This window comes from Brevundimonas sp., from assembly GCF_030704825.1.
Taxonomy (GTDB): Bacteria; Pseudomonadota; Alphaproteobacteria; order Caulobacterales; family Caulobacteraceae; genus Brevundimonas.
In genome coordinates this window covers 1-105,389 of record NZ_JAUYNX010000014.1, presented here as the reverse complement: position 1 = coordinate 105,389, position 105,389 = coordinate 1, and the positions used below count along the sequence as shown (strand labels likewise).

Genomic DNA, 105,389 nt, shown 5'->3' with positions numbered 1-105,389 from the left:
ATGGCCTGGCCGACGACGGCGCCGCCGAGGGCGCCGGTCGCGGCCCGCTGCTCCATGGTCGTGCCGCAGGCCGACAGCAGGGTCAGAAGGGCGGCCGCGGGGGCGAGTTTCAGAAACGGTTTCATATCGATGCTCCTTGGGGAGAGGGCGCCGTCAAAACGTCCGGCGGGGCGCGACGTTCCCGCGGCCGCGCTTGCGCCGACCGCGCCCGGACCCGCGCCGACCTGGGACACTGGCTATTTTATCTCTCTGATGTGATATATGATCTATCAACGGAGAGGTTCTGATGATCACTGGCTCCCAGATCCGCGCCGCCCGGGCCCTGCTCGGGATCGACCAGCGCGAACTGGCCCGCCTGTCGGGCCTGTCGACCCAGACCATCCAGCGGATGGAGGCCTGCGAGGGCTCGGTCCGGGTGGTGGTCGACAGCCTCGAGAAGGTGATGACGGCGATCTCGGACGCGGGCGTCGAACTGATCGTCGAGGGCGCGCCCAGCCAGGGCGTCGGCCGCGGCGTCCGGCTGACCGGCGGGAAATAGGCCGCCATGGGAAACGACTGGAAGCTGTTCCTGCCCAAGGCGGTCACCGTCCTGCGCCAGGGCTACGGCCCGACGGATTTCCGGGCCGACACCTTCGCCGGCCTGACCGTGGCGGTGGTCGCCCTGCCCCTGGCCATGGCCCTGGCCATCGCCTCGGGCGCCACGCCCGAGGTCGGACTGATCACGGCCATCGTCGCCGGCTTCCTGATCTCGGCCCTCGGCGGCAGCCGGTTCCAGATCGGCGGCCCCACCGGCGCCTTCGTGGTCATCGTCTACGGGGTGATCTCGAAATACGGCTACGACGGCCTGCTGATGGCCACGCTGATGGCCGGAGGCATCCTGGTCGTCGCGGGCCTGGCCCGCGTCGGGACCCTGATCAAATACATCCCGGACCCCGTCACCACCGGCTTCACCAGCGGCATCGCCGTCATCATCATGGCCAGCCAGGTCAAGGACATTCTCGGCCTCGAGGCCGCCGCCGTCCCCGCCGAACTGATCCCCAAACTCCAGGCCCTGTGGGCGGTCCGCGATACCGTCAGCCTTCCGGCCCTCGGCCTGTCCGCCGCCTGCGTCGCCGGCATCCTGCTGCTGCGCCGCCACGCCCCGCGCCTTCCCGGCTTCCTTATCATCACGGTTCTGGCCGCCGCCGTCGTCGCCCTGACCCAGTGGCCGGTCGAGACCATCGGCTCGCGTTTCGGCGAGATGAACGCCCGCCTGCCGACGCCCAGCCTCGCCTTCTGGCGCTGGGACAACGCCATGGAGCTGCTGCCCAGCGCCCTGACCATCGCCCTGCTGGCCGGGGTGGAATCCCTGCTCTCGGCCGTCGTCGGCGACCAGATGACCGGCCGCCGGCACCGCTCCAACGTCGAACTGGTGGCCCAGGGCGTGGCCAATGTCGCCTCGGCCGCGGTCGGCGGCCTGCCGGCCACCGGGGCCATCGCCCGCACCGCGACCAACATCCGCTCCGGCGCCCGCTCGCCGGTGGCCGGCATGCTGCACGCGGTCTTCCTGCTGCTGTTCATGCTGCTGCTGTCGCCGGTGATGAAACTGGTCCCCATGGCGGCGCTGGCGGCCATCCTCGTGGTGGTGGCGCTGAACATGGCCGAGGCGCACCGCTTCCGCCTGATCCTGCGCACCTCCAACGGCGACCGCGCCGTCCTGCTGGCCACCTTCGGCCTGACGGTGCTGGTCGACCTGACCGTCGCCATCGAGGTCGGCATGGTGCTGGCGGCCTTCGTCTTCATGCACCGCATGGCGGGCCTCGCCTCGATCGAGGGCGGACCGCCGATCATCGAGGGCGACGAGGACGACCTCGGGTCCCGGCGGGGCGGCCGCTACACCCCCAACCAGGGCCTTCCGGCGGACATCGGCGTCCTGACCTTCCGGGGTCCGCTGTTCTTCGGCAGCGCGGCCGTGGTCAAGGACGCCCTGGACCGGATCGGCGCGCGCAAGCGGGCCTATGTCCTGCGCCTCGAGGCGGTGCCGATGCTCGACCCCACCGGCGCCTTCGCCCTGGGCGATCTGCTCAAGCGGCTGCTGGACGAGGGCGACGAGGTGCTGATCGTCGGGGCCGGACACGGCGTCCTGCGCGCCCTGCTGCAGACCGTGCCGAAGCCGGTGCTCAAGCGCGTCCGCTTCGTGCGGACCTTCGAGGCGGCGCGCAAACGGGTGCTCGGCCGGTCGGACGCTCCGGAAAACGAAGCGGCCGGCCCCCCGTCAGGAGAGCCGGCCGCCGGTCAGATTACGACGGGATGAACCCGGCTCAGCCGACGATCTGGTCGTCGGTGAAGAACTGGGCGATCTCGATGCCGGCGTTCTCCAGCGAGTCCGAGCCGTGGACCGAGTTTTCGCCGATCGACAGGGCGAACAGCTTGCGGATCGTGCCTTCGGCGGCGTCCTTCGGATTGGTGGCGCCCATGACTTCGCGATAGGCGGCGACGGCGTTGGGGCCTTCCAGCACCTGGACGACGACCGGCTCGGCGGTCATCTGGCCGACCAGCTCGCCGTAGAAGGGGCGTTCGGCGTGGACTTCGTAGAATTTCTTCGCCTGGGCCTCGGTCAGCTTGACGCGGCGCTGGGCGACGATGCGCAGGCCGGCGCCCTCGATCACGGCGTTGATGGCGCCGGTCAGGTTGCGGCGCGTCGCGTCCGGCTTGATGATCGAGAAGGTGCGTTCGGTCATGGGAGTGACTTCTTGTTGGGAGATTGAAGGTCGCGGGCTTATAGCGGCGCCCTCCCCGGTTTCCAACCGCCACACAATTTTGCCTCTTTCGCGCGCCGCAAGGCGGTTCGATGCGTCAGCGGCCGCCCGAGATTTCGACCGACCATGCTCCAGATCACCGACCTGACCTTCAACGCCTGGGGCCGCAAATTCCTCGAGGACGCGTCCGTCTCCCTGCCGCCCGGCGCCAAGGTCGGGCTGGTCGGCCGCAACGGCATCGGCAAGTCGACCCTGTTCAAGCTGATCCTCGGCGAACTGGCCGCCGGCGGCGACGAGATCAGCCTGCCCCGAACAGCCCGCATTGGCTCGGTCGACCAGGAACACCCCGCCACTCCCGTCAGCGTGCTCGAGACCATCCTCGAGGCCGACGAGGAGCGTCACACCCTGCTGGGCCGTCTGGAGACCGCCGAGCCCGAGGAGATGGGCGAGATCTGGACCCGGCTGATCGAGATCGACGCCGACGCCGCCCCCGCCCGCGCCGCCGAAATCCTCGTCGGCCTCGGCTTCGATCAGGAGAACCAGCAGCGGCCGATGTCGGAATTCTCCGGCGGCTGGCGCATGCGCGTCGCCCTGGCCGCGGCCCTGTTCGCCGAGCCGGACATGCTGCTGCTCGACGAACCGACCAACTACCTCGACCTCGAAGGCGCCCTGTGGCTCGAGGCGCGGCTGAAGAAATACCCGCACACGGCCCTGATCATCTCCCACGACCGCGAGATGCTGAACGAGGTCTGCACCCACATCCTGCACCTCGCGAACCGCAATCTGACGCTCTACACGGGCAACTACGACCAGTTCGAAAAGGCCCGCGCCGAGAAGGCCCGCCTGCAGTTGTCGGCCAAGGCCAAGCAGGACGCCGAACGCGCCCACCTCCAGGCCTTCGTCGACCGCTTCAAGGCCAAGGCCTCCAAGGCCGCCCAGGCCCAGTCGCGCATGAAGCGTCTGGCGAAGATGCAGCCCGTCGCCACCACCATCGAGGAGCGCGTCGCTCCCTTCATCCTGCCGTCGCCGCCCCGCCCGCTGGCGCCGCCGCTGATCCGGCTGGAGCGCGCCAACGTCGGCTATGAGCCGGGCAAGCCGATCCTGCGCAATCTCAACCTGCGCATGGACCTGGACGACCGCATCGGCCTGCTGGGCGTCAACGGCGCCGGCAAGTCGACCTTCGCCAAGATGATCGCCGGGGCGCTGAACGTGTCCGAGGGCGAACTGCACCGCGACCGCAAGATGCGCGTGGGCTGGTTTCACCAGCACCAGATCGAGGCCATGGACCCGACCGACACCCCGCTGGAGATCATCCGCCGCGCCATGCCCGACGCCCCCGAAAGCGCCCGCCGCTCGAAACTGGCGCAATGGGGTCTGGGCTACGAGAAGCAGGAGACCACCGTCGCCAGCCTGTCGGGCGGCGAGCGCGCCCGCCTGCTGCTCAACCAGGTGGCGATGGACGCACCGCACATCCTGATCCTCGACGAACCGACCAACCACCTCGACATCGACAGCCGCCGCGCCCTGCTCGACGCCCTCAACGACTATTCCGGCGCCGTCATCCTGATCACCCACGACCGCTCGCTGATGGAGATGGTCGCCGACCGGCTGTGGCTGGCCGCCGAGGGCACGGTCAAGCCCTGGGAAGGCGACATGGACGACTACGCCAGGTACGTCCTCGACCGCGCCAAACAGGCGGCGGTGAAGCCGAGCCAGATCAAGGACGACACGGTCGCCGCCGCGCCCGCTTCGAACAACAAAAACAAGAAAAACGACAAGAAGTCCGGCCCTTCCCCCTCGACCCTGCGTCACGCGGTGAAGAAAGCCGAGGAGCGGATGACCCAGCTGACGGCCGACATCGCCCGCATCGACGACGACATGGCCAACGCCTCGGTCAGCAATCCCAAGGCCCTTGAAGGCCTGACCCGGGCAAGGGCGAAAACCCGGTCCGACCTCGACGCCGCCGAAGCCGCCTGGGTCGCGGCGGAGGAAGCCCTGGCCGAGGTCAGCTGACATGAAGCCCATCCAGTTCAGCCGCGAGGAAACCGCCGACATCACGGCGAAGCTTCGGACGTATTTCCGCGACGAGCTGGAGATGGATCTCGCCGCCCTGCCCGCGGAAATGCTGCTCGACTTCCTCGGCCGCCAGATCGGCCCCTTCTTCTATAACCGCGGCCTCTACGACGCCCAGGCCGTAGTGGCGAAGAAGACCGGGGACATCGTCGAGTCCATCGCCGGACTGGAACGGTCGAACGGTTAGGGTTCCGGTAACGCGACTCTTCGGACGGTGCCTTGAACCAAGGAGCCGTCCATGATCCGTCCCGCCCTCATCGCCGCCGCCCTGCTCGCCGCAACGCCCGCCATCGCCCAGGAGCGGTCGGCGCAGCGCTACCAACTGGACCTCTCGGTCGTTCAGAACGGCGTCGAGGTCGTCTCGACCCGCACCTGGATTCTCGAGGACGCGCCCGCGAGCGCCTCGGCCAGCGTCGGCGGGACCACATACGCGTTCGAGGCCGATCTGTTCGCCGTCCAGGGCGACGGCGATGATGCGCAGATGCAGTTGGAAGCCCGCCTGTCGCGCAACGACGCCCGGATCGCCGCCCCCCGCCTGACCTTCCTGCGCGGCGACAAGGCCGCCGTCCGGGTTGGCGACGGGTCGGGCGACCTGCTGTCGATGACCATCACGCCGATCGAATAGGCGGGCCGGGATCGCGAACGCCTACTTTCCCCCGGCGGAAAGCGGCATACTTGCGAATCCCATGCTCATCCGCCGCCTCCCCCCTGAAACGGTCAACCGCATCGCCGCAGGCGAGGTGGTCGAACGCCCGGCCAGCGCGATCAAGGAGCTGGTCGAGAACGCGCTCGACGCCGGCGCGACCCGGATCGAGGTGCAGGCCGACGGCGGCGGCCTGACCCGCATCCTGATCGCCGACGACGGGCACGGCATGGCGGCGGACCAGCTCGCTCTCGCGGTCGAACGCCACGCCACCTCCAAGCTGGAGCCCGACGACGCCGGCGATGTCGACCTGCTGCGTATCCACACCCTCGGCTTCCGCGGCGAGGCCCTGCCCTCGATCGGCTCGGTGGCGCGGCTGACCATCACCAGCCGCGCCCGCGACGGCGGCGATGCCCACGCCATCACGGTGGAAGGCGGCGACCAGCGCCCCGTCGCCCCCGCCGGCTTCCCCGGCCCGCACGGTGCCCGCGTCGAGGTGCGCGACCTGTTCTACGCCACCCCCGCCCGGCTCAAATTCATGAAGTCCGAGCGGTCCGAGGCCATGGCCATCTCGGAGGAAATCAAGCGTCAGGCCATGGCGCATGAGACCGTCGCCTTCACCCTCGACCTCGACGGCAAGACCACCCTGCGTCTGCCCGCCGAACACCCGGGCGATGTCGGTCGGCTGAAACGGCTGGCCGCCCTGCTGGGCCGCGACTTCGAGGCCAACGCCCTGCTGATCGATCAGGCCCGCGACAATGTCCGGCTGACCGGCTACGCGGGCCTGCCGACCTATTCGCGCGGCAACGCCGGCCACCAGTATCTGTTCGTCAACGGCCGCCCGGTGAAGGACCGCCTGCTGCAGGGCGCCCTGCGCGGCGCCTACGCCGACTTCCTCGCCCGCGACCGGCACCCGGCGGCCGTGCTGTTCCTCGAGATCGACCCGCTCTACGTCGACGTCAACGTCCACCCGGCCAAGGCCGAGGTCCGCTTCCGCGACCCGGCGCTGGTGCGCGGCCTGATCGTCGGCGCCCTGCGCCACGCCCTCGCCGCCGCCGGCCACCGCGCCTCGACCACCGTTGCGGCGGATGCATTGGCCGGGTTCAGGCCGCACACAGGCGTCGGCGCCGGCGCGGCCTACAGCCCATCCTCGCCGGCGGCCCAGGGCTGGAGCGGCTGGCAGGGCTGGGCGGCCCCCGCCAGCGCGACGGCGCAGATCATTCCCGGCCTGAACGAGCGCTCGGCCCGCGTGGAAGCGCAGCCGGCCTTTGATGGTCAATCATTGATTCATCATGAATCCGGCGGCGCCGTCGACCCGCTGGACTACCCCCTCGGCGCGGCCCGGGCCCAACTGCACGGCACCTATATCGTCGCCCAGACCCGCGACGGCCTGGTCGTCGTCGACCAGCACGCCGCCCACGAACGCCTCGTCTATGAGCGGATGAAGGTGCAGATGGCGCGCGGCGCGGTGACGCGTCAGGCCCTGCTGACCCCCGAGGTCGTCGAACTGGATCCCGCCGAGGCCGAGCGCGTCTCGGCCCGCGCCGATGAACTGGCCGAACTGGGCCTGATCGTCGAACCGTTCGGCGCCGGCGCGGTGCTGGTCCGCGAGACCCCCGCCCTGCTCGGCGACACGGATGTGCAGGGCCTGATCCGCGACATCGCCGACGACCTCGCCGAACACGGCGCGGCCCTGGCCCTGTCCGAACGCCTCGGCGAAGTCTGCGGAACCATGGCCTGCCACGGCAGCGTCCGCGCCGGCCGCGTCCTCTCCGCCCCCGAGATGAACGCCCTCCTCCGCGAGATGGAGGCCACCCCCCACTCCGGCCAGTGCAACCACGGCCGCCCGACCTATGTCGAACTGAAGCTGGCTGACCTCGAGAAGCTGTTCGGGCGGCGGTGATGACGCCGGGCCGGGGCGACCACATCCTTCGCCGGGCGCGGCGGTCACCGGGCGGAGGCTTATTTGACGATAGCCGGCGTTGCGCCGTTATCGCTTGCCGGACCGCTCCAGTAGCTCAAGCCATGGGATGACTTCGGCCATGCGGTTGGCGAAAACGAATGGCCGGTCGACCCTCGGGGTATCCTCGTCCCGCCCTAGTTCATTTGCGCCCCATCCCGCTCGCGCGGCGATCTTATGCAGCATCTTGATCGCATGGTCGGTGCCGGTTGTGTGAAAGAGCGACTCGAGGTCGCCGACGTGTGTGAAACCAACCGGGCACTCATCCTCGGGCTGAATTTCGGGATCAGTCGCTGCGCACCATTCCCGCGCCATTCTAAGTATGATTTCGTCTTGGCCATGCGTCATCCGCATCCAAGGGTCCATAGTCAGGACCAATCCATTCAGTTGGGCGGCCGGCTTATCTGGAACCAAGCCTCTCCTCATGTGTGAGACATGCCGCCAGATTTGACCAACGCCCTTTGCTAGCTCCCGGTAGCCCCTCTCTGTTGCCTCATGCCAAGCGTCTGAGAACCGCACTTCAAACTTCATTCGTGTGGCTTTGCATTCGACAATCAGTTGGAGCTGGTCGCGATCTTGAATGAGTATATCAGGACTGTCGATCGGTCGATTCTTGGTACCGTACCGATACTGTGGGCGGGCCGCATCACCGAACATGTCTTGGAAGAGATCGAAGCAGTACAGCTCAAATCTTCTCGCGATCTCGTTCCTTACAGTATCTGGCGCCTGCACAAAATCGAGATAGAGCCCTGTTGTGGCTCTCTCTAGGAGCAAATCTGGAAGCGGTGCCCTTAAGCTGTCCGCGCCGAACGAGACGATAGGCGTCCTTCGCAATACGCTCGGCTTTGCTGCGACGTTAAAGGGGCCTCGACGAAGGCGGGCGGCCTCCGCCATGACCTCGTTCAATTTCGAGCTCATCAAACGCAGCCCTGCCGTGACAAGAGGTTCTTCAAGACCCAGTTGCGGAACCGACAATGTTGCTACCCGATTCTCCGGGGCGCCGTTGAAGACGCTGTGGGCTGCCATCGCGAAAAGCATCAGATCAGCAGGCGTTGCTCCATAGGTTTGGCTGAACCACTTTCGGCTTTCGCCTTGTCCGTAAATAAACGCTGACCTGTAGAGTGAGGGTCCGTTTAGCCAACCTTGTTGCCATTCGAACTGCCGATGACCAAACCGAGGCAGCATCTGGAGCACATCTTGGCCCCGATCGATTTCAAACCCGCTCTCAGTATCGTCGACCCGAAGTATGGCATTATAGACGCTTGCGAACCCGTTGTAAGATTCACAAAGCAACCTTCGAGGTAGGACCAACTTCGGCCGCGGCGTGGCGAGCCACTCGTTCACGAGATCTTCCAACATCCAAGGCTGGAAATACAACTTACTTTTCGCGGCCCCTTCTAAAACGTCCTTAGGTATGTCCGCGAGACCACGCACTCCCCGATCAAAATCCCCAACACGGATCCGATCGACGCACCAGATCATCTGAAAAAAGGGAGCCCCTTCGGCAATCCTGAGCATATAGGCAAGGTCGGATCGGGCCCTGTCTCGTTTCAATCGTTTCGACACATCCCACTCTCCAGCTAGGTAGAGGGGTAATCGTTTCTCGACGCATTTCAACCTCAGAGCGAGACAGGCTTTACTCCTGACTAGCAAACTTTCAGCGCGCTATATTTCCATGCCCTCCGTCCTCTTCGTCTGTCTCGGCAACATCTGTCGCTCCCCGCTGGCCGAGGGCGCCCTGCGCGCCGAGGCCGCCCGCCTCGGCCTCGATCTGATCGTCGACTCCGCCGGCACCGGCGACTGGCACGCCGGAGAACCGCCTGACGAACGGGCGATTGCGGTCGCCCACCGCAACGACGTCGACATCTCCGGCCTGCGCGCCCGTCAGGTGCGGGCCGCAGACTTCCGCCGCTTCACCCATGTGATCGCCCTCGACCACGACAATCTCGCCAGGCTGCGCAAGCTGGCGCCCGCCGACGCCACCGCCGAACTCAGCCTGCTGCTGGACCATGTCGAGGGCCGCGAGGGTCAGGCCGTCGCCGACCCCTGGTTCGGCGACGACGCAGGCTTCGAGGTCACCTGGGCCGAGGTCACGGCGGCGGCGAGGACGCTCGCGGCGCGACTGCGCCTCTAGCGCCGGAACCGCGACCTGCGCTATACGGCGCCCGTTCAACCCTCGGGATCATCCCGACAGGAAGCCTATGTCCGAGATTGCGCGAAAGGCCTGAGGCCTCTCACAGCGCTGAGAAGAGCCTCTGATCCACCCGTCGGCGTGCCAGCCGAAATCGGTCTGATCGCGTCTTGCGGTCAGACTCAGATTTCGGCCCGGAAGTTTGCGCCGGCGAGCGTCATCACGCCTTTCGGATATCTCAAAATGAACATCTCCCGTGCGGAGCAGCGCACGCTGCACGCCCTGGCGCAGGGCGGCGCGATCGTCCTCGAACGCGACGCCGACGGCCGCATCCTGCGCGCCGACTGTTTCACCCGCGACGGCTTCCTGCTGACCGACTGCAATCTGTCGGTCTGGAAGAAGCTGAAAAACAAGGGGCTGATCGCCTCGCTCGGCGGCGGACCCTACCGGGTCAACCGCGACGGTCTGGCGCGCATGCGCAGCCAGCTCGACAACCGGGTCTCGGCCCGCGGGTGGTGACACGCCTCTGACGGGCGGAGTCGGTCGAGGCGTCAGGCCGCCTCGACCGATCCGGACCCTGCGACCGATTCTGACGCACCCCGCCCCTACACTCGCGCCTCATGACCGAGACCTATCGCATCCGCTCCCCCGAGACCTGGGCCCAGGCGCGCGAGGACTACCTCGCCGGCATGGACGCCGAGGCCGTGTGCAGCCGTCACGACCTGGGCCTTTCGGCCTTCCGGCGCCGCGCTCGCCGCGAGGGCTGGCGGCGCAGGGATCAGGACGATCCGGCCCCCATCGACCCCGACCTGTCCATCTATGACGACGTGGACTCCGACGAGCAGGCCGAGCTGGCCCGCCTGCGCTTCATCCAGGCGCTGAACCGGGGCAGGTCCGTCGAGGCCGCGCGCTGGCGCCGCCTGTGGCTTGAGCTGCGCCGCGAGAACGACGCCCTCGACGCCGAGATCTTCGACGGCATGACCCGCGGGCAGATCAACGCCCTTCTGACCGCCGAGAAGGACCAGCTCGACGCCAGGGCGGACCGCCTCGCCGCGCCGGATCGGCAGCCGGCCTTGGCGGGCCCCGAAGAAGTGCACGATGTGCACTCCATTTTTTCGAGTGGCGATTCTAGGCCGACGGCGTCGCCCCCGGGGCCTGAGCCCCCATCATCGGCCCCGCCCTGAGGAACAGCACCCGCGCGGCGCCGTAGTCGCGCGCGTCCAGCCGCTCATAGCCGGGCGTGTCGATCTCGGGCTCGTCGGAGCCGCGTTCGAAGATGACGACAGCACCGGGCTTCAGCCAGTTGCCTTCGAGCAGCCGCAGCAGGGTCTGTTCCCCCAGACCCTTGCGATAGGGCGGGTCAAGGAAGGCCAGATCGAACGCCTCGCCGTCAGACCCCGGCCGCCCACCGAGCTCGGTGGCGCTGCGCCGATGCACCCGGGTGCGGCCCATGACGCCAAAGGCGTCGGCGTTCTCGCGAATGGACCCACGCGCCTCGTCATCCGTCTCGACGAACAGGGCGAAGGCTGCGCCGCGGCTGATGGCCTCGAACCCGAGGGCGCCCGAGCCGGCGTACAGGTCCATGACCCGCATCCCTTCGAGCGGTTCGGCCCAGGCGGCGTGTTCCAGCACATTGAACACGGCCTGACGCGCGCGGTCAGAGGTGGGGCGGGTGCCCTGCCCCTCCGGCGCGACAATGGTCCGGCCCTTCAGACTGCCTGCGACGATCCGCACGGATCAGCCCTTGGAGCGGGGACCGCGCGGGCTGCCGCGCCCGCCGGCCGGACCGGCCCCGGGACGGGGGCTGCCGGGTTTGGAAAAGCCGCCGGGACGCGATCCGCCGGGCCGATCCCCGGTCTTGCCGGCGAACGGCGGCTTGGCGCCCGGCTTGCGGTCGAACGGACGCTTGTCGCCGGGCCGGTCGTCGGACCGCGCCGCCGGACGGGCGCCGGTGCGGGCGTCCCCGCGGGGACGGTCGATGAACTGGTCCTCGCGCGGCTTGAACACCCGCTTGGGCCGTTCGCCGGTCGCCGCCTCGGCGCCCTCGGGCCGGGCGCGGGGGGTGAAATTCTTCTTCGGATGCTCGAATTTCGGCGCGGCCTTGGCCCAGCCCGGCTTCTTCTGCGGCCGCGCGGCGCGCTCGGCGGCGGCGTCGGCGGCGGCCCCGGCGGCGCGGACGCGGCTCGGCTTGCGCGACGGATCGGAGATGGCCGAGCCCGAGGCGCCCTTGTGGATCGGCGCCGAGGTGCGGCGGCCCGGGATCGGCGCGGGGGTGGAGACGGTGTTGCCGGTCGGCAGGTTCTCGGGCCGGATGTGCTGGGCCAGCATCTCGCGGATCACGCGCGGGCCGACCTCCTCGACCGATCCAACCGGCAGGGCGCCGAGCTGGAACGGACCATAGGCCAGACGGATCAGCCGGTTCACCGTCAGGCCGAGATGCTCCAGCACCTTGCGGACCTCGCGGTTCTTGCCCTCGGTGATAGAGACGCTGATCCAAAGATTGGCGGGCGCATTACCCTCGCTCTCCTTGGCCTTGTCGAGCGTGGCCTCGATGGGACCGTAGCGGACGCCGTCGACGGTCACGCCGTCCTTCAGCGAGTCCAGCTGCAGCTGGCTGACGCGGCCGCGAGCCCGGGCGCGATACTGGCGCACCAGTTCGGTAGAGGGCAGTTCCAGGGCGCGGCTCAACTCGCCGTCATTGGTCAGCAGCAGCAGGCCCTCGGTGTTGAGATCGAGACGGCCGACGGAGATCACCCGCGGCAGGCCGCTGGGCAGGGCGTCGAACACGGTCGGCCGGCCGCCCGGATCATTGTGCGAGGTCACCAGGCCGGCGGGCTTGTGATAGCGCCAGACGCGGGTCGCCTCGGCCGAGCCGATCGCCTTGCCGTCGACCGTGATGACGTCGTCGCGGGTGACCAGGGTGGCCGGCGTGTCGAGAATCTTGCCGTTCACGGCCACCTTGCCGAGACCGATCAGCCGCTCGACCTCGCGGCGCGAGGCGATGCCGGCGCGGGCCATGGCCTTGGCGATCCGCTCGCTGCGTTTGGGGCCTTCGTCACCCTTGGGACCGGCCTTGCCGTCCTTCGAGAACGACTTGCCGCCCGGCTTGGCTCCTGGCTTGCCAAAGGATTTGCCGCCCTTGGGCGGACCCCGATCGTCGCCGCCTTCAGTGCGCTTGACGAAGGGTTTGCGGGGGCCGTCGCGGCTGTCGTCTTGACGCGGGCGCGGCTTCTTGTCGTTGTCTCGGGGATGGCTGGCCATGATGAGCGGTTCATGCACATGGCCTTGGCGTGTGCGCAAGCGGCGGCGGACGCGGGAGAGACTCCCGTGGGCTGCGTGATCGTCGACGAATCCACCGGCGAAGTCGTCTCTGAGGGTCAGAACGGCCCCATCGGCGCCCACGATCCCACCGCCCACGCCGAGATCGTGGCGATGCGCGCGGCGGCCGCAAAGCGCGGAAACTACCGGCTCACCGGCCTGACCCTCTATGTGACCCTCGAGCCCTGCGCCATGTGCGCCGGGGCGATCAGCCACGCCCGCATCGGCCGCGTCGTCTGGGGCGCCGACGACCCCAAGGGCGGGGCGGTGGCAAACGGGCCTCGCTTCTTCGACCAACCGACCTGCCACTGGAAGCCCGCGGCCGAGGGCGGCGTGCTGGCCGCCGAGGGCGGCGACCTGCTCCGCGCCTTCTTCCGCGCCCGGCGTACGCGAAGAACCGGTCGTCAGGCGGACTCCTCGTAACCCAGATCCATCCGGGCGCCACTGGCGTACCTCAAACACCAGTCGGGAAAGCGGTAGTGCAGCTTCACTCGTAACTGGAATATGGCGAGTCTGATCGCATGAAACGGGTTCGTGCCAATGACCTCCCCGGTCAAATTGATCGGTTCGACAAGGTACTCACAACGAAAGCTCTCGGAAATCTCCGAATTTTCCGTGGGTGAAAAGATTGTAATTCGCAGTTCACTATCAGCGCCGAGAGGATCGATCGCTGACACGCGAAAAGTCAGGTCACCGCTAGCGGAGGCAGTTTCGATAGCAGTTCGACCATTCATTGTGCGCGATTGTCTGACATACGGTCTTAATGAGAATATCCGGAGAGACAACTTGGCAGAATATTAGATCGCCGTTCAGCTTCCAGTCGCAGCCGTCATAGCATTGGGCCAACGAGCCATGTTCTCCCGGAGGACATTGAGGTCCTGCGCATTCCTGCGCCCGAGCGGCGCTGCTGCATGACGTGGGATCGAGAGAGAATGGCGCAACGGCAAGTATGACACCCGCCATCATGGACTTGATATACATACGACTTCCTCCTTTCGATTGACAAAGAATACAACCATGGCTTCAAAGAAATTGCAACCTTGGATTCTGTTGATGTCAATTCCGGCTCTCGCGAGCTGTGAACAACGACCAGCAAGGGCGCCGACCGACGGGGATTCGGTCCGCGAACGGGCCCAGAAAGCCCAGACCGCGCGACGGCGCACAGGCGCCGAGGCCCAGGATCGGGCGCTGAACCGGGTCATCCGCACCGTCTATCTGTGCAACAACAGCGAGCGGCTATCGGTCGATTTCGACAATCCCCGCCAGATGGCGACGGTGCGAAATTCCAGCGGCGAGGCCGTGGATCTGTACCAGGAGCGGGCCGCCGACGGCATCTGGTACAAGGCTTCGGGCTATGAGCTGCGCGGTCGGGGAGTCATGGCCACATGGACTTCCGACGGGCGGCCACCGACGGAGTGCCGTGCCGTGGACTGACTCGGTCAGGGACGTGGACCAGACAACAAAGAGTTGACATAACGCTGGTTCGGGACTTCTGGTTATGCGTAACCGGGGGAACGGACCATGGCCGAAAAAACAGTGAGCGCCGGCGAAGGCGATCCGCTAGGCGCCTTTTTCGCAGCGACGTTGTCCTTCGTCTCGAACGTGACGAAGGACATGGTGAAAGCTTGTGGAAGCGATCCTGACGCCGACCTGATCCAGACCAATGGGTCCCTGGTCCAGAACCACCTTCAAAAGCTGTTTTCCAGGACCTCCGAGGCCTACGCCGGAACCAATCAGGCGACCCGCGCCGCCGTGGGCGAATATCTGGCGCTCGCAGACGGGGTCTTCGTCGCTTCCACGGGGGAGAAAACGGCTCGATCAAGCCTCGCCAAAGGAATCTTTGGCGGCGGATTTTTCTCCTGGATCAGCAAATACCTCACCGAGATCAAAAAGATCATCCGGTTCATCGTCAGGCTGATCTTCGGTCGGGTTCCTGACTGGCTGGAAGAATTGCTGGTCCTGATCGATCAGATATGGGGCATGCTCGCGGAACTCCTGGGGGGCGTCTTCGGCTTTAACCGTCGGGAAATCGCCAGGGACATTTCGTCCGGCGAAATCAACTCCCTCAACGAAATCGCCGCCATGCAGCGCCTGAAGGCCGTGTCGCGCGAGTTGGACCGATCGGACGACGACTGAAGGTCATTCGCAAGCCAGGCGACGCGAGCGGCGCCGTGAGACTCAGGCCGCGCCTTCGGATTTCAGGAAGGCGGCGATCGCGGCGCGATCCACCGCCCTTTCGACGAAGGCGTCGCCGATGGCGCGGACCAGGATCAGGGTCAGTCGTCCGGCCTCGGCCTTCTTGTCCCCGGCCATGCGCGCTGCCAACCGGTCGGCGCTGAACACGCCCGCATGATCCAGCCGGGTCGGCAGACCCGCCGCGGCGAGAACGGCTTCGACCCGGGCGGCGTCCGCGGCGGGACACAGCCCGCTGGCGGCCGAGAACCGGAAGGCCATGGCGCAGCCCAAGGCCACCGCCTCGCCATGGGTCAGCACATCCTCGTCGAATCCCAGTTCGGCCTCGAGGGCATGGCCGAAGGTGTGGCCGAGGTTCAGCAGGGCCCGCTGGCCGGCCTCCTTCTGGTCCTGACCGACGATGGCGCTCTTGATCTCGACCGACCGGACCACGGCGCGATGAAGGGCGACGGCGTCCCCGTTCGCGCCTGCCGCCCCTTCACCGGCGAGCCAGTCGAAAAAGGCTGCGTCGCAGATCAGGCCATGCTTGAGCACCTCGGCCCAGCCCGATCGGAGCTGGCGCGGCGGCAGGGTGGACAGCAGATCGATGTCGGCCACCACCAGCCGAGGCTGGTGGAAGGCGCCGACCAGGTTCTTGCCGCGCGGCATGTCGATTGCGGTCTTGCCGCCGACCGAGGAGTCGACCTGGGCCAGCAGGGTCGTCGGAACCTGGACGAAGTCGATGCCGCGCATGTAGAGGGCCGCCGCCAGGCCCGCGAGATCCCCGACCACGCCGCCGCCCAGGGCCACGATCAGGTCGCGTCGGTCCAGCCCGAAGGCCAGCAGCCGGTCTATCACCCGCTCCAGTTCGGCGAAGGATTTGGAGTTCTCCCCGGGCGGCACCGCCAGCAGCCGGGCGCGAACCCCGGCGGCCTCTAGCGAGGCGAGCGCCGACGGACCGTGCAGGGCGGCGACGGTCTCGTCGGTGACGATGACGGTCCGCCCCTCGGCCAACGACGCGAGCCGGGAGCCAAGTTCCGGCATCAGGCCCCGCCCGACCACTACTTCATAGGACCGGAACCCGTCGCCGGCCACCTGGATGACCGTGGTCATGCCCCGACCTCCGCCCAATGGGCTTCCAGGGCATGGACGATGGCCTCGACGGAGTCGGCATGCGCCCCGCTGGCGACGTCGACGGTCAGGTCGGCGGCGGCGTAGAACGGGTAGCGGGCCTCGGCCATGGCCTTCAGAGCCTCCAGCGGGTCGCGGCCGCGCAGCAGGGGCCGGGTGTCGCGACGCTGGACCCGGGCCGCCACGGTCTCGAGGTCGGCGCGCATCCAGACGGTGACGGCGCGCGCCTTTAGTTCGGCGCGGGTTTCGGGATTCAGGACCGCCCCGCCCCCGGTCGCGAGCACCATGCGCGGAGCCTGCAGCAGGCGTTTCAGCACGCGCGCCTCTCCGGCCCGAAACTCGGCCTCGCCCAGCCGGGCGAAGATGTCCGAGACGGTCATGGCCGCCGCCGCCTCGATCTCGACGTCCGCGTCGGCGAAGGGCAGACCGAGTCGTTTGGCCAGCCGTCGTCCGACCGTCGATTTGCCCACCCCCATCAGCCCGACGAGGGCTATGGTGCGACGATGGACGGGAATCGTTTCGGCAAGGCTCATCGCCGGCCTCTCGGGAAGCGGAACGGCGACGATGCGGAGAGCGACAGGCACGGCATGACCCGACAACCCTCTACACCAAGCGGCGGCGGCGAAAAGCGTCGGCGCGCATGAGCACGCCGCAGGTCGAAGCCTTTCTCGAGATGATGGCCGTCGAACGCGACGCCTCACCCCATACGCTGTCGGCCTACGGCCGCGATCTGGCGGACGCCGAGGCGGGTATACCGGGCGGCCTGATGCGGGGCGACGAGACCGGGCTGGAGGCCTGGTACGCCAGTCTTGCGCGGCGCGGCCTCTCGCCGGCGACCCAGGCGCGACGGCGGTCGGCGGTGCGTCAATTCTATCGCTTCGCGCTGGGCGAGGGGTGGCGGGTCGACGACCCGTCGCGACGGCTGGACGCGCCGAAACAGGGCCGCAGCCTGCCCCGGACCCTGGCTGGCGACGAGATCGACCGGTTGCTGACGGCGGCGGCCGCGCGGGACGGGACGGCGGGCCAGCGGCTGGTCGCCCTGGTCGAGTTGGCCTACGCCTCCGGCCTGCGGGTTTCGGAACTGCTGGGTCTGAAAGTCGAGGCCGTGCGCCGCGACCCCGCCTTCCTGATCGTGCGCGGCAAGGGCGGCAAGGAGCGACTCGCCCCGCTGAACGCCTCCGCCCGGGAGGCGGTGAAGACCTGGCTGGTCGCCCGCGACGCGGTCCGGCCGGAGAAGGCGCCTGACAGTCCGTGGCTGTTCCCGTCGGTCTCGGCCAAGGGCCATCTGACGTCGCGCCGTTTCGCCCAGTTGCTCGACCAGGCCGCCGTCGACGCCGGGATCGACCCGGCCCGGGTCAGCCCCCACGTCCTGCGCCATGCCTTCGCCACCCACTTGCTGGAGGGCGGGGCCGACCTGCGGGTCGTGCAGACCCTGCTGGGCCATGCCGACATTGCGACGACGCAGATCTACACCCACGTCGCCACCGACCGTCTGACCCAGGTGGTGCGCGACAAGCACCCGCTGGGGCGGGACGACTGAACCCCGCTTGCTCCCCGGCGTTGACCTGACTAGGTTCCGCCGCCTTCCGATGCGCCACGCGGCGCGCCTGTTCCGGACGCCTGATGGCCGTGCACTACCTCGAGTTTGAAAAGCCGATCGCCGATCTGGAGGCGAAGATCGAGGAGCTGAACCTGCTCTCCTCGACCTCCGGTTCGTTCGACGCCGAGGTCGAGGGCCTGCGCAAGAAGGCCGAGCAGCTGCGGCGCAAGACCTACGCCAGCCTCGATCCGTGGATGAAGACCCAGGTCGCGCGGCATCCGCAGCGGCCGCATTTCGTCGACTATGTCGAGGGGCTGTTCACCGACTTCGTCGAGCTGAAGGGCGACCGGCAGTTCGGCGATGACCAGGCCATTCTCGGCGGTCTGGCCCGGTTCCGGGGCGCGCCCGTGGTGCTGATGGGCCATGAGAAGGGCCACGACACCCAGACCCGCGTCGTGCACAATTTCGGCATGGCCCGGCCCGAAGGCTACCGCAAGGCGGTGCGCCTGATGGACCTGGCCGAGCGCTACGGGCTGCCGGTGCTGACCTTTGTCGACACCGCCGGCGCCTATCCGGGTCTCGGCGCCGAGGAGCGCGGCCAGGCCGAGGCCATCGCCCGCTCGACCGAACGCTGCCTGACCCTGGGCGTGCCCTCGATCGCGACCATCACCGGCGAGGGCGGCTCGGGCGGGGCCATCGCCATCGCCGCGGCGGGCCGGGTGTTGATGCTCGAGCATTCGATCTATTCGGTCATCTCGCCCGAGGGCGCGGCCGGCATCCTGTGGCGCGACGGGGCCCGGGCCCGCGACGCCGCCATGGCCATGAAGATCACCGCGCCGGACCTGGTCGAGCTGAAGATCGTCGACCGCATCATCCCCGAACCGGTCGGCGGGGCCCACGCCGACCGGGCGGCGGCCATCGCCGCCGTGGGCGACGTGCTGGCCGAGGAGCTGACCGCCCTCTCGGGCCTGACCGCGGACCAGCTGCGCAAGGCCAGGGCCGACCGCTTCTACGCCATCGGCCGCGGCCTCTAGGCGCTCGTCGCGCGGAGCCGCGGGACCCTGGCCGTTAACCTGTCCGCTACCGGCGCATGCCAGCGTTCCGCATGGACGCGTTCCGGTCCCCCCTTCCGCGGAGAGCCAGCCGATGAGCGGTCTCGGCGAAGCGTTGCGCGAGAGCGCGGTGATCAATCTGACCGGCGCGGCGACCATGGTGGTCGACGACTCAGCCTTCGCCCTGGATCTGACGGCCCAGGCCCTGCTCGGCTTCGGGATCCGGACCCGCCACGCCTGCCATGGCGCGGCCGAGGCCATGGAAATCCTCAGGGAGCAGGACATCGACCTGCTGGTGGTCGATTGCGAGATGCCCGGCATGGACGGCTTCGAACTGGTCCGCTGGCTGCGGCGTTCGGGCCTTGAGCCCAACGCCTTCGTGCCCGTGATCATGACCGCGGCCCATATCCGCCGATCCCGCGTGGCCGAGGCCCGGGACTGCGGCGCCAGTTTCATCGTCACCAAGCCGTTCAGCGCCACCACCCTGCTGGAACGGATCGTCTGGGTGGCGCGCGACAGCCGGCCCTTCCTCGAGGTCGGCGAATATTTCGGTCCGGACCGCCGGTTCCGCAGCGGCCGCCCGCCCGGGGACGAGCGCCGCGCCGAAATGATCCGCAAGTCGGCGTTCGAGGCCCGGAAGGCCGAGGCCGCGATCACGGGAGAAGGCGGTTGACCCTGATCACCCACCCGCGTCGGAAATCCAATCTGGCCCGGATGATCGACTCGGCCGGCGGAGTCAGCGTCGGGGTCGCCCTGGCCCGGGCCCGGGCCAATATCGAGGCGAAACGCGCCGAGGCCCTGACCGTGGTGGAGTCCGAAATCGCGGCGCTGGAGGCCGTGCCCGCCCCCGTCGGTCCCGACGATGCGCCGGCGCGGCTGGACGAGGCCTATCGCGCGGCGACGGGAGTGATCGACGCGGCCGGGCCGTTCGACCTGGTCGATCTGTGCCGGACGGCCTCGAGCCTGTGCGATCTCATCGGCGCGGCCCGGCCGGGCGAGGCGTTCGACTGGCGCATCGTGATCGTCCATGCGCGGACCATGCGGCTGCTGCAGACGCTGCCGCTGGAGGCGGCAGAGCAGCGGGCCCGGGTGCTGCACGATCTGGGCCGGATGGTCGAACGCAAACTGGCTCAGGCCGGCTGACGATCGGTCCGGGCGCCGCGCGTCTGCTTGCGCCACAGGGCCGCGTATTCGCCGCCGAGATGGGCGACCAGTTCGTGGTGGGCGCCGCGCTCGACGATGCGGCCGGCCTTCAGCACCAGGATCTGGTCGGCGTCGGCGATGGTCGACAGGCGATGGGCCACCACCAGGGTGGTGCGGCCCGCGCGGGCCTTCCTCAGGGTCTTCTGGATAGCGGCCTCGGTGCGGCTGTCCAGGGCGCTGGTCGCCTCGTCAAGGATCAGGACGCAGGGATCGGCCAGCAGGGCGCGGGCGATGCCAACCCGCTGGCGCTCGCCGCCGGACAGCTTCAGTCCCCGTTCGCCGACCCGGGTCTCCATCCCTTCGGGCAGATCCCGGATGAAAGCGGCCAGTTCCGCCGCCTCGGCGGCGGCCCAGATCGCCGCCTCGTCGGCGTCCGGACGGGCGAAGCCGATGTTGGCGCGGATGCTGTCGTTGAACAGGGCCACGTCCTGGGGCACCAGGGCGACGGCCGTTCGCAGCGAGGCCTGGGCCACCTGCCGGGCGTCGAGACCGTCGATCAGCACCCGGCCCTCCTGCGGGTCGAGCAGGCGCAGGGCCAGTTTGACGATGGTCGACTTGCCCGACCCAGAGGGGCCCACCAGGGCCGTGGTCGTGCCGGGCGGTGCGACGAAGCTGACGTCCTCAAGGCCGTTGGCGCGGGCGTCGTGGCGGAAGCCGACGTGCTCGAAGGCCAGGGCCGCGCCGCGGGAATCCGCCGGGCGCGGCAGCGGGACGGCGTCGGGCGCGTCCGCGACCTGGGGCGTCTGTCGCGTCACCTTGAGCATCTCCTCCATGTCGATGAAGGACTGGCGGATTTCGCGATAGGCGAAGCCGAGGATGTTCAGCGGCGCATAGAGGGAGATCATGATCAGCACCGCGGCCATGACGTCGCCCGGCCCCATCCGGCCGGCCGCGGCCTCATAGCCGGCCATGACCGCCATGACCGCGAGGCCGACGTTCATGATCACGGCCTGCATGATGTTGAGCAGGGCCAGCGAGCTGTTGGCCTTCAGGGCGGCGCGGGTGTAGTCGCCCAGCGCCCGGTCATAGGCGCCGGCGGCCCGGGCCTCGGCCCCGAACGACTTGACCGTCTCGTAGTTGAGCAGGGCGTCCACCGAGACGCCGGCCGCCTCCGTGTCGGCCGCGTTCATCTCGCGCCGATGCTCCAGCCGCCAGTTGGACAGGGCGAAGGTCGAGGCGGCGTAGATCGCCACCACGGCCACGGCCACGGCCCCGAAGCGCCAGTCGTACCGACCGCCCAGCACGCCCGCCGCCAGCACCAGCTCGACGCCGGTCGGCACCAGGTTGAAGGCCAGGATGCGCAGCAGGAAGTCCACCGCCCGCGATCCCCGGTCCATGGTCCGCGACAGCGATCCCGACCGTTTGGTCTGGTGGAAGTCCAGCGACAGGCTCAGGGCGTGGGCGAAGGTCTCGGTCGCCGCGCGGCGCTGGGCGGCCGAACGGACGGGGGCGAACACCACGTCGGAGGCGTTGGGGGCGACGGCCGACAGCAGGCGCACGAAGGCCCAGCCGACCGCGAAGCCGGCGAAGCCCATGCCGACCGCGACCGCCGCCCCCTGCCCCGCCGCCAGATGGTTGACCGCCAGACCCAGCACCAGCGGCGCCAGCACGCCCAGGGCCTTGCCCCCGAGGGTCATGGCGATGGCGGCGGTCAGGCGCAGGCGCAGTTGCGGGGCGTTCGAGCGGAGGACCAGCCGGACCAGATCGGCCAGGGCCCGCCAGGTCGGGGGGCTTGCGGCGGCCGGAACGGGGGCCCCGACCTGCGCCGCCCTGGCCGCCGAATCACCCCGTCGTCCCGTCCGTTCGCCTTGCATCGCCATGGGCCGAGATATGGACCGCGCCGGGGTCTGCGCAAAGGGCGCAGTGACCGCAGGCATGAACCGCTTGGTCGGTGCAGCAGAAGGCGCCGTGGCGGCTATCCCCGCCGTTCGCCGTGCTTCGCATACTCCAGCCGGGCCACGGTGCGGTTGTGGACCTCGTCGGGGCCGTCGGCGATGCGCAGGGTGCGGACCATGGCGTACATCTCGGCCAGCGGCGTGTCGGCCGAGACGCCGGCGCCGCCGAAGGCCTGGATGGCGTCGTCGATGACCTGAAGCGCCATGCGGGGGGCCGCGACCTTGATCTGGGCGATCTCGGACTTGGCGTTCTTCGCCCCCGCCTCGTCCATCATCCAGGCGGCCTTGAGCACCAGCAGGCGGCACATCTCGATATTGGTGCGGGCCTCGCCGACGCGCTGCTCCCAGACCGAATGCTCGGCTAGCGACTTGCGGAAGGCGGTGCGCGACAGCAGGCGCTGGACCATCAGCTCCAGCGAGCGCTCGGCCACGCCGATGACGCGCATGCAATGGTGGATGCGGCCCGGCCCGAGGCGCCCTTGCGCGATCTCGAAGCCGCGGCCCTCGCCGGCGATCAGGTTCCCGACCGGAACGCGGACATTCTCCAGAACCACTTCGGCGTGGCCGATCGGACGCTCGTCATAGCCGAACACGGACAGCATCCGCTCGACGCGGAAGCCGGGCGCATCCACGGGGACGATGATCTGGGACTGCTGGGTGTGGACCGAGGCGTCGGGGTCGGTCTTGCCCATGACGATGGTCACCGCGACGTTCGGGTGGGCCATGTTGGTCGACCACCATTTGCGGCCGTTGATCACATAGTGGTCGCCGTCGCGGACGATACGGGTCTGGATGTTGGTGGCGTCGGACGAGGCGACCTCGGGCTCGGTCATCAGGAAGGCGGAGCGGATCTCGCCAGCCATCAGGGGCTTGAGCCATTTCGCCTGCTGGGCCTCGTTCCCGTACATATGGAGCACTTCCATATTGCCGGTGTCCGGGGCGTTGCAGTTGAACACCTCGGCCGACCACAGGTGGCGGCCCATCAGCTCGGCCAGCGGGGCGTATTCGAGGTTGGTCAGGCCCGCGCCGTGGTCGCCCGGCAGGAACATGTTCCACAGGCCGGCCTCGCGCGCCTGCGCCTTCATCTCCTCCATGGCCCGCGGCTGGCGGGTGTGGTCCTCGCGGACCTGGGCCCGGTATTCCTCCTCGCGCGGCAGGACGTGGTCGTCGAGGAAGCGCCGCACCCGGTCCTGCCAGTGCAGGGCCCTGTCGCTGTGCCGGAATTCCATGGGCGCGCTCCTTATCGGAAAGACAAACGGCGCGGGTCCCATCGGACGCCGCGCCGTCGATGTCGTTGTCTCAGGGCAAGCTCAGCGCTTCAGCAGCGGAGCCAGCTTCTGGGCGATCATCATGTCGCCGGCGATCTTCAGCTTGCCCTGCATGAAGGCCATCATCGGGTCCAGCTGGCCGTTCGACAGGGCCATGAAGTCGTCCCAGCCGATCGACACCGTGGCGTCGGCGGGCTTGTCCTCGTTGGTCACGGTGTTCGGAACCGAGGCCCCGTCGATGAAGATCTTGCCGACGTCGCCCAGATCGATCTTCACGGTCTTGCCCAGACCGGAGTTGTCGCCCACGGCGCCGCGGATGTGTTCGGTGACTTGAGCCAGCTCGGCCATGGGTCTCTCCCTGAAAGACGTTGAGGCTTCGACCTAGACCGGGTCCGGGCGGCTGCCAAGGTCACGCCGGGTCAAGTTGGCGCGACAATCGCGACGTCCCGGGCCGGAAAAGGGAGCGGAACGCGCGGTCGACGGCCCCGAATTTTCTCCTGAAAAGCGAACAATTCGCCCAACCGGGGCAAGAGGCGGGAGCGCCGCCGCCGCGCGGTCGCCACCCCCGGAACCGTCGCCTTGCCAAGCGGTTAAGGTTACCATAACGATGATACACCGGTCCTTTCCTGTGGGGTTATGCGGGGACTCCGGGACGACTGAATTGGGGAGCTCAAGTGAAACACATAGTCATCGCCGCCGTCGGCGTATTGCTGGCTTCGGCCGGAAGCGCCGGAACGACAGTCGCCCAGGACCGGGGCTACGGACCGCCGCCGCCGCCGCCTTCGTATTGCTGCGACAATCCCCCGCCTCCGTGCCGGGACGGAGGCCCTCGCGACCAATACGGAGTCTGCCTGTGCGACTACGAGGTGAATTGGTACAACCCCCCCGCGCCGTGGCACGTCGTCCGCGCCGGCGGGCCGGGCGTCCGCATCCGCGGTCGGCCGGTCACCATCGAGTCGGGTCGCATCGATATCCAGGGTCCGCCGATCTATGTCGAGGCCCCGCCCATCCGTATCCGGGCCCCGCAGATTTATCTGCGCGCGCCTGAAGTTCACGTCCGCCCGGCCGACGTCATCGTCGAGCCGCCGGAAATCCACTTCTCCGGCTGTGAAGACCTTATCGAGTGCGAGCCCGTGCGGCACGACTCCGCGCCGGGCAGCTACGAGGGCGAGCGCGGTTAGGACTGTCAGGACCGACCCGGCCGGACGCGCTCCGGCCGGGCTCTCGCTTCAAGGAACGACAGGCCCGACGCCTTGCGGCGCGGGCCTGTCTGTCATCCGGACCTGTGGCGCCGTCAGTTCGGGACGATCGCGGCCTCCGCCTCGGCCTCGACCGCGGTCGTCCGCGACGCACAGAAATTCTGATTCCGGACTTCCACCGCCAGGGCCATGTCGCCCCCGGCCAGGGCCGCCCGTATGGCCTCGTCGCAGCGATCCTCGCTCAGCAACCGGCTGACGTCCGCCCTGAGCGCCGCGCGGGCATTGGCCGCATCCCGCAGGGCCCGGGCTTCGCGCCGATCGTCCGGTAGGCAGAGCGAAAACCATGAGGCGTCGGCGCAGCGTGCGATCAGCCGCGCTTGCCGGTCCGCCTCGGCCGAGCTGATCTCAATCGGCGGAGCCAGGGTCGGCACCGTCGGCGGCACCGGCACGGTGATGGCCGGAGGATCGGTCATGACCACGGATCCGGGCGGAGCCCCGCGCAGGATCACCGCCGGCATCTGATAGTTGCAGACCCAGCCCGCGGGCGTCATCTCGCAGGATTGCAGCGTCGCCCGCGCCTCCTGCGACGCCGGAGCGGCGTCCGGGGCCTGGCCGAGGCCGAGCGCGAGCAGCAGTAAAATCATGACCCCATCCGACGACCGTCGTCATTACGACGCATCATACGCCGGAACGGCCGTCATGTATCCCTGTTCCGCAAGGTAGCCGCCGGAGGTCAGGCGGCGGCGGCCACCGGGGCCGACGCCGGCGCGGGGAAAACCTCCCCGCCCTCCAGAACGGTCGTCAGGGCGGTCATCAGCCGCGCCGGATTGACCGGTTTGGGCACATGGCCGTTCATGCCGGCGGACCGGCAGCGTTCCACGTCGTCGCGCATGACGTCGGCGGTGACCGCCAGGATCGGCGTCACGGCCGAAGGCCCGCCCGACGCCCGGATGGCGCGGGTGGCGTCCAGGCCGTCCATGCCCGGCATGCGCACGTCCATCAGGATGGCGTCAAAGGCGTCCCCGTCGGCGGCGGCGACCGCGGTCGCGCCGTCGTCGGCCTCGAACACGTCGCAGCCGTAGGCGGTCAGGATCAGCCGGGCGACCTCCCGGTTGGTCGGGTGGTCGTCGACCACCAGGATGCGCGGGGCGCGCCCGGTCTCCGCCACGACCCCGGCGGCCCCGGCCAGCGGCGCCGCCCGCGGCAGGTCGAGCGCGAACCGGAAGGTCGAGCCCCCCTCGGCCCCGGCCTGGTGGGTCAGGCGGCCGCCCATCAGGGCGACGATCGAATGGCACATGGCCAGGCCCAGCCCGGCCCCGGACTGGCGCCGCGCCAGGCCGGCGTCCAGCTGCGCGAAGGGCTGGAAGAGTTCGCCGCGGCGCGCCTCGGGCACGCCCGGCCCGGTGTCCCCGACGCTGATCTCGAGGCGATCCGTCTCGCCCTCGCCGGGCGTCAGAACGGCGCGCACGACGACCGAGCCGGCGTCGGTGAACTTGACCGCATTGTCGATCAGGCCCGCCGCCACCTGCCGCAGCCGCCGCGCGTCGACCCGATGGGGCGACGCGGAGAAGCCTTCGCACAGGACCGACAGCGCCAGCCCCTTGCCGGCGGCGGCGGCGCGGAACCGGTCGACGGCCTCGAGGATGACGGGCGCGACATCGGCCGGGGCGGGCTCCAGCTCCAGCCGACCCTGTTCCAGGCGGGAGAAGTCCAGAATGTCCTCGATCAGGGCGGTCAGCACGGCCGAGGAGGCGGCGATGGCCTCGGCCTGACGGCGCGCCTCGGGGTCCAGATCGGCGCGGGCGGCCAGGGCGCCGGCGAAGCCGGCCACGCCGTTCAGGGGGGTGCGAATCTCGTGGCTGACCACGGCCAGGAAACGCTCGCGGGTGGCGAGGGTCTGTTCGCTGCGGGCGCGGACCGCGGCGGCGGAGGCCTCCTTGCGGCGGGCGCGCTGTTCAGTGCGCATCCGCTCGGCCAGGGCGCTGGTGGCCAGGGTGGCGGTCAGCAGGATGCTGGCCAGGAACAGGTGCAGCAGCCCCACCTGGGTGAATTGCGGCGTGGTGTCGAACAGGGCGATGGGGCCGCGGTCGGCCAAGGTCTGGACCGTGGCGATCTGGGCCACGACCCCGACCGACAGGAAGGCCCAGGCCGCGCCGAGCCGGAAGGCCGCGAACAGCACGGCCGGATAGATCAGGAGGATCAGCGGATCGCCGGCCCAGGAAAAGGTCGTCGCCGTCAGCGCGCCCAGCCCGATCAGCAGGACGGCCCGCTCGCCGCGGCCGGCCGCGCCCGAATACAGCGGATTGACCCGCCGCATCATCAGCAGGACGGCAGGCAGGGCCAGCACCATGCCCACCCCGTCGCAGGCCGCCCAGCGGGGCCAGATGACCTGCCAGAGGCCCTGGTCGGGCGTCGTGAACAGGGCTCCGATCATGCCCTCGGCGGTCGCGACCAGGCCCACGATGGCGACGAAGGGGACAAACCGTCTCAGCCGTCCCAGATCCAGCGCCGCGCCGCAGAAGGTGCGGACCAGGACGGCGATGACGACCGAGAAGGCCAGGTTCAGGGCGGTGAAGGCGAGATTGAGGTTGGGCGGCAGGCCGCTGACGACGTTGACCGCCAGATTCAGCGAGATGCAGGCGGCGACAAAGGCCCAGCCGAGGCGCGGCCGGAGCAGCAGCAGGCCGGCGGTCAGCACCCCGTTCGCGGCCCAGAAGACGGTGGAATTATCGACCGAGCGCGACCAGAGCACGCCGGCGGCGAGGGTCAGGACATAGGCGGCGAACAGAACGGCGGCGTCGCGCCAGCCCCTCGGGGGCTCGCCCTTGCGATACAGCCGCCACCGAACCCCGAACGCCGTCATCACCCCGCCCCTCCGCGTGGACCGTCAGCGGTGACAGAAATTGATTGGGGACCGGTGAACGCCGCCTCAGTCCCAGGGGTCCGGCGGCGGACGGTCGTCCCGGGGCCGGGGCTCGCGCCAGCGATCGTCCTCGCCCCGGCGGTCGGGATCGGACCAGTAGCGCCGGCTGTCGGCCTCCCGTTCCCGCTCGATCCGGGCCTCGATCCGGGCGCGGCGCGCCTCGCGCTCGGCGCGATAGTCGCGGCGGGGGGCGTCGAAGCCGAACCAGCGGTCGCGGGCGGGGTCGTTTCCGGGCTGGGGTGCGACGTGAATGACGGCTTCCTCGACGCGGGGGCGCGGCGGTGGTTCCGGCTCCTTTCGCCCGTCGCCCCAAGGGTCGTCGGGAACCCAGGCGACCGTTTCGACGACGGACGGGAGCGGCGGCGGCAGGCCCTGGAAGCCGTCGACCAGGTCGCCGACCTCCATCACCGATCCGGGGACGATCGCCGGTTCGACGGGAGCGACCACCTCGATCTGCAGGCGTTCGCCGGGCGTCAGGGCGCGCGGCCCCGGCAGCGGCGCGGCCGCCAGGCCGTTCAGGCCGAAGACGCCGGCCACGGCGACGGCGGCCACGAAATGCGCCGGGCGCGCCTGCGCCGGCAGGCGGCGCAGGCGGGCGGCCCACGGCTCGGGCCCGGAGGGAGACTCTGACATGACGGCGCCGGAACTGGACGGAACTGCCGAACCAACCCCCCGGAGCCGATCCGGTTCACCCGCCCGCGCCGGCGAAGTCTGCGATAAGCTGGCCGGATGGATCGAGTCGGAGCCCCTTCATGAGCGCAGCGCGGACCGGGACGGCGACGGGCTGGCGCTTCTGGATCGACCGGGGCGGCACCTTCACCGACGTCGTGGCCCGGGCGCCGGACGGGGAGCTGCAGACCCGAAAACTGCTGTCCGACAATCCGGAACAGTACGCCGACGCCGCCGTCGAAGGGGTCCGGCGAATTCTCGACGCCGGGCCGGGTCCCCTGCCCGCCGGGCGGGTCGGGGAGGTCCGCATGGGGACCACCGTGGCGACCAACGCCCTGCTGGAGCGCAAGGGCGAGCCCGTCGTCCTGGCCATCACGCGCGGCTTCGGCGACGCCCTGCGGATCGGCTGGCAGAGCCGGCCCGAGCTGTTCGCCCGCCACATCGTGCTGAACGACCAGCTGTACGACCGGGTCATCGAGATCGACGAACGGGTGCGGGCCGACGGGGCGGTCGACCGGGCGCTGGACGAGGCGCGGGCCCGGGCGGACCTGACGGCGGCGCGGGCGGCGGGGTTCCGGGCCGTGGCCATCGTGCTGGTGCACGGCTGGCGCTTCACCGACCACGAACGGCGGCTGGCGGCGATCGCCCGGGAGACCGGCTTCGAACAGGTCTCGGTCAGCCACGAGGTCGGAGCGCTGATCAAGCTGATCGGGCGCGGCGACACCACCGTGGCCGACGCCTATCTGTCGCCGATCCTGAGGGCCTATGTCGACCGGGTCGGGGCCGATCTGGGCGAAGCCACGCCCCTGCTGTTCATGCAGTCGAGCGGCGGACTGACGGCGGCGGAGGCCTTCCGCGGCAAGGACGCCATCCTGTCCGGGCCGGCGGGCGGCGTGGTCGGCATGGCGGAGACCGCCCGGGCCGCCGGCTTCGACCGGGTCATCGGCTTCGACATGGGCGGCACCTCGACCGACGTGTCGCATTTCGCCGGCGACTATGAGCGGACCTCGGACGCGGTGGTGGCCGGGGTGCGGCTGCGGGCGCCCATGCTGAGCATCCATACGGTGGCGGCGGGCGGGGGCTCGATCTGCCGCTTCGACGGCGCCCGGCTGAGGGTCGGGCCGGAATCGGCCGGGGCCGTGCCGGGACCGGCCGCCTATCGCCGGGGCGGACCGCTGACGGTCACCGACTGCAACATCATGCTGGGCAAGCTGCGGCCCGACCAGTTTCCGGCGGTGTTCGGGCCGGACGGCGACCAGCCGCTGGACGCCGAGGCGGTGCGGGAGGGTTTCGAGGCCCTCGCCGCCGAGGTCGCGCGGGCCACGGGCCGCGCCGCGACGCCCGGGGCGCTGGCCGAAGGCTTCGTCACCATCGCGGTGCAGAACATGGCCGAGGCGATCAAGTCGGTCTCGATCCAGCGCGGCTACGACGTGACCCGCTATGTGCTGAACTGTTTCGGCGGCGCGGGCGGCCAGCACGCCTGCCTCGTGGCCGACGCCCTGGGGATGACGCGGGTGATGCTGCATCCGTTCGCCGGGGTGCTGTCGGCATACGGCATGGGGCTGGCCGAGGTGCGGGCCATCCGCCAGGCGACCGTGGCGGCCCCGCTGGATGCGGCGGGCGACGCGGCTCTGGCCGGCCGGGTCGCGGCGCTGGAGGGCCAGGCGCGCAGCGACCTGATCGCCCAGGGCTTCGCCGGGGCCGCCCTCACGACCCTGATCCGGGCCGAGATCAAATTCGCCGGCTCCGACACCCCGCTGGTGGTTCCCTTCGGTCCGGCGGACGCGATGCGCGCCGCGTTCGAGACCCTGCATCGCCAGCGGTTCGGCTTCTTCGCCGGGGACAAGGCCCTGGTCGTCGAGACGCTGGAAGCCGAGGCCGTCGCCGCCTCTGGCCAGGCGCCCTCGACACCCGCCCGCCTCGACCCGGGCGGAGTCCCCGGCGCCCTCGCCCGCGTTCCGGTCCGGATGGCGGGAGCGGATCACGACACGCCGGTCTGGCGCCGCGCCGACTTCGGCCCCGGCGCGGCCGTGGACGGCCCGGCGATCATTCTGGAAGACACCGGCACCACCGTGGTCGAGCCGGGCTGGCGCGCCTCGGCGGACGCGGCGTTGAACCTGATCCTGGAGCGGACCACCCCCCTGCCCGCCCGGACGGCCATCGGCACCGACGCCGATCCGATCATGCTGGAGGTGTTCAACAGCCGCTTTATGGCCTGCGCCGAACAGATGGGCGAGGCGCTGCGGGCCACGGCCTATTCGGTCAACATCAAGGAGCGGCTCGACTTCTCCTGCGCCATCTTCGACGCGGGCGGCGCCCTGATCGCCAACGCCCCGCACATCCCGGTCCACCTCGGTTCGATGGGCGAGAGCATCCGCACCGTGATCGCCTCGCGCGGATCGGGCGCCGACGGGCGCGGCATGAAGCGGGGCGACGTCTATATGCTGAACGCCCCCTACAACGGCGGCACCCACCTGCCCGACATCACCGTGATCATGCCGGTGTTCCTGGAGGCGGACGACGCGCCCGCCTTCTTCGTCGCGGCGCGGGGGCATCACGCCGACGTCGGCGGCATCACGCCGGGCTCGATGCCGCCGTCCTCGACCACCGTCGAGGAAGAAGGGGTGTTGATCGACGACTTCCTGCTGATCGACGCCGGCCGGTTGAGGGACGCGGAAACCCGGGCCCTGTTCGCATCGGGCCGCTGGCCCTCGCGCAACGTCGACCAGAACATGGCCGACCTGAAGGCCCAGGTCGCATCCTGCGCCCGCGGGGGCGACGAGCTGACGCGGATGGTCGCCGAGTTCGGGCGGCCGGTGGTGGCCGCCTATATGGGCCACGTCCAGAACAACGCGGAGGAGGCGGTGCGGCGGGCCATCGCGGCGCTGAAGCCGGGGGCGTTCGCGCTGGAGATGGACGACGGGGCGGTGATCCGGGTGCGGATCGAGGTCGACGCCGGAACTCGCAGCGCCGTGGTCGACTTCACCGGGACCAGCGCCCAGAGGCCGAACAATTTCAACGCCCCCCTGTCGATCACCCGGGCGGCGACCCTCTATGTCTTCCGCACCCTGGTGGACGACGCCATTCCGCTGAACGAGGGCTGCCTGAAGCCGATCCGGCTGATCGTGCCCGAGGGGTCGATGCTCAATCCGCACTATCCGGCGGCGGTGGTGGCGGGAAACGTCGAGACCAGCCAGGCCGTGGTCGACTGCCTGTACGGGGCGCTGGGCGTGCTGGCGGCCAGCCAGGGGACGATGAACAATTTCACCTTCGGCGACGACGCCCGCCAGTACTACGAGACCATCGCCGGCGGCTCGGGCGCCGGACCGGGCTTCGACGGAACCGCGGCGGTGCAGACCCATATGACCAACAGCCGGCTGACCGATCCCGAGGTGCTGGAGACCCGCTTCCCCGTGCTGCTGGAGGAATTCTCGATCCGGAGGGGCTCGGGCGGCGACGGGGCCAGCCGGGGCGGCGACGGGGCGGTGCGCCGGGTGCGCTTCCTCGAGCCCCTGACCGCGGCCATCCTGTCCAACCACCGCCGGACGGCGCCGTTCGGCGCGGCGGGCGGCGAGGACGGGGCGGTCGGGGTGAACCGGATCGAGCGGGCCGACGGGTCGGTCGAACCGTTGGGCGCGACGGCCGAGGTCCGGATGGGCGCCGGCGACGTCTTCGTCATCGAGACCCCCGGCGGCGGCGGCTTCGGCGCGAAAAGGGCTTCCTGAGCCGGACGTTCGGCGCAACCATCCGCGGGAGGGGAGAATCCGATGCTGGTGCTTCTGGGAATAGCGGTCGTGGTCGCGGGCTTCGTCGCCCGCATCAATCCGCTGCTGGTCATACTGATCGCGGCCATCGTCACAGGGGTGACGGCGGCCGTGGCGCCCGGCGTGGATGTCCCGGCGCTGGCGAGGGCGGGCGTGGATACGCTGGCGGCCTTCGGCGAGGCCTTCAACGACAATCGCTATTTCCACATCGTCTGGCTGGTGCTGCCGTTGATCGGCCTGCTGGAGCGGGCGGGGCTGCAGGAGCGGGCGCGGATGCTGATCGGCCGGGTCCGGGCGGCGACGGCCGGGCGGCTGCTGCTCAGCTATCTGCTGGTGCGCCAGATCACCTCGGCGCTGGGCCTGACCTCGCTGGGCGGCCATCCGCAGATGGTCCGGCCCCTCGTGGCCCCCATGGCCGAGGGGGCCGCCGAGGTCCAGGCCGGCGGCGACCTGCCCGACAAGGTCCGCTTCCGCATCCGGAGCATGTCGGCGGCCACCGACAATGTCGGCCTGTTCTTCGGCGAGGACATCTTCATCGCCATCGGCTCGATCGTGCTGATGGTCGGCTTCCTCGAACAGGCCGGGATCGTCGTCGAGCCGTTGCAGATGTCGGTCTGGGCCATCCCCACGGCCGTGGCGGCCTTCGCCGTCCACGGGGCGCGCCTGCTGCTGTTCGACCGGGAGACGGGACGCGACCTCGCCGCCCGCGACGCGGAGGCGGGCCGATGATCACCCTCGATCACGCCTATGTCCTCCTCGGGCTGATGTTCCTGGCCTTCGCCATCCTGACCCTGCGCGACCGGGAGCACCCGACACGGATCCGCAGCGCCGTCTTCTGGGGCCTGGTCGCCGCATCGATGCTGTTCGGCTCGTGGCTGGGCGGGCTGGGCAACGGCCTGCTGGTCGTGGCCCTCGTCGCCGTCGGCGGACTGAAGAAGCTGGGGGTCGGACGGCCGGCCACGACGTCGCCCGAGGCGCGGCGCGAGAGCGCGACGCGGCGGCGCAACGCCCTGTTCATTCCGGCCCTGCTCGTGCCCCTGCTCACCGTGGGGGGCACGCTCGCGGCCAAGCACACCGGTGCGGGGGCCTGGCTGATCTCGCCGGTCCAGACCACGCTGATCGCCCTGGGCCTGGCCTGCCTCGTCGCCCTGCTTGCCGCCATGGTCTGGCTGCGGCCGCCTGTCATGGCGCCGGCCCAGGAGGGACGGCGTCTGATGGATTCCATCGGCTGGGCGGCGCTGTTGCCGCAGATGCTGGCCTCGCTGGGGGCGGTCTTCCTTGCTTCCGACGTCGGGGGCGTGGTCGGCGGCCTGGTCACCGACGTGGTGCCGATGAGTTCGCCCCTGCTGGCGGTGGCGGCCTATTGCCTGGGCATGGCCCTGTTCACGATCATCATGGGCAACGCCTTCGCGGCCTTCCCGGTGATGACCGCCGCCATCGGCCTGCCCTTCGTGGTGGGGCAGTTCGGCGGCGATCCGGCCATCGTCTGCGCCATCGGCATGCTGGCCGGCTTCTGCGGCACGCTGATGACGCCGATGGCGGCCAATTTCAACGTAGTGCCGGCCAATCTGCTGGAGCTGCCCGACCGAGACGCGGCCCTGAACGGCGTCATCCGCGCCCAGATTCCGACCGCCCTGATCATGCTGGGGATCAATATGGCGCTGATGTATTTCCTGGCCTTCCGGTTCTGACGATGACCCACGTTCTCGACTCCGCCACGGCCTCCCGCTTCGCGGCCGCCGCCCTCGGCCATGTGACGCGCGAATATCCGAACAAGATGGATCACGTCCTGTCCGGGCCGGGGGACGTTCAGGGGCCGCGCGCCCTGCACCCTGTCTTCTTCGGCAGTTTCGACTGGCATTCCTGCGTCCACGGCTGGTGGACCCTGTTCACCCTGCTGCGCCTGTATCCCGACATGCCCGAGGCGAACCGCATCAGGGCCCTCGCGGACGAGCTCTTCACTCCGGACAAGGTCGCGGCGGAAACCGCCTATGCGGAACGGCCGGAGAGCCGGGGCTTCGAGCGGCCCTATGGCTGGGCCTGGCTGCTGATGCTGGCGGCGGAACTGGATCGGCACGAGGACGGGGCGCGGGCCCGGACGCTGGCGCCGCTGGCGGAGGCGTTCGCACGCCGGTTCCGGGACTTCCTGCCCTTGGCCGCCTATCCGGTGCGGGTCGGGACCCACTACAACACCGCCTTCGCCCTGCGGCTGACGCTGGACTGGGCCGAGGGCGCGGGCGACGCGGCCCTGGCGGATCAGTGCCGGGGCCGGGCGACGCTGTGGCACGCGGCGGACCGCGACTGTCAGGCGTGGGAGCCGTCGCAGGACGAGTTCCTCTCCCCCGCCCTGATGGAGGCCGCCCTGATGCGCCGCGCGCTGGCGCCGGACGCCTTCGCGAACTGGTTCGAGGCCTTCCTGCCCCGGCTGGCCGAACGCGAGCCCGCCACCCTGTTCCTTCCGGCCAGCGTCAGCGACCGGTCGGACGGCAAGATCGCCCATCTGGACGGCCTGAACCTCAGCCGGGCCTGGTGCTGGCGGGAGATCGCGTCAAGCCTGCCGCCCGGGGACGCGCGCCGCCCGATCGCCCTCGAGGCGGCGGACGTTCACCTCGACGCCGCCCTCCCCCATGTCACCGGCGACTATATGGGCGAGCACTGGCTGGCCAGTTTCGCCCTCCTGGCCCTGCTGGCTGGTCGGCGCGGCTAGAGGGGGCCGCGGAACACGAACCAGGCCCCGGCGACGATCAGGGCGAAGCCGACGGCATGGTTCAGGGTCAGCTTCTCGCCGAGGAAGGTCACCGAAAAGACCGCGAAGACGATCAGGGTGATGACCTCCTGCATCGTCTTCAGCTCCGCCGCCGAATAGACCTGATGCCCGATCCGGTTGGCCGGGACCGCCAGGCAGTATTCGAAGAAGGCGATCCCCCAGGCCACGATGACGACCAGCCACAGCGGCTTCGAGCCGAATTTCAGGTGGCCGTACCAGGCCAGGGTCATGAAGATGTTCGACGCCGTGAGCAGCAGGATCGGCGCGAGTTGGGCGAAGGAAAGGGGCATGGCGGACCTGTCTTGACGTCCTCCGCCATGCGCCAGCATAAGGACCGCCCGTCAAGGCGGCGGCCGGCTTAGCTCAGTTGGTAGAGCGCCAGTTTTGTAAACTGGATGTCGCGGGTTCGATTCCTGCAGCCGGCACCAGCGCGCTGATCAGAAGATCAGCCCGCTGCGCGCTTCGTGGAGTCGAGCGAAATGGGCCACGGCCTCGGGCCCGAACAGCACCGGGTCGGCCGAATGGGCGTCCTCGATGACCGCCAGGACGACGTCCAGCGAGTCCTGGCGGGACGGCTGGCCGCCCTCCGCGAGCCGGTCCAGCAGGGCCAGCAGCTTTTCGCGGCGCTCCAGCGCCTGGGCCTTGAGAACCTTGGCGCTGGGCGAGCTCCGCATCGCGCGGACAGTCGCCGACGGCGCGCCGTCGATCGCGGGAATGTCGAAGAAGGCGCTGTCCATCGGCCCAGGCCGGGGCGCGGACGCGAAGGTCGCCCGGTCGCCTTCGACGCGCGACGACGCATCCGCCACGACCTCGAACGCGGTGAACGCATCGGGCAGCTCCGCGGCCCGGGTCTTGCCGCAGCGATGGCACCGGTCGGCGCGATGACGCTCGGACCAATAGAATTCGTGCCGACATAGCAATGGCTTCAGCGGCGACGGCATGGCTTTCTCCCCGGACGTTCCGGGATTCGCCCCAAGGCTCGGCGCTTGTCAACCATGGTTCGCTTGCGGCGCGAGCCGGCGAACTAGCCGCCCCCCAGGGCCAGGGCGATCCGGTAGACGATGAAGGCCGCCAGATAGGCCAGTCCGAACATGTAGACGACCATGACCCACATCCACTTCCACGAGTTCAGCTCGCGCTTGACCACGCCCAGCGTCGCCACGCACTGGGGCGCGAAGACATACCAGGCGAGGAAGGCCAGACCCGTGGCCAGCGACCACTGCGCGGCCAGGGTGACGCCGAGTAGGCTGGTCGCGCTCTCGGGGTCGGCGACCGCATAGACGGTGCCCAGGGCCGCGACCGCGACCTCCCGGGCCGCCATGCCGGGCACGAGGGCGATGACCATCTGCCAGTTGAAGCCGATCGGCGCGAAGATCGGCTCCAGCGCGTGGCCGATCATGCCCGCGAAGCTGTAGTCGATGGCCGGACCGGTCGCGCCTTCCGGCGGATAGGGGAAGGTCGCCAGCGCCCAGACGACGATCATCAGCGGCAGGATGATCCGCCCGGCCCGCTCCAGGAATATCCGGGCGCGGAGCCACAGGTTGAACAGCACGCTCTTCCAGTCGGGCGTCTTGTAGGCCGGCAGCTCCATCATGAACGGCTCGACCGCGCCCCTCCAGAACAGCTTGCGGATGACGAACGAGACCGTCAGGGCGCTGACGATGCCAGCCCCGTAGAGGCCGAGCATGACCAGGCCCTGGAGGCTGGCGAAGCCCCAGACCCGCTCGTTCGGAATGAAGGCGCCGATGATCAGCGTGTAGACGGGAATCCGCGCCGAACAGGTCATCAGCGGAGCCACCATGATGGTGGTCAGGCGGTCGCGCCTGGAGTCGATCACCCGCGCGGCCATGATCCCCGGAATGGCGCAGGCCACGCTGGACAGCAGCGGAATGAAGGCCCGGCCGTGCAGGCCGGCGACGCCCATGATCCGGTCCAGCAGGAAGGCGGCGCGGGCCATGTAGCCGAAGTCCTCGAGGAGGATGATGAACAGGAACAGGATCAGTATCTGGGGCAGGAAGACGAGCACGCTGCCGATGCCGGAAATCAGCCCGTCGACGATGAGGCTCTGCCAGATGCCGTCCGGCAGGATCATGGCGACCAGCGCGCCCAGGCCGGCGAGCGCGCCCTCGATGCCGTCCGCGAGCGGCGTCGCCCAGCTGAACACCGCCTGGAACATGACGAACATGATGGCCGTCAGGATGACCAGGCCGCCCACCGGATGCAGCAGCACGGAGTCGATCCGGCCGGTCAGGGTGTCGGGCCGTTCCGGCGGACGAACGCAGACCTTCATGATCCGCTCGGCCTCGCGCGCCGCTCCGCGCAGGGCGGCGGCGTCGGGAGCCGTCCAGACGCTTTCGGCCGTCGGCGACTGTGTCCCGACCACGGCGGCGACGGCGGCGACCAGCTCGTCGATGCCGCGCTTTCGCGTCGCCGTCGTCGGAACGATCGGCACGCCCAGTTCGGCCGAAAGCCGCTCCAGGTCGATGCGCAGGCCCTGGCGCTGGGCGATGTCGTACATGTTGAGCGCCAGCACCATCGGGCGTCCGACGGCCTTCAGCTCCAGCACGAGGCGCAGCACCAGCCGCAGATTGGTGGAGTCGGCCACCGCGACGATCACATCCGGCGTGTTCTCCCCGGCCAGCCGGCCCAGCACCGCGTCGCGGGTGACTTCCTCGTCCGGGCTGCGGGCGCGCAGGGAATAGGTGCCGGGCAGGTCCAGCACCGACATCGTGTGGCCGTCCGCCGAGCGGATCAGGCCCTCCTTCCGCTCCACCGTGACGCCCGCGTAGTTGGCGACCTTCTGATGGGCGCCGGTCAGGGCGTTGAACAGCGCGGTCTTGCCGCTGTTCGGATTTCCGACGAGCGCGACCCGCGCGCTCCGCACCGCCATGTCCATCAGGCGGTGACTTCTTCGGGAGCCGGATCGGCCGCCGCGACCGCCACCGGGTCGAATCGCACGGTCAGGCTGGCGGCCTCGTGCCGGCGCAGGGCGACGCGCATGTCGTCGATCTTCATCGCGATGGGATCGCGGCCGAACAGACCCTCGTGCAGCAGTTCGATCCGGGCGCCCTCGACGAAGCCCAGCTCCAGAAGCCGGCGCTCCAGCTCCATCGCGTGCTCGTCATGGTGACAGTGATCGCCGACCTGGACGATGACGCCGCGGTCGCCCTTTCGAGCCAGGCTGAGTTTCAGGGTGTCGGACATTACGCTCGCGAACCGGCGACGCGGACTCCCGCGTCTGTTGACACTGATTATCAGGTGCGAATGGTCCGCGTCCAGTCAGACATGGCGTCGCATCCCGTTGCCCATGGCTACGGTTGGAGTATCACCGGATGGAAATGCCGGAGAGAGCCATGACCCGCCCATCGATGATCGCCGCCCTCGCCCTGCTTGCGTTGACCGGTTGCAGCCAGGGCGACGGGGGATCCACGACGGAGACGCCCGCCACGCCGGAGCAGGCCGTGTCAGCGCCGCCGCCGCCGCCGTCGGCTCCCGTCGCCGCGGCGGCGCCGGAGAAGGCGGCGCTGCTCGCGGCCCTGCCCGCGCCCTGGAACGAGGCCGATCTGGACAACGGCCGGCGGGTCTTCGCCCGCTGCCGGTCCTGCCACACCATCACCGAGGGCGGACCGAACATGACCGGGCCGAACCTCCATGGCGTGTTCGGACGTCAGGCGGGGGCCGCGCCCGGCTTCAACTACTCCGCCGCGGTGAAGGAAGCCGGCTTCGCATGGGACGGCGAGCGTCTGGACGACTGGCTGGAGAATCCGCGCACCTTCCTGGCGGGCACGAAGATGGCCTTCGCCGGCATTCCCGACCCGACGGACCGCCGCGACGTCATCGCCTTCCTGAAGGTCGAGACCGGCTACACGCCGCCCGCCCGGCCCTGAGGTCTATTCCGCCGCGGCGGGGACGGCGTCGTTGGCCGTGGTCTCCTGCGCCTCCCATTCCTCGATCTTGCGGGCGGTGTATTCAGGCGACTTCGTAAAGCGCGCCAGCACGCCGTAGATCACCGGCACCACGAACAGGGTCAGCAGGGTGGCGAACATGGCCCCCGAGAAGATCACCACGCCGATGGTCTGGCGGCTGCCGGCGCCCGCCCCCTGCCACAGAACCAGCGGCAGGGCGCCGAAGGCGGTGGCGATCGAGGTCATGATGATGGGGCGCAGGCGCAGGGTGGACGACTCGATGATGGCATCGTGGATCGACCGGCCCTGATCGCGAAGCTGGTTGGCGAACTCCACGATCAGGATGCCGTTCTTGGCCGCCACGCCGATCAGGATGATCAGACCGATCTGGCTGTAGATGTTGAGGCTGGAGCCGGCCATCATCAGGCCGAACAGGCCGCCCGCCGCCGCCAGGGGCACGGTCAGCATGATCACCGCCGGCGTGATCCAGCTCTCGAACTGGGCCGCCAGCACCAGGAAGACCAGCAGCAGGGCCAGGCCGAAGGCCGCGGCGACGGCCCCGCCCGCTTCCTGCTGATCCCGGGCGGCGCCGCCCCACTGGGTCGTGACCACGCCCTGCGGCTGATCTCTCGCCACCTCGGTCAGGAAGGCCGTCGCATCGGCGATGGTGGTGCCCGGGTTGAGATCCGCGGACAGGCTGATCGCCCGCTGCCGGTCGAGACGACGCCGGTCGGGCGTGTCCCCCGACGTCTGGGTGGTGACCACGGCCGACAGGGGCACCAGCTGGCCGCCGCCGGTGGCCACGTACAGGGCCTCGAGGTCGCCGACAGTGCGGCGGTCGGCGCGTCCGGTCTGCAGGATGACGTCGTACTCCTGGCCGCCGCGCAGATAGGTGGTGGCGCGCCTCGACCCGAACATCGTCTCCAGCGTCCGGCCGATCGACTGGGAGGAGACGCCCAGGGCCGCGGCCTTCTCGGGATCGACGTCGACCAGCAGGCGCGGGGAATTGGGCTCGTAGTTGAGGCGCGGCCGGGAAAAGCCCGGATTCTCCAGGGACCGCGCGAGCACCGGCTGGAGCCAGCGATAGATGTCCTCATATTCCGAGCCGGTCACGACCATCTCGACCGAGTTGGAATTGCCGCCGCCGCGCTGGAAGGCGCCGGGAACCGAGGCGTTGACCTGGGCGTCGGTCTGGCCGCGCAGCTTGCCGTTCAGCTCCTGGGCGATCTCGTCGGCCGAGCGGTCGCGTTCGGACCAGTCCTTCAGGGTCAGCACGGCGTTGCCGGAGTTGAAGCCGCCGCCGCCGAAGCCCGGAGCCGAGACCAGATAGGCCTCGACCTCGCCGTTGTCCCTGTACTCCGCCAGTATGGGCTCGAGCCCCAGCATGATGCGGCGGGTGTAGTCGAACCCCGCCCCTTCGGGTCCCTGGACCCGGACCATGACGCGCCCCCGGTCCTCGGGCGGCACCAGTTCGTCCGGCAGATTGACGAACATCAGCGCCGCGCCGCCGCCGACCAGCAGGATCAGGGCGGCGACGCCGACCACGGCGATGCGCCGGCCCAGCAGCGCCTGCAGGGAATGGGCGTAGGACGTCTTCAGCGCATCCATGGCGCGGTCGACCTTGCGGGCCACCCAGCCGCCGCCGGCCGCCGGCCGCAGGATACGCGACGCCAGCATCGGCGACAGGCTCAGGGCCAGGAAGGCGGAGAAGGCCACGGCCGCGGCGATGGCCGCCGCCAGCTCGACGAACAGCCGTCCGACATAGCCCGGCAGGAACAGCAGGGGCGCGAACACCGACAGCAGGGTGATGGTGGTGGCGACCACCGCGAAGAACACCTGTCGCGCGCCGCGTTCGGCGGCGACCAGCGGCGGCTCGCCGTGGTCGATGCGGCGCTGGATGTTCTCGGTCACGACGATGGCGTCGTCGACCACCAGGCCGATGGCCAGAACCAGGGCCAGCAGGGTCAGCAGGTTCAGCGAAAAGCCCAGGGGGGCCAGCACGATGAAGGTCGAAAGCAGGCAGATCGGAGCTACGATCGTGGGAATGAAGGCCGCCCGCAAACTGCCGAGGAAGATGAAATTCACCAGCGCCACCAGCACCAGCGAGATGCCGATGGTGATCCAGACCTCGTCGATGGCGTGCGCGGTGAAGACCGAATTGTCCGAGCCGACGACCAGCTCCGTCCCCTCGGGCAGGCTGGGCCGGATCTCGTCCAGCAGGTCCTTGACCCCGGCCGAAATGGCCAGGTCGTTCGACTGGGCCTGGCGCGTGACGGCGAGGCCGATCTGGTCCAGGCCGTTGCCGCGGAAGAGGCGGCGATCCTCCTCGGGCGCCTCCTCGACGCGGGCGATGTCGCCCAGCCGGGTGACATAGGCGCCCTGGCCCTGGATCGCGCCGGAAGCCCCGCTGGGCAGAGTGGCGGGGGCGACCTGTCCGGTCGTCTGGGCGGCGGCGGGCGCCGACCCCCGGACGCCGATCGGCAACCGGCGGAAGTCGTCGGCATAGGCGTAGGTCCGCGCCACGCGGACGGTGTAGTTCTTCTCGCCCGACTCGAGCTGACCGGCGGGCAATTCGACGTTCTGGCTGGTCAGGGCGGTTTCGACGTCGCCGACCGTCAGCCCGCGCGCGGCGAGGGCCGCGGGGTCCAGCCAGATGCGCATGGAATAGCGCTGCTCGCCGTAGATCTGGACCTGGGCCACGCCCGGAACGGTCGCCAGGCGGTCGATCAGATAGCGGTCGGCGTAGTCGGTCAGCTCCAGGCGATCCAGCGTCGGCGAGCGCAGGAACAGGATCATGATCGGCTGGCTGTTCGTGTCGGCCTTGGCCACTTCGGGCGGATCGGCCTGGTCCGGCAGGCGGCCGACCACGCGCGAAACCCGGTCGCGCACGTCATTGGCGGCGTCGTCGATGTCCCGATCGAGCGAGAATTCGATCGAGACGCTGGAGCGGCCGTCGCGGCTGGTGGAGTTGATCCGCTCCACCCCCTGGATGCCGGCGATCTGCTGTTCGATGGGCTCGGTGATCCGGCTCTCGATCACCTCGGCCGAGGCCCCGGCGTAGCTGGTGTTGACCGAGACGATGGGCGGATCGACGTCGGGCAGCTCCCGCACGGGCAGGAAGAAGAAGGCGGCCGCGCCGATGACGCACAATACGATGGCCGCCACGGCCGCGAAGACCGGGCGGCGGACCGAGAGGTCGGACAGCATCATCGGGCGGTTGTCCGGGGAGCGGCGGCCCGCCCGCCGCGCCCGGCGACGGTGACCGGCGCGCCCGGCTGGATGCGATTCAGGCCGGAGCCGACCACCCGGTCGCCGGCGGCGAGGCCGGACAGGATCTCGACGAAGCCGCCCTCGACGGCCCCGGCCTCGACCTCGACCCGCTGGGCCGTCTGGCCCCGCTCGCCGCGGGCGATACGGTAGACGAAGGCGCCCTCGCCTTCGTACTGGACCGCGCTTTCCGGCACCGCCGGCGCGGTGCGCACGCCCTGCTCGATGGCCACGCGGACAGCCATGCCGGGCCGGATGCGGGCTCCGGGGTTGGGGATCTCGGCCCGCGCCGTCACCGACCGGGTCTGTTCGTTGACCCGCGTGTCGATCAGGGCGATGCGGCCGGAGAAGGCTTCGTCGCCCCAGGCGTCGATCCTGGCCGAGATCGGCGCGCCGGCGCGCAGAACGCCGAGGTAGCGTTCGGGCACGGGGAAATCGACGCGGATCACGTCGATGTCGTCCAGGGTGGTGATGACCCCGCCCGGATTGACCAGGGTCCCGGCCGTGACCGAACTGAGCCCCAGCACTCCGGCGAAGGGCGCCCGGATCAGCCGGTCGCCGCGCCGGGCCTGGGCCGCCGACAGCGACGCCCGGGCGCTTTCGAGGGCCGTCTCTGCGTCCTCGGCGGTGACGCGGGGCGCGATGCCGCGGTCGGCGAGGGTCCTGTAGCGGTCGTACTGGCGCTGGGCCTGGGCCACCTGGGCGCGGGCCTCGATAATGCCGGCGTCCTCCTCGCGGGCCTGCAATTCGACAAGGGGAGCGCCGGCCGCGACCCGCTGGCCGTCGGTGAACAGGACCCGGGTGATGAGTTCGCTGGTGGAAGAGGTGATGTTGACCGAGCGGCGGCCGCGCGCGACGCCCAGCACGCGGATCTCGTCGGTGAATTGTCGCGGCGCCGTCACCGCTTCGGACACGGCCTGGCCGCGACCGCCGCCCGGGCCGCCCGGGCCGCCGCCGGCCTTGTCGTCGTCGGCGAAGGCCATCCGCAGCACAACCGCCAGGACCATGAGCCCCAGCAGAACGGCGGCGGCTACGAGGAAGAAGTGGCGCTTGATCACGCGGGGCGCTCTCCGGCGAATGGGACCCGCCGACTTAGCGGCTCACGCCATCGACGCAACTAAAGTTCATGTAACGGTCGCGGTTCCGGTTTCCGTCGCGGCCGGCCGCGTCAAAAGCGCCGCCAGACAGCGATCACCGGGCCGGCCGATTCCGGCGTCTCCCGGCCGGCGACGGCCTGGCGCCAGCCCGCCTGCAGGCTCCAGTCGCCGAGATCGCGGACGACCGAGGCCTCGAGCGACAGCCAGCGGGGACCGCCATCGTCGGCCTGTCCGCCATAGGCCTGGGCCAGCACCATCCAGTCCTCGCCGAAACGGGCCCCGGCCGTGGCGTCGATCCGCGTCTCGTCCGGCAGGCCCTGCCGCATCCGCCGCGCCGCCTGCAGGTCGACGAAGGAGCCGCTGGCGCCCCAGCGGCCCGAGCCTCCGAACGACCGGCCGACCGAGGCCCGGACCTCCCAGTCGCTGTCGCCGACCCCGGGGGCCGCATAGCCGGCGTTGCGGCCCTCGCCCCCGTCGGCGTAGCCGGCGTAGAGGCTGACGGCGGCGCGGTCGTCGCGCCAGGCCTGCCACGTCACGCCGATCTCGAGGGGGCCGCGTCCCTGGTAGTCGACGAAGGCGTCCTCGCCGGACTGCCAATCACCCTTGAATTGCACGGTGAAGCGGTCGGCGACGCCGTATTCCGCGAACAGGCCGAATGTCACATCGCGCCGTTCCGCCGGCAGGTCGGCCATGGCGCCGCCAGGGTCGAACCCGCGGTCGGCCCGCATGTCCTCGAATTTGAAGATCACCTGGCCTTCGCCCCGGGGCTGGGTCCAGGGGCCGGCGGCGGCGGAGCCGGCGCCCGTCATCAGGACCGTCGCGGCCAGCAGGCCGGCGGCCGTTCTCAAGCGTCGTAGCCCGGGGATTTCCGATCCAGCATCCGCAGGGCGCCGGGCCAGGCCAGGGCCGAGATGAAGCCGATGCCCCGACCCTGGTCCTTCGTCTCGGCCTGGGCGGCGTCCGGCGCCATCAGCACATGCTCGCGGCCGCCCGACAGGGCCGCCACCTGCTGGGCGCAGGCCCGCTCGAGGAAGAACATGCCGACCCAGGCCTGGGCGGCCGTCTCGCCCACCGCCAGGGTGCCGTGGTTGCGCAGCAACATCAGCGGTTTGTCGCCGAGATCGGCCACCAGCCGCCCCCGCTCCTCGTGGTTCAGCGCCAGACCCTCGTAGCCGTGATAGGCCACCTGGTGCTGCAGCAGGCAGGCGTTCTGGCCGATGGGCAGCAGGCCCTCCTGCTGCGCGGCCACGCCGACGCCCGCGACCGTATGCAGATGGATGACGAACCGGGCGTCCTCGCGCGCGGCGTGGATGGCCGAGTGGATGGTGAAGCCGGCCGGATTGATGAAGCTGGTCGTGTCCTGGACGATGTTTCCCTCGAGATCGACCTTGACCAGGCAGGAGGCCGTGATCTCCTCGAAATACCAGCCGTAGGGATTGATCAGGAAGTGATGCTCCGGCCCCGGCACGCGCGCCGAGACGTGGGTGAAGATCATGTCGTCCCAGCCGTGCAGGGCCACCAGCCGGTACAGGGCGGCCAGTTCGACGCGGACGTTCCATTCCGCCTCGGAAACCCGCGATTTGAGGGAAACAGTCGCGCCGTCGGCCATGATCGCAGTCCTTCGTCCAGATCGGCGGCCACGCTCGCGCCGGGCGCGGCCTTCGTCAAGATTCAGTTTCCGTTAACCGCGTCTTAGCGCCCCAGGCTCTAGCGTCGGCCTCGCCGACCCGTCGTCGGTGCGCCGGAGACGCCCGTGGTCCTCGTCCAGCTTGTGCCCCAGCACCGCGTCGAGGACGCGCCCCGCCCCAGCGACCTGCTGGCGCTCGCGCGCAACAACAGCGTCGACGCCCGCCAGCGCCTGCTGCTCGGCGTCGTGGCGCTGTGCGACGCCCGCCCGCCGGCGGGCGAACTGTCGCCGGTGCTCGGCGAAATCTTCCTGACCCTCGCCCGCCAGGCCGAGCGCGACGTGCGCAAGGTTCTGTCCGAGAGACTGGCCCACGCCGACTGGGCGCCCGCGGCCCTCGTCAATGTGCTGGCCCTGGACGAGATCGAGATCGCCCGCCCCATCCTCGCCTCCAGCCCCCTGCTGGGGGACGACGATCTGCTGCGCGTGCTGATCGAGGCCTCGCTGGAACATCAGATCGCGGTGGCCCGACGTCCCGGGATCAGCGGACGGGTGGCCGACGCCGTCATAGACCGGGCCGAGCCCGCCGTCCTGATGGCGCTGGCCGCCAACCGGACCGCCGAAATCAGCGTCGGAGGCCTCCGCCGGCTGGTCGAGCATTCCCGTCGCATCGCCGCCCTGCGCGGACCCCTGACCCGCCATCCGCTTCTGACCGAGGCTCTGGCCGAACAGCTGTACCAGTGGGTCGGCACGGCCCTGCGTCAGTCGATCGCGGCCCGGTTCACGGTGGACGAGAAGGCCCTGGGAGCGGCGGTCTATGACGCCGTCGAGGGCGTTCTGCGGCCCCCGAAGCCGGAAGAGGTTCCGCTCGACCATCCCGATCGCGACGAGATGGAACGGCGGCTGATCGACAAGCTGAAATCGGCCGGCCAGTTGCGCGCCGGCTTCCTGATCCGCGCCGTCCGCGAAAAGCATCTCAACCTGTTCGCGCACGGCCTTGCCGCCCTGGGCGGCTTCGGGGTCGCCCAGGTCCGGCAGGCCCTGGGCGCGCCGACGCCCGAGGCGATCTACTACGCCTGCGCCGCGGTCGGGATCGACCGGGCCGTCTTCCCCACCCTGCTGACGGAGCTGCGCAAGCTGAACGGCTCCCTCCCGGGCGACCGGGGCGACCCGGTCTGGCAGCGCGGAGCCTTGTCGTCCAACTCGGCGGCGCGCGCTTTCCGGGTGCTGACCGGCGGCGAACACGGCGAACTGCAAGCCGCCGTTTGACTTCGCCCTCCGCCTCGGCTTGCGTGCGAGGGTGAACCAACCCCTGCCGCCCTCCGTCCGCATCGCCTTCGCCGCCTCGGACCGGCCCGAGGCGCAGGCCGCCCGCGACCGTCTGGCGGCCCGCTACGGGTCGGTGGACGCGGCGGAGGCCGACGTCATCGTCGCCCTGGGCGGGGACGGCTTCATGCTCGAGACCCTGCACACCGTCATGGAGCGGCGCACGCCCGTATTCGGCATGAACCGGGGCTCGATCGGCTTCCTGATGAACGACTTCGAGGAGGACGGATTGCCGGAACGGCTGGCCGCCGCCGGGCGCGCCGTCATCCATCCGCTCCAGATGGACGCCCGCACCGAGGCCGGCCAGACGCACAGCGGCCTGGCCATCAACGAGGTCTCGCTGCTGCGCCAGACCCGCCAGAGCGCCAAGCTGAGGATCAGCGTCGACGATCGCGTGCGGCTGGAGGAGCTGTCGTGCGACGGCTGCATGCTGGCCACCGCGGCCGGATCGACGGCCTACAATCTGTCGGCGCACGGGCCGATCATTCCCCTGGGCGCCCCGGTGCTGGCGCTGACGCCGATCAGCGCCTTCCGGCCCCGGCGCTGGCGCGGGGCCCTGCTGCCGCATACCGCCAGGGTGTGTTTCGAGGTGCTGGAGGCCGACAAGCGCCCGGTCAGCGCCACGGCGGACAGCCTGGAGATCCGGCGGGTCAACCGGGTGGAGGTCCGCGAACGCCGCGACATCGCCCTGACCATGCTGTTCGACGCCGGCCGATCGTTCGAGGAACGGGTCCTGGCGGAACAATTCGCATCCTGACGGCCGTGCACCGCTTTTTAAGGACGTGGGTGCAAGGCTGGGGTTCGTCCGTATGCAGGAGTCCGCCGTGAGCAACCCGGCCCAGGTCATTCGCCCGCCCAACACCCTTCGCATGAAGGTCGGCGGCGCTTTCGGCGGCATCGACGCCGGCGCCATCGCCAAGGCCGAGGAGGCCCTGAAGGCGATGTCGGCCCAGTTCGGCCAGTGGCTCCAGGACGAGATCGTCAAGCTGGACAAGGCCCAGTCCGATATCCGCACCGAGGGCTACAATGCGAAGACGGCCGAGGCGCTCTATTTCCGGGCCCACGACCTGAAGGGGCTGGGCTCGACCTATCAGTATCCACTGGTGACCCGCCTGGCCGGGTCGCTCTGCAAGATGATGGACGATCCGGTCAAGCGCATGGGGGCCCCGGTCCTGCTGCTGGACGCCCATATCGACGCCATCAAGGCCGTGGTCCGCGACCAGATCCAGACCGACGACCATCCGACCGGCAAGGTGCTGGCCGAGGCCCTGGAAGCCCGGGTCGCAGAACACCTGGGCTGAGCCGCGTCCTATTCTGAAGGCCGACGCCCGCCCCCCAGGCGGGCGTTTCGCTGTCAGGCGGCGGCGCTGATCCTGACCCGGCCCGACAGCGGGTCGTGGTCCAGCCGCTCCATCAGATAGGCGAGATCTTCGCGCGGCGCGTTGGGGCGCTGGGTCAGGAAGCGCTCCAGCATCCGTTGACGGAAGTCGTCGCCCGAGGTGTCGGCGCCCTCGGCCTGCAGGGTCCGCCAGGTGTCGACGCCCGCGCGATAGGCCTGGAACAGGCGGGGCGGCAGACCGGCGCGGTCATAGATCGCCTTCAACCCGAGCGGGCCGGCGTCGTGGATCATCAGCCACGCCCGGGCGTGCGGCGTGCCGGCCAGTTCGGCCAGCCCGTGTTCGAACAGCGCCATCTGGCCACGCGCGAGCGCGCGCAGCAGCAGGGAGGCGGTCAGCGCCCGGCGCGCGTTCAGATTGGCGACGAACTGCGGCAGTTCGGCCTGGCTGGAGGCCTGGTCGACCAGGTCCACCGTGGCCCGTTCGCGGGCGAAGGCGGCCAGGCGGATGGCCGTCTCCGGCGCCAGGGCGTGGCGGGTGACCAGGTGTTCGCGCACCGTCTCCGAAGCCAGTTCGATCAGGCGCTCGGTCACCGACAGGGGCAGGACCTGCCGATAGGCTATGGCGGCCACGATCTCGGGCGAGGCGCCGAAACGGTCGATGCAGCGCCCCAGGGCGGCCTCGGCGACGTCGGCGTTGTCGTTGGCGGCGAGGGTCCGGACGGCCTGTTCGCAGCCGACCTCGGCCACGGCCGTGGCCACGTCGCGGCTGACGCCGGGCCGACTGGCCACCGCCACCTGCCGCACGGCCGATCCGGCCCGGACGATCTCGATCAGGTCCTCGTCGGTGAAAGCCGGGGAGAAGTTGATCAGCGGCAGGGCGACGCTGTCGACATCGGCCGCCAGCTTGCGCGCGATGTCCCGCGGGATCAGGTCCGACGCCTTCAGCGTCACGGCCATGGCCCGTCGCACCAATTCGGCGGCGTCCTGGGCCAGCATGCGAAGGATCTTCTGCGCCGCCGCGCGGTCGTCCTCGTCCAGATCGGCCCTGTCCATGCTGCGGCACAGCTTGTGCGCCGCCGCGGCCCGTTCGTCCTCGTCGGTCGCCTTGATCAGGCGGCGGATATCGATCTCGGTCAGGCGGGCTCGGTAGGCGGTCATGGGCGGATCCAGGCTTTGCCGGTCAACATCGGCCCGTCATCCTTAACGGGCGGTTCACCATCGCCGGATTCGGGATCAGACGCTCCCGCCGGTTTCCGGGGCGAAGGCGCCGCCGAAGCCGCCGCCCTTGCCGTCGCCGTCCTGTCCGAGCAGCAGCGCCAGCAGGCTCTGGTCCTGTTTGAGTCGATCCAGCCGCGCGGCCAGCTGGCGGTCGCGATCGCCAAGCTCCGGCGGCGCCTGGACCGACCCGGCGCCGGAGGCCGGCGCGCCCCCGCCGGCGCTGCGCTGCAGGTTGGCGTGAACCTCGGCCACCGTGGCAGGGCGGCCGTCGCGATAGAAGATCGACCGGTTGGCCGAGGCCGCCTCGGGGAAGATCGCCGCCGCACTGGACCCCGGCCGCCGGTCCATGGCGTCCATCAGCTGGGCCGCGCCGGCCGGACCGAGGAAGTGGGCGGCGTACAGGTCGCCGGCCCCCGGCTCGCGCCCGGTGCGTCCGCGCAGATAGGCCGCGTTCGACGCCGTCAGCTCCGCCGCCATGGTCGAGGCCGCCTGGGGATCGAACCGCAGGTCCAGCACCACATTGCGCGCCGAGCCCTCGACCCGCCAGCGCCCGTCGCCACCGCGATAGATCAGGTCGGCGTACTGGCCATAACCATGCTTGGCGCCGTGGGTCTTCACCGTGCCCAGCCAGGTCTGCTCGATGAACTGGAACAGACCCGCGGCCGATGAAGTCGGGGCCCGGGCCGAGGGGTTCATCGCACTTTCCCGGCGGGCCGTCCGGACCAGGAAATCAGCGTCCACGCCAGTGGCGTTCGAGGCGCGCCGGATGGCCGCCTCGACCCCGCCAGAGGATGGAATCGCTCCGATGCTCATGACTCATGACGCTGGGGGTTCGTGGTTAATCAAACCCTAACGCCACCCACGGCGTCCACAGCCTCTTAACCTTCGCGGCGGCGCGCCGCCACGGTGGCGCTTTCATGGCGACGCTCGCCCCAAACTTGCCGTCAGGGCGGCGCTCAACTTGGCCGTGGGACGCTGTGGGGGCGGTCAGACAGGGATGAGACGGCCATGATGATCAAGACAGCGGGCGGCCCCGGACTGGTGAGCCCGATCGATTTCCACGAACGCCGGACGCCGCGCATGACGAAGGCGGCCTGGATCGCCACCGGCATCGTGGTCGCGGCCCATATCGGCCTCGGCGCGGCGCTCTACTATCAGCGCTTCGAGCTGAGGACCGCGCTGATTCTGCCGGAACCGACGCCGCCCTTCAAGATCACGCTGGAACAGCCGAGGCCGCTGCCCGAGCCAGAGCCGGTTCGTTCGACCGCCCCGAACACGCCGCTGAACGACACCCCGCGCCCGCTGACCCCCACCGACACCATCTCCGCGGTTCCAACCGACGCGACGCCGACGACCAGCACGACCCTGACCTTCACGGAGGTCGTCGAGACGCCGGTCGACAACACCCCGGTGGTTGAAGCGACGCCCGCCCCCGCGTCCGTGATCCGCAATCCCAGCTGGTCGCGGCAGCCGTCGGCCGAGCAGATGATGCGGGCCTATCCGGACCGCGCGATCACGGCCGGAATCGCCGGTTCGGCCTCGCTGAACTGTCTGGTTCTGCCCACCGGCGCGGTCACCGACTGCAACGTCACGCGGGAGACGCCGGGCGGTTATGGCTTCGGCCGGGCGGCGCAGGGGCTGTCGCGCCATTTCCGGGTCAATCCGCGCACCGTGGACGGCGCGGCCGTGGGCTCGCGGGTGGCGATCAACCTGCGCTTCGACCTGCCGCCAGAAGGCTGATCAGCCGAACCTGAGGGGATCGAGGGCGGCGGCGTCCGGCGACGGCGCGCCGCCCTCGACGCCGTCGGCGACCACGCGGGCGACCAACGGCCCCAGCAGCCAGCCGTTGCGGAATGGAGCCAGGGCCAGATGCAGGCCGGGCTCTCCCGACGGGCCGGCCAGGGGCAGGCCGTCGGCGCTGGCGCCGCGCACGCCGACGCGCGGCGTTCCGGCCGTCCCCGCCGCGCCCAGCAGGGCCAGGCCGGCGGCGACGCGGCGGGCGGATTCGTCGAGATCGGGCTCCAGGTCGCGGCGGCCGCGCTCCATGGTGGCGCCGATGACGACGCCGCCCGGGGCCGGAACCACATAGAGGCCCGGCGTCCGCAGGGTTCGCGGCGGCGGCGGCGCGGCGACCGGCGTCAGCTGGCCGCGCACCGGTTCAATGGCGGATACGACGGCCGCGGGCCGGTCCGGCAGACCCGGAAGCGGCGGAGTGGCGCCGGTGGCCAGCACCACGGTCGGCGCGAACCAGACCCTGCCGTCGCCGGCCTCGACCCGCCAGCGGCGCGCGTCGGCAAACAGGCTGGCGACGGTCCCCCGGACGATGGCGACGCCGGGGGCCCGGGCCAGGGCCTTGAGACCGGCCGCGACCTCGACCCGCCAGTCGTCCGGCGAGGTCAGGCCGCCGGGCGCCGGCGCGGCGGCGAACCCCAGGGCCTTCACACGGGCGATGGCCTCGCCGGGATCGGGCCCGAGCCAGTCGACGCCGTCGCGGGTCAGCGCCAGGCCGAAGGCTTCGGCAAAGCCGGGCCACAGATCGCGGGCGCGCCTCAGGAGGGCCGCCCGTTCCGGCGTGGCCTCGTCGGACAGGCATTCCAGCGCCGGAGCGATCATGCCTGCCGCGGCCGAACTGGCGTTGAATCCGCCCGGGTCGACGACGGTCACGGCGTGGCCGCGCGCGCCCAGTTCCGCGGCGGTGCAGAGGCCGAGCACGCCGGCGCCGATGACGATCACATCAGGGGAGGAAGTCACGGGCGATCAGATCGACCGCCCGGGCTCCGATTGCAAGACGCTATCGCTACTCCGCCGCGATGGCGGCGGCGCGGGTCGCGCCGATGCGGGCGGTGAGGGCGGCGTGCTGGTCCCAGAGGGCCGCGGGGAGACGATCGCCGAACTGGGCGTAGAAGTCCGGGATCAGCGAGGCCTCCTCGGCCCAGACCGCGACGTCCACATCCAGCAGGATGGACAGGTCGGCGTCCGACAGGTCCAGGCCCGACAGGTCCAGCGCCTCGCGGGTCGGCACGCGACCGACCGCGGTGTCGACCGCCTCGGCCTCGCCGTCGATCCGTTCGGCGATCCACTTCAGCACCCGGGCGTTGTCGCCGAAACCCGGCCAGACGAACTTGCCGTCGTCGTTCTTGCGGAACCAGTTGACGAAGTAGAGGCGCGGCAGTTTCGACGCCTCGGTCTTGCCGGCCATCGAAAGCCAGTGGGCGAAATAGTCGCCCATGTTGTAGCCGCAGAAGGGCAGCATGGCGAAGGGATCGCGGCGCAGGGCGCCGATGGCGTTCTCGGCGGCGGCGGTGCCTTCCGAGGCGACCGACGAGCCCATGAACACCCCGTGCTCCCAGTCGAAGGCCTCGGTCACCAGCGGCACGGCCGAAGCGCGGCGGCCACCGAACAGGATGGCGTCGATCGGCACGCCCCTGGGGTCCTCCCACTCGGGCGCGATGGCCGGGCACTGGCCGGCCGGCGCGGCGAAACGGGCGTTCGGATGGGCGGCGGGCTCGCCCGAGGCCGGGTCGTGGGGCTGGCCCTTCCAGTTGGTCAGGCCGTCCGGCGCCTCTTTCGTCAGACCTTCCCACCAGATGTCGTTGTCGGCGGTCAGGGCGGTGTTGGTGAAGACGGTGTTGGTGGCCAGGGTCGCCAGGGCGTTCTGATTGGTGTTGCGGCTGGTGCCGGGCGCGACGCCGAAGAAGCCGGCTTCCGGGTTCACGGCGTAGAGCCGGCCGTCATCGCCGAAACGCATCCAGGCGATGTCGTCGCCGATGGTCTCGGCCTTCCAGCCCGGGATGCTCGGCTGGAGCATGGCCAGGTTGGTCTTGCCGCAGGCCGAGGGGAAGGCGGCGGCGACGTATTTGGCGCGGCCCTTCGGATCGGTCAGCTTGAGGATCAGCATGTGCTCGGCCAGCCAGCCCTCGTCGCGGGCCATGACCGAGGCGATGCGCAGGGCGTAGCATTTCTTGCCCAGCAGGGCGTTGCCGCCGTAGCCCGAGCCGTAGGACCAGATCTCGCGGGTCTCGGGATAGTGGACGATCCATTTGTCATCGTTGCACGGCCACGGCACGTCGGCCTGGCCCTCGGCCAGCGGGGCGCCGAGGGTGTGGACCGCGGGGACGAAGAAGCCGTCCTCGCCCATCAGGTCCAGCACCGGCTGGCCCATGCGGGTCATGACCCCCATCGAGACGGCGACATAGCCGCTGTCGGTGATCTCGACGCCCAGGGCGCTGATCTTCGAGCCCAGCGGCCCCATCGAGAACGGCACGACATACATGGTCCGGCCGGCCATGCAGCCGTCGAACAGACCGTTCAGCCGCGCCCGCATCTCGACCGGATCGGCCCAGTTGTTGGTCGGGCCGGCGTCGATCTCATTGGCCGAGCAGATGAAAGTCCGACTCTCGACCCGGGCCACGTCCCGGGGGTCCGAGGCGGCGTAGTAGCAGCCGGGACGCTTCGTCTGGTCCAGTTCCCTCAGGGTGCCCTTGCCGATCAGATCGGCCACGATGGCGGCCTTCTCGGCCTCCGAACCGTCGCACCAGCGGACGCGGGCGGGGCGCGTCAGGGCGGCGATCTGCTCGACCCAGGCGATCAGGCCGGCGTGGCGGGTGGGGGCCGGATGCAGGCCCGGAATCACGGATGCGGTCACGATCACTCTCCTGAACGTCGCCCGGCGATCTGACGCCGCCGTGGCTCTCCCTTGCGTGAGATCACGCAATGTTTCAGCCGGAATGACACCGATGCGGACGCGGCGTCAACCGAAGCACGTTTCAACCTCTCGCGAGCCCGGCGCCTGGCGGAGCCTGCATAATTCCGGTCGCGGCGCGGGCCCTGGCGGGGTATCCGGACGGCCATGCAGACGATGGACGCCGCCGTTGCGACCCCCCATGGCGCCCTCGCCTCGCCCGCCGTGGCGCGGAACAGGGGCCCGATCCTCGATGTTCTGAAGGCGCATATGCCGGGACGCGGACGGGTGCTGGAGATCGCCGCCGGATCGGGCGAACACGCTGTGGCCTTCGCTCGCGCCCTCCCCGGCCTCGACTGGACGCCCGCCGACCCCAGCCCGGAGGCGCGGGCCAGCATCGAGGCCTGGGCGGCGGCGGCCGACCTGCCGAACCTCCGCGCCCCGCTGGCGCTGGACGTGCTGGACCCGGCGACCTGGCCGGAGGGGCCGGTGCAGGCCGTGGTCTGCATCAACATGATCCACATCAGCCCCTGGGCGGCGACCGAGGGGCTGATGACGCTGGCGGGCCGGCGGCTGACGCCGGGCGGCCTGCTGGTCCTGTACGGGCCGTATCGCGAGGCGGAGGTCCCGCTGGCGGCGTCGAACGCGGCCTTCGACGACAGCCTGAAGGCGCGCGATCCGGCCTGGGGCCTGCGCGACCGGGATACGGTCGTGGCGGCGGCCAAGGCGGAGGGGCTGGCGTTGACGCGGCGGGTCGGGATGCCCGCCAACAATCTGATGCTGCTGTTCCGGCGCCTGTAGGCCGGACTTGCGCCGGCATCTCCGAGATGGGACGGCAGGACGGATTGATGGAGCCCGATCATGAAACCGCTCATCCTCGCCCTTGTGTTGATCGCCACGCCCGGAGCGGTCCAGGCGCAGACGCCCCCGCCGGCCCCGGCCGCGCCCTCCACGCCCGCCCCGCCCTATGGCGCGCCGATCGGGCTGGAGGCGGCGCAGGCGTTGATCGACCGCGCGACGGCGGCAGCCTCGGCGCGCGGCTTCCGCATGGCCTTTGCGGTGGTCGAGCCGTCGGGGGCGCTGGTCGCCTTCGCGCGGATGGACGACGTCCAGTACGGATCCATCGCCGTCGCCCAGGCCAAGGCGCGCTCGGCGGCGCTGTTCCGGGGGCCGACGGCGGCCGCGGAGGCCCGGGTGCTGGCGGGGCGGACGGTCAGCCTGGCCATCGAGGGGCTGGTCCCGGTCGCGGGCGGCGTGCCGATCGTGGTCGACGGCCGCATCGTCGGGGCTATCGGCGTTTCGGGCGCCAGCTCGGCCGAGGACGACGAGATCGCCCGCGCGGCCCTGGGCCAATAGACCCTTGGCCTTCTCCCGCACCTACGACGGCCCGGAGCCGGTCCGGATCAACAAATGGCTGGGCCAGAGCGGCGTCTGCTCGCGGCGCGAGGCCGACGCCCTGATCGCTGACGGCCTGGTCTCGGTCGACGGAGAGGTGGTGACCGACGCCGGGCGCAGGCTGGCGCCGGGACAGACCCTGACCCTCAGCGACCGGGCGACGGCGGCCCTGGCCGAGGGGGTGACCATCGTCCTGCACAAGCCGATGGGCTTCGTCTCGGGCCAGCCGGAGCCGGACAAGATCCCGGCGGCAAGGCTGATCACCGAGGCCAACCGGGTCGGGCCGGGCGCGGTCCCGGCCGGGGACGCCTCCCTGCCCCCGATCGGGCGGCTGGACGAGGACTCGCGCGGCCTTCTGCTGCTGTCGTCGGACGGGGTGGTGGCCAAGGCGGTGATCGGGCCGCAGTCCGATCTGGACAAGGAATATCTGGTCCGCGTCGCCGGCGACGTCACCGAGAAGAAGCTGAAGATCCTGCGCCACGGCCTGATGCTGGACGGCCGCCAGCTGAAGCCGGCCTGGGTCAGCCGGATGGAATCCTTTCGGCTCAAATTCATCCTGCGCGAGGGCCGCAACCGCCAGATCCGGCGGATGTGCGAGATGGTCGATCTGGAGGTCGTGGATTTGATCCGTGTACGGATCGGGCCGCTGAAGCTGGACAATCTGCCCGAGGGCCGGTGGCGGATGCTGACCCCGGAGGAACGGGCGGCGCTGGTCGGCTGAGCGGACCAAGACACCGTCCGAAGCGTCCGAAGAGTCCGAAGCGTCCGGTTTCGTCGTCCCGAAACACCGTCCGAAGCGTCCGAACCGTCCGAACCGTCCGGTTGGGACTCTGATCCAGTTTTCAAAGACCGGGGCGCATCGTATCAACCCGATACGCCAGAATCGGACGCATTACGGCGCGGCGCCGTCACGCGGGCACATAGGTCAGCCGGATCGCCTCCCGGCCGATCCGGTCATGGGCGACGAGGCGGAGCGGCGGCACGGCGGCGGCGAAGAACGGCGCGCCCCGCCCCAGCACGACGGGGTGGAGGTAGAGGCGGTATTCGTCGATCAGACCGAGGTCGGTCAGGCCTTGCGCCAGGACCGGGCCGCCGACGTGGATTTCGCCCTCGAAGTCGGTCTTCAGCCGGCGGACCACGCCCTCCATGTCGCTCGGGACAAGGGTGGCGTCAGGGCCGACCGAGGTCAGGGTGCGGGACACGACCCATTTGCGTTCGGCGCGCCACGCCGCCGCGAACGCCCGATGGTCCGGGGTCCAGTCGGGATCGTCTTCTTCCCAGTAGCGCATGATCTCGTAGAGCTTGCGGCCGTAGATGCTGCCGGTCGCGGTGCGCACCACGTCGATCCAGTGCCGGAAGAGCTCCGGATCGGGCGCGAATTTGTCATGGTCGACGTAGCCGTCCAGCGAAACGTTCATGTCGAAGACGAGACGGGCCATACTGGTCAAGGGCCGGGAATCGGCAGGATCGGCATCACCTCCACCGCATCGCCCGGAAAGTGGGTGAAGTGCGGATGGTCTTCGAACATCCGGGCCGCGGCGTCATGCGAGGCGGCGCGCACCACCACGTAGACAGCCAGGTTGTTGGAGACATCCGCCACCCCGTCTCCCGAAACGCGTTTCGTCCGGCCGAGCGGCCCGCCGTTGTCCACGATGGAGTCGCGATGGGTCTCGACCCAGGCGCCCCAGGCGGCCATGCCTTCCTGCTCGCGGGCGCGCCGCTGGTCATCGGACAGGGCGTTCCAGGTCGCCCGGCGCGGGCCGTCGCCAGACCCGAGGAAGACCGCGAGATAGGTGTCCTTGGAGTTCATGTTCAGGCCTTCTGTTGCGCTGTCGGTGTTGGGAGAAGGAGTTCAGGCCGGCGCCAGTTCGGGATTGGCCGCCTCGGCCGCCCTGAACGGCTTCATCTGGTCCTCAAGCGCCCGCCTGAACGCCGGCCGGGCCTCGGCCCGGGCGACGTAGTCGGCCAGCGCCGGATAGTCGGCGACGATGTCCGTATGGCGCAGGTCACGCAGCACGTGGGTCATCAGGATGTCGGCGCCGCTGAAGCGGTCGTTGGCGAACCATTTGCGGTCGCCGAGGGCGGCCTGCAGGTCGGCCAGCCGCTTGCGCAGCATGGCCTCGACCTCGGGGCGGCGTTCCTTCGCCCAGCCCTTGTCGGCGTTGAACAGGTCGATCGTGGCCAGCTCGGCCACACAGGGCTCGACGCTGTTCATGGCGGCGAACAGCCAGGTCATCACCATGGCGCGGCCCGCCTCGTCGGCCGGCATCAGCTGATCCGAGTTCTGCGCGATGTAGAGGACGATGGCGCCGCTCTCGAACATCTCGACCTTGCCGTCGCTGAAGGCCGGCACCTGGCCGAAGGGCTGGCGGGCGCGATAGGCGGGCGTCGACTGGTCCTCGAAGCCGATCAGATGGTCGTCATAGCCCAGCCCCGCCTCCTCCAGCGCCCAGCGGACGCGGATGTCGCGCACCGAACCCTGGGCGAAGGGCGGGACCCATTTGAAGGCGGTGACCTGGATCATGCGGGGCTCCTTCTGAAGCGTCGGATTGACAGATGAGTTGATATCAACCTATCTGAACCCATGTCAACCGCCGCCACCTATGCGACCACCCTGCACATCAAGGACCACTGCCTGTGCCTGCATGCGCAGCGGGCGGCGCGGACCCTGTCGCGGCGCTTCGACGAGGCCTTCCGGCCGCTGGGGATCACCAGCGGCCAGTTCTCGCTGCTCAACAGCCTGAACCGGCCCGATCCGCCGACCATCGGCGCGGTGGCCAGCCTGCTGGCCATGGACCGGTCGACCGTGACGGCCAATCTCAAGCCGCTGGAACGGGCCGGGCTGGCGACGGTGTCGGTCGATGCGAAGGACCGGCGCGGGCGACGGGCCGCCCTGACGGACAAGGGCCGCGCCCTGCTGGCGGCGGCCACGCCGGTGTGGATCGGGGAGCATGCCCGTCTCGAGGCGGGACTGGACGGCGAGGCGGAGGCGCTGCGGGCGGGGCTGAGGGGCCTGGGATAGCCGCCCTCACCGATGCGGCGGCTCCAGATCGCGTGCATCGGCGTCGGCGCGGCCGCCGAAGCGGGGATCGAGGCGTTCGGCCCAGACCAGCGGCCAGGCCTCGGTGACCGGACCGGCCCCGCGCGCATCCCACTCCAGGTACACCACCCAGGCCTCGCCCTCGACCGGCAGGGGCAGGACCCGCGGGCACTCCGTCTGCTCCTCGTGCCACAGGCGGAGCCGTCCGGTCTGGGGATAGCCCTCGACCGTCCGGTCGATCTCGAACTCGGCGGTGAAGGCGCGGTTCGGCCGCTCCGGGGCCCGGGAGTCGACCGTGACGACGGTGGCGACCGCGACGGTGACATAGTCCCCGGCCATGCGTTCGGCGGGCGTATCGATCGGCCGCATGCAGGCCCGGGCGGCCACCGGGGCGGCCAGCCACAGGGCCAGGACAATCAGGGCGGGGCGGATCATGGCGGCGTCTCCTGCCGGGACAGGAGCACACTCCGTCGGATCGCGCAGCCCCCGCCGCGCCGGACGTCAGGCTCCGTCAGCGCCCCGCCAGCATCCAGACCGCCATCGCGACCATCATCAGGTTCTCGGTCAGGGAGACGAAGCCCAGCGGCACGTTGGACGAGCCGCCGACGCAGGCGCATTTGAGCTCGCGTTTGTCGATCCAGACCGCCTTGAACACCGAGACGGCGCCGACGCCGCCGATGAACAGGGCCACCGGGGCCGACAGCCAGGTCAGGGCGCCGGCCAGCATCAGCACGCCCGCGCTGAGCTCAGCGAACGGATAGATGTAGCCGTACGGGATCCAGCGCCGGGCCAGCAGGTCGTAGTTGAGGAACATGGTCGAGAAGCGCTCGACGTCCTGCAGCTTGAGCATGGCCAGCAGACACATGGCTGTGGCGATGAAATCGGGCAGGACCATCGCCGTGATCGCCCGCATCGACAGCCAGTCGATCGCCAGGGCGATCAGGGCCGCGACGGCGAAGACCACCAGGACCGGGGTGTAGCTGGTCGCGCCCTCCCCGGGGACCTTCTGGCCGAAGAAGCGGCGCAGGTCGTCCCAGCCGCCGATGCGGACGCCGCCGATGAAGGTCTGGGGCGTGGTGTCGACGCCGTGCAGGGCCTTGAAGGCGTCGGTTTCCTCGCGGGTCTTCAGATGGTGGTCCTGGACGGCGTAGCCCTTGCGGCGCAGCAGCCACAGGGACTTCTGGCCGTACGGGCAGATGTGGTCGGGCATGACCATGCGGTGGAGGACGGCGGTGCGGGGCGACGGCGCGGCCATGCAAGGAAAGCGAAGCAGGGGTCGGGGAGTTCCGGACCGCGGCAGCTGTTCCGCTATTCAATCTTCGCCCGGTGGGCGCCCAGCCGTTCGGCGTAGAGGTCGAGGGTGCGTTTCCACGCCGGCCGGGCCATGGCGCGGGCGTAGAAGGCCTTCACGTTGGGATAGCCGTCCATCAGCTCGGTGTGGCGGAGCTGGCGCAGGACCGAGGCCAGCAACAGGTCGGCGATGGTGAAGTCGTCGGCGGCGATCCAGTCGCGGCCCTCGAGCCGGCGGTTGACGCCGTCGAGCACGCGGTGGGTCCAGCCGGTCAGGAAGGCGCGCGCCTCCCCCGGCTCGCCCATGGCCCCCATGTCCATCAGCTTGAGCGGCTGGATCGGGCCCTCGACGGTGGACAGGGCGGCGAGGGTCCACTGGATGACGTGGGCGCGGCCGTCGGCGTCGGCCGGGATCAGCTTGCCGGACTTTTCCGCCAGATGGATCAGGATGGCGGCGGATTCGGACAGGGTGACATCGCCATCGGTCAGGATCGGGATCTGGTTGAAGGGGCTGATGGCCGAGAACGCGGGGCCGGTGGTCTCGCCGCCGGTGTGGTCCCAGCCGCGCACGGCATAGGGCAGCCCCATCTCCTCCAGCGCCCACTGGATGCGCAGGTCGCGGGTCTCGCCATGGACGAAGGGATGGACGCGGCCGAAGGCGTGGAGGGTGATCATGGGGGCACCATAATCCCTTCTCCCCTCGGGGGAGAAGGTGGCCCGGAGGGCCGGATGAGGGGGATGGTCAGTTTCGACTGGCCGCCAGCAGGTCCGGAGCCGGCCTACCCCTCATCCGGACGGCTCCGCCGCCCACCTTCTCCCCCAAGGGGAGAAGGGAGATGTCGTGCGACCTTCTTCTCCAGCAACGCCACCAGCTCCGGCTGCATGAAGGCGTAGTCGTCGGGGATGTCGAGACAGATGACGCGGGCGCGCTTCAGCTGCGCCCGGAAGCGGCGCTGGAGTTTGGCGCGGTGGGCGCGCTCCATGACGAAGATGATGTCGGCCCATTCCTCGTCATCCCGGACTTGATCCGGGATCGGTGGAGCATGGCTCCTCCGCATCGGGCGCCAGGCCGGCGGAGGCGGTCTCGACGCCGGGCCGGGACGCAAACACCTGCTTGGCCGTGGGGGAGCGGAGGCTCTGCGCCTCTCAATTATCACGGGACAGGCCGGAGCGAGCTCTCAGACTACGCGCGGATTTTCTGTCTAGCCTTGGCTAGGTCGCCCTTCCTGCAGGTTTCGCATTGTCGGCTTCTGGATCATTTTCCGACGTTGCCGATTTAATCTTCACATCTGATTGTTCGGGCACAATCACCGATTGGACATAGCTCAACGCCCGTTGCGAAAGCGCTGGATCGAGCAAATTCACAAACCACGACAGCGCCATCACGATGAGCGTGAGTCCAACGGCTCCAAAAAACGCGTCCCGCGATTTGACGAGAAAGTAGGTAGCGAGACGGATTCCAGAGTGAGTCTTTTTATATTTCAGCCAAACTCTAGGAAATTGCGTCAGTACGTATTGGTGTAGTTCTGCTTCGGCCTTCGCTTGCAACGCAATGATTTCCTCCTCTCGGACTTTATCCCATTCATCGAGATACTTCCGATCATCAAAGGACGTGTCTCCGCTCTTCTCGTAAGCCTCGGCTTCGATTTCCCAACAGTGCTGAACGTATTTTCCTACGCGGACCAACCATTCTGGTCCGTCGTTCTTCTCGGAGCTGACGAGAAAGCGATCCCGAGCGACGTTGTACTCGACAGCCGCTTTAGGATTGATCGTCTGCCCCCGCTTGCCGCGGGGCCCGCTCACGCCGCATTCTTCTGCGCGTCGTCGGCAGGCTTGAACCTACGTCGCATCTTTTCCAGCAGCTTGGCCACCAACAGGGCACGCCACTCTGTCTGAAGCTGCTGTGCTACGATCTCAGCTAGGTAAACGGTGATAAGCCGCTCTACCTCATGCGCTTGGGCAAGACCGTCTGATTGTTCGAGACGTCGCCTTGCTTGGGCTACGGCCTTCGCGCGGCTGGTCGACGGGACTTCCAAGGTTTCCGTTTCGACCACCGATGCCACGGCCACCCTGCTCAATAGATCGAATCCATCAGTTAGACTCCCCCCGGAGATTGCTTGAAAGCCGAAGAACTAAGCCTTCGCTCAGAGCTGTCAACCGATAGCTGTGACCAAACAAGGATATCTCCCCTTGGGCCCTTGCTCCAGTCGGGGCGGAAGACCCTACAGCGGAATATTATCGTGCTTCTTCCACGGATTGCTCTGCTGCTTGTTCTTCAGCGTCCGTAGCGCCCGGATCAGCCGTCTCCGCGTCCCGTGCGGCATGATCACGTCGTCGATATAGCCCAGGCCCGCCGCCACGAAGGGGTTGGCGAACTTTTCCCTGTACTCGGCCTCGCGCGCCGCCAGCGCCTCCGGGTCGCCGGCCTCCTTGCGGAAGATGATCTCGACCGCGCCCTTGGCGCCCATGACGGCGATCTCGGCCGAGGGCCAGGCGTAGTTGACGTCGCCGCGCAGGTGTTTGGAGCTCATCACGTCATAGGCGCCGCCATAGGCCTTGCGGGTGATGACGGTCAGTTTGGGCACCGTCGCCTCGGCATAGGCGAACAGCAGTTTGGCGCCGTGTTTGATCAGGCCGCCGTACTCCTGACGCGTGCCGGGCATGAAGCCGGGCACGTCGACGAAGGTCACCAGCGGGATGTCGAAGGCGTCGCAGAAGCGCACGAAGCGGGCGGCCTTGCGGCTGGAGTCGATGTCGAGGACGCCGGCGAGGACCTGGGGCTGGTTGGCGACGACGCCGACCGTCTGGCCGTCGAGGCGGCCGAAGCCGGTGACGATGTTCTTCGCGAAATCGGGGGCGATCTCGAAGAATTCGGCCTCGTCGACCGTCTTCAGGATCAGCTCCTTGATGTCATAGGGCTGGTTCGGATTGGCCGGGACGAGGGTGTCGAGGCTGTCTTCCTGGCGCTCGGGGTCGTCGTAGGAGTCGCGGACCGGGGGCTTTTCGCGGTTGGACAGGGGCAGGAAGCCGATCAGGCGGCGGACCTCGCTGAGGGCCTCCAGATCGTTCTCGAAGGCGCCGTCGGCGACGCCGGACTTCTGGGCGTGGACGCGGGCGCCGCCCAGGTCCTCGTGGGTGACCACCTCATTGGTGACCGTCTTCACCACATCGGGGCCGGTCACGTACATGTAGCTGGTGTCCTTCACCATGAAGATGAAGTCGGTGATGGCGGGGGAATAGACGTCGCCGCCGGCGCAGGGGCCCATGATGACGCTGATCTGGGGGATCACCCCCGAGGCCAGGGTGTTCTGCAGGAAGATGTCGGCGTAGCCGGCCAGGGCCTCGACCCCCTCCTGGATGCGGGCGCCGCCGGCGTCGAACAGGCCGATGATCGGGGCGCCGTTGGTCAGGGCCATGGTCTGGATCTTGACGATCTTGGCCGCGTGGGCGCCCGAGAGCGAGCCGCCGAAGACGGTGAAATCCTTGGAGAAGACATAGACCAGACGGCCGCCGATGGTCCCCCGGCCTGTGACCACGCCGTCGCCGGGAATGCGCTGGTTTTCCATGCCGAACTGGGTCGAGCGGTGCTCGACGAACATGTCGGTCTCCTCGAACGAGCCCTCGTCGAGCAGGACGTCGATGCGTTCGCGGGCGGTCAGCTTGCCCTTGCCGTGCTGGCTGGCGATGCGTTTCTCGCCGCCGCCGAGGCGGGCGCCGGCGCGGCGCGCTTCGAGCTGTTCGAGGATGTCTTGCATGGGGCCTCTCCTTGGGGCTCGAGGCTTAAGGAGAGGCGGGGCGGGAGGCAAGCCGGGGAGAGGCGCGGTTAGCTTTCCAGCGCCCGGAACCACCGGTCCAGCAGGACGGCCTCGGCCCGGCGGCCGGCGGTGCGTTCGGCGGCCTCGGCGTCGACGCCCCACTGGCGTTCCTGGAAGGCCTCGTCGAGGCGGCTGAGTTCGAAGGCGGCCTCGCCCGACAGCGCCCCGCGCTGGACCGCGAGGGCGAGGACGGCCGAGCCCAGCAGGGGCGTGGCCATGGCCAGGCCGGTCAGGGCGAAATCGTCCAGCCGGAGGGCCAGGTCGCGGACGCGGGCGATGGCGGCGGGGTCCTGGGGCCGGTGGACGATCCCCTCGGCAGGCTCCAGCGCCACGCCCAGCTCCCGCGCGGCCCAGTCGCGCCACGGCGTCCACTCGCGGGCCTGCTCCACGGCCAGCGAGGTCGGATGGTCGGCGAGGTAGCAGAGCAGGTCCGAGCCGGCGAAGGCGGCGATCTCTTCGGCCACCGGCTCGCGGACCTGGCTGACCCGGTCGATGGCGGTGGAGGCCAGGCGGGTGGCGGGCATGGTCGCCGGGTCGATGAACTCGCCCTGGGCGGCCCATTCCCCGGCGACCAGCCGGGCGGCGGCCCTGGTCGGCAGCACCAGCTGCGCATGGGCGGGCGTCTTCGGCGTGCGGCCGTCGAGGGTGACGGCCCAGCCCCCCTGCCCTTCGGCCACGTCGACGGCCTTCCAGAAGCGCTTGAGGCGCTCCTCGGACTCGCGAAAGCCCTTGCGGGCGGCGACATTGGGATCGAGGGGCGGGATGTGGCTCATGGCGGTCCTTGACGGATGCGGCCTCTACCCCCGCGCCCCGGCGCGGTCCACCCCTTCGGCTCAGGCGGTCTGGGCGAGGTCCTCGCGCAGGCCGCCGGCGAAGGCGTCGAGGGCGGCGTCGGCCCCTCCGGCGAGCACATCCCGCTGCGCGAGACTGAGGGTCGCGGCCAATTCCCGCCCGACGAGGCCCTCGATCTCGTCGAACACGCCATCACAGGGGGCGCCGCTGCCCGAGACGCAGAACGCCGCCAGCGTGCGGATCCGGGGACCGTGCCGGCTCAGCCAGGATCTCACCGGGGCGGACGGCTGGCCCGCCCACACCGGCGTGCCGACGACGACGAGCCGGTATGCGACCGGATTCACGCCGGCCTGGACGGCCACGGGACGGCGCAGCATTGACTGCCACACGCCGCGGAAGAACCCCGCGGCCCCGGCGTAGGAGGCGGGGACAAGGATCGGTTCGGCGTCCGCGCCGAGTCGGGCCGCGAGGGCCCGCGCCGCCTGTTCGGTGGAGCCTGAGCGCGAGAACCACGTCACCAGAATTTCGGCCATCCGCCCCCCCCCCCCCGCAAGATGTGAAAGGCTGGAACCCTGGCCGGCCGCAAGGCAGCCGCCTTGATCCTGATCAAGGCGCCCGCGCCGGCCTGGGGTCTGGAGTTCCGGGGCCGGCGTTCCAGCCGGTCCCCACCGGAGGACGGACCATGACCACCGCCACCGCCTATTCCCGAGAGTCCGCGAGGACGCTGAGCCTTTCCCGATGCGCCGTGACGGTCGGGCTGACCGTCGCCATCGTCTTCGCCCTGTGCTGGGTGGGGGCAGCGGCAGGCATCCTGCCCCGGTCGCACATGTTCATCTCGCTGTTCACGGACCAGCCCGTCGGCTCAACCGCGGCGCTCGGCTTCGGCCTGCTGTCGGCGCTGGGCTTCGGGCTCGGCTCGGGCGCGCTGGGCTCGCTGATCTACAACGCCTTCGCCTTCCTGCAGCGGCCGTAGGACGCCGCGACCGCCGACGCCCGGGTCAACGGCGCGTATCGACCGCGATCCAGTTCACCTCCCAGGTCGCCCCGCCGTCGGCCGAGAAGGCCTGTTCGAAGCGGGCGGAGTCCGCCGTGACGTCCGAAATCACGAACCGCACCAGAATGGCCCGGCCGGCCCATGTGTCCTGGCCGAAGAAGACCCCGCGGCCATCCCTGAACTCGCCGAACACGGGCGGGCTCAGCACCCCGCCGCCGGCGAAATTCAGGCTCCACTGCCGCGTTTCGGGGTTGTAGAGACGCAGCGAGAGGCCCTCGATCCGGCCCGCCGGACCCTCGACGGACAGCTCGACCAGATTGGCCCCGCCCTGAACGGGCCGGACCACGGTGGCCCCCTCATACTCGACCCAGGTCGTGGACCCGCTCAGCGGCCGCTGCAGCCGGGACAGCCGCGTGGTCCATTCGCCGATCTCCCAGTCGAAATCCCGGCGGCCGTCGCGCTCGGCCGCCGCCGGGACCGGCTGTTGCGCCAGCGTCGGAGCCGTCATCGCCGAAAATCCCAGAACCAGCGTCAGACCGCAGGACGCCAGTCCTGCCCGCACAAACCCCGCCATCATCCCTCTCCGCCTCATCGCGATCCGAACCGCCGGGCAACCTGGCCGATCACTCCGGGCGAGTCACGCACGTGGACCTGCGCAAGCCCCGCGGACCGGAAGCCGGCGAGCGAATGGCGCGGCCTTGAGGCAAATCAAGGCCCGCGCTCCGGGACGGATCAGGGTGGCGTTCGCCCGCGCCGTCCGCCGACACCGACCCGGTCCCCAAGGAGCAGAGCCATGCACATCGAAACCGTCGAATGGGAGCCGCAACCCATGCTCCATGTCACCCGGTCGTCCGGAATGATTCCGGGGGAGATTTCCGAGGTCATGGGCGAGGCCTTCGAAACGCTGGGCGCCTTCTTCGCCCGCGCCGGCGTCGCGCCGGCCGGCCCCCCGCTCGCAGTCTATCGCAACCGGGACGGCGCCAACATGAAGATCGATATCGGCTTCCCTGTGACTGCGTCTGACGCCGCCCGGGCCGAGGGCGACGTGAAGTCGGCCCTGACGCCGTCCGGCCGGGCGCTCACGACCGTCTACAGCGGACCGTATGAGGGCCTGAAGACGGCCTACGGCGAACTTGAGGACCATCTGAGGACGGCAGGCCTTCCCATGCCGTCGCTCTCCTGGGAGGTCTATCTGGACGATCCGTTCACAACCCCTCCCGAGGACCTGAAGACCCGGATCTGCATGCCGGTTTCCTGATCCGCGCGGCGGATCAGCCCGCTCCGGCTTTCGGGGCCGGAACTTGGGCGGCGAACCTGTCCAGGGCGGCCTCCAGGTCAGCGAAATCGGCGGCGACATGATGCGCCCCGGCGGCGATCTGCTCCTCCAGGGTATGGAAGCCCCAGGCGACGCCCAGAGGCAGGACGCCGGCGTTGATCGCCATCTCGATGTCATGGGCGGTGTCGCCGATCATGACGGTGCGCGCGGGGTCGGAGTCGCAGGCATTCATGGCGGCGTGGAGCATGGCGGGATCGGGCTTGCCCGGGCCGTCCTCGGCGCAGTGGGAGGACAGGAACATATCGGCCCAGCCCTCGCGGGCCAGGTTGCGGGCCACGCCGCGACGGTTCTGGCCGGTGGCCAGCGCCAGGCGCCAGCCGTCGCGGTGGAGGCCGCGCAGGGTGGCCGTGGCCTCGGGATAGAGCGGCTCCTCGTGCCCCTCGTCGTACATGCGCTGGAAGCTGGCGCGGAAGCCGGCGATGAAGCGGGCCAGTTCATCGGGGGCCAGGCCCGGCTCCAGCACCGCCATGGCGTGCTCCAGCGACAGGCCGACGATCTGGCGGACGCGGTCGTAGTCCGGCTCGGGCAGGCCGATGCCGCGCGCGGCCTCGCAGGCGGCGCGGTGGATCGAGGCGCGGCTGTCGACCAGGGTGCCGTCGATGTCGAAGACTGCGAGGAGTCGGCTCATCGCTGGCGGCGCACCCCTTCGAACGGATCGCTCTCATTACCCTCGGCCTCCTCGAAGCCGAAATGGGCGAAGCCGGCGCGCATTTCGGGGCTCAGCGGCGCCTCGACCTTCAGCATGCCGCCGCGCGGATGCTCCAGTTCGATGCTGCGGGCGTGGAGCTGCAGCTTCAGCGGGCCCGACAGCTCCTTCGACTTCTCGTCCCCGTATTTGGGATCGCCGAGGATTGGATGGCCGATGCCGGCCATGTGGGCGCGCAGCTGATGGGTCCGGCCGGTGAAGGGCCGCAGGGCCATCCAGCTGGCCCGGTGGGCGGCGCGGCTGATGGTGGCGAAGGCGGTCTCGGCCGGTTCGGCGCGCGGGTCCTTGCGGTCGGCGGGGCGCATCATCTCGAAGTCGTTGATGCCGGTCTTCTTCAGCGGCATGTCGATCTGGCCGGCCGAGGGCTTGGGATTGCCGATGACGATGGCCCAGTAGGTCTTCTTCGCCTGACGCCGGGCGAAGGCCCCGGCCAGCCGCTTGGCCGCCTCCGGCCCCTTGCCCAGCAGCAGGACGCCGGAGGTGTCGCGGTCGAGGCGGTGCACCAGACGCGGGCGGTCCATCCCCTCCCCCCAGGCCGACAACAGCCGGTCGACGTGGCGGCTGGTCTTGGTGCCGCCCTGGACGGCGAGGCCGTGGGGCTTGTTGATGGCGATGACCATGTCGTCCTCGTAGAGCACGAGGGACTTGGCGAATTTGATGTCCTGCGGGCTGAGCGTGTGCGGGTCTCCGGCCTTCCGCGACGCATCGTCCGGGATCGGCGGGACGCGCACGGCGGCCCCGGCGGTCAGCCGACCCTCGGGCTTGATCCGGGCGCCGTCGACGCGGATCTGGCCGCTGCGGGCCATCTTCTGCACCTGGATGTTGGACAGGTGCGGCCAGCGCCGGCGGAACCAGCGGTCGAGACGGATGCCGTCCTCGGCTTCGGCGACGTAGATCGTCAGGACCTCGCGCCTGGGGGGTTCGGGGGTGTCTTGAACAGGGTCGTCGGTCAAGAGGCGGCTCCGAAGGCGCGGCGGGCGACCATCAGGCCGATGAACAGGGCGATGACGGACAGCGCCACAGAGGCGGCGACGTAGCCGCCGGCCATGGCCAATTGACGGCGCTCGATCATCAGGGCCGTCTCCAGCGAAAAGGCCGAGAAGGTGGTGAAGCCGCCCAGCACCCCGACGGCGGCGAACAGCCGGATCGACTCGCCGTGCGCTCCGCCCCGGAAGGCCAGCCAGCCGGCCAGAAGACCCATCAGGAGGCCGCCGACGACGTTCGCCGTCAGCGTCGCCCACGGCCAGCCGGTCGCCGGCAGCAGGCGTCCGAGCCCGTAGCGGGCGACGGCGCCGAGGGCGCCCCCGGCTGCGACGATCAGAAAACGTGTCATGATGCGGGGCTTATACCGGACCCGGCCGCAAAGCGAAGGAGGCGCACGTGCTCGATCTCATCCTCGCCATTCTCCACCACATTTTCGTCTTCGGCCTGGTCGCCACCCTGGCGATGGAGGGCGTGATGCTGAAGGCCGCCGCGGTCGATCCGGCCCGGCTGGTCCATGTGGACGCCCGCTTCGGCATGACCGCCATGCTGGTCCTCGCCATCGGCGTCTGCCGCGTGGTCTGGGGCGGCAAGGGCTGGGCCTTCTATGCCGAAAACCCGTTCTTCTGGGGCAAGGTCGCGCTCTTCGCGGCCATCGGCCTGCTGTCGATCGGGCCGACGCTGCTGTTCTTCCGCTGGCGCAAGACCGCCGCGGGCGGGACCGCCTTCACGCCCCCCGCCGGCGAGCTGAAGCGGGCCCGGACCTGGGTCGGGGTGGAGGCCCTGCTGCTGGTTCCGCTGCTGGCCTGCGCGGCGGCCATGGCGCGATATCCGTTCTGACCGAAACTTCACTTGCCGGGAGGCAGGGTTAACGCCGATATCTGGCGGGCGGCGCCGCTTCGCGCCCAGGGGGAACGCCGTCGGCCCGACGGCGTCGATCCGCCATACTGCCGGGCTGACGATTCAGGGGACCGCCGAAGCGCCATGTCGCACGACGATCACAACCACGGGCACGACGCCCACGACGGCGGCCACGGGGGCCACGGCGAGGACGCCCGCCTGCACGCCGCGCCCAATCCGCCCCCGCGCGGGGCGGAGGACAGCGCCAACCGGGCCGTGCCGCCGACGCCGGGCTCCGGACGCGGGCCCCTGCGCGGGGGCGACGGCATCCTGCGCCCGATTTCCGAGAGCGAGTATTTCGCCGCCACGCCCGAGGCCGAGGCGATCGTCTCGTCCCACATCGACGAATATTTCAACCAGCCGCTCGACATCTTCCCCTTCTGGGAGACGGACGGGAAGCCGGACCGGTTCCACGTCCTGTTCGGCCGCCAGATCGAGGAGCGGTTCCCGGTCGACACCGACATCCGCAGCCGCATCCACGGCTATGGCCGGCGGGTGTTCCGGGCCCTGATCGTGCATGTGACCGTCAAGCGGCTGAGCCAGGCCGGGGCGCTGGCCGCCTTCGCCGCTCTCGCCGTCCTCGGGCCGGGCCTGTTCGCCGGCTGGACCGGTTCGCCGCCCATGGGGCTGGGTCTCGCCGCCGGCGCCATGCTGGCGGTCCTGGGGCTGTACTGGGGCCTGCAGGCGGTGCTGTTCATCCAGTACCGGTTCCAGCTGGAGAACGACTCCTACGAGCTGTCGCGCGAGATCGTGCAGCGGACCCGCGAACTGCAGAACCTGTTCACCACGGCCCGGGCCATGGCCGACCAGGCCGAGACCCAGTTCCAGCAGGACGGCAAGGGCTGGGGCCAGCGCGCCATGTATCTGACCCGGCTGACCATGTGGCTGGGCGCGCGGATGGAATATCTCGAAAAGCACGTCCAGATGGAGCTGTGGCGCGTGCGCCGCGAGCGCTACTGGATGCGCTGGGCCCAGCGCATCCTGACGCCGCTGGTGCTGATCGTCGGCCTCGGGGTGCTGGCGCTGGAGCCGGCCCCGGCGACCGGCGAGGCGGGTTTCCGCATCCTGCAGGGCCTGGCCGCCGTGCTGGGGGTGCTGGTCAGCTGGCTGTCCTATTTCCGCTGGCGCACGCCGACCGCCGCGATCCAGGACAAGCTGGGCGTCGACGGCTGGGTCCGCTACGCCTCGCTGGACGTCGACAACGCCGTCGCCGACCAGGTGCGGCGCGACAAGGAACGGCTGGTCGAATACCGGGCCCTGACCCGCGGCGGGCGCTGATCGCCCGGATTTGACCGGCGTCAAGGACGCCACCGGGGCGGCGGGGCAGGCTTCCGTCCGCACCGGAGGCGGTCATGAACCTGTTCGGCGAACCAAGGATGCGTCGCCCCCACGCCCGGGGGCGGCGACGCTGGCTGCCGGTCGTCGTCGGCGCGGCCGCGATCGCCATGGTCGCGACCGTCGCCCTCGCCTTCCATCGGGACATGGCCGAAGCCCGGGCGCACACCCAGGGACGCAGCCGGGTGGTCGACAGCCCCTGGGGCCCGATCGAATACGCCGAGGTCGGCTCCGGCCCGCCGGTCCTGATGATCCACGGCAGCGGCGGCGGCTTCGACCAGGGCCTGGACTTCAGCGCCCCGCTGGCGCGCGAGGGGGTGCGCATCATCGCCCCGTCGCGGTTCGGCTATCTGCGCAGCGCCATGCCGGACGGCGCGACGGTCGAGATGCAGGCCGACGCCCTGGACTGGCTGATGAACCGGCTCGGGATCGACCAGGCCGTCATCATCGGCGGCTCGGCCGGGGCCCTGTCCGCGACCCAGCTGGCGCTCCGGCATCCGGGGCGGTGTCGAGGCCTCGTCCTGGTGGTCCCGGCCCTGCACGCCCCCGACCGCCTGCCGGGGGCCAACGCCGCGCCGGATGCCGGCACGCAGCGCATGATCAACGCGGCGCTGGGCTCCGACTTCCTGTTCTGGGCCGGGATCCGGGGGGCGCCCGACTTCATGACGCGGATGGTGCTGGCCACCGATCCGGCGACGGTGAAGGCCGCGGAGGCCAGCGAGCGACGGCGGGCCAGCGACGTGATGCTCCACATCCTGCCGGTCAGCGCGCGTCGGGAGGGGTTGCTGATGGACTCCGCCACGGCGGGGGCCCCGCCGGACTGGCCGGTGGAGCGGATCGCCTGCCCGACCCTGGTCGCGGGCGCGCGCGGCGACCTCTACGAGACCGACAAGGCCGCCGTTCACGTCGCCGGACGGATTCCGGAGGCCCGGCTGGTGATGTATCCCGACGGCGGCCACCTGTGGATCGGCCACGACGCCGAACTGTGGCGCACGGTGGGCGCTTTCGCGAAGGGGCTGGAGCCGGACTAGAGGCGCGGGCGCAGGCTGTCCTGGACGCCCCGGGCGTCATAGGCGTTGGGGCGGTCGGGTTTGGCGCCGTTGCCCATCACCACCTCCAGCGTGGTCGAGGTCGGCGACGGGCCGCTGAAATTCAGGCCGACGCCCACGCCGACGCCCGAGCTGGAATAGCTGCCGTACCGGCCGGAGGACCGACCCGAGCCGTAGCTCACGCCGACGCTGGGCCGCATGCCGCCGGCGCTGTCGGGACGGCCGTCGATCCAGCGCTGGGTCACCTCGAACCAGTCATAGCCCTGGGCCGTGGTCAGTTCGGCCGCGCGCAGCAGGGCCATGTCGGCCACCGGACCGGGCGCGCCGACGCCGCTGTAGGTGACCCGGAAGCGGTTGGATTCGATGCGCTGTTCCGCATAGCCCTGCCCGCCCGGCCCCGTCTGCGGACCATAGGGCGCCAGGCTGGCGCAGGCCGACAGGGCGAGGCCGGCGGCGGCGATCAGGGGCAGGGTCAGGCGGATCATGGCGAAGCTCCGGGCGTGTCTGAAATAGCGCCGGGCGCTGGCGGAGGTTCCTGTGTCCGCCAGCCGAAGCGGGCGGGCTAGAGCCCCGCCGCCGCCTTCAGCGCCTCGAAATCCTCGGGCGGGGGCGCCTCGACGGTGCGGTAGCCGCCCTCGGGATGGGGAAAGATCAGTTTGGCCGCGTGCAGCATCAGGCGGGGCGCGGCGCGGCCGGCGAAGGTCAGGGCCCCGCCGTAGCGGGCGTCGCCGGCCAGGGGGCGGCCGATGGACGCCATATGGACACGCAGCTGGTGCATCCGTCCGGTGGCCGGGTCCAGCTCGACCAGGGCGCCGTCGTCCGAGGCGGACAGGGTGCGGTAACGGCTCAGGGCCGGCTGGGCGCCGGGCGTGTCGGCGGCGACGGCGCGCATATAGCTTTCGCGGCCGATCTCCTGCCGCAGCAGGGGCTTGTCGATCGTCCCCGACGTCGGCTCGGGGGCGGCGGACAGCAGGGCCAGATAGGTCTTCCTGAACCGCCGCGCCTGGATGGCCTTGCCGAGAAAGCCCGCCGCCGGCTTCGTCTTCGCCGCGAGGATGACGCCCGAGGTGTCGCGGTCCAGCCGGTGCACCAGATCGGGCCGCTTCCCGTTCGAGCGGGCGAAGGCCCACAGCAGGTCGTCCAGCGTATGCGCCTGGATGCGCCCACCCTGGCTGGACAGGCCGGCGGGCTTGTTGAAGGCGATCACGGCCTCGTCCTCGTGGATCACCCACGAGCGGACGGCGGCGATCTCGGCTTCGCTCAGGGAGACGGGGGAACGGTCGGTCACCGCGCCTGCATAGGCGAAAGACCGACCGCCCGTCAGCCCCTCAGCGCAGGACGCCCTTCCTGCCGAGCATCCAGGCGTACCAGATGAAGAAGACGCAGGCGCCGCCGATCACGATCTGCATCGGCCACATCGGCCCCATGGCCTCCATTCCGTCTGACAGGGCGAAGGCGTAGACCGCGCCCGCCAGCCAGCCGAGGAACGAGACCACGAAGACGGGCATGGCCCACTTGCGCCGCAGCAGCAGCAGGATCGCGCCCAGCAGCCCGCCCCAGACCCCGATCGCCCAGGCCGCGTGCGTCCAGGCCGGCATGGCGTTGAAATAGGTGAGCTGCGCCTCGGTCATGCCCATCCGGGCGAACCATTCGTCGCGCCGCGTCTGGGTCATGAAGTAGTCGAAACAGCCGAAGCCGTTCCACAGCGCCGCCAGCACCCCGACCACCCACAGGTGCCAGGGCGTGCGGATGGTCTGTCCCATGCCGCTCATGACAGCACCCCCTTCTTGCCCATGGTCCAGGCGTACCAGGCCAGGAAGGCGGCGACGACGACGATCACCCAGGGCATGTACACCATGGCGGCCATGGCCGGGGGCAGCTCCGGCATCGGGTTCATCAGCCCGTAGGCGAGGTTTCCGATCGCGCCCAGCACCGACAGGGCGAAGGCGTGGACGGCGAACCGGCTGCGCAGCAGCAGCAGGATAGAACCCGCCACTGCGCCCCAGACGCCCAGCACCCACGGGACGTACATCCAGGCCGGCATGGCGTTGTAATAGTCGATCATCGGCTGCGTCATGCCGGAGGCGCGCCAGTAGGTCTCGCCCTGGGTCACGCTCATAACGAAATCATAGCCGCCGAAGGCGTTCCACAGCAGCGACACCACGCCCACGACCCACAGATGCCACGGCGTCGCGGCCTTCATCGTATCGGTCATCATCCCCTCCCAAGGTTGATCGATGGGCGGAAGCTAGACCCAAAACCGGCGTTACGGCAACGCTAACCCGCGTCGCCCTCCTCCTGCCTCTCCGCCCGCATCGCCGCCCAGCGGTCCAGCCGCTCCCTGACCTTGGCCTCGTGCCCCTCGCCCTTCGGCGCGTAGAAGACGCGGCGCTCCATCCCGTCCGGGAAGAAGTTCGCGCCCGAGAAGCCCTCGGGCGTCGAGGGGTCGTACTGGTAGCCCTTGCCGTAGCCGAGCTGTTTCATCAGCTTCGTCGGGGCGTTGCGGATGTGGGCCGGGGGCATGAGCGAGCCGGTTTCGTGCGCCGCCTTCTTCGCCGCCTTGAAGGCCTCATACACCCCGACCGACTTCGGCGCGGTGGCCAGATGGACGACGGCCTGGGCCAGGGCCAGTTCGCCTTCTGGGCTGCCGAGAAAGTCGTACGTATCCTTGGCCGCGTTGGCGACCAGCAGGGACAGGGGGTCCGCCTCGCCGATGTCCTCGACCGCCATGCGCACGATGCGGCGGGCCAGATACAGCGGATCCTCGCCGCCGTTCAGCATCCGCGCCAGCCAGTAGAGGGCCGCGTCAGGGTCGGACCCGCGAACGGATTTATGTAGTGCGGATATGAGGTTGTAGTGTTCTTCTCTGCTCTTGTCATAAGCGGGAGCGCGCTTCTGCAGGATGCCGGCCAGGGCCTGGACGTCCAGCGGCTCGTCCGAGGTCAGGTCGAACAGCACCTCGGACATGGTCAGCAGATAGCGGCCGTCGCCGTCGGCGAGGGCCAGCATGGCCTGACGCGCCTCTGGCGTCAGCGGCAGGGTCTTGCCCTCCTGCGCCTCGGCCCGAATCAACAGTTGATCGAGGGCGGCGTCGTCGAGCCGTTTCAGCACATAGACCTGCGACCGCGACAGCAGGGCGCCGTTCAGTTCGAACGACGGGTTCTCGGTCGTGGCCCCGACGAGGGTGACGATCCCCTCCTCCACGAACGGCAGGAAGCCGTCCTGCTGGGCGCGGTTGAAACGGTGGATCTCGTCGACGAACAGCAGGGTCGACTGGCCCGCGGCGCGGCGCATGCGGGCCGCCTCGAACGCCTTCTTCAGATCGGCGACGCCCGAGAAGACCGCGCTGATCTGCTGGAACTGATAGCCGGCGGCCTGGGCCAGCAGCCGGGCGATGGTGGTCTTGCCGGTGCCCGGCGGGCCCCACAGGATCATCGACCCCAGTCGCCCGGCCTCGACCATGCGCCGGATCGGTCCGCCCTCTCCCAGCAGATGGTCCTGGCCCACCACCTCCTCGAGCGTGCGCGGCCGCAGGCGGTCGGCCAGCGGCGCGTCAGGGGGATGGATGCCGGAGGCTTCGAACAGGTCGGTCATGCCCGGGTGTAGATAGGCGTTCCGGGCCGGCTTTTCACGCGTTAGTGTGGCTGCGGACCGAGGAGCACGCGACATGGCTGACAACCACACTCCGGGGCAGGCGGCAATCGGCATCGTCCCCCACCTGACCATTCCTTCGCGAGGCGGCCAGGCGGCGATCGAATTCTACACCCGCGCCTTCGGCGCCGTTGAGGAGCGGCGGATGCTGGCCGAGGACGGCGAGCGGCTGATGCACGCGCATCTGACCATCAACGGCTCGGCGGTGATGCTGAACGACGAATTCCCCGAGATGAACGGCGAACAGGACATCGTCCCCAAGGGCGTGACGATCCACCTGCAGGTCGACGATGCGGACGAATGGTGGAGCCGGGCGATCCTCGCCGGCGGGGTGCCGCTGTACCCGCTGGCGGACCAGTTCTGGGGCGACCGCTACGGCCAGCTCAAGGACCCGTTCGGCCATACCTGGTCAATCGGCGCGCCGATCCGGACCTAGGCGGCTGCACGAGGACCGGGATCAGCGGATCACGCCGCTGATCCTCTGGCCGCGTCGGTTGATGGTCAGTTCGGAGCCGCGGCCGACGTCGGCCAATTGCTGCACGGAGGTCACGGCGCGGCCGTTGACGGTCAGGATGATGTCGCCGCCCTGCAGGCCGACGCGGTTGGCGTAGCTGCCGCGCTGCACCCGGCCGACGATGACCCCGCTGGCGAAGGGATCGCCGCCGAGGCTGTCGGCGAGGGCGGGATTGAGGACCAGCACCTGGGCGCCGCTCAGAACGCCGGAGCGGACGACCGTGGCCCGGTCGACGTCCGCATCGCCCGGCAGGGGCTGGACCCGCGCGTTCAGCGTCTCGGTCCGGCCGTCGCGCCGGACGGTGACCGCCACCGTCTCGTTCGGCTCGCGCGTGCCGACCCGGAAATTCAGCCCGCCCTGATCGTTGATCTCGGCCCCGTCGATGGCGGTAATGACATCGCCCTCGCGCAGGCCGGCTCGCGCGCCCGGGCCGCCCGGCCAGACCTCGGTGACCACCAGCCCCTGCGGCCGCTCCAGCCCGAGGCTGCGGGCGACGTCGGCCGAGACCCCCTCCCCCTTCACGCCCAGCCACGGCCGCACCACGGCGGTGGCGCCGCCGACGGCGGAATCGACCACCCGTTTGACCATCGAGGCCGGCACGGCGAAGCCGACGCCCGACGACGAGCCCGAGCGCGAGAAGATGGCGGTGTTGATGCCGATCAGGTCGCCGTCCATGTCCACCAGCGCCCCGCCCGAATTGCCGGGATTGATGGCCGCGTCGGTCTGGATGAAGGAGCCGCTGTCGCTGATGCCGGTTTCGGTCCGGTTCAGGGCCGAGATGATGCCGTTGGTCACCGTCTGGCCGACGCCGAACGGATTGCCGATGGCCAGCACCAGATCGCCGATCTGCTGCTCCTCGCGGTCGTCGATGTTCAGGGTCGGCAGGCGCTCGTTGACCCCCTCGAGCTGGAGCACCGCGATGTCGGACCGCTCGTCGGCCAGCACCACCCGGGCGTCGAACTCGCGACGGTCGTTCAGCACCACGCGGATCTGCTGCATGCCGTTGATGACGTGATAGTTGGTCACCACCACCCCGTCGGCGCGGACGATGACGCCCGAGCCCACCGAACCGACCTGCTGGGCGCGCGGGCCCTGGCCGAACATGGACCAGAACGGGTCCTGGACCTGCTGGACGCCGCGGGCCGAGACATTGACCACCGCCGGCGCCGCCGTGCGCACCACCGGGGCGAAGCTGGATTTCATCGCCAGGGCGTCGCCGGGAACCACGCGATTGTCGGCGAAGACGCCGTCCTGGGCCCGGGTGTCGCCGGGCTGGCCGCAGGCGGCGAGGGTCAGGGTCAGGGCGAGGGCGAGGGATCGGGGCTTCATGGTCATCCGGTCAGAAGGCAGGAGCGGAGACATTCCGCCCCGGATTTTGGACAGCATCAAGGCGTCGGCGCCGCCACCGATTCCTGACGCGTCGCCTTGCGCCCGACCAGCCAGCCGATGACGGCCGCCAGCAGCAGCACGGCCGCCGCCATGTAGAAGGCCAGGCCCGGCATGTGGATCAGGGCGTGTTCGCCCACCGACAGCGAATAGACCCAGCCGAAGAACAGCGGCGACATGACTCCGGCGATGGAAGCCACGCTCATGTTGGCGCCCTGCAGCTGGCCCTGTTCGTCCTCGCCGACGCGGCGGGTCATCAGCGACTGCAGGGTCGGCATGGCCAGGCCCCACAGGGCGTTGGGCAGCATGGCGGCGATGAACCACAGGCCGTCGGGGGCCCAGCCCATGGCCGCGATGCCGACCGTGCCGCCGACGAGGCCCAGCACCATGGTCGACCGGTCGCCCAGCCGCTTGACCACGGGACCGACCAGCACGCCCTGCACCACCATGTCCAGCACGCCGACGAGCGCCAGCAACAGGCCGACCTCGCGCGGCCCCCAGCCGTAGCGCCACGCGGCGTAGAGCACGAACACCGCCGAAAAGACGTGGTGGGCGAAATAGAGCAGGAAATTCACGATCGCCAGGCCGCTGAGCTCGGGATGGCGACGCAACAGGATCAGCGAGCCGACCGGATTGGCCCGCTTCCAGCTGAAGGCCATCCTCTTGTCGGTCGGCAGGCTCTCGGGCAGGACCAGCAGGCCATAGAGGAAGGCCACGCCCGACAGGGCGGCGGCGAACCAGAACGGAACCCGCGGCCCGAACTCGCCGAGGAAGCCGCCCAGCACCGGCCCCAGCACGAAGCCGCCCGAGAAGGCCGCCCCGATCAGGCCATAGGCCCGGGCCCGTTTCTCGGGCGCGGTGATGTCGGCCATATAAGCATAGACGGTGGTGAAGCTGGACGAGGTGATCCCGGCGATGATCCGCCCCAGGGCCAGCCACCACAGGTCGGGCGCGACGGCCATCAGCACATAGTCGAGCGCCAGGCCGGCGCAGCTGATCAGGATGACGGGCCGGCGCCCGTACTGGTCCGACAGCGAGCCGATGATGGGCGAGCAGACGAACTGCATCCCGGCCCACAGGGCCACGAAGACGCCGTTTATCACCCCGGCCCGGGCGTTGGAGCCGACGAACTCCTCGATCAGTCGCGGCAGCACCGGGATGATGATCCCCATGGCCACGATATCGAGCACCGCCGTCACGAAGATGAAGGCGAGCGCGGCGCGTTGGGTACGGAGGCGGTTGAGGGCGGACATGGGGGGAGGCCTTGCCGGGGGACGGGCCTTCTAACCGACCGGGGCGCGCCCGTCAGCCCCGTGATACCGTCAGGGCGGAGGCCGCCATGAGCAATTTCCAACAGGTGACGCCCTTCCTGCACGTCCCGGACCTGCAGAAGGCGCTCGACTTCTTCACCGACATCCTCGGTTTCACCGTGCCCTACCGGCAGCCCGGCTACGCCTATATCCACCGCGAGACGGTCGGGTTCCGGCTGCTTCAGGCCGAGGACTGTGAGCCCACGCCGGGCCACAGACGCTTCGCCTACTATATCGACGTGCGCGACGTGGACGCCCTGTACGCCGAGCTGAAGCCGAAACTGGACACGCTGCCGCCCGCCGACGTGCACGGGCCGGCGGACAAGCCCTACGGCCAGAGGGAGCTGCTGGTCCTGGCGCCCGATGGCGAGTTGATCGCCTTCGGCATGGCCATCCCGCAAGCCGAGGTTGCGAAAGCTTAATGCCATGCCGCCTTGCGCGACGGCGCGGCGCAAGGCCAAGCTGGGCTCATGACAGCCGTGATCGAAACGCGTGGGCTCACCAAGACCTACGGAACCGTCCGCGCCCTCGACGGGCTGGACCTCTCCATTCCGCGCGGCGGGGTTTATGGCGTGCTGGGGCCCAACGGGGCCGGCAAGTCGACCCTGTTCCGCATCCTGCTGGGCCTGATCCGGCCGACGGATGGTACGGCGACCATCATGAACGGGCCTGTCGGCGATATCGCCCACATGCGCCTGACGGGCTCGATGATCGAGACCCCGCGCTATCCCCCCTATTTGACCGCGCGGCAGGTGCTGCGCTGGCTGGCGCTGGAGCACGGCATCGCCGGTACGGCGGACATTCCCTACTGGCTGGAACGGGTCGGGTTGTCCGAGGCGGCGGACCGCAAGGTGCGCGGCTTCTCCGTGGGCATGATGCAGCGCCTCGGCGTCGCCGCCGCCCTGATCAGCAAGCCCGAGCTGATCATTCTGGATGAGCCGACCAGCGGCATGGATCCCCCCGGCATCCAGGAGATGCGCGCCCTGATCCGCAGCCTCGCCAATGACGACGGCCTCACCGTCGTGCTGGCCAGCCACCAGCTGCTGGAGGTCCAGCGCGTCTGCGACCGCGTCGCCATCCTCAACAAGGGCAGACTGGTGCGCGAAGGCGCGGTCAGCGAACTGACCGCCGTCGGCGAACGCCTGCGCCTGTCGGCCGGGCCGATCGACAAGGTCCTGGCAGTACTGGGCTCCAGAGGCGTTCGCGACGGCGAGGCTGCGCTGGCCGACATTCCGCGTGCCGAGGGCCCGGCCCTGATCCGCGCCCTGGTCGAGGCCGGGATCGACATCAGCGAAGCCCGCTGGGTCGGGACGGACCTCGAGGCCATCTTCTTCACCGAGACGGGCGCCGTGCAGGCGCCGGAGACGATCCATGCTGGTTGACGCCATCCGCGCCGAAGGCTTCCGCCTGTCGAAGAACCGGACGGCCCTGTTCTGGAGCCTGGCTTTCGTGCCGATCCTGGCGGTGGTCATCGGAGCGATCACCAATTTCGTGCTCAAGGGCAGCGAGACCAAGCTGCTGGGCGACACCAAGATGCCGCCCGAGCTGAAGGAGGCCTTCGCCCGCGGCACGCTGGACATGGGCCACGCCCTGGTCGAGGGGACAGCCGGCCTGGCCAATCCGCTGGTGTTGCTGTTCGTCCTGATCGGGGCGGCGACGATCTACGCCGGCGACTATCGCTGGGAGACCTGGCGGCTGATCAGCGCCCGCAACAGCCGCCCGAACCTGCTGCTGGGCAAGCTGGCCGTGGTGGCCGGACTGGCGCTGGCGGCGATGGCCCTGATGCTGGCGGCCAGCCTGATCGAGAACCTGATCAAGGCGGCGGTGTTCGAGCGAACCCTGGCCTTCTCCATGACCGGCGAGATGTTCGGCCGCTTCCTGGGCTTCACCGCCCTGTCCTGGCTGCGCATCGTGCAGTTCACCATGATGGGGATGCTGGCGGCGGTGGTGACCCGGTCCCTGCTGGCGGCCCTGTTCGTTCCGCTGGTGGTCGGGGTGGCGCAGTTCTTCACGCCCAATCCGCTGATGAAGATGGGGGTCATGCCCGACGCCTGGCTGGCGGTGCTGGTCAATCCGGGGGCGGCGACCGATGCGGTCCAGGCCGCGATCCGGGGCGGAGAGGCCGCGGCGGCCCTGCCCGACGGCCTGCCGCTCAAGGCCTGGGTCAGCGTCACCCTGTGGACCCTGCTGCCCCTGGCCGGGGCCCTGGCCTGGTTCCGGCGTCAGGACCTGTCCAAGGAGTAGCGCTCAGAGCCGCTTCTCCATCCAGACGTCGCAGCGGGCGTAGGGCGTCGGCTGCGGCGGCAGGTCGAGGAAGCCGAAGCGGCGGTACAGGGCGATGGCGTGGGTCTGGGCCTGGTTGGTTTCCAGATACAGACGGGGCGCTCCGGCGGCCCGCGCCGCCGCCTCGCAGGCGTCGAGCAGCCGCCAGCCCAGGTTCAGCCCCCGCGCGTCCTCGACGACGGCCATCTTGCCCACCTCATAGCCCCCGTCGGCCATGGCCATCAGGGAGCAGCAGCCGACCGGCGCGCCGTCCCGTTCGGCGATGAAGATGAAGCCGCCCCGGTCGAGGATGGATCCCTGCGGGTCGCCGAGCACCAGCTGGTCCTTGGCCTCCAGCGCATAGCCCCCGGCGATCAGCCACGCCTCGTTGAACGACCGCCACATGGCGGCGTGGTCCGGGCGAAACGGGACGATGGCGACGGTCATGGACGGGTTCTGGCCGGAGAGGCGGCGCGCGACAAGCCAGTGTCGCTTATGTCTGGCTTGTCCAGCTTGTGGCGAACCGATTGTCGAGGATGTATCCCCCGGACTGTAACGGTCGCGAAGCCGGGTCCGGACAATGAAAAAGGGGCGGCCGGTTCGCACCGGCCGCCCCTTTGTCGTGGCCCCAACGGCCGAGGCTTACGCCTCGTCGTCGCCCTCGATGGCGTAGACCGGACCCGAGTCCAGGCCCTTGGCGTCGGCGTCGCGATCGACGAACTCGATCACGGCCATGGCGGCGTTGTCGCCGTGGCGGTAGCCGGCCTTCATGATGCGGATGTAGCCGCCGTTGCGGTCGGCGTAGCGCGGGCCGATCGTCTCGAACAGCTTGCCGACCTGCGGCACGTCACGGACCTGGCTGATCGCCTGACGACGCGCATGCAGATCGCCCTTCTTGGCGAGGGTGACCAGCTTCTCGACGAAGGGACGCAGTTCCTTCGCCTTGGGCAGGGTCGTGGTGATCTGCTCGTGCTTGATCAGCGACGCCGCCATATTGGCGAACATCGCGGTCCGGTGAGCGCTCGTACGTCCGAGCTTGCGATAGGCGGCGCCGTGGCGCATCGGGGTCTCTCCTACTCACCCTGGTTTCCACTCACGCGGACCTGGGGTTCTCTCATTCTAACCGCTCCGCGTCCCGACGGGACCAAGGGCGGAGGGTTGAAACTAGATCTGGTCGTCGAACTTCTTGGCCAGGTCTTCGATGTTTTCCGGCGGCCAGTTGGGCACGTCCATGCCCAGGCTGAGGCCCATGGTCGCCAGCACTTCCTTGATCTCGTTCAGCGACTTGCGGCCGAAGTTCGGGGTGCGAAGCATTTCGCCCTCGGTCTTCTGGATCAGGTCGCCGATGTAGACGATGTTGTCGTTCTTCAGGCAGTTGGCCGAACGCACCGACAGTTCCAGCTCGTCCACCTTCTTCAGCAGGGCCGGGTTGAAGGGCAGGTCGGGCTTGCCGTCCGCGGCTTCCACGGCCTTCTTCGGCTCGTCGAAGGTGATGAAGATCTGCAGCTGGTCCTGGAGGATGCGCGAGGCGTAGGCCACGGCGTCCACCGGCGAGACCGCGCCGTTGGTCTCGACCTCGAGGATCAGCTTGTCATAGTCCAGCGACTGGCCCTGACGGGTCGGCTCGACGCGATAGGCGACGCGCTTGACCGGCGAATACAGGGCGTCGACCGCGATCAGGCCGATCGGGGCGTCTTCCGGACGGTTCAGCTCGGAGGCCACATAGCCCTTGCCGTTCTGGACGGTCAGCTCCATGCGCACCGAGGCGCCGTCGTCCAGCGTGCAGATCACGTGATCGGGGTTCAGCACCTCGATGTCCGAGGGGACGTCGATCTGGCCGGCGGTCACCGGGCCGGGGCCGGTGGCGCGCAGGGTCATGCGCTTGGGGCCCTCGGCGTGCATGCGCAGCGCCAGTTGCTTGATGTTGAGCACGATGTCGACCACGTCCTCGCGCACGCCTTCCAGCGACGAGAATTCGTGCACGACGCCGTCGATCTGGATCGCGGTCACGGCCGCGCCTTGCAGCGACGACAGCAGAACGCGGCGCAGGGCGTTGCCGAGCGTCACGCCGAAACCGCGTTCCAGGGGCTCGGCGACCAGGCGCGACTTGCGCTGCGGGTCGGAGCTCGCCTCGATCTGCGGCTTCTCGGGACGGATCAGCTCTTGCCAGTTACGTTCGATCATGGGTGTCCCTCGAAAACGGAGCGCCGGTCCCTCGCTCCTCGTCAGGGGCGGCAGGACCGGCGGAGATAGGTAGTCGGTCTGTGTCCGCCTAGACGCGGCGGCGCTTGGGCGGACGGCAACCGTTGTGCGGCATCGGCGTGACGTCGCGGATGGTGGTGATGGTCAGGCCGACCGACTGCAGGGCGCGCAGGGCCGACTCGCGGCCGGAGCCGGGACCGGAAACGTTGACTTCCAGCGTCTTGACGCCGTGTTCCTGGGCCTTCTTGCCCGCGTCCTCGGCGGCCATCTGGGCAGCGTACGGGGTCGACTTGCGCGAACCCTTGAAGCCCATGTGTCCGGCCGACGACCACGAGATCGCGTTGCCCTGGGCATCGGTGATCGTGATCATGGTGTTGTTGAAGGACGCGTTCACGTGGGCGACGCCCGAGGTGATGTTCTTGCGCTCGCGCTTCTTTACGCGACCCGGTTCCTTGGCCATGTGTCTGTCTTACTTCTTCTTGCCGGCGATCGGCTTGGCGGGACCCTTGCGGGTGCGGGCGTTGGTGTGGGTGCGCTGGCCGCGGACCGGCAGGCCCTTGCGGTGACGCAGGCCGCGATAGCAGGCCAGGTCCATCAGACGCTTGATGTTCATCGACGTCTCGCGGCGCAGGTCGCCCTCGACGGTGTGGTCGCGGTCGATGGTCTCGCGGATCTGCAGGACCTCGGCGTCGGTCAGCTGGTTCACCCGGCGAGCGGGCTCGATGCCGACCTTGGACGTGATCTCCTTGGCGGCGTGGGCGCCGATGCCATGGATGTACTGCAGCGCGATCTCTACGCGCTTGTTGGTCGGGATGTTGACACCAGCGATACGGGCCACGAAGCTCTCCAGATACGCGTTTGCGGACGCAACAAACGCTCCGGTCAACAGACCAGGAGCGCCGACGCCCTTCGCGGAAGCGCGCCTTATAGCCGTGATTCAGATCAGGTCAACGATTTTCGGTCCGCGGCGGGGCGGTTCCGCCCTTCACTGCCGCCCCATCAGGATGAAGACGGTGACCCGCTGGCCCTCGACCGGGCGACCGGCGGCGGTCATCGGCGGACGATAACGGAAGAAGGCGGCCGCGCGGACGCCGGCCTCGCCGAAGCCGAAGCCCTCGGGGGATTCGCTGACCACGCGGCAGTCGTCCAGCCGCTGGTCGAGACGGATGACGCAGTTGACGCTGGCGCGGCCGGCCCGTCGGGCGGCGCGGGCCGCGGGCGGCACGATGCTGAGGATCTCGCCCTGGGTGGCGCCGCGCAGGATCATCGGTCCGGCGCCGCCCGAGCCCGGGCCGAAGCCGTCGCCGCGCCCCCCGCCCGAGCCGGTTCCCTCGCCCCCCTGCCCCATGCCCGGGGTCGGAGAGGCGATCGGGCCGGCCCCGACCAGAACGGGGTCCGGGACCGGGGCCGGAACCGGCGGGGCGACCAGCTCGCGCGGCTTGTCCGCCGGTTTGGGGGTCAGGTGAACGCGCGAGGGCGCGGCGGGCGCGCCGCCGCCCTGGCTTCGCACCACGGGCAGCGGCGGCGGGGGCGGCGGGGGCGGTCGATACAGGACGACATTGAACGGCGGCGGCTGGGCCGGAACGGGCTCCGGGGCGTCGGGGCGGCCCATGACGGCGAACACGGCCAGGTGCGCCAGGCTGACGCCGACGACAATGCCCAGCTTGCGCAGCCGGTCGGCGTTGAGCAGCGGAGGTTCAGGTTTCACGCGCCGATCCTATCACGCACGCCTGAACGCGCGGGACGCCGGTTCGGTCAGCTCCGGTTCAGGCGCCGGATTCGTCCAGCGCCGCATCGATGGCGACGGAAACCGCCTCGATCGAGCCCATGCCGTCGATTTCGGTCAGCAGACCCTTGTCGGCGTAATAGGGCAGAAGCGGCGCGGTGTTGCGATTGTAGGCTTCCAGTCGGACCTTGAAGCTCTCGGGATTGTCGTCCGGGCGGCCCTGGTCGGCGTAGCGGCGCGCGACCCGTTCCAGCAGCGCCGCGTCGTCGACCTTGAGGCGGACGACGCGGTCGATTTTCTTGCCCAGCTTGGCGAGCATGGCGTCCAGGGCCTCGGCCTGGGCCACGGTGCGGGGAAAGCCGTCGAAGATGGCTCCGCCCGCCTCTCCGGCCTCCTTCAGCCGGGCCTCGATCAGGGCGATGACGATGGCGTCGGACACCAGGTCGCCGCGCGACATGATGGCCTGGCATTCCTTGCCCAGCTCCGAACCGGAGGCGATGGCCTCGCGCAGCATGTCGCCGGTCGACAGCTGGACCATGCCGCGCGCCTCGACCAGCCGCTTGGCCTGCGTGCCCTTGCCGGCCGCGGGGGGCCCGAACAGGATCAGGTTCATGGCCGCCCCTCCCTGGACCGGTCTAGCGCCGGGCGGGCGCGGCGACGCCCTTGCCCGCGGTCTTGCCGCGGCCGCGCAGCTTGGCCTTCTTGATCAGGCCTTCGTACTGGTGGGCCAGCAGTTGCGACTGGATCTGCGCCACCGTGTCCATGGTCACCGAGACCACGATCAGGATCGAGGTGCCGCCGAAGGCCAGGCCCGAGCCGAAGTTGGCGATGACCATTTCCGGCAGCAGGCAGACGGCGGTGATGTAGGCGGCGCCGATCACGGTCAGGCGGGTCAGGACGTAGTCCAGATATTCCGCCGTGCGCTTGCCCGGACGGATGCCCGGCAGGAAGCCGCCGTATTTGCGCAGGTTTTCGGCCGTGTCCTCGGGATTGAAGGTGATCGAGGTGTAGAAGAAGCAGAAGAACACGATCAGGGCGCCGTACAGCAGCATGAACACCGGCTGTCCGTGCTGCATCTGGGCGGTGACCAGCGGCAGCCAGTCCATCCATGACGGCAGGTCGGCGTTGGCCGTCATCTGGGCCACCGTGGTCGGCAGCATCAGCAGCGACGAGGCGAAGATCGGCGGGATGACACCCGCGGTATTGACCTTCAGCGGCAGGAACGAGCGCTCGCCCCCGGCCATGCGATTGCCTTCCTGGCGCTTCGGATACTGGATCAGCAGCCGGCGCTGGGCGCGTTCCATGAAGACGATGAAGACCACGACCGCGATCATCATGGCGGTGATGAACAGCAGGGTGAAGGGCGACATCTGGCCCTGCTGGGCCAGGCCGAACATGCGGGCGATCGTACCCGGCAGGACGGCGACGATGCCGGCGAAGATGATCAGCGAAATGCCGTTGCCGACGCCGCGCGCCGTCACCTGTTCGCCGAGCCACATCAGGAACATGGTGCCGCCGGTCAGGACGGTGATCGTCGAAATGATGAAGAACAGCCCCGGCTGGTCGATCAGGCCGGGCTGGGCGTTCAGGCCGATGGCGATGCCGGTCGACTGGAACAGGGCCAGGACCACGGTCAGGTAGCGGGTGTACTGGTTCAGCTGCTTGCGGCCGCTCTCGCCGCCTTCCTTGCGCAGCTTCTCCCACGGCGGATAGACCGCGCCCATCAGCTGGACGATGATCGAGGCCGAGATGTAGGGCATGACGTTCAAGGCGAACACGGCCATCCGCTCCACGGCCCCGCCCGAGAACATGTTGAACATGTCCAGGATGCCGCGCTGGCCGTCCGGGTTCTGGAAGAACTGCAGGAAGGCTTCCGAGTTGATCCCCGGGATCGGCACATAGGTGCCGATGCGGTACACCAGCAGGGCCAGGAGCGTGAACAGCAGACGCTTGTGGAGCTCGGTCGCCTTCGCGAACGAGCCCATGTTCATGTTTGCTGCGAGTTGTTCGGCGGCCGAAGCCATGTGTCGTCACCCCGACTTGTCAGAACGCGGCGCATCGGAACTGAATCCGGCGCCTGCGTCCAGATAGGCGAAGGGCGCCCGCTTAGCGAGGGCGCCCTTCAGTCTTATTTCGCGGCGGCGCGGCCCGCGGTGCGGGTCGTCCGGGCCGAGATCTTGTTGGCGTCGCCCCGGGGAGCCTTGGCCGGCGGGGCCTTGCCCTTGGCGGCGTTGCGCTTCTCGATGCGCGCGGCGGCCTTGGCTTCGGCGGCGATCCGCTCCTGCACGACGGTGCCGCCCGCGGCCTCGATCGCCTTGACCGCGCCGGCCGAGGCCGACCAGACGACCAGGTTGAGCTTGGACTTGATCTCGCCGGTGCCGAGGATGCGGACGCCGTCCTTGACGCGGCGGATCACGCCGGCGGCGACCAGGGCGTCGCCCTTGATCTCGCCCTTGATGTCCAGCTTCCTGGCGTCGACCGCGTCCTGCAGACGCCACAGGTTCACTTCGGCCAGCTTCAGCGCGCCCGGATTGTTGAAGCCGCGCTTGGGCATGCGCATGTACAGCGGCATCTGGCCGCCCTCGAAGCCGCCGATGGCGACGCCCGAACGGGACTTCTGGCCCTTGACGCCGCGACCGGCGGTCTTGCCCTTGCCCGAACCCGGGCCGCGGCCGACGCGCATGCGCTTCTTGTGGGCGCCCTCGTTGTCGCGAATTTCGTTCAGTTTCATGTGCCTGATCCTTTCGGGTGCTAGCGCCCGGGCCAATCCAAATGAAAGGGGGCCCGGACTCGGCTTTGAAATAATAAGGGGCCGCTTCTAGGCGGCCCGCTTCAGCATCGCAAGGCGCGAGACGCCCTCCCCCGGATCGGGAGAGGGCGCTTCGGCTTACTTTTCGACGATCTCGGTCAGGTGGGCGACCTTGGCGATCATGCCGCGGACCGAGGGGGTGTCTTCCAGCGTGGACTCGCGGCCCATGCGGTTGAGACCCAGACCCGACAGGGTGGCGCGCTGGTCCGACTTGCGGCGGATCGGGCTGCCCGTCTGGCGGACGGTGACGGTGGCTTTGGATTCGGTCTTGGCCATGGTCAGGCTTCCTGGGCTTCAGGCGCCGCTTCCGGAGCCGAGGCGCCGTCGTTGCGGCGGCCCATCAGATCGGCGACCTTCTTGCCGCGCTTGGACGCGACCTGACGGGGCGACGACTGGACCTTGAGGGCCTCGAACGTGGCGCGGATCATGTTGTAGGGGTTCGACGAACCGGTCGACTTGCCCACGACGTCCTGGACGCCGAGGGTTTCGAGCACGGCGCGCATCGGACCGCCCGCGATGACGCCCGTTCCGGGAGGAGCGGCGCGCATCATGATCTTGCCGGCGCCCCAACGGCCGTTGCCGTCGTGGTGCAGGGTGCGGTTCTCGCGCAGCGGCACGCGGATCATCGTCTTCTTGGCTTCCTCGGTCGCCTTGCGGATGGCTTCCGGCACTTCGCGCGCCTTGCCATGACCGAAGCCGACGCGGCCCTTGCCGTCGCCGACGACCATCAGGGCCGCGAACGAGAACCGGCGACCGCCCTTGACGGTGGCGGCGACGCGGTTGATGTGCACCAGCTTTTCGACGATGTCCGAATCCGGACCGTCGGCCTGCGGGGCGTTGCGGTTGTCACGACGGTTGCGATCGTTGCCGCCGCCGCCGCGTTGGGGTGTTTGCGCCATCTGTCGCGTCCCTTAGAAATTCAGGCCGGCTTCACGCGCGGCTTCCGCCAGCGCCTTCACCCGTCCGTGATAGATGTAGCCGCCGCGATCGAAGACGACGTCCTTGACGCCCTTCTCCAGGGCGCGTTCCGCGACCAGCTTGCCGATCAGAGCGGCGGCGGCGACGTCCGAACCCTTGACCTTCTTGCCCTTCTCGCCTTCCAGCGAGGAGGCCGAGGCGACCGTGACGCCGTTCAGGTCGTCGATGATCTGGGCCGAGATGTTCTTGTCCGAACGGTGCACCGACAGGCGCAGCCGGCCGTTGGCCACGGCCTTCAGGCGGCGGCGGGTGCGCTCCGTGCGGCGCTGGGCTTGTTGTCGAAGGGAGAGAGCCATGACCTACTTCTTCTTGCCTTCCTTGCGCCGGACCTTTTCGCCCGTGTAGCGGACGCCCTTGCCCTTGTAGGGCTCCGGCGGACGCAGCTTGCGGATGACGGCGGCGATCTGGCCCACCGCCTGCTTGTCGGCGCCCGAGATCTTGATTTCCGTCTGCTTGGGCACCGCGAAGGTGACCCCGGCCGGCGGCTGGATGTCGACGTCGTGCGAGAAGCCGAGCTGCAGCGACAGGGCGTTGCCCTTCATCGCGGCGCGATAACCCACGCCGACCAGGTCCAGGCTCTTTTCAAAGCCCGTGGTGACGCCGACGACCATGTTGTCGACCAGGGTGCGCGACAGGCCCCACATGGCGCGCGAACGCTGGTTGTCCTCGCGGATGGCCAGGTTCAGGCCGTCGTCGCCCTGGGTGACCTCGATCTCGTCGGCGACGGTCCAGGAGCGTTCGCCCTTGGGACCCTTGACCGACACGGTCTGGCCGTCGAGCGTGACGGTCACGCCCTTCGGGATTTCAATGGTGCGTTTTCCGATACGGGACATCTTAGTAGACCCTGCAGAGGACTTCGCCGCCCACCTTGGCTTCGCGAGCCGCGGTGTCCGACATGACGCCCTTGGACGTGGAGAGGATCGAGATGCCCAGGCCGTTCTTGATCGGCTTCAGGTCGGAGATCGCGGAGTAGACGCGGCGGCCCGGCTTGGACACGCGGGCGATCTCGGCGATGACCGGCTGGCCGTCGAAGTACTTCAGCTCGATCTCGAACTGCGGGAATTCGCCGGGGTTCTGAACCAGCGAATAGCCGCGGATGTAGCCTTCGTCCTGCAGCACGTCGAGGACGCGCTGGCGCAGACGGGAAGCCGGGGTGAGCACCTTGGAACGCTTGCGCATGTGCGCGTTCCGGATGCGGGCGATCATGTCGCTCAGGGGATCGTTGATCATCATGTCTGTCGCTCCCCTTACCAGCTGGACTTGGTCAGACCCGGGATCTGACCCAGGTTGCCGAGCTCACGCAGGGCGATGCGGCTCATCTTGAGCTTGCGATAGAAGGCCCGCGGACGGCCCGTCACTTCGCAGCGGTTGCGAATCCGGTTGGCGGCCGAGTTGCGCGGCAGCTTGGCCAGCTTGAGGCGCGCTTCGAAACGCTCCTCGAGCGGCAGGGATTCGTTGTTGGCGGTCGCCTTCAGGGCGGCCCGCTTGTCGGCGTATTTCGCGACGAGGGCCTTGACCATCTCGTTGCGGTTTACGGCGCTTTTCTTAGCCATGGTTTCTTTCCCTTCCCGCTCAGTTCTTCACGAACGGGAACTTGAACTCGGTGAGAAGCGCGCGCGCCTCGTCATCGGTCTTGGCCGTGGTGCAGACGATGATGTCCATGCCCCACATCTGGTCGATCTGGTCGTAGTTGATCTCGGGGAACACGATGTGTTCCTTCAGGCCCATGGCGTAGTTGCCGCGACCGTCGAACGACGTCGGCTTCAGGCCGCGGAAATCCTTCACCCGCGGCAGGGCGATGGTGATCAGCCGGTCCAGGAACTCGTACATCTGGTCGCCGCGCAGGGTGACCTTGCCGCCGATGACCATGCCTTCGCGCAGCTTGAAGCCGGCGATGGAGTTGCGGGCCTTGGTGGCGACGGGCTTCTGACCGGCGATGGCGGCCAGATCCTTGAGGGCGGCGGTCGCCTTCTTGGAGTCGGCCACCGCTTCGCCGATGCCCATGTTGAGGACGATCTTGTCCAGCTTGGGCATCTGCATCGGGTTGGTGTAGCCGAATTTCTCGGTCAGCACGCCGCGGATGCGGTCGTTGTACTCGCTCTTGAGGCGGGGGGTGTATTTGGTATCGGCCATCAGATGACGTCTCCCGTCGTCTTGGCGAAGCGAACCTTCTTGTCGCCTTCCATGCGGAAGCCGACGCGGGCCGCCTTGCCGTTGGCGTCGGCGATCGCGACGTTCGACAGGTGAAGCGACGCTTCCTTGTTCTTGATGCCGCCCTGGGGGTCGGCCTGGGTCGGGCGGGTGTGGCGCTGAACCATGTTGATGCCTTGCACCAGCACGCGGTTCGTCGCCGGCAGGACCTTGGTCACCTTGCCGGTGCGGCCCTTGTCCTTGCCGGTCAGGACGACGACGTTGTCGCCCGTTTTGATCTTGGCGGCCATGACTACAGGACCTCCGGAGCCAGAGAGATGATCTTCATGTGGTTCTTGGCGCGCAGTTCGCGGGGAACCGGGCCGAAGATCCGCGTGCCGACCGGCTCGTTCTGCTTGTTGACGATGACGGCGGCCGACTTGTCGAAACGGATGACCGAGCCGTCCTTGCGCATGATGTCCTTGGCGGTGCGCACGACGATGGCGCGCACGACATCGCCCTTCTTCACGCGGCCGCGCGGAATGGCTTCCTTGACGGAAGCGACGATCGTGTCGCCCACCGAGGCGTAGCGGCGCTTGGAGCCGCCCAACACCTTGATGCACATGACCCGGCGAGCGCCCGAATTATCGGCCACCTCCAGGTTAGTTTGCATCTGGATCATGGGATCCGATCCTTCTGGTTACGAGGCCGAGGCCGAGGTGTCCGACAGGACCTCCCAGCGCTTCAGCTTGGACTTGGGGGCGCACTCGATGATGCGGGCCTGATCGCCCACCTTGAGGGCGTTGGCTTCGTCGTGAGCGTGATACTTCTTGGACAGGCGCACGATCTTTTTCAGGACCGGGTGCAACAGCGTGCGTTGGACGACGACGACGACAGTCTTGTCGCCCTTGTCGGAGACGACCACGCCTTCGAGAACTCGTTTGGGCATCTTCGTTTCCTTAACCCGCCGCGCGGTTCGCACGCAGAAGCGTGGAAATACGGGCGATGTCCTTGCGCACTTCCGAGACCCGGTGGGTCTTTTCCATCTGGCCGGTGGCGGCCTGGAAGCGCAGGTTGAACTGTTCCTTCTTGAGCTTCAGCAGCTCGTCGGACAGCTGGTCGGGCGTCTGGGCCCGGAGGTCGGCGATCTTGGTCATGCTCCGACGTGCTCCACGTGCGAGACACCGGCGTCGAGGCGGGTGACCACCTTCGTGCGGACCGGCAGCTTGGCGGCGCCAAGACGCAGGGCCTCGCGGGCGATGTCGTCCGGCACGCCGTCGATTTCAAACAGGATCCGGCCCGGGTGGCAGCGCGCCGCCCAGTGGTCCACGGCGCCCTTGCCCTTGCCCATGCGGACTTCGGCCGGCTTGCCCGTGACGGGCAGGTCGGGGAACACGCGGATCCAGACGCGGCCCTGGCGCTTCATCTGGCGGGTGATCGCGCGGCGGGCCGCCTCGATCTGACGCGCGGTGATGCGTTCCGGCTCCACCGTCTTCAGGCCGTAGGACCCGAAGTTCAGCGAGAAGCCGCCCTTGGCGGCGCCGTGGATGCGGCCCTTGAAGGCCTTGCGGTATTTGGTCTTTTTCGGTTGCAGCATGACCTAGCCCTCACGCCCGCGACGCTGACCGCGATCGTTGCGGCCGCCGCGATCGCCGCCGCGGCCTTCGTTCGAAGAAGGACCCGAAGCCTCGATCGCCCAGCGCTTGTCCTGCGCCATCGGATCGTGCTCGAGGACCTCGCCCTTGAAGACCCACACCTTCACACCGATGATGCCGTAGGTCGTCTTGGCCTGGATGAAGCCGTAGTCGATGTCGGCGCGCAGGGTGTGCAGCGGCACGCGGCCTTCGCGATACCATTCCATCCGCGCGATTTCCGCGCCGCCGAGGCGGCCCGACACGTTGATGCGGACGCCCTTGGCGCCGAGACGCATGGCCGACTGCATCGCGCGCTTCATGGCGCGGCGGAAGGCGATCCGGCGTTCCAGCTGCTGCGCGATGTTCTCGGCGATCAGCTGGGCGTCCGTCTCGGGCTTGCGCACCTCGACGATGTTCAGGTGAACTTCACCCTCGGTGCGCGCCGAGATGTCCTTGCGGAGCTTCTCGATGTCGGCGCCCTTCTTGCCGATCACGACGCCCGGACGGGCGGCGTAGATCGTCACGCGGCACTTCTTGTGCGGACGCTCGATGATGATGCGCGACACGCCGGCGGCGTTCAGGCGTTCCTTCAGCCACGTGCGCAGCTTGAGGTCCTGGTGCAGCAGCTTGGCGTATTCGGCGCCGCGGGCGAACCAGCGGCTGTCCCACGTACGGTTGACGCCGAGGCGCAGACCGATCGGATTGACTTTCTGACCCATCAGGCGGCCTCACCGGCTTCGCGGACCACGATGGTGATCTCCGCGAAAGGTTTCAGGATGCGCGACGAGCGGCCGCGAGCACGGCTCGCGAAACGCTTCATCACCAGGTTCTTGCCCACGAAGGCCTCGGCGACGACCAGGTTGTCGATGTCGAGGTTGTGGTTGTTCTCGGCGTTCGACACGGCCGAATACAGCACCTTGCGGACGTCGGTGGCGATGCGCTTGCGGCTGAATTCCAGCTCGTTCAGCGCCTTCTGCACCGGCAGGCCGCGGATCGACTGGGCGACCAGGTTCAGCTTCTGGGGGCTGATCCGGACGTTCACCAGCTTGGCGCGCGCTTCGGTCGGGGCGAGCCGACGGGGGTTTTTTGTCTGGGCCATCAGTTACTTCCTTTTGGCCTTCTTGTCCGCCGCGTGCCCGGGGAACGACCGGGTCGGGGAGAACTCGCCGAACTTCATGCCGACCATTTCTTCGGAAACCGACACCGGCACATGCTTGAGGCCGTTGTGGACGCCAAAGGTCAGGCCGACGAACTGCGGCAGGATGGTGGAGCGGCGTGACCAGGTCTTGATCACGTCCTTGCGGCCCGACGACGCTGCCGTCTCGGCCTTCTTCAGCAGATACCCGTCGACGAACGGGCCTTTCCAGGAGGAGCGGGCCATCGGTTAGCGAGCCTTCTTCACGTGGCGGGTACGGATGATGAACTTGTCCGTCGCCTTGTTCTTGCGGGTGCGGGTGCCCTTGGTGTCCTTGCCCCACGGCGTAACCGGGGTGCGACCGCCAGAGGTCCGGCCTTCACCACCGCCGTGCGGGTGGTCGATCGGGTTCATGGCGACGCCGCGAACGTGCGGACGCCAGCCCATGTGCCGGACGCGGCCGGCCTTGCCGAGGTTCTGGTTCATGTGGTCGGGGTTCGAGACCGCGCCCACCGTGGCCATGCAGCCGTCCAGGACCATGCGAAGCTCGCCCGAACCCAGACGGATCTGGGCGTAGCCGGCGTCGCGGCCGACCAGCTGGGCGTAGGCGCCGGCCGAACGGGCCAGCTGGGCGCCCTTGCCCGGCTTCATTTCGACGTTGTGGATGATCGTGCCGACCGGCACCGAGCGCAGCGGCATCGCATTGCCCGGCTTCACGTCGACCTTCTCGCCGGCCACGACCGTGTCGCCCGCCTTCAGGCGTTGCGGCGCGATGATGTAGGCCTTTTCGCCGTCCTCATAGACGATGAGAGCGATGAAGGCGGTCCGGTTCGGATCGTATTCCAGGCGCTCGACGGTCGCCGTGGCGAACTTCCGGCGCTTGAAGTCAATCTTGCGGTACAGCGTCTTGGCGCCGCCGCCGCGGAAGCGGACGGCGATACGACCGCCCGCGCCGCGACCGCCCGACTTGGTCAGGCCTTCGGTCAGCGACTTCTCGGGGCGTCCCTTGTGGAGCTCCGAACGGTCGATCAGCACCAGGGCGCGACGGCCCGGCGATGTCGGATTGTAGGTTTTCAAGGCCATCTGATCAGAGCCCCGTGGTGACGTCGATCGACTGGCCTTCAGCCAGCGTCACGATCGCTTTTTTGATGTCGACCCGACGGCCCATGATGCCGCGGAAGCGCTTGGTCTTGCCCTTTTGAACCAGGGTGTTGACCTTCAGGACGTTGACCTTGAACAGGCTCTCGACCGCCGCGGCGATCTCGTCCTTGGTCGAGGTCCCCGCGACGCGGAAGACGACCTTGTTCTGCTCCGACAGGATCGTGGCCTTTTCCGTGATGATCGGGGCCAGGATGGTGTCGTAGTGTTTTGCGGTGGGGTTGGCGCCAGCCATTACGCGGCCTCCTTCTTCGTCTTGGCAGCCGGTTTGGCGGCCTTGGCGGCCTCGGCTTCACGACGCGACGGGGTGTAGTCGGCGTAGGTGGCCTCGATGGCCTCGACGGCCGCCTTGGTCAGCACCAGCTTGTCCGCGCGCAGGATGTCGTAAACGTTCAGGCCGGCGTTCGGCAGGACGTTGACCATCGGGATGTTGCGGGCGGCCAGGCCGAAGTTCGTGTCGACTTCCGGACCGGCGATGATCAGCGTGCGGGTCCAGCCCAGCTTGCCGAGCGTTTCGCGCAGACCGGCGGTCTTGGCGTCCTTCAGCGAGATGCTGTCGACGACGACCAGGTCGCCGGCGACGACCTTGGAGGACAGCGCATGGCGCAGGGCCAGGGCGCGGACCTTCTTGGGCAGCGAGAAGCCGTGGTCGCGGACGACCGGGCCGAAGGCGCGCGAACCACCGACGAACTGCGGGGCGCGACGCGAACCGTGACGGGCGCCGCCGGTTCCCTTCTGCTTGTACATCTTCTTGCCGGTGCGAGAGTTCTCGTTCCGGGTCTGGACCTTGTGGGTGCCGGCGCGGCGCTTGGCCAGTTGCCAGTTGACGTAGCGGGCCAGGATGTCGCCGCGGATGTCGGTGATGCCGAAAACGGCGTCCGACAGTTCGACGTCACCGGCGGCCTTGCCGTCGAGTTTGATGACAGAGAGTTTCATTACGCTTCACCGCCTTCGGCAGTCTCGACGGCCGGGGCTTCCTCGGCCGGCGTCTCAGCCGGTTGAGCCGCGGCGGTCGAACCGCCCTTGGACTTGACGCCGCCGGGGAACGGGGCGTCGGCCGGACGGGCCTTCTTGACGGCGTCGCGGACCTTGACCCAGGTGCCTTCGTGACCGGGCACGGCGCCCTTGATCAGCAGCAGGCCGCGCTCGACGTCGACGCGGAACACGGTCAGGTTCTGGGTGGTGACGACTTCCGTGCCGTAGTGGCCGGCCATCTTCTTGCCCTTGAAGGTCTTGCCCGGATCCTGACGCTGGCCGGTCGAACCGTGCGAACGGTGCGAGACCGAGACGCCGTGGGTCGCCCGCAGACCGCCGAAGTTCCAGCGCTTCATGGCGCCGGCGAAGCCCTTGCCGATGGTCTCGGCCTGGACGTCGACCTTCTGGCCGGCGACGAAGTGGTCGGCCGAGAACTCGGAACCCACATCCATCATGGCGTCCGCATCGATGCGGAACTCGGTGACATAGGCCTTCGGCTCCACCTCGAGCTTCGCGAAGGACTCGCGCTGGGCCTTGTTGGTGTTCTTGGCCTTCTTGCTGCCAGCGCCCAGCTGGAGAGCGACGTAGCCGTCACGCTCCTGGGTACGTTGGCCGACGACCTGGCAGCCGTCTAGCTGAAGCACGGTGACCGGAACGTGCGCGCCGTCATCGGCGAACACGCGGGTCATGCCCAGCTTCTTGGCGATCACGCCCGTGCGCATCGGATCCCGCCTCTTTCTTATTAAATCTTGATCTCGACATCCACGCCGGCGGACAGGTCGAGCTTCATGAGCGCGTCCACGGTCTGCGGAGTGGGGTCGACGATATCGAGGACACGCTTGTGCGTGCGGATTTCAAACTGCTCGCGCGACTTCTTGTCGACGTGCGGCGAGCGGTTCACGGTGAACTTTTCGATCAGGGTCGGCAGCGGGATCGGACCACGAACGGTCGCGCCGGTGCGCTTGGCCGTGTTGACGATCTCGCGCGTCGAAAAGTCGAGGACGCGGTGATCGAAGGCCTTGAGCCTGATGCGGATGCTTTGATCCATATCGGTCGTATTTCCCAAGCAGGCGAACCTGCGTCCCTGTGAACCATTTCAAAGACCGGAGTCTTCAGGCCGCGAGGCCTTCAGAGTACGCACGTCCGCAAAAACGATCGGCCCACGCAGCGAACCGCGAAGGCCGTTGAAGTCCTGGGTCACTGCAAAGAACAGGGTCTCAGGTCGTTCCTGCGAACCGCGTCTGCACCCCAAAAACACGCGGGATGCACAGCCGGTCCAACAAGAGTGGGGGCTTATGACCGCCGATTCCGATTTGGTCAAGCGGCGAAACCATGGCGAAGGCGTCCGGGAGCGTCGCCGGCTCCTTATAACGATGTCATCCCGGCGCGCCCCGGGAGCCCCGGATGACGGCGGGTTGAGAAAGGGCCGTAATGCCTCCGCCAGTTCGTCACCGCACCGCCACATTGCGTTGCTGCGGCGCAACAACCCCTCCGTCCCGAGGGGTTGTGACGGGTTTGTAATGGCTGCGCTGGCGGCGGCCCTGATAGCCCGGCGGTCCGTCGCGGCGAATCCGGCTGCGGCAAGCAAGGAAAACAAGAATGAAGTCTCTCCTCCTCGTCACCTCCGCCCTCGCCGCCTTCGCCGCCGCCCCCGCCATGGCCCAGGACGGCCCGGTCGGTTCGGTCGGCGTCAGCTACGGCAACACCGAACTGGACCTGGGCGGCCCGTCCGCCGATTCCGACGTCTATGGCGTCGACGGCGTCGTCGCCCTGCCGGCTTTCGGCGCCTGGACCGTGACCCTCGCCGGTTCGGCCAGCGAGTTCGATGAAGGCGACAGCGACACCAGCTTCGACGCCACGGCCCACCTGACCACCGTGGTCAATTCCGACCTGCGCATCGGCGGCTTCGTCGGCGCCGCCGACGTAGCCGACGAAACGGCCCTGTCGGCCGGCGTCGAGGTGCAGAAATACCTGTCGCGCGCGACCCTGACGGGCGTCGTGGCCTACACCACCGCCGACGACGTCGACCTGGACGTCTGGACCGTCGGCGGCGACGCCGCCTTCTACGTCACCGACGCCCTGCGCCTGAACGCCGGCGTGTCGTGGCTGACCATCGACGACGCCGACGCCGACGGCTTCACCTACTCGGCCGGCGCCGAATACGAGATCGCCCGGTCGCCCTTCTCGGTGACCGCCGGCTACGCGCACTCCGACATCGAGGACCTGGACATCGACACCTGGACCCTCGGCCTGCGCTACAGCTTCGGCGGCGGCCTCCAGGCGCGCGACCGGGCCGGCGCCTCGCTCGGCTCGAACTCGGGCCTGCTGGGCCTGCTGGGCGCGCTGTAAGCGTTCCGCACCTTCGACCCACGAAGCCCCGGCGGAGCGATCCGCCGGGGCTTTTCGTTGGCCGATGGTCCGGCCCTCGCGGAATCTCAGCGCGACAGGGCGAACCGGCCCGTACGTCCGTCCAGGCGCAGCGGCGTGTCCGGACAGGCCTCGCCATGGCCGCAGGGCGGATTGACCAGCACGGTCGCCGGAACCGTCGCGATGTCCACCGACGGATAGAGGTCCGCCTCCGATGCATAGGCCTCGGCCAGGCCGCCTCCCGGCGTCGTCGTCCACAGTCTGAACCCCGCGGCCTCCGCCTCGTCCTCCGGACACGCCGCCGGGGTTTCGATCCAGTCGCGCCCGCCATCGCCGTTGACGTCGGGGATGCTCTGGAAACCGGGCCTCAGGATCTCGATCCCGTCGTCCGCGGGAGCGCGGCACGTCCGGCGGCCGCCGAACCAGGCCCGCGACAGTTCGGCCGGCAGGCTGTCAGGGATATCCGCCTGCATGCGGTCTATCGGATCGAAGCCGCCGTCCTCCAGCCGCGTCGCGCCGTCGCGCGCCGGCCGCTCCACCAGCCGGCCGAGCGCCGGGTCCCAGGCCCAGGCGTACCAGCATTCCGGTCGCCCGGGACGGCAGCTCAGGTGATGGACCATCGCCTCCACACGCGTTTCCCCTGAACGCTCCACGACCTCGAACGCCAGGGCCTGGGCGTCAAAGGCCCGCAGGAAGCCGGTGTCGCCGCCGCTGACATAGAGAATCCGCGCGCATCCGCCGGTTCCGCAAAACCTGGACGACCGGGCCGCGGCGAAATCGACGATCCAGTCGGTCCGCCCGTCGGGCGAGACGTCGACGGGCCGCAGCATGTCGTCCGGAACCCGCGTCGCGAGGGGCGGACGGTTGGTCGGATCGTCCCGGTCGAAATATTCGGCGTTGATCTCGTTCAGCGCCATCCAGACCAGCCCTTCCGGCGGAGTCTGGGCCCGGGTCCCCGAAGCGGCGGCGACCGCGGCCAGCGCGGCCAGGGTCGCGATGATCGATCTCATGAGGCATCTCCCTTCGCCCCCCGATCCTGCACGGCGGCGGCCGGACGCCGACCCTCCCGTTTCTGACGGTCCCGCGGCGTCGGGTCCGGACATGGAAAAAGGCCCGGAGGGTTCCACGCTCCCGGGCCTTCTCCGTCGCGGCTTCTGACCGGGAGGTCAGGCGCCGATGTGGATATCTCCCACGCCGGCCACGGAACGGCTGACCGAACCGGTCGCGCGGGCCACGTTGACGTCGCCGGCTCCGGCGAGCGAGACGGACACATCCCCGGCCACGCCGTCGAAATCGACGTCGCCCACCCCGGCGATGTCGATGCTGAGGGTGGGAGCCGTGCCGCCCCGGACCGCCACGTCGCCGGCTCCGGCAAGGCTGATTTCCGTGGGCCCGTCGACGCGGGCGACGATCACGTCGCCGGCCCCGGAGACCGAGACTTCGAGACCCCCGGTGGCGCCGGCCGTGATCGACCCGGCCCCGGCGATGCTGGCTTCCAGCGCGGATGAGGTTCCCGCCCGAATGTCGCCCGAACCCGCGACGTCCAGCGACACACGACCTTCGGTGTTGGCGACGTTCCAGTCGCCGCAGCCCGCATTCCCGAGTTCGATCGAGGCCGCGCCGCGGCCCACCGATCCGAAGACGGCCCCGGAAGCGTCCAGGTTCACATCGCGGGGCGTGCGAATGACGATCAGCGGCGCGTCGGCCAGATTGATCCGGCCCAGGCCGCGGACCTCGACCGAGGCGCCCTCGCCCGGCGTCCGCGCGTTTTCCGGACCCGAACGGCAGTGGCGAAGTCCGTCGCCCCTGCCGAACAGACCGCGACGGCTCCCCAGTCCGCCGTCGATGCGGACATTGGCGCCGTCACGCGTGACCCGCACGACCGGCAGGCCGGACGAGCCCTGCTCGATCTCCACGGCGATGTCGTTGCGGTCCTCGACCACCACGGCGACGCGGGCCACGGCGTGGCGGATGTCGACCTCGGGGCCGGGTTTGGCGAAGGCGGGACCGGCCACGGCGGCGGCGGCGACGGCGGATGCGATGGCGAGTTTCATGGGGGCGTTCTCTCTACGGATATGATTCTTGCTGGGTCCGACGGTGCGGTTCATCAGTGGTCGCGGCGGGTTCGACGCACGGCCTGGCCGGCGATCACGATCTGGCCCGAACCCATGATGCTTTGCGAGACGACGCCGGTCGCGCTCCCCACGTTGATGTCGCCGGAGCCCATGATGTTGGCTTCGATGTTCGTGACCGCGCCGGGGATGTTGATGTCGCCCGACCCCATGATGTTGGCCTCGACCGGTCCATCGACGCGGGCGGCGTTGATGTCGCCCGATCCCATCACATTGGCCTCGAGCCCCCGGGTCGCGCCGGCCGCGATGCTTCCCGACCCCATGATGCTGGCTTCCAGCCGGCTGGACGTTCCGGCGCGCATGTCGCCCGATCCCATGATGGAGACGGACATGGTCCCTTCCGTGTTGGCGACGGTCCAGTCGCCGCAGCCTCCGTTGTTCAATTCGATCGACGAGGCGTTGCGGCCGACGGCGCCGAACACGGCTCCGTCTTCCACGTCGACTTCGACGACGCGGGGCGTGCGGATGACGATCAACGGCGCGTCGGCCATGTTCACGGTTCCCACCCTGCGCACCTCGACCGATGCGCCCTCGCCGGGTTGGCGCGCGCCTTCCGGACCGGACCTGCAGTTCCGGATGGCGTTGTTGCCGAACAGGCCGCCCACCAGTCCCCCGTCAATGAGGACGTCGTCGCCGCGGCGGCGAACCTCGACCGCCGGAAGGTCCGAGGCGCCCTGCTCGATCTCGACGCCGATGTCGGCGCGGTCTTCCACGATGACCACGACGCGGGCGACCGCGTCCTCGATCTTCACGGACGGCCCGTCCCGGGCCGCGGCGGGGCCAACGGCGACGGCGGCGAGCGCGGCGGCCAGGGCGGCGGCGGATACGATGGCGAGTTTCATGACGGCGTTCCCTCCCGGAATGTGACGGGAAGGTGCGACCGGCCAACGGTGAAGTCAGCTTAAAACGAGGTCATGACTTCGAATTCATCCAGGTCGTCGGAGTCACCGGAATTCCGCGTCGAGGTCGCCGAAGTCCGTCGTCCAAATCTCCGGCCGTCTCGCCCGCTCAGGTCTGCAGCGCGCCCGCGCCGTCGGCTGCGCCGATCTCGGGTTCGAAATCGCGTTCGAAGTGAGCGATGCGGCTCTTGAGGCCCCCTGCCCGCTTCAGCGCCAGCGAGGCGGCCCAGCGGGCGGCCAGTTCGGGCCCCGCCATCCGGTCGGTCATGCGCGGTCGGCCGCCCCGGCTGCGCAGGACGGCGTTGGTGTAGAGCGCCCCGTTTCGGAACCGCGACGGCCAGGTCTGGAAATCCATCGACAGGGAGACGCAGAACCGGTCCAGGTTCTCGACCCGGTGCGGCGCATAGATCGGCCAGGTCAGGGCCTGGCCCGGCTCGAGGTCCATGACCTGGGCGTCGGCCTCGAAGGCCAGCGAATAGGGCAGTTCCTCGGTCGTCTGGCGCGACACGACCTGCTCCATGTCCGCCTCGGCCAGATGGGCCTCGTCGCCCGGATAGACGAAGATGCGCTTGCGGCCGCGCAGGTGGAACAGCACCACCCCCGCCGCGTCGAAATGATAGGGCACCCGGGCCTTGGGCGAGGAAAGGATCAGCTGGCCGGCGTTCTTCACCGCCCGCAGGCCGGGATAGGCGCCCTGCACCTTTCGGAACTCGCCCATGGCGGCGGCCCAAAGTTCGGGCCAGCCGGTCTCGACCTCGCGCAGATTGACCCACAGCCGGCCCTGCTGGATCGCCGCCAGCAGTTCCTCGCCGTTCAGCCGCCCGCGCGCCCCGGTGCGCAGCGAGACCTGACCCGCCTCGTCGTAGTCGTACAGATTGATGTCGAACAGGTCGGCCGGATAGCGGTCCAGCACCGCCGCCAGCGCCGCGTCGGAGGCGAAGCCCTGGTCGACCAGGCCGTGCGGATGGACCTCGGCCTGTTTGATCGGACCGGAATAGCGGGTGCGCGTGTCGCTCATGATGTGTTGTCTCAGGCCGGAACGGGTCGGGTCGACGTCCGGCGCATCTTTGCAAGCGCCGCGCCCGCCGCCTGGACCGCCCCGCGCAGCCGGCTGGTCGGGGTGGTCTCGCAGGCCTCGATGGCCGCCCAGCGCCGCCGGGCGCTGGCGCGCAGCCGGTCGCCGCGTTCCGCCCCGGCCAGGTTCAGCGCCCCGACCGCCGCCTGGCTGACCGCCGCGCCCAGACCGGGCTTCAGAACCATGGCCTCGCGCACGACCCGCGCGCCGTTGCAGAAATACTTCTTGTAGTGCTCGCCCTCGAACCCGAAGTCGAAGGTGCGGTAGCCGAGTTCCGACGCCAGCCGCATGGTGTCCATGCTCAGCAGGATGCCGGGCGAGCACCGCGCCAGGCTGGGCTCGTAGCCGGGGAACCAGAAATGGTACTGGTCGCCCGCGTGCAGCGAATATTCGATCGCGGTCAGCCGGTCCCCGGCCCACAACCCGGCCATCGAGGCGCCGAAGCCGTCCTCGTCCGTCCTGAGCAGGGCGTGCAGCAGGTCGGCGGTCCACCCGCAGGCGAAGATGTCGTGGCGCGCGGTGCGCCGGTACTGGTCCCGCTTCAGCTCAATCAGCCAGTCCAGCAGGGCTGGATCGCGCAGCCCGCGCTCGACCCGCAACGGGCCCAGCTCGGCCTCCATGCTGCGCCGCGCGCGCTCCTTGTCCTTGAAGAATTTTCCGTGGGTGGTCCGGCGTTCGGCGTACCAGCCTTCGTAGCCCCCTTCGCCGAGCTCGACCTGCACCGTGCGCCGGTCCTCGCCGTGGGCCGTGGGGCCCACCCAGGCGGTGACGTTGAGCCGGGTCGCGCCCAGCACCCGGGCAGCCTCCTCCAACGACGGCCCCTGGCCGGAAAAGGCGATGACGCCGTGATAGTCGTTCATCGGCGCCGCCAGCGGCTGCATCGCGCCGCCGCGCCGCTGGTGCGGGAAAAAGCCCACGGTCTCGCCGCCGCGCGAGAACACCGCCACCGCCGCCCGGGGGCTGACGCGCCCGGCGACCCGGGCGAACTCGGGCCGGAAATAGGGACTGTTCAGCGCCGGATCGGACGCCAGCATGGCGCGCCACGTCGCCTGGTCGGCGTCGCCCAGCGCGTCCATCGCGACGATATCGACCTTCAGTCCGGCCATGCGGGGTTCCTCTCGCGGCTCGCGCGAGCCGCCGTTCCCCGCCAAACTCGCACGGCGCCCGTTTCGGGGCGGTGAGCGTTCATGGTGAACGAAATCTGTGCGGAGCTTCCCGCGACCGCCAGGCGTTGCCATTCCTGTCGTCTTGCCCTTTCTGGAGCCCCTCATGACCCACCCGGACCGTCCCCCGACGCGCGAGACCGAGACCGAGAACCAGCGTTCCCCATCCCGCAGCGGCCAGCCGCCTCGCCCGGCCACCGAGCCCACGGGTTCGGAAGGCAGCTCCAACTCCGGGGAAACCGCCACCGATCCCGCCACCGGAAAGCCCAATCCTTGAACGAAACCGCTCTTCTCGCCGCCGTTCTGCTCTCCGTCGGCGCACCGGCGCAGACGGAAACTGCGCCCGCGGCCTGTCCGGTCACGGCCGACCACCTCATCGCCATCGACGGGCTCGGGAACAGCCGGGCGGCCGTCGCCGCGGGCCGGTTGACCATCCTCGCCATAGGGTCGTCCTCGATCGAGGGCGCCGGGGCCAGCCGCCCCGAACGAGGCTTCGTCCCCCGGCTTGAGGCGGGGCTGGAACGGCGCCTGCCGGGGGTCGAGGTCGCCGTCGTCAACCGGGGGATCGGCGGCGAGACGGCGAGGGAAACCGCCGACCGGCTGGAGCACGAGATCGCCGCCCACGAGCCGGACCTCGTGATCTGGCAGGTCGGCACCAACGACATGCTGCGCGACCGCCCGATGGATGACGTCTTCGCCGACCTTCGCCGGGGAGAAGACATGCTCCATCGCGCCGGCGTCGACGTCCTGCTGATCGACCCGCAGCGCCTGCCCGAGGAGACGCCGAACCCGGCGTTCCGGGGACGCAATCCGGCGCTCGGCGAGGTCGCGCGCCTCATCGGACTGGAAGGGGGCCGCGTCGGCTACGCCGTCCTGAGCCGTTTCGCCGCCATGTCGGACTGGACCGGGCTGGAGCGGGGCGGGGTCGGGCCCGACGACCTGCATCTGAACGACGAGGGCTACGCCTGCTGGGCCGAGATCACCGCCGAAGGGCTGGCGGCCGCGCTTCGCTGACCCCGGGCGGGGAACGACCGGGCCGTCCGTGGATTGGGTTCGGGCCAGCAACATCCCGGATTCCCATGCCCTTTCGCCTGATCGCCCTCGCCGCCCTCGCCTTCGCCCTCGGCGCCTGCGGCGCGCCCCGGCCCGAGCCCTCGCCCGAGGCCGCGACCGCCCCCCCGGCCGGACCGCCCCTGCTCACCGCCGAACAGATCGAACAGGGCGTGCCGGCCCCTCCGGCCGGCCCGGAGGCCCCGCCCCCGGAGTTCCACGACGGACCCGCCCCGACCGTCTACCGGCCCGACCCCGGCCTCGTCCGGCTGCAGATCCTGCTCGACCGGTCGCGCTTCTCCCCGGGGGTCATCGACGGCCTCGGCGGAGAGAACACCCGCCAGGCCATCGCCGCCTGGCGCAAGGCCAACGGCTCCGGCCAGGGCGACGCCGCCGACGCCGCCCTGCTCCAGGCCCTGGCCGGAGCCGATACGGCGCCGGTGATGAGCCGCTACCTGCTGACGCCATCCGATGTGGCCGGCCCTTTCAGTCCTCCGCCCGGCGACGATCTGACCGCGACCGCGCGCGCCGGGACGCGATATTCCAGCGCCCGCGAACGGCTGGCCGAGCGCTTCCACGTCACGGAGGCGCTGCTGCAGGGCCTGAACCCGTCGGTCGACTTCCGCCGGCCCGGCCAGACCATCGTCGTGCCGGCGGTGACGAACCGTCCCCTGGCCGACGTCGCCCGCATAGACATCGACAAGACCGAACGTTCGGCCCGCGCCTATGACGCGGCGGGAACCCTGCTGGCCTTCTATCCGGCCACGATCGGCTCTTCCGAGCGCCCCGCTCCGTCCGGAACGGTGACCGTCACCGGCGTCGCGCCCGAACCCGACTATACCTACGACCCGCAGCGGGTCAGCTATGACCGGGGGGACGCCCGGGTGGTGGTCCCGCCCGGACCGAACAATCCGGTCGGCACGGTCTGGATCGACCTGTCGCGCGACACCTACGGCATCCACGGTTCGCCCGATCCGTCGAAGATCGGCAAGACCGCCTCCAACGGCTGCGTCCGCCTGACCAACTGGGACGCCGAACAGCTGGCGGCCGGGGTCAAGCCGGGCGTGGTGGTGCGGTTCATCTGAGCCTCAGCTGATCAGCAGGGTCTCGGTCGGCCACAGGACGTGATGGCGCCGGTCGTCGCCCGCGCCGGTGGTGCAGCGCGCGCGGCTCAGCCGGATCAGCCCGTCGGAATCCCGCAGCACCATCCCGGTCTCGCTGATGCTGCGGACGCACGACCAGTGGCAATGACGGCCGGTCAGGCTGATCAGGATCGAGCCCGGACCGTTCTCGTCCACATGGGCGCGGATCGCATTCCAGTAGCGATCCAGCGCCACGGGCTCGCTGTTGAAGGCGCGCTTGTGCGTGAACGGAAGCCCCGTCTCGTCCTCGACATACATGTGGGCGCGGCGAAGGAGCTTGCGCAGGGTCTGGACGCCCATGCCGTCGCCGGCCAGCGCCCCGGCCAGATCGCCTTCGGTCGCCAGTTCCTCGCACAGAACACGAAACAGCGCCCGGTGATGGTCGGGCTTCAGACGGCTGTCCCACGTCGCGCACACCTCGTGCGTGCTGTTGATGATGGCGTAGATGCCGCACAGCGTATCCAGGCTGCCCTGTCTGAACATGTCGCCCCCGTGATCCCGGAGTCACCGATACAGCAAAAAGGCCCCCGGGCTTCCCCGGAGGCCTTTCGCTTGCGCGTATTGATATCGGTCGCCGCTTACTCGGTGATCTTGCTCACCACGCCGGCGCCGACGGTGCGGCCGCCTTCGCGGATGGCGAAGCGCAGCTTCTCTTCCATGGCGATCGGGGTGATCAGCTCGACGTTCAGCTCGGCGTTGTCGCCGGGCATGATCATCTCGACGCCTTCCTTGAGGTGCACGATGCCGGTCACGTCCGTGGTGCGGAAGTAGAACTGCGGACGGTAGTTGGTGAAGAACGGGGTGTGACGGCCGCCTTCTTCCTTGGTCAGGATGTAGGCCTCGGCCAGGAATTTGGTGTGCGGGGTGATCGAACCCGGCTTGCACAGAACCTGACCGCGCTCGACGTCCTCACGCTTGGTGCCGCGCAGCAGCACGCCGACGTTGTCGCCCGCCTGGCCCTGGTCCAGCAGCTTGCGGAACATTTCCACGCCCGTGCAGGTCGTCTTCTGGACGGGGCGGATGCCGACGATCTCGACTTCCTCGCCGACCTTGACGATGCCGCGCTCGACCCGGCCCGTGACCACGGTGCCGCGGCCCGAGATCGAGAACACGTCTTCCACCGGCATCAGGAACGGCAGGTCCAGCGGACGCGCC

Annotated in this window: 126 protein-coding genes, 1 tRNA gene and 1 pseudogene (1 of these 128 running past the window's edge); 44 read left to right on the top strand and 84 right to left on the bottom strand. The window is 69.4% G+C overall.

Annotated features, from left to right (window positions below; all coding sequences use genetic code 11):
- Positions 1 to 125, bottom strand: partial view of a glycine zipper 2TM domain-containing protein gene (locus Q8Q71_RS06110; protein ID WP_305758739.1) — the 5' portion only. Its footprint begins 91 nt before the window's first position; 125 of the gene's 216 nt are visible here — the first part of the coding sequence; the start codon lies at positions 123 to 125; its stop codon lies beyond the left edge, outside the window.
- Between the two features lie 161 nt (positions 126 to 286).
- Between Q8Q71_RS06110 and Q8Q71_RS06105 the strand changes: the two genes are divergently transcribed.
- Positions 287 to 538: a helix-turn-helix domain-containing protein gene (locus tag Q8Q71_RS06105; protein ID WP_305758738.1), complete on the top strand. Its 252-nt coding sequence runs from the start codon at positions 287 to 289 to the stop codon at positions 536 to 538.
- A 6-nt stretch (positions 539 to 544) separates the two neighbouring features.
- Positions 545 to 2,293, top strand: coding sequence for a SulP family inorganic anion transporter (locus tag Q8Q71_RS06100; protein ID WP_305758737.1), 1,749 nt, complete (start codon positions 545 to 547; stop codon positions 2,291 to 2,293).
- 7 nt (positions 2,294 to 2,300) lie between these two features.
- Here Q8Q71_RS06100 and ndk read toward each other — a convergent pair whose 3' ends face one another.
- Positions 2,301 to 2,720: a nucleoside-diphosphate kinase gene (gene ndk, locus Q8Q71_RS06095; protein ID WP_305758736.1), complete on the bottom strand. Its 420-nt coding sequence runs from the start codon at positions 2,718 to 2,720 to the stop codon at positions 2,301 to 2,303.
- Positions 2,721 to 2,864: 144 nt separating this feature from the next.
- On the opposite strand from ndk, the gene Q8Q71_RS06090 reads away from it, so the two are divergent.
- The 4 genes from Q8Q71_RS06090 to mutL all read left to right on the top strand — a co-directional run bounded on the left by Q8Q71_RS06090 (position 2,865) and on the right by mutL (position 7,357).
- Positions 2,865 to 4,751 carry an ABC-F family ATP-binding cassette domain-containing protein gene (locus Q8Q71_RS06090; RefSeq protein WP_305758735.1) on the top strand — a complete coding sequence of 629 codons (1,887 nt, stop codon included), beginning with the start codon at positions 2,865 to 2,867 and terminating at the stop codon, positions 4,749 to 4,751.
- A 1-nt stretch (position 4,752) separates the two neighbouring features.
- On the top strand, positions 4,753 to 4,998 hold the full coding sequence (locus tag Q8Q71_RS06085; RefSeq protein WP_305758734.1) for a DUF2164 domain-containing protein: 246 nt from the start codon (positions 4,753 to 4,755) through the stop codon (positions 4,996 to 4,998).
- Positions 4,999 to 5,049: 51 nt separating this feature from the next.
- Positions 5,050 to 5,436 (top strand): hypothetical protein, encoded by a 387-nt coding sequence (locus Q8Q71_RS06080; protein WP_305758733.1) that lies wholly within the window; start codon positions 5,050 to 5,052, stop codon positions 5,434 to 5,436.
- 61 nt (positions 5,437 to 5,497) lie between these two features.
- Positions 5,498 to 7,357, top strand: a complete 1,860-nt coding sequence (gene mutL / locus Q8Q71_RS06075; protein ID WP_305758732.1) for a DNA mismatch repair endonuclease MutL — start codon at positions 5,498 to 5,500, stop codon at positions 7,355 to 7,357.
- 87 nt (positions 7,358 to 7,444) lie between these two features.
- Here mutL and Q8Q71_RS06070 read toward each other — a convergent pair whose 3' ends face one another.
- Positions 7,445 to 8,980, bottom strand: a complete 1,536-nt coding sequence (locus Q8Q71_RS06070) for a hypothetical protein (protein WP_305758731.1) — start codon at positions 8,978 to 8,980, stop codon at positions 7,445 to 7,447.
- 109 nt (positions 8,981 to 9,089) lie between these two features.
- Between Q8Q71_RS06070 and Q8Q71_RS06065 the strand changes: the two genes are divergently transcribed.
- The 3 genes from Q8Q71_RS06065 (at position 9,090) to Q8Q71_RS06055 (ending at position 10,729) form a co-directional block, all read left to right on the top strand.
- The gene (locus Q8Q71_RS06065) at positions 9,090 to 9,548 is read left to right on the top strand and encodes a low molecular weight protein-tyrosine-phosphatase (protein ID WP_305758730.1); all 459 of its coding nucleotides are present in this window, start codon (positions 9,090 to 9,092) and stop codon (positions 9,546 to 9,548) included.
- A gap of 240 nt (positions 9,549 to 9,788) precedes the next feature.
- Entirely contained in the window at positions 9,789 to 10,064 is a 276-nt protein-coding gene (locus Q8Q71_RS06060) for a YjhX family toxin (RefSeq protein WP_305758729.1), read from the top strand.
- Between the two features lie 101 nt (positions 10,065 to 10,165).
- Positions 10,166 to 10,729 carry a hypothetical protein gene (locus Q8Q71_RS06055; RefSeq protein WP_305758728.1) on the top strand — a complete coding sequence of 188 codons (564 nt, stop codon included), beginning with the start codon at positions 10,166 to 10,168 and terminating at the stop codon, positions 10,727 to 10,729.
- Here the strand turns inward: Q8Q71_RS06055 and rsmD are convergent.
- A complete protein-coding gene (gene rsmD / locus Q8Q71_RS06050) occupies positions 10,674 to 11,279 on the bottom strand; it encodes a 16S rRNA (guanine(966)-N(2))-methyltransferase RsmD (RefSeq protein ID WP_305758727.1) in 606 nt (201 codons plus the stop codon). The genes Q8Q71_RS06055 and rsmD overlap by 56 nt on opposite strands.
- A 3-nt stretch (positions 11,280 to 11,282) precedes the next feature.
- Positions 11,283 to 12,806: a pseudouridine synthase gene (locus Q8Q71_RS06045; RefSeq protein ID WP_305758726.1), complete on the bottom strand. Its 1,524-nt coding sequence runs from the start codon at positions 12,804 to 12,806 to the stop codon at positions 11,283 to 11,285.
- On the opposite strand from Q8Q71_RS06045, the gene tadA reads away from it, so the two are divergent.
- The 3 genes from tadA (at position 12,795) to Q8Q71_RS06030 (ending at position 14,999) form a co-directional block, all read left to right on the top strand.
- Entirely contained in the window at positions 12,795 to 13,286 is a 492-nt protein-coding gene (tadA, locus tag Q8Q71_RS06040) for a tRNA adenosine(34) deaminase TadA (RefSeq protein ID WP_305758725.1), read from the top strand. The two genes, Q8Q71_RS06045 and tadA, sit on opposite strands and share 12 nt — an antisense overlap.
- 630 nt (positions 13,287 to 13,916) lie before the next feature.
- The gene (locus Q8Q71_RS06035; RefSeq protein ID WP_305758724.1) at positions 13,917 to 14,297 is read left to right on the top strand and encodes an MliC family protein; all 381 of its coding nucleotides are present in this window, start codon (positions 13,917 to 13,919) and stop codon (positions 14,295 to 14,297) included.
- Between the two features lie 87 nt (positions 14,298 to 14,384).
- Complete coding sequence (locus tag Q8Q71_RS06030; protein WP_305758723.1) at positions 14,385 to 14,999, top strand: hypothetical protein; 615 nt, start codon at positions 14,385 to 14,387, stop codon at positions 14,997 to 14,999.
- A gap of 42 nt (positions 15,000 to 15,041) precedes the next feature.
- Here the strand turns inward: Q8Q71_RS06030 and aroB are convergent, their stop codons facing one another.
- Positions 15,042 to 16,148, bottom strand: a complete 1,107-nt coding sequence (aroB, locus tag Q8Q71_RS06025) for a 3-dehydroquinate synthase (RefSeq protein ID WP_305758722.1) — start codon at positions 16,146 to 16,148, stop codon at positions 15,042 to 15,044.
- Positions 16,145 to 16,699: a shikimate kinase gene (locus Q8Q71_RS06020; protein WP_305758721.1), complete on the bottom strand. Its 555-nt coding sequence runs from the start codon at positions 16,697 to 16,699 to the stop codon at positions 16,145 to 16,147. Before Q8Q71_RS06020 ends, aroB begins: the two co-directional genes overlap by 4 nt.
- Positions 16,700 to 16,806: 107 nt before the next feature.
- On the opposite strand from Q8Q71_RS06020, the gene Q8Q71_RS06015 reads away from it, so the two are divergent.
- From Q8Q71_RS06015 to Q8Q71_RS06000, 4 genes are all read left to right on the top strand, one after another.
- Positions 16,807 to 17,706, top strand: a complete 900-nt coding sequence (locus Q8Q71_RS06015; RefSeq protein WP_305758720.1) for a site-specific tyrosine recombinase XerD — start codon at positions 16,807 to 16,809, stop codon at positions 17,704 to 17,706.
- Between the two features lie 83 nt (positions 17,707 to 17,789).
- A complete protein-coding gene (locus tag Q8Q71_RS06010; RefSeq protein ID WP_305758719.1) occupies positions 17,790 to 18,740 on the top strand; it encodes an acetyl-CoA carboxylase carboxyltransferase subunit alpha in 951 nt (316 codons plus the stop codon).
- A gap of 112 nt (positions 18,741 to 18,852) precedes the next feature.
- On the top strand, positions 18,853 to 19,431 hold the full coding sequence (locus Q8Q71_RS06005; protein ID WP_305758718.1) for a response regulator: 579 nt from the start codon (positions 18,853 to 18,855) through the stop codon (positions 19,429 to 19,431).
- Positions 19,428 to 19,901, top strand: a complete 474-nt coding sequence (locus Q8Q71_RS06000; protein ID WP_305758717.1) for a chemotaxis protein CheE — start codon at positions 19,428 to 19,430, stop codon at positions 19,899 to 19,901. Before Q8Q71_RS06005 ends, Q8Q71_RS06000 begins: the two co-directional genes overlap by 4 nt.
- Here Q8Q71_RS06000 and Q8Q71_RS05995 read toward each other — a convergent pair.
- From Q8Q71_RS05995 to Q8Q71_RS05985, 3 genes are all read right to left on the bottom strand, one after another.
- Positions 19,889 to 21,775, bottom strand: coding sequence for an ABC transporter ATP-binding protein/permease (locus tag Q8Q71_RS05995; protein ID WP_305759013.1), 1,887 nt, complete (start codon positions 21,773 to 21,775; stop codon positions 19,889 to 19,891). The genes Q8Q71_RS06000 and Q8Q71_RS05995 overlap by 13 nt on opposite strands.
- 101 nt (positions 21,776 to 21,876) lie before the next feature.
- On the bottom strand, positions 21,877 to 23,085 hold the full coding sequence (locus Q8Q71_RS05990; protein ID WP_305758716.1) for an acyl-CoA dehydrogenase family protein: 1,209 nt from the start codon (positions 23,083 to 23,085) through the stop codon (positions 21,877 to 21,879).
- An 81-nt stretch (positions 23,086 to 23,166) separates the two neighbouring features.
- Positions 23,167 to 23,472: an SCP2 sterol-binding domain-containing protein gene (locus Q8Q71_RS05985; protein WP_305758715.1), complete on the bottom strand. Its 306-nt coding sequence runs from the start codon at positions 23,470 to 23,472 to the stop codon at positions 23,167 to 23,169.
- Positions 23,473 to 23,798: 326 nt separating this feature from the next.
- Here Q8Q71_RS05985 and Q8Q71_RS05980 point away from each other — a divergent pair, with 326 nt between their 5' ends.
- Positions 23,799 to 24,305, top strand: a complete 507-nt coding sequence (locus tag Q8Q71_RS05980) for a hypothetical protein (RefSeq protein WP_305758714.1) — start codon at positions 23,799 to 23,801, stop codon at positions 24,303 to 24,305.
- A 113-nt stretch (positions 24,306 to 24,418) separates the two neighbouring features.
- Here the strand turns inward: Q8Q71_RS05980 and Q8Q71_RS05975 are convergent, their stop codons facing one another.
- The 3 genes from Q8Q71_RS05975 to Q8Q71_RS05965 all read right to left on the bottom strand — a co-directional run bounded on the left by Q8Q71_RS05975 (position 24,419) and on the right by Q8Q71_RS05965 (position 27,879).
- A complete protein-coding gene (locus tag Q8Q71_RS05975) occupies positions 24,419 to 24,967 on the bottom strand; it encodes a hypothetical protein (protein WP_305758713.1) in 549 nt (182 codons plus the stop codon).
- 89 nt (positions 24,968 to 25,056) lie between these two features.
- Positions 25,057 to 27,186 (bottom strand): response regulator, encoded by a 2,130-nt coding sequence (locus Q8Q71_RS05970; protein ID WP_305759012.1) that lies wholly within the window; start codon positions 27,184 to 27,186, stop codon positions 25,057 to 25,059.
- 66 nt (positions 27,187 to 27,252) lie between these two features.
- Complete coding sequence (locus tag Q8Q71_RS05965) at positions 27,253 to 27,879, bottom strand: hypothetical protein (RefSeq protein ID WP_305758712.1); 627 nt, start codon at positions 27,877 to 27,879, stop codon at positions 27,253 to 27,255.
- A gap of 119 nt (positions 27,880 to 27,998) precedes the next feature.
- Between Q8Q71_RS05965 and Q8Q71_RS05960 the strand changes: the two genes are divergently transcribed.
- Genes Q8Q71_RS05960 through Q8Q71_RS05945 form a run of 4 tightly spaced genes read left to right on the top strand, consistent with a single transcriptional unit; the run spans position 27,999 to position 34,386 of the window.
- Positions 27,999 to 31,640: a hydantoinase B/oxoprolinase family protein gene (locus Q8Q71_RS05960; RefSeq protein WP_305758711.1), complete on the top strand. Its 3,642-nt coding sequence runs from the start codon at positions 27,999 to 28,001 to the stop codon at positions 31,638 to 31,640.
- A gap of 42 nt (positions 31,641 to 31,682) precedes the next feature.
- Complete coding sequence (locus tag Q8Q71_RS05955; RefSeq protein WP_305758710.1) at positions 31,683 to 32,408, top strand: DUF969 domain-containing protein; 726 nt, start codon at positions 31,683 to 31,685, stop codon at positions 32,406 to 32,408.
- Positions 32,405 to 33,370, top strand: coding sequence for a DUF979 domain-containing protein (locus Q8Q71_RS05950; protein WP_305758709.1), 966 nt, complete (start codon positions 32,405 to 32,407; stop codon positions 33,368 to 33,370). Before Q8Q71_RS05955 ends, Q8Q71_RS05950 begins: the two co-directional genes overlap by 4 nt.
- Before the next feature lie 2 nt (positions 33,371 to 33,372).
- On the top strand, positions 33,373 to 34,386 hold the full coding sequence (locus Q8Q71_RS05945; protein WP_305758708.1) for a DUF2891 domain-containing protein: 1,014 nt from the start codon (positions 33,373 to 33,375) through the stop codon (positions 34,384 to 34,386).
- Here the strand turns inward: Q8Q71_RS05945 and Q8Q71_RS05940 are convergent.
- A complete protein-coding gene (locus Q8Q71_RS05940; protein ID WP_305758707.1) occupies positions 34,383 to 34,736 on the bottom strand; it encodes a DMT family protein in 354 nt (117 codons plus the stop codon). The two genes, Q8Q71_RS05945 and Q8Q71_RS05940, sit on opposite strands and share 4 nt — an antisense overlap.
- A 62-nt stretch (positions 34,737 to 34,798) precedes the next feature.
- Here Q8Q71_RS05940 and Q8Q71_RS05935 point away from each other — a divergent pair.
- Positions 34,799 to 34,874: transfer RNA gene (locus tag Q8Q71_RS05935), tRNA-Thr, on the top strand.
- Positions 34,875 to 34,883: 9 nt separating this feature from the next.
- On the opposite strand, the gene Q8Q71_RS05930 is transcribed toward Q8Q71_RS05935, so the two are convergent.
- From Q8Q71_RS05930 to Q8Q71_RS05920, 3 genes are all read right to left on the bottom strand, one after another.
- Positions 34,884 to 35,387 (bottom strand): hypothetical protein, encoded by a 504-nt coding sequence (locus Q8Q71_RS05930; protein ID WP_305758706.1) that lies wholly within the window; start codon positions 35,385 to 35,387, stop codon positions 34,884 to 34,886.
- An 83-nt stretch (positions 35,388 to 35,470) separates the two neighbouring features.
- Complete coding sequence (locus Q8Q71_RS05925) at positions 35,471 to 37,342, bottom strand: ferrous iron transporter B (RefSeq protein ID WP_305758705.1); 1,872 nt, start codon at positions 37,340 to 37,342, stop codon at positions 35,471 to 35,473.
- Entirely contained in the window at positions 37,342 to 37,650 is a 309-nt protein-coding gene (locus Q8Q71_RS05920) for a FeoA family protein (RefSeq protein ID WP_305758704.1), read from the bottom strand. The genes Q8Q71_RS05925 and Q8Q71_RS05920 overlap by 1 nt, the downstream gene beginning before the upstream one ends.
- Before the next feature lie 149 nt (positions 37,651 to 37,799).
- Here Q8Q71_RS05920 and Q8Q71_RS05915 point away from each other — a divergent pair, with 149 nt between their 5' ends.
- Positions 37,800 to 38,333, top strand: coding sequence for a cytochrome c family protein (locus tag Q8Q71_RS05915; RefSeq protein WP_305758703.1), 534 nt, complete (start codon positions 37,800 to 37,802; stop codon positions 38,331 to 38,333).
- A 3-nt stretch (positions 38,334 to 38,336) separates the two neighbouring features.
- Here the strand turns inward: Q8Q71_RS05915 and Q8Q71_RS05910 are convergent, their stop codons facing one another.
- The 4 genes from Q8Q71_RS05910 to Q8Q71_RS05895 form a co-directional block, all read right to left on the bottom strand.
- Positions 38,337 to 41,558 (bottom strand): efflux RND transporter permease subunit, encoded by a 3,222-nt coding sequence (locus tag Q8Q71_RS05910; protein ID WP_305759011.1) that lies wholly within the window; start codon positions 41,556 to 41,558, stop codon positions 38,337 to 38,339.
- On the bottom strand, positions 41,558 to 42,676 hold the full coding sequence (locus Q8Q71_RS05905; RefSeq protein WP_305758702.1) for an efflux RND transporter periplasmic adaptor subunit: 1,119 nt from the start codon (positions 42,674 to 42,676) through the stop codon (positions 41,558 to 41,560). Before Q8Q71_RS05905 ends, Q8Q71_RS05910 begins: the two co-directional genes overlap by 1 nt.
- A gap of 110 nt (positions 42,677 to 42,786) precedes the next feature.
- Positions 42,787 to 43,563, bottom strand: a complete 777-nt coding sequence (locus Q8Q71_RS05900; RefSeq protein ID WP_305758701.1) for a hypothetical protein — start codon at positions 43,561 to 43,563, stop codon at positions 42,787 to 42,789.
- A complete protein-coding gene (locus Q8Q71_RS05895; protein WP_305758700.1) occupies positions 43,560 to 44,324 on the bottom strand; it encodes a class II aldolase/adducin family protein in 765 nt (254 codons plus the stop codon). Before Q8Q71_RS05895 ends, Q8Q71_RS05900 begins: the two co-directional genes overlap by 4 nt.
- 144 nt (positions 44,325 to 44,468) lie before the next feature.
- Here Q8Q71_RS05895 and Q8Q71_RS05890 point away from each other — a divergent pair, with 144 nt between their 5' ends.
- Genes Q8Q71_RS05890 through Q8Q71_RS05880 form a run of 3 tightly spaced genes read left to right on the top strand, consistent with a single transcriptional unit; the run spans position 44,469 to position 46,966 of the window.
- On the top strand, positions 44,469 to 45,608 hold the full coding sequence (locus Q8Q71_RS05890) for a DUF2336 domain-containing protein (RefSeq protein ID WP_305758699.1): 1,140 nt from the start codon (positions 44,469 to 44,471) through the stop codon (positions 45,606 to 45,608).
- A gap of 31 nt (positions 45,609 to 45,639) precedes the next feature.
- Positions 45,640 to 46,422 carry an NAD kinase gene (locus Q8Q71_RS05885; protein ID WP_305758698.1) on the top strand — a complete coding sequence of 261 codons (783 nt, stop codon included), beginning with the start codon at positions 45,640 to 45,642 and terminating at the stop codon, positions 46,420 to 46,422.
- Positions 46,423 to 46,474: 52 nt separating this feature from the next.
- The gene (locus tag Q8Q71_RS05880) at positions 46,475 to 46,966 is read left to right on the top strand and encodes an Hpt domain-containing protein (RefSeq protein WP_305758697.1); all 492 of its coding nucleotides are present in this window, start codon (positions 46,475 to 46,477) and stop codon (positions 46,964 to 46,966) included.
- Between the two features lie 53 nt (positions 46,967 to 47,019).
- Here Q8Q71_RS05880 and Q8Q71_RS05875 read toward each other — a convergent pair whose 3' ends face one another.
- A complete protein-coding gene (locus tag Q8Q71_RS05875; protein ID WP_305758696.1) occupies positions 47,020 to 48,162 on the bottom strand; it encodes a DUF2336 domain-containing protein in 1,143 nt (380 codons plus the stop codon).
- 75 nt (positions 48,163 to 48,237) lie between these two features.
- Positions 48,238 to 49,035, bottom strand: a complete 798-nt coding sequence (locus tag Q8Q71_RS05870) for a transglycosylase SLT domain-containing protein (protein WP_305758695.1) — start codon at positions 49,033 to 49,035, stop codon at positions 48,238 to 48,240.
- A gap of 195 nt (positions 49,036 to 49,230) precedes the next feature.
- Here Q8Q71_RS05870 and Q8Q71_RS05865 point away from each other — a divergent pair, with 195 nt between their 5' ends.
- Complete coding sequence (locus Q8Q71_RS05865; RefSeq protein ID WP_305758694.1) at positions 49,231 to 49,962, top strand: TonB family protein; 732 nt, start codon at positions 49,231 to 49,233, stop codon at positions 49,960 to 49,962.
- Here the strand turns inward: Q8Q71_RS05865 and Q8Q71_RS05860 are convergent, their stop codons facing one another.
- Both Q8Q71_RS05860 and Q8Q71_RS05855 read right to left on the bottom strand, forming a co-directional pair.
- Positions 49,963 to 50,973, bottom strand: coding sequence for an FAD-binding oxidoreductase (locus Q8Q71_RS05860; RefSeq protein ID WP_305758693.1), 1,011 nt, complete (start codon positions 50,971 to 50,973; stop codon positions 49,963 to 49,965). It abuts the gene before it with no gap.
- Positions 50,974 to 51,019: 46 nt separating this feature from the next.
- On the bottom strand, positions 51,020 to 52,867 hold the full coding sequence (locus Q8Q71_RS05855) for a phosphoenolpyruvate carboxykinase (GTP) (protein ID WP_305758692.1): 1,848 nt from the start codon (positions 52,865 to 52,867) through the stop codon (positions 51,020 to 51,022).
- Between the two features lie 204 nt (positions 52,868 to 53,071).
- Here Q8Q71_RS05855 and Q8Q71_RS05850 point away from each other — a divergent pair, with 204 nt between their 5' ends.
- Genes Q8Q71_RS05850 through Q8Q71_RS05840 form a run of 3 tightly spaced genes read left to right on the top strand, consistent with a single transcriptional unit; the run spans position 53,072 to position 55,019 of the window.
- A complete protein-coding gene (locus Q8Q71_RS05850) occupies positions 53,072 to 53,704 on the top strand; it encodes a DUF938 domain-containing protein (RefSeq protein WP_305758691.1) in 633 nt (210 codons plus the stop codon).
- Between the two features lie 60 nt (positions 53,705 to 53,764).
- A complete protein-coding gene (locus Q8Q71_RS05845) occupies positions 53,765 to 54,259 on the top strand; it encodes a heme-binding protein (RefSeq protein WP_305758690.1) in 495 nt (164 codons plus the stop codon).
- Between the two features lie 4 nt (positions 54,260 to 54,263).
- Positions 54,264 to 55,019 (top strand): pseudouridine synthase, encoded by a 756-nt coding sequence (locus Q8Q71_RS05840; RefSeq protein WP_305758689.1) that lies wholly within the window; start codon positions 54,264 to 54,266, stop codon positions 55,017 to 55,019.
- A gap of 187 nt (positions 55,020 to 55,206) precedes the next feature.
- Here Q8Q71_RS05840 and Q8Q71_RS05835 read toward each other — a convergent pair whose 3' ends face one another.
- From Q8Q71_RS05835 to Q8Q71_RS05825, 3 genes are read right to left on the bottom strand one after another with little or no spacing between them, the layout of a single operon-like run.
- Positions 55,207 to 55,737: a dihydrofolate reductase family protein gene (locus Q8Q71_RS05835; protein WP_305758688.1), complete on the bottom strand. Its 531-nt coding sequence runs from the start codon at positions 55,735 to 55,737 to the stop codon at positions 55,207 to 55,209.
- A gap of 5 nt (positions 55,738 to 55,742) precedes the next feature.
- Positions 55,743 to 56,108 carry a hypothetical protein gene (locus tag Q8Q71_RS05830; protein WP_305758687.1) on the bottom strand — a complete coding sequence of 122 codons (366 nt, stop codon included), beginning with the start codon at positions 56,106 to 56,108 and terminating at the stop codon, positions 55,743 to 55,745.
- Positions 56,109 to 56,150: 42 nt separating this feature from the next.
- A complete protein-coding gene (locus Q8Q71_RS05825; protein WP_305758686.1) occupies positions 56,151 to 56,822 on the bottom strand; it encodes a glutathione S-transferase family protein in 672 nt (223 codons plus the stop codon).
- A 60-nt stretch (positions 56,823 to 56,882) separates the two neighbouring features.
- On the opposite strand from Q8Q71_RS05825, the gene Q8Q71_RS05820 reads away from it, so the two are divergent.
- Positions 56,883 to 57,320: a MarR family winged helix-turn-helix transcriptional regulator gene (locus Q8Q71_RS05820; protein WP_305758685.1), complete on the top strand. Its 438-nt coding sequence runs from the start codon at positions 56,883 to 56,885 to the stop codon at positions 57,318 to 57,320.
- Between the two features lie 6 nt (positions 57,321 to 57,326).
- Here Q8Q71_RS05820 and Q8Q71_RS05815 read toward each other — a convergent pair whose 3' ends face one another.
- From Q8Q71_RS05815 to Q8Q71_RS05775, 9 genes are all read right to left on the bottom strand, one after another.
- Positions 57,327 to 57,773 (bottom strand): hypothetical protein, encoded by a 447-nt coding sequence (locus Q8Q71_RS05815; RefSeq protein ID WP_305758684.1) that lies wholly within the window; start codon positions 57,771 to 57,773, stop codon positions 57,327 to 57,329.
- Positions 57,774 to 57,849: 76 nt separating this feature from the next.
- Positions 57,850 to 58,593, bottom strand: a complete 744-nt coding sequence (locus tag Q8Q71_RS05810; protein ID WP_305758683.1) for a MauE/DoxX family redox-associated membrane protein — start codon at positions 58,591 to 58,593, stop codon at positions 57,850 to 57,852.
- A gap of 53 nt (positions 58,594 to 58,646) precedes the next feature.
- Complete coding sequence (locus Q8Q71_RS05805; RefSeq protein WP_305758682.1) at positions 58,647 to 59,303, bottom strand: glutathione S-transferase family protein; 657 nt, start codon at positions 59,301 to 59,303, stop codon at positions 58,647 to 58,649.
- A 104-nt stretch (positions 59,304 to 59,407) separates the two neighbouring features.
- Positions 59,408 to 59,611 (bottom strand): hypothetical protein, encoded by a 204-nt coding sequence (locus Q8Q71_RS05800; protein ID WP_305758681.1) that lies wholly within the window; start codon positions 59,609 to 59,611, stop codon positions 59,408 to 59,410.
- Positions 59,612 to 59,840: 229 nt separating this feature from the next.
- The gene (locus tag Q8Q71_RS05795; RefSeq protein ID WP_305758680.1) at positions 59,841 to 60,431 is read right to left on the bottom strand and encodes a hypothetical protein; all 591 of its coding nucleotides are present in this window, start codon (positions 60,429 to 60,431) and stop codon (positions 59,841 to 59,843) included.
- Positions 60,428 to 60,697 carry a hypothetical protein gene (locus Q8Q71_RS05790; RefSeq protein ID WP_305758679.1) on the bottom strand — a complete coding sequence of 90 codons (270 nt, stop codon included), beginning with the start codon at positions 60,695 to 60,697 and terminating at the stop codon, positions 60,428 to 60,430. Before Q8Q71_RS05790 ends, Q8Q71_RS05795 begins: the two co-directional genes overlap by 4 nt.
- Positions 60,698 to 60,850: 153 nt before the next feature.
- The gene (locus Q8Q71_RS05785; protein WP_305758678.1) at positions 60,851 to 62,383 is read right to left on the bottom strand and encodes an acyl-CoA carboxylase subunit beta; all 1,533 of its coding nucleotides are present in this window, start codon (positions 62,381 to 62,383) and stop codon (positions 60,851 to 60,853) included.
- Between the two features lie 68 nt (positions 62,384 to 62,451).
- On the bottom strand, positions 62,452 to 63,216 hold the full coding sequence (locus Q8Q71_RS05780; protein ID WP_305758677.1) for an ATP12 family chaperone protein: 765 nt from the start codon (positions 63,214 to 63,216) through the stop codon (positions 62,452 to 62,454).
- A 60-nt stretch (positions 63,217 to 63,276) separates the two neighbouring features.
- Positions 63,277 to 63,768 (bottom strand): hypothetical protein, encoded by a 492-nt coding sequence (locus Q8Q71_RS05775; RefSeq protein ID WP_305758676.1) that lies wholly within the window; start codon positions 63,766 to 63,768, stop codon positions 63,277 to 63,279.
- A 149-nt stretch (positions 63,769 to 63,917) separates the two neighbouring features.
- On the opposite strand from Q8Q71_RS05775, the gene Q8Q71_RS05770 reads away from it, so the two are divergent.
- Positions 63,918 to 64,208, top strand: a complete 291-nt coding sequence (locus Q8Q71_RS05770) for a hypothetical protein (protein ID WP_305758675.1) — start codon at positions 63,918 to 63,920, stop codon at positions 64,206 to 64,208.
- A 25-nt stretch (positions 64,209 to 64,233) separates the two neighbouring features.
- On the opposite strand, the gene Q8Q71_RS05765 is transcribed toward Q8Q71_RS05770, so the two are convergent.
- Positions 64,234 to 64,803 carry a hypothetical protein gene (locus tag Q8Q71_RS05765; protein ID WP_305758674.1) on the bottom strand — a complete coding sequence of 190 codons (570 nt, stop codon included), beginning with the start codon at positions 64,801 to 64,803 and terminating at the stop codon, positions 64,234 to 64,236.
- 219 nt (positions 64,804 to 65,022) lie between these two features.
- Here Q8Q71_RS05765 and Q8Q71_RS05760 point away from each other — a divergent pair, with 219 nt between their 5' ends.
- Complete coding sequence (locus tag Q8Q71_RS05760; RefSeq protein ID WP_305758673.1) at positions 65,023 to 65,487, top strand: GyrI-like domain-containing protein; 465 nt, start codon at positions 65,023 to 65,025, stop codon at positions 65,485 to 65,487.
- A gap of 13 nt (positions 65,488 to 65,500) precedes the next feature.
- On the opposite strand, the gene Q8Q71_RS05755 is transcribed toward Q8Q71_RS05760, so the two are convergent.
- From Q8Q71_RS05755 to crcB, 3 genes are read right to left on the bottom strand one after another with little or no spacing between them, the layout of a single operon-like run.
- Entirely contained in the window at positions 65,501 to 66,193 is a 693-nt protein-coding gene (locus Q8Q71_RS05755) for an HAD-IA family hydrolase (protein WP_305758672.1), read from the bottom strand.
- Entirely contained in the window at positions 66,190 to 67,224 is a 1,035-nt protein-coding gene (locus Q8Q71_RS05750) for an RluA family pseudouridine synthase (RefSeq protein WP_305758671.1), read from the bottom strand. The genes Q8Q71_RS05755 and Q8Q71_RS05750 overlap by 4 nt, the downstream gene beginning before the upstream one ends.
- A complete protein-coding gene (crcB, locus tag Q8Q71_RS05745; protein ID WP_305758670.1) occupies positions 67,221 to 67,604 on the bottom strand; it encodes a fluoride efflux transporter CrcB in 384 nt (127 codons plus the stop codon). The genes Q8Q71_RS05750 and crcB overlap by 4 nt, the downstream gene beginning before the upstream one ends.
- Before the next feature lie 47 nt (positions 67,605 to 67,651).
- Here crcB and Q8Q71_RS05740 point away from each other — a divergent pair, with 47 nt between their 5' ends.
- The 3 genes from Q8Q71_RS05740 to Q8Q71_RS05730 all read left to right on the top strand — a co-directional run bounded on the left by Q8Q71_RS05740 (position 67,652) and on the right by Q8Q71_RS05730 (position 70,518).
- Positions 67,652 to 68,092 carry a DUF2214 family protein gene (locus Q8Q71_RS05740; protein WP_305758669.1) on the top strand — a complete coding sequence of 147 codons (441 nt, stop codon included), beginning with the start codon at positions 67,652 to 67,654 and terminating at the stop codon, positions 68,090 to 68,092.
- A gap of 144 nt (positions 68,093 to 68,236) precedes the next feature.
- The gene (locus tag Q8Q71_RS05735) at positions 68,237 to 69,430 is read left to right on the top strand and encodes a hypothetical protein (protein WP_305758668.1); all 1,194 of its coding nucleotides are present in this window, start codon (positions 68,237 to 68,239) and stop codon (positions 69,428 to 69,430) included.
- 74 nt (positions 69,431 to 69,504) lie between these two features.
- Positions 69,505 to 70,518 carry an alpha/beta hydrolase gene (locus Q8Q71_RS05730; RefSeq protein ID WP_305758667.1) on the top strand — a complete coding sequence of 338 codons (1,014 nt, stop codon included), beginning with the start codon at positions 69,505 to 69,507 and terminating at the stop codon, positions 70,516 to 70,518.
- Here the strand turns inward: Q8Q71_RS05730 and Q8Q71_RS05725 are convergent.
- The 5 genes from Q8Q71_RS05725 to Q8Q71_RS05705 all read right to left on the bottom strand — a co-directional run bounded on the left by Q8Q71_RS05725 (position 70,515) and on the right by Q8Q71_RS05705 (position 74,130).
- Positions 70,515 to 71,021 carry a hypothetical protein gene (locus tag Q8Q71_RS05725; protein WP_305758666.1) on the bottom strand — a complete coding sequence of 169 codons (507 nt, stop codon included), beginning with the start codon at positions 71,019 to 71,021 and terminating at the stop codon, positions 70,515 to 70,517. The genes Q8Q71_RS05730 and Q8Q71_RS05725 overlap by 4 nt on opposite strands.
- 77 nt (positions 71,022 to 71,098) lie before the next feature.
- Positions 71,099 to 71,824, bottom strand: coding sequence for an RluA family pseudouridine synthase (locus Q8Q71_RS05720; protein ID WP_305758665.1), 726 nt, complete (start codon positions 71,822 to 71,824; stop codon positions 71,099 to 71,101).
- 40 nt (positions 71,825 to 71,864) lie between these two features.
- Positions 71,865 to 72,308 (bottom strand): hypothetical protein, encoded by a 444-nt coding sequence (locus Q8Q71_RS05715; protein ID WP_305758664.1) that lies wholly within the window; start codon positions 72,306 to 72,308, stop codon positions 71,865 to 71,867.
- Positions 72,305 to 72,751, bottom strand: a complete 447-nt coding sequence (locus Q8Q71_RS05710; protein WP_305758663.1) for a hypothetical protein — start codon at positions 72,749 to 72,751, stop codon at positions 72,305 to 72,307. Before Q8Q71_RS05710 ends, Q8Q71_RS05715 begins: the two co-directional genes overlap by 4 nt.
- Before the next feature lie 62 nt (positions 72,752 to 72,813).
- Complete coding sequence (locus Q8Q71_RS05705) at positions 72,814 to 74,130, bottom strand: replication-associated recombination protein A (protein WP_305758662.1); 1,317 nt, start codon at positions 74,128 to 74,130, stop codon at positions 72,814 to 72,816.
- 73 nt (positions 74,131 to 74,203) lie between these two features.
- Between Q8Q71_RS05705 and Q8Q71_RS05700 the strand changes: the two genes are divergently transcribed.
- Positions 74,204 to 74,623 carry a VOC family protein gene (locus tag Q8Q71_RS05700; protein ID WP_305758661.1) on the top strand — a complete coding sequence of 140 codons (420 nt, stop codon included), beginning with the start codon at positions 74,204 to 74,206 and terminating at the stop codon, positions 74,621 to 74,623.
- 21 nt (positions 74,624 to 74,644) lie between these two features.
- On the opposite strand, the gene Q8Q71_RS05695 is transcribed toward Q8Q71_RS05700, so the two are convergent.
- Both Q8Q71_RS05695 and Q8Q71_RS05690 read right to left on the bottom strand, forming a co-directional pair.
- Positions 74,645 to 76,030 (bottom strand): trypsin-like peptidase domain-containing protein, encoded by a 1,386-nt coding sequence (locus Q8Q71_RS05695; RefSeq protein WP_305758660.1) that lies wholly within the window; start codon positions 76,028 to 76,030, stop codon positions 74,645 to 74,647.
- 56 nt (positions 76,031 to 76,086) lie between these two features.
- Complete coding sequence (locus Q8Q71_RS05690) at positions 76,087 to 77,340, bottom strand: TCR/Tet family MFS transporter (protein WP_305758659.1); 1,254 nt, start codon at positions 77,338 to 77,340, stop codon at positions 76,087 to 76,089.
- Between the two features lie 86 nt (positions 77,341 to 77,426).
- Here Q8Q71_RS05690 and Q8Q71_RS05685 point away from each other — a divergent pair, with 86 nt between their 5' ends.
- From Q8Q71_RS05685 to Q8Q71_RS05675, 3 genes are read left to right on the top strand one after another with little or no spacing between them, the layout of a single operon-like run.
- Positions 77,427 to 77,819, top strand: a complete 393-nt coding sequence (locus Q8Q71_RS05685) for a VOC family protein (RefSeq protein ID WP_305758658.1) — start codon at positions 77,427 to 77,429, stop codon at positions 77,817 to 77,819.
- Between the two features lie 48 nt (positions 77,820 to 77,867).
- Positions 77,868 to 78,779: an ABC transporter ATP-binding protein gene (locus tag Q8Q71_RS05680; RefSeq protein ID WP_305758657.1), complete on the top strand. Its 912-nt coding sequence runs from the start codon at positions 77,868 to 77,870 to the stop codon at positions 78,777 to 78,779.
- Positions 78,769 to 79,641, top strand: coding sequence for a hypothetical protein (locus tag Q8Q71_RS05675; protein WP_305758656.1), 873 nt, complete (start codon positions 78,769 to 78,771; stop codon positions 79,639 to 79,641). The genes Q8Q71_RS05680 and Q8Q71_RS05675 overlap by 11 nt, the downstream gene beginning before the upstream one ends.
- Positions 79,642 to 79,644: 3 nt before the next feature.
- Here the strand turns inward: Q8Q71_RS05675 and Q8Q71_RS05670 are convergent, their stop codons facing one another.
- From Q8Q71_RS05670 to rpsJ, 29 genes and pseudogenes are all read right to left on the bottom strand, one after another.
- Positions 79,645 to 80,106 (bottom strand): GNAT family N-acetyltransferase, encoded by a 462-nt coding sequence (locus Q8Q71_RS05670; RefSeq protein ID WP_305758655.1) that lies wholly within the window; start codon positions 80,104 to 80,106, stop codon positions 79,645 to 79,647.
- 195 nt (positions 80,107 to 80,301) lie between these two features.
- Positions 80,302 to 80,721 carry a 50S ribosomal protein L17 gene (gene rplQ / locus Q8Q71_RS05665; protein WP_300467175.1) on the bottom strand — a complete coding sequence of 140 codons (420 nt, stop codon included), beginning with the start codon at positions 80,719 to 80,721 and terminating at the stop codon, positions 80,302 to 80,304.
- Positions 80,722 to 80,823: 102 nt separating this feature from the next.
- Positions 80,824 to 81,843 (bottom strand): DNA-directed RNA polymerase subunit alpha, encoded by a 1,020-nt coding sequence (locus Q8Q71_RS05660; RefSeq protein WP_305758654.1) that lies wholly within the window; start codon positions 81,841 to 81,843, stop codon positions 80,824 to 80,826.
- 88 nt (positions 81,844 to 81,931) lie between these two features.
- A complete protein-coding gene (rpsK, locus tag Q8Q71_RS05655; protein ID WP_013268944.1) occupies positions 81,932 to 82,321 on the bottom strand; it encodes a 30S ribosomal protein S11 in 390 nt (129 codons plus the stop codon).
- Positions 82,322 to 82,330: 9 nt separating this feature from the next.
- Complete coding sequence (rpsM, locus tag Q8Q71_RS05650) at positions 82,331 to 82,699, bottom strand: 30S ribosomal protein S13 (protein WP_305758653.1); 369 nt, start codon at positions 82,697 to 82,699, stop codon at positions 82,331 to 82,333.
- A 147-nt stretch (positions 82,700 to 82,846) separates the two neighbouring features.
- The gene (locus Q8Q71_RS05645) at positions 82,847 to 83,569 is read right to left on the bottom strand and encodes an energy transducer TonB (RefSeq protein ID WP_305758652.1); all 723 of its coding nucleotides are present in this window, start codon (positions 83,567 to 83,569) and stop codon (positions 82,847 to 82,849) included.
- Positions 83,570 to 83,627: 58 nt separating this feature from the next.
- A complete protein-coding gene (locus Q8Q71_RS05640; RefSeq protein ID WP_305758651.1) occupies positions 83,628 to 84,200 on the bottom strand; it encodes an adenylate kinase in 573 nt (190 codons plus the stop codon).
- A 22-nt stretch (positions 84,201 to 84,222) separates the two neighbouring features.
- Positions 84,223 to 85,611, bottom strand: a complete 1,389-nt coding sequence (secY, locus tag Q8Q71_RS05635; RefSeq protein ID WP_305758650.1) for a preprotein translocase subunit SecY — start codon at positions 85,609 to 85,611, stop codon at positions 84,223 to 84,225.
- Between the two features lie 245 nt (positions 85,612 to 85,856).
- A pseudogene (gene rplO / locus Q8Q71_RS05630) lies at positions 85,857 to 86,318 on the bottom strand (50S ribosomal protein L15); the annotation flags it as partial.
- Positions 86,319 to 86,474: 156 nt separating this feature from the next.
- The gene (rpmD, locus tag Q8Q71_RS05625) at positions 86,475 to 86,672 is read right to left on the bottom strand and encodes a 50S ribosomal protein L30 (RefSeq protein WP_284223202.1); all 198 of its coding nucleotides are present in this window, start codon (positions 86,670 to 86,672) and stop codon (positions 86,475 to 86,477) included.
- Positions 86,673 to 86,674: 2 nt separating this feature from the next.
- Positions 86,675 to 87,295, bottom strand: coding sequence for a 30S ribosomal protein S5 (gene rpsE / locus Q8Q71_RS05620; RefSeq protein ID WP_055832165.1), 621 nt, complete (start codon positions 87,293 to 87,295; stop codon positions 86,675 to 86,677).
- A gap of 12 nt (positions 87,296 to 87,307) precedes the next feature.
- The gene (gene rplR / locus Q8Q71_RS05615; RefSeq protein ID WP_305758649.1) at positions 87,308 to 87,670 is read right to left on the bottom strand and encodes a 50S ribosomal protein L18; all 363 of its coding nucleotides are present in this window, start codon (positions 87,668 to 87,670) and stop codon (positions 87,308 to 87,310) included.
- Positions 87,671 to 87,673: 3 nt separating this feature from the next.
- Complete coding sequence (rplF, locus tag Q8Q71_RS05610) at positions 87,674 to 88,207, bottom strand: 50S ribosomal protein L6 (protein ID WP_305758648.1); 534 nt, start codon at positions 88,205 to 88,207, stop codon at positions 87,674 to 87,676.
- 1 nt (position 88,208) lies between these two features.
- The gene (gene rpsH, locus Q8Q71_RS05605) at positions 88,209 to 88,607 is read right to left on the bottom strand and encodes a 30S ribosomal protein S8 (protein WP_055832159.1); all 399 of its coding nucleotides are present in this window, start codon (positions 88,605 to 88,607) and stop codon (positions 88,209 to 88,211) included.
- 14 nt (positions 88,608 to 88,621) lie between these two features.
- Complete coding sequence (gene rpsN, locus Q8Q71_RS05600; protein ID WP_055832157.1) at positions 88,622 to 88,927, bottom strand: 30S ribosomal protein S14; 306 nt, start codon at positions 88,925 to 88,927, stop codon at positions 88,622 to 88,624.
- Between the two features lie 19 nt (positions 88,928 to 88,946).
- Positions 88,947 to 89,507 carry a 50S ribosomal protein L5 gene (rplE, locus tag Q8Q71_RS05595; RefSeq protein WP_305758647.1) on the bottom strand — a complete coding sequence of 187 codons (561 nt, stop codon included), beginning with the start codon at positions 89,505 to 89,507 and terminating at the stop codon, positions 88,947 to 88,949.
- The gene (rplX, locus tag Q8Q71_RS05590) at positions 89,507 to 89,815 is read right to left on the bottom strand and encodes a 50S ribosomal protein L24 (RefSeq protein WP_305758646.1); all 309 of its coding nucleotides are present in this window, start codon (positions 89,813 to 89,815) and stop codon (positions 89,507 to 89,509) included. The genes rplE and rplX overlap by 1 nt, the downstream gene beginning before the upstream one ends.
- A gap of 2 nt (positions 89,816 to 89,817) precedes the next feature.
- Entirely contained in the window at positions 89,818 to 90,186 is a 369-nt protein-coding gene (gene rplN, locus Q8Q71_RS05585; RefSeq protein WP_055832151.1) for a 50S ribosomal protein L14, read from the bottom strand.
- A gap of 18 nt (positions 90,187 to 90,204) precedes the next feature.
- A complete protein-coding gene (gene rpsQ / locus Q8Q71_RS05580) occupies positions 90,205 to 90,453 on the bottom strand; it encodes a 30S ribosomal protein S17 (RefSeq protein WP_304930511.1) in 249 nt (82 codons plus the stop codon).
- Between the two features lie 10 nt (positions 90,454 to 90,463).
- Positions 90,464 to 90,661, bottom strand: coding sequence for a 50S ribosomal protein L29 (rpmC, locus tag Q8Q71_RS05575; RefSeq protein WP_055832148.1), 198 nt, complete (start codon positions 90,659 to 90,661; stop codon positions 90,464 to 90,466).
- Positions 90,658 to 91,101, bottom strand: coding sequence for a 50S ribosomal protein L16 (gene rplP, locus Q8Q71_RS05570; protein ID WP_284223197.1), 444 nt, complete (start codon positions 91,099 to 91,101; stop codon positions 90,658 to 90,660). The genes rpmC and rplP overlap by 4 nt, the downstream gene beginning before the upstream one ends.
- A gap of 3 nt (positions 91,102 to 91,104) precedes the next feature.
- On the bottom strand, positions 91,105 to 91,857 hold the full coding sequence (gene rpsC / locus Q8Q71_RS05565; RefSeq protein ID WP_305758645.1) for a 30S ribosomal protein S3: 753 nt from the start codon (positions 91,855 to 91,857) through the stop codon (positions 91,105 to 91,107).
- Entirely contained in the window at positions 91,857 to 92,237 is a 381-nt protein-coding gene (rplV, locus tag Q8Q71_RS05560) for a 50S ribosomal protein L22 (protein WP_292065618.1), read from the bottom strand. Before rplV ends, rpsC begins: the two co-directional genes overlap by 1 nt.
- Positions 92,238 to 92,240: 3 nt before the next feature.
- Positions 92,241 to 92,519: a 30S ribosomal protein S19 gene (gene rpsS, locus Q8Q71_RS05555; RefSeq protein WP_055832138.1), complete on the bottom strand. Its 279-nt coding sequence runs from the start codon at positions 92,517 to 92,519 to the stop codon at positions 92,241 to 92,243.
- A gap of 3 nt (positions 92,520 to 92,522) precedes the next feature.
- Positions 92,523 to 93,356 carry a 50S ribosomal protein L2 gene (gene rplB / locus Q8Q71_RS05550; RefSeq protein WP_305758644.1) on the bottom strand — a complete coding sequence of 278 codons (834 nt, stop codon included), beginning with the start codon at positions 93,354 to 93,356 and terminating at the stop codon, positions 92,523 to 92,525.
- 4 nt (positions 93,357 to 93,360) lie between these two features.
- Positions 93,361 to 93,666 carry a 50S ribosomal protein L23 gene (locus Q8Q71_RS05545; protein WP_284223193.1) on the bottom strand — a complete coding sequence of 102 codons (306 nt, stop codon included), beginning with the start codon at positions 93,664 to 93,666 and terminating at the stop codon, positions 93,361 to 93,363.
- Positions 93,666 to 94,367 (bottom strand): 50S ribosomal protein L4, encoded by a 702-nt coding sequence (gene rplD / locus Q8Q71_RS05540; protein WP_305758643.1) that lies wholly within the window; start codon positions 94,365 to 94,367, stop codon positions 93,666 to 93,668. The genes Q8Q71_RS05545 and rplD overlap by 1 nt, the downstream gene beginning before the upstream one ends.
- Entirely contained in the window at positions 94,367 to 95,128 is a 762-nt protein-coding gene (gene rplC, locus Q8Q71_RS05535; protein WP_305758642.1) for a 50S ribosomal protein L3, read from the bottom strand. The genes rplD and rplC overlap by 1 nt, the downstream gene beginning before the upstream one ends.
- A gap of 20 nt (positions 95,129 to 95,148) precedes the next feature.
- Positions 95,149 to 95,454: a 30S ribosomal protein S10 gene (rpsJ, locus tag Q8Q71_RS05530; protein ID WP_003164367.1), complete on the bottom strand. Its 306-nt coding sequence runs from the start codon at positions 95,452 to 95,454 to the stop codon at positions 95,149 to 95,151.
- Between the two features lie 551 nt (positions 95,455 to 96,005).
- Between rpsJ and Q8Q71_RS05525 the strand changes: the two genes are divergently transcribed.
- Positions 96,006 to 96,755 (top strand): outer membrane protein, encoded by a 750-nt coding sequence (locus Q8Q71_RS05525; RefSeq protein WP_305758641.1) that lies wholly within the window; start codon positions 96,006 to 96,008, stop codon positions 96,753 to 96,755.
- 86 nt (positions 96,756 to 96,841) lie between these two features.
- Here Q8Q71_RS05525 and Q8Q71_RS05520 read toward each other — a convergent pair whose 3' ends face one another.
- From Q8Q71_RS05520 to Q8Q71_RS05500, 5 genes are all read right to left on the bottom strand, one after another.
- Positions 96,842 to 97,783, bottom strand: a complete 942-nt coding sequence (locus Q8Q71_RS05520) for a hypothetical protein (protein ID WP_305758640.1) — start codon at positions 97,781 to 97,783, stop codon at positions 96,842 to 96,844.
- Positions 97,784 to 97,939: 156 nt separating this feature from the next.
- Positions 97,940 to 98,827, bottom strand: a complete 888-nt coding sequence (locus Q8Q71_RS05515) for a GIN domain-containing protein (protein WP_305758639.1) — start codon at positions 98,825 to 98,827, stop codon at positions 97,940 to 97,942.
- 53 nt (positions 98,828 to 98,880) lie between these two features.
- Complete coding sequence (locus Q8Q71_RS05510; protein WP_305758638.1) at positions 98,881 to 99,747, bottom strand: GIN domain-containing protein; 867 nt, start codon at positions 99,745 to 99,747, stop codon at positions 98,881 to 98,883.
- Between the two features lie 166 nt (positions 99,748 to 99,913).
- Positions 99,914 to 100,822 carry a cupin-like domain-containing protein gene (locus Q8Q71_RS05505; protein ID WP_305758637.1) on the bottom strand — a complete coding sequence of 303 codons (909 nt, stop codon included), beginning with the start codon at positions 100,820 to 100,822 and terminating at the stop codon, positions 99,914 to 99,916.
- Positions 100,823 to 100,833: 11 nt separating this feature from the next.
- The gene (locus Q8Q71_RS05500) at positions 100,834 to 101,985 is read right to left on the bottom strand and encodes a GNAT family N-acetyltransferase (RefSeq protein WP_305758636.1); all 1,152 of its coding nucleotides are present in this window, start codon (positions 101,983 to 101,985) and stop codon (positions 100,834 to 100,836) included.
- A gap of 163 nt (positions 101,986 to 102,148) precedes the next feature.
- On the opposite strand from Q8Q71_RS05500, the gene Q8Q71_RS05495 reads away from it, so the two are divergent.
- The 3 genes from Q8Q71_RS05495 to Q8Q71_RS05485 all read left to right on the top strand — a co-directional run bounded on the left by Q8Q71_RS05495 (position 102,149) and on the right by Q8Q71_RS05485 (position 104,177).
- The gene (locus Q8Q71_RS05495; protein ID WP_305758635.1) at positions 102,149 to 102,319 is read left to right on the top strand and encodes a hypothetical protein; all 171 of its coding nucleotides are present in this window, start codon (positions 102,149 to 102,151) and stop codon (positions 102,317 to 102,319) included.
- On the top strand, positions 102,316 to 103,056 hold the full coding sequence (locus Q8Q71_RS05490; protein WP_305758634.1) for an SGNH/GDSL hydrolase family protein: 741 nt from the start codon (positions 102,316 to 102,318) through the stop codon (positions 103,054 to 103,056). Before Q8Q71_RS05495 ends, Q8Q71_RS05490 begins: the two co-directional genes overlap by 4 nt.
- 65 nt (positions 103,057 to 103,121) lie before the next feature.
- Positions 103,122 to 104,177, top strand: coding sequence for a L,D-transpeptidase (locus tag Q8Q71_RS05485; RefSeq protein WP_305758633.1), 1,056 nt, complete (start codon positions 103,122 to 103,124; stop codon positions 104,175 to 104,177).
- A 3-nt stretch (positions 104,178 to 104,180) separates the two neighbouring features.
- On the opposite strand, the gene Q8Q71_RS05480 is transcribed toward Q8Q71_RS05485, so the two are convergent.
- Positions 104,181 to 104,717, bottom strand: a complete 537-nt coding sequence (locus Q8Q71_RS05480) for a hypothetical protein (RefSeq protein WP_305758632.1) — start codon at positions 104,715 to 104,717, stop codon at positions 104,181 to 104,183.
- A gap of 95 nt (positions 104,718 to 104,812) precedes the next feature.
- Positions 104,813 to 105,389: EF-Tu/IF-2/RF-3 family GTPase (locus tag Q8Q71_RS05475; protein WP_305758631.1), on the bottom strand; the 577-nt coding region annotated here is incomplete at its 5' end.

Excerpts from the sequence above, each read along its gene's own strand:
- rpsC (WP_305758645.1), bottom strand. The coding sequence starts at position 91,857 with ATGGGTCAGAAAGTCAATCCGATCGGTCTGCGCCTCGGCGTCAACCGT.
- Q8Q71_RS05680 (WP_305758657.1), top strand. The coding sequence starts at position 77,868 with ATGACAGCCGTGATCGAAACGCGTGGGCTCACCAAGACCTACGGAACC.
- Q8Q71_RS06065 (WP_305758730.1), top strand. The coding sequence starts at position 9,090 with ATGCCCTCCGTCCTCTTCGTCTGTCTCGGCAACATCTGTCGCTCCCCG.
- Q8Q71_RS05995 (WP_305759013.1), bottom strand. The coding sequence starts at position 21,775 with ATGCAAGGCGAACGGACGGGACGACGGGGTGATTCGGCGGCCAGGGCG.
- Q8Q71_RS06090 (WP_305758735.1), top strand. The coding sequence starts at position 2,865 with ATGCTCCAGATCACCGACCTGACCTTCAACGCCTGGGGCCGCAAATTC.
- Q8Q71_RS06085 (WP_305758734.1), top strand. The coding sequence starts at position 4,753 with ATGAAGCCCATCCAGTTCAGCCGCGAGGAAACCGCCGACATCACGGCG.
- Q8Q71_RS05915 (WP_305758703.1), top strand. The coding sequence starts at position 37,800 with ATGACCCGCCCATCGATGATCGCCGCCCTCGCCCTGCTTGCGTTGACC.
- Q8Q71_RS05835 (WP_305758688.1), bottom strand. The coding sequence starts at position 55,737 with ATGGCCCGTCTCGTCTTCGACATGAACGTTTCGCTGGACGGCTACGTC.
- Q8Q71_RS06055 (WP_305758728.1), top strand. The coding sequence starts at position 10,166 with ATGACCGAGACCTATCGCATCCGCTCCCCCGAGACCTGGGCCCAGGCG.
- Q8Q71_RS05880 (WP_305758697.1), top strand. The coding sequence starts at position 46,475 with ATGCAGGAGTCCGCCGTGAGCAACCCGGCCCAGGTCATTCGCCCGCCC.
- Q8Q71_RS06080 (WP_305758733.1), top strand. The coding sequence starts at position 5,050 with ATGATCCGTCCCGCCCTCATCGCCGCCGCCCTGCTCGCCGCAACGCCC.
- rpmC (WP_055832148.1), bottom strand. The coding sequence starts at position 90,661 with ATGACCAAGATCGCCGACCTCCGGGCCCAGACGCCCGACCAGCTGTCC.
- Q8Q71_RS05990 (WP_305758716.1), bottom strand. The coding sequence starts at position 23,085 with ATGGAATTCCGGCACAGCGACAGGGCCCTGCACTGGCAGGACCGGGTG.
- Q8Q71_RS05845 (WP_305758690.1), top strand. The coding sequence starts at position 53,765 with ATGAAACCGCTCATCCTCGCCCTTGTGTTGATCGCCACGCCCGGAGCG.
- secY (WP_305758650.1), bottom strand. The coding sequence starts at position 85,611 with ATGGCTTCGGCCGCCGAACAACTCGCAGCAAACATGAACATGGGCTCG.
- Q8Q71_RS05730 (WP_305758667.1), top strand. The coding sequence starts at position 69,505 with ATGAACCTGTTCGGCGAACCAAGGATGCGTCGCCCCCACGCCCGGGGG.
- Q8Q71_RS06020 (WP_305758721.1), bottom strand. The coding sequence starts at position 16,699 with ATGAGCCTTGCCGAAACGATTCCCGTCCATCGTCGCACCATAGCCCTC.
- rplQ (WP_300467175.1), bottom strand. The coding sequence starts at position 80,721 with ATGCGCCACGGCGCCGCCTATCGCAAGCTCGGACGTACGAGCGCTCAC.
- mutL (WP_305758732.1), top strand. The coding sequence starts at position 5,498 with ATGCTCATCCGCCGCCTCCCCCCTGAAACGGTCAACCGCATCGCCGCA.
- Q8Q71_RS05785 (WP_305758678.1), bottom strand. The coding sequence starts at position 62,383 with ATGCAAGACATCCTCGAACAGCTCGAAGCGCGCCGCGCCGGCGCCCGC.
- rplE (WP_305758647.1), bottom strand. The coding sequence starts at position 89,507 with ATGGCCGATACCAAATACACCCCCCGCCTCAAGAGCGAGTACAACGAC.
- rpsE (WP_055832165.1), bottom strand. The coding sequence starts at position 87,295 with ATGGCGCAAACACCCCAACGCGGCGGCGGCGGCAACGATCGCAACCGT.
- Q8Q71_RS05875 (WP_305758696.1), bottom strand. The coding sequence starts at position 48,162 with ATGACCGCCTACCGAGCCCGCCTGACCGAGATCGATATCCGCCGCCTG.
- Q8Q71_RS05775 (WP_305758676.1), bottom strand. The coding sequence starts at position 63,768 with ATGGCCGAAATTCTGGTGACGTGGTTCTCGCGCTCAGGCTCCACCGAA.
- Q8Q71_RS05970 (WP_305759012.1), bottom strand. The coding sequence starts at position 27,186 with ATGACGGCGTTCGGGGTTCGGTGGCGGCTGTATCGCAAGGGCGAGCCC.
- Q8Q71_RS05755 (WP_305758672.1), bottom strand. The coding sequence starts at position 66,193 with ATGAGCCGACTCCTCGCAGTCTTCGACATCGACGGCACCCTGGTCGAC.
- Q8Q71_RS06105 (WP_305758738.1), top strand. The coding sequence starts at position 287 with ATGATCACTGGCTCCCAGATCCGCGCCGCCCGGGCCCTGCTCGGGATC.
- Q8Q71_RS05675 (WP_305758656.1), top strand. The coding sequence starts at position 78,769 with ATGCTGGTTGACGCCATCCGCGCCGAAGGCTTCCGCCTGTCGAAGAAC.
- Q8Q71_RS05725 (WP_305758666.1), bottom strand. The coding sequence starts at position 71,021 with ATGATCCGCCTGACCCTGCCCCTGATCGCCGCCGCCGGCCTCGCCCTG.
- Q8Q71_RS06030 (WP_305758723.1), top strand. The coding sequence starts at position 14,385 with ATGGCCGAAAAAACAGTGAGCGCCGGCGAAGGCGATCCGCTAGGCGCC.
- Q8Q71_RS05685 (WP_305758658.1), top strand. The coding sequence starts at position 77,427 with ATGAGCAATTTCCAACAGGTGACGCCCTTCCTGCACGTCCCGGACCTG.
- Q8Q71_RS05945 (WP_305758708.1), top strand. The coding sequence starts at position 33,373 with ATGACCCACGTTCTCGACTCCGCCACGGCCTCCCGCTTCGCGGCCGCC.
- Q8Q71_RS05895 (WP_305758700.1), bottom strand. The coding sequence starts at position 44,324 with ATGGCCGACGGCGCGACTGTTTCCCTCAAATCGCGGGTTTCCGAGGCG.
- Q8Q71_RS05660 (WP_305758654.1), bottom strand. The coding sequence starts at position 81,843 with ATGATCGAACGTAACTGGCAAGAGCTGATCCGTCCCGAGAAGCCGCAG.
- Q8Q71_RS05510 (WP_305758638.1), bottom strand. The coding sequence starts at position 99,747 with ATGAAACTCGCCATCGTATCCGCCGCCGCCCTGGCCGCCGCGCTCGCC.
- rplV (WP_292065618.1), bottom strand. The coding sequence starts at position 92,237 with ATGGCCCAGACAAAAAACCCCCGTCGGCTCGCCCCGACCGAAGCGCGC.
- Q8Q71_RS05955 (WP_305758710.1), top strand. The coding sequence starts at position 31,683 with ATGCTGGTGCTTCTGGGAATAGCGGTCGTGGTCGCGGGCTTCGTCGCC.
- rpmD (WP_284223202.1), bottom strand. The coding sequence starts at position 86,672 with ATGGCCAAGACCGAATCCAAAGCCACCGTCACCGTCCGCCAGACGGGC.
- Q8Q71_RS05495 (WP_305758635.1), top strand. The coding sequence starts at position 102,149 with ATGACCCACCCGGACCGTCCCCCGACGCGCGAGACCGAGACCGAGAAC.
- Q8Q71_RS05950 (WP_305758709.1), top strand. The coding sequence starts at position 32,405 with ATGATCACCCTCGATCACGCCTATGTCCTCCTCGGGCTGATGTTCCTG.
- ndk (WP_305758736.1), bottom strand. The coding sequence starts at position 2,720 with ATGACCGAACGCACCTTCTCGATCATCAAGCCGGACGCGACGCGCCGC.
- rplD (WP_305758643.1), bottom strand. The coding sequence starts at position 94,367 with ATGAAACTCTCTGTCATCAAACTCGACGGCAAGGCCGCCGGTGACGTC.
- rpsJ (WP_003164367.1), bottom strand. The coding sequence starts at position 95,454 with ATGGATCAAAGCATCCGCATCAGGCTCAAGGCCTTCGATCACCGCGTC.
- Q8Q71_RS05985 (WP_305758715.1), bottom strand. The coding sequence starts at position 23,472 with ATGGCCGAGCTGGCTCAAGTCACCGAACACATCCGCGGCGCCGTGGGC.
- Q8Q71_RS05525 (WP_305758641.1), top strand. The coding sequence starts at position 96,006 with ATGAAGTCTCTCCTCCTCGTCACCTCCGCCCTCGCCGCCTTCGCCGCC.
- rplC (WP_305758642.1), bottom strand. The coding sequence starts at position 95,128 with ATGCGCACGGGCGTGATCGCCAAGAAGCTGGGCATGACCCGCGTGTTC.
- Q8Q71_RS05810 (WP_305758683.1), bottom strand. The coding sequence starts at position 58,593 with ATGGCCGCGCCGTCGCCCCGCACCGCCGTCCTCCACCGCATGGTCATG.
- Q8Q71_RS05825 (WP_305758686.1), bottom strand. The coding sequence starts at position 56,822 with ATGATCCAGGTCACCGCCTTCAAATGGGTCCCGCCCTTCGCCCAGGGT.
- Q8Q71_RS05820 (WP_305758685.1), top strand. The coding sequence starts at position 56,883 with ATGTCAACCGCCGCCACCTATGCGACCACCCTGCACATCAAGGACCAC.
- rplN (WP_055832151.1), bottom strand. The coding sequence starts at position 90,186 with ATGATCCAGATGCAAACTAACCTGGAGGTGGCCGATAATTCGGGCGCT.
- Q8Q71_RS05920 (WP_305758704.1), bottom strand. The coding sequence starts at position 37,650 with ATGTCCGACACCCTGAAACTCAGCCTGGCTCGAAAGGGCGACCGCGGC.
- aroB (WP_305758722.1), bottom strand. The coding sequence starts at position 16,148 with ATGACCACGGTCATCCAGGTGGCCGGCGACGGGTTCCGGTCCTATGAA.
- rplF (WP_305758648.1), bottom strand. The coding sequence starts at position 88,207 with ATGTCCCGTATCGGAAAACGCACCATTGAAATCCCGAAGGGCGTGACC.
- Q8Q71_RS06010 (WP_305758719.1), top strand. The coding sequence starts at position 17,790 with ATGGCCGTGCACTACCTCGAGTTTGAAAAGCCGATCGCCGATCTGGAG.
- Q8Q71_RS05830 (WP_305758687.1), bottom strand. The coding sequence starts at position 56,108 with ATGAACTCCAAGGACACCTATCTCGCGGTCTTCCTCGGGTCTGGCGAC.
- Q8Q71_RS05815 (WP_305758684.1), bottom strand. The coding sequence starts at position 57,773 with ATGATCCGCCCCGCCCTGATTGTCCTGGCCCTGTGGCTGGCCGCCCCG.
- Q8Q71_RS05705 (WP_305758662.1), bottom strand. The coding sequence starts at position 74,130 with ATGACCGACCTGTTCGAAGCCTCCGGCATCCATCCCCCTGACGCGCCG.
- Q8Q71_RS05695 (WP_305758660.1), bottom strand. The coding sequence starts at position 76,030 with ATGAAGCCCCGATCCCTCGCCCTCGCCCTGACCCTGACCCTCGCCGCC.
- rplP (WP_284223197.1), bottom strand. The coding sequence starts at position 91,101 with ATGCTGCAACCGAAAAAGACCAAATACCGCAAGGCCTTCAAGGGCCGC.
- Q8Q71_RS05850 (WP_305758691.1), top strand. The coding sequence starts at position 53,072 with ATGCAGACGATGGACGCCGCCGTTGCGACCCCCCATGGCGCCCTCGCC.
- crcB (WP_305758670.1), bottom strand. The coding sequence starts at position 67,604 with ATGACACGTTTTCTGATCGTCGCAGCCGGGGGCGCCCTCGGCGCCGTC.
- Q8Q71_RS05930 (WP_305758706.1), bottom strand. The coding sequence starts at position 35,387 with ATGCCGTCGCCGCTGAAGCCATTGCTATGTCGGCACGAATTCTATTGG.
- Q8Q71_RS05770 (WP_305758675.1), top strand. The coding sequence starts at position 63,918 with ATGACCACCGCCACCGCCTATTCCCGAGAGTCCGCGAGGACGCTGAGC.
- rplR (WP_305758649.1), bottom strand. The coding sequence starts at position 87,670 with ATGGCTCTCTCCCTTCGACAACAAGCCCAGCGCCGCACGGAGCGCACC.
- Q8Q71_RS05805 (WP_305758682.1), bottom strand. The coding sequence starts at position 59,303 with ATGATCACCCTCCACGCCTTCGGCCGCGTCCATCCCTTCGTCCATGGC.
- Q8Q71_RS05485 (WP_305758633.1), top strand. The coding sequence starts at position 103,122 with ATGCCCTTTCGCCTGATCGCCCTCGCCGCCCTCGCCTTCGCCCTCGGC.
- Q8Q71_RS05800 (WP_305758681.1), bottom strand. The coding sequence starts at position 59,611 with ATGGAGCGCGCCCACCGCGCCAAACTCCAGCGCCGCTTCCGGGCGCAG.
- Q8Q71_RS05715 (WP_305758664.1), bottom strand. The coding sequence starts at position 72,308 with ATGAGCGGCATGGGACAGACCATCCGCACGCCCTGGCACCTGTGGGTG.
- Q8Q71_RS05780 (WP_305758677.1), bottom strand. The coding sequence starts at position 63,216 with ATGAGCCACATCCCGCCCCTCGATCCCAATGTCGCCGCCCGCAAGGGC.
- Q8Q71_RS05865 (WP_305758694.1), top strand. The coding sequence starts at position 49,231 with ATGATGATCAAGACAGCGGGCGGCCCCGGACTGGTGAGCCCGATCGAT.
- Q8Q71_RS06100 (WP_305758737.1), top strand. The coding sequence starts at position 545 with ATGGGAAACGACTGGAAGCTGTTCCTGCCCAAGGCGGTCACCGTCCTG.
- tadA (WP_305758725.1), top strand. The coding sequence starts at position 12,795 with ATGGCTGGCCATGATGAGCGGTTCATGCACATGGCCTTGGCGTGTGCG.
- Q8Q71_RS05735 (WP_305758668.1), top strand. The coding sequence starts at position 68,237 with ATGTCGCACGACGATCACAACCACGGGCACGACGCCCACGACGGCGGC.
- rpsS (WP_055832138.1), bottom strand. The coding sequence starts at position 92,519 with ATGGCCCGCTCCTCCTGGAAAGGCCCGTTCGTCGACGGGTATCTGCTG.
- Q8Q71_RS05910 (WP_305759011.1), bottom strand. The coding sequence starts at position 41,558 with ATGCTGTCCGACCTCTCGGTCCGCCGCCCGGTCTTCGCGGCCGTGGCG.
- Q8Q71_RS05870 (WP_305758695.1), bottom strand. The coding sequence starts at position 49,035 with ATGAGCATCGGAGCGATTCCATCCTCTGGCGGGGTCGAGGCGGCCATC.
- rpsK (WP_013268944.1), bottom strand. The coding sequence starts at position 82,321 with ATGGCCAAGGAACCGGGTCGCGTAAAGAAGCGCGAGCGCAAGAACATC.
- Q8Q71_RS06035 (WP_305758724.1), top strand. The coding sequence starts at position 13,917 with ATGTCAATTCCGGCTCTCGCGAGCTGTGAACAACGACCAGCAAGGGCG.
- Q8Q71_RS05710 (WP_305758663.1), bottom strand. The coding sequence starts at position 72,751 with ATGACCGATACGATGAAGGCCGCGACGCCGTGGCATCTGTGGGTCGTG.
- rpsN (WP_055832157.1), bottom strand. The coding sequence starts at position 88,927 with ATGGCTAAGAAAAGCGCCGTAAACCGCAACGAGATGGTCAAGGCCCTC.
- rpsQ (WP_304930511.1), bottom strand. The coding sequence starts at position 90,453 with ATGCCCAAACGAGTTCTCGAAGGCGTGGTCGTCTCCGACAAGGGCGAC.
- Q8Q71_RS05690 (WP_305758659.1), bottom strand. The coding sequence starts at position 77,340 with ATGTCCGCCCTCAACCGCCTCCGTACCCAACGCGCCGCGCTCGCCTTC.
- Q8Q71_RS05765 (WP_305758674.1), bottom strand. The coding sequence starts at position 64,803 with ATGGCGGGGTTTGTGCGGGCAGGACTGGCGTCCTGCGGTCTGACGCTG.
- Q8Q71_RS06015 (WP_305758720.1), top strand. The coding sequence starts at position 16,807 with ATGAGCACGCCGCAGGTCGAAGCCTTTCTCGAGATGATGGCCGTCGAA.
- Q8Q71_RS05520 (WP_305758640.1), bottom strand. The coding sequence starts at position 97,783 with ATGAGATCGATCATCGCGACCCTGGCCGCGCTGGCCGCGGTCGCCGCC.
- Q8Q71_RS06060 (WP_305758729.1), top strand. The coding sequence starts at position 9,789 with ATGAACATCTCCCGTGCGGAGCAGCGCACGCTGCACGCCCTGGCGCAG.
- Q8Q71_RS05500 (WP_305758636.1), bottom strand. The coding sequence starts at position 101,985 with ATGGCCGGACTGAAGGTCGATATCGTCGCGATGGACGCGCTGGGCGAC.
- rplB (WP_305758644.1), bottom strand. The coding sequence starts at position 93,356 with ATGGCCTTGAAAACCTACAATCCGACATCGCCGGGCCGTCGCGCCCTG.
- Q8Q71_RS05640 (WP_305758651.1), bottom strand. The coding sequence starts at position 84,200 with ATGAACCTGATCCTGTTCGGGCCCCCCGCGGCCGGCAAGGGCACGCAG.
- Q8Q71_RS05480 (WP_305758632.1), bottom strand. The coding sequence starts at position 104,717 with ATGTTCAGACAGGGCAGCCTGGATACGCTGTGCGGCATCTACGCCATC.
- Q8Q71_RS06005 (WP_305758718.1), top strand. The coding sequence starts at position 18,853 with ATGAGCGGTCTCGGCGAAGCGTTGCGCGAGAGCGCGGTGATCAATCTG.
- Q8Q71_RS05975 (WP_305758713.1), bottom strand. The coding sequence starts at position 24,967 with ATGATTTTACTGCTGCTCGCGCTCGGCCTCGGCCAGGCCCCGGACGCC.
- rpsH (WP_055832159.1), bottom strand. The coding sequence starts at position 88,607 with ATGATGATCAACGATCCCCTGAGCGACATGATCGCCCGCATCCGGAAC.
- Q8Q71_RS05545 (WP_284223193.1), bottom strand. The coding sequence starts at position 93,666 with ATGGCTGGCGCCAACCCCACCGCAAAACACTACGACACCATCCTGGCC.
- Q8Q71_RS06045 (WP_305758726.1), bottom strand. The coding sequence starts at position 12,806 with ATGGCCAGCCATCCCCGAGACAACGACAAGAAGCCGCGCCCGCGTCAA.
- Q8Q71_RS05925 (WP_305758705.1), bottom strand. The coding sequence starts at position 37,342 with ATGGACATGGCGGTGCGGAGCGCGCGGGTCGCGCTCGTCGGAAATCCG.
- Q8Q71_RS05515 (WP_305758639.1), bottom strand. The coding sequence starts at position 98,827 with ATGAAACTCGCCATCGCATCCGCCGTCGCCGCCGCCGCCGTGGCCGGT.
- Q8Q71_RS05700 (WP_305758661.1), top strand. The coding sequence starts at position 74,204 with ATGGCTGACAACCACACTCCGGGGCAGGCGGCAATCGGCATCGTCCCC.
- Q8Q71_RS05940 (WP_305758707.1), bottom strand. The coding sequence starts at position 34,736 with ATGCCCCTTTCCTTCGCCCAACTCGCGCCGATCCTGCTGCTCACGGCG.
- Q8Q71_RS05760 (WP_305758673.1), top strand. The coding sequence starts at position 65,023 with ATGCACATCGAAACCGTCGAATGGGAGCCGCAACCCATGCTCCATGTC.
- Q8Q71_RS05965 (WP_305758712.1), bottom strand. The coding sequence starts at position 27,879 with ATGTCAGAGTCTCCCTCCGGGCCCGAGCCGTGGGCCGCCCGCCTGCGC.
- rplX (WP_305758646.1), bottom strand. The coding sequence starts at position 89,815 with ATGGCCGCCAAGATCAAAACGGGCGACAACGTCGTCGTCCTGACCGGC.
- Q8Q71_RS05670 (WP_305758655.1), bottom strand. The coding sequence starts at position 80,106 with ATGACCGTCGCCATCGTCCCGTTTCGCCCGGACCACGCCGCCATGTGG.
- Q8Q71_RS05505 (WP_305758637.1), bottom strand. The coding sequence starts at position 100,822 with ATGAGCGACACGCGCACCCGCTATTCCGGTCCGATCAAACAGGCCGAG.
- Q8Q71_RS05960 (WP_305758711.1), top strand. The coding sequence starts at position 27,999 with ATGAGCGCAGCGCGGACCGGGACGGCGACGGGCTGGCGCTTCTGGATC.